Source organism: Bradyrhizobium sp. USDA 4510 (genome assembly GCF_054059095.1).
The window spans coordinates 4,431,935-4,544,259 of the sequence record NZ_JBSSBT010000001.1; the positions used below are offsets into that span (position 1 = coordinate 4,431,935).

Annotated in this window: 107 protein-coding genes, 4 tRNA genes and 1 pseudogene (1 of these 112 cut by a window edge); 47 read left to right on the top strand and 65 right to left on the bottom strand. The window is 63.9% G+C overall.

The window, feature by feature from the left end; genetic code table 11:
• Together ACVMDN_RS20460 and sigJ are read left to right on the top strand one after the other, a co-directional pair.
• On the top strand, positions 1–249 hold the 3' end of the coding sequence (locus ACVMDN_RS20460; RefSeq protein ID WP_141342194.1) for a hypothetical protein. It extends 273 nt beyond the left edge of the window; 249 of the gene's 522 nt are visible here — the last part of the coding sequence; the start codon falls outside the window, past its left edge; the stop codon is at positions 247–249.
• Positions 227–1,111 carry an RNA polymerase sigma factor SigJ gene (sigJ, locus tag ACVMDN_RS20465; RefSeq protein ID WP_456835032.1) on the top strand — a complete coding sequence of 295 codons (885 nt, stop codon included), beginning with the start codon at positions 227–229 and terminating at the stop codon, positions 1,109–1,111. The genes ACVMDN_RS20460 and sigJ overlap by 23 nt, the downstream gene beginning before the upstream one ends.
• 8 nt (positions 1,112–1,119) lie before the next feature.
• Here the strand turns inward: sigJ and ACVMDN_RS20470 are convergent, their stop codons facing one another.
• From ACVMDN_RS20470 to ACVMDN_RS20500, 7 genes are all read right to left on the bottom strand, one after another.
• Positions 1,120–2,076 (bottom strand): 2-hydroxyacid dehydrogenase, encoded by a 957-nt coding sequence (locus tag ACVMDN_RS20470; RefSeq protein ID WP_456835031.1) that lies wholly within the window; start codon positions 2,074–2,076, stop codon positions 1,120–1,122.
• Positions 2,077–2,231: 155 nt separating this feature from the next.
• Entirely contained in the window at positions 2,232–2,924 is a 693-nt protein-coding gene (rplA, locus tag ACVMDN_RS20475; RefSeq protein WP_018272150.1) for a 50S ribosomal protein L1, read from the bottom strand.
• 6 nt (positions 2,925–2,930) lie between these two features.
• Positions 2,931–3,359, bottom strand: coding sequence for a 50S ribosomal protein L11 (rplK, locus tag ACVMDN_RS20480; protein WP_016840552.1), 429 nt, complete (start codon positions 3,357–3,359; stop codon positions 2,931–2,933).
• 130 nt (positions 3,360–3,489) lie between these two features.
• Entirely contained in the window at positions 3,490–4,023 is a 534-nt protein-coding gene (nusG, locus tag ACVMDN_RS20485; RefSeq protein ID WP_021081670.1) for a transcription termination/antitermination protein NusG, read from the bottom strand.
• Between the two features lie 20 nt (positions 4,024–4,043).
• Positions 4,044–4,235 (bottom strand): preprotein translocase subunit SecE, encoded by a 192-nt coding sequence (secE, locus tag ACVMDN_RS20490; protein WP_028335448.1) that lies wholly within the window; start codon positions 4,233–4,235, stop codon positions 4,044–4,046.
• 336 nt (positions 4,236–4,571) lie between these two features.
• Complete coding sequence (locus ACVMDN_RS20495; RefSeq protein WP_057019556.1) at positions 4,572–5,909, bottom strand: ATP-binding protein; 1,338 nt, start codon at positions 5,907–5,909, stop codon at positions 4,572–4,574.
• Positions 5,906–6,652 (bottom strand): response regulator, encoded by a 747-nt coding sequence (locus ACVMDN_RS20500; protein WP_057019557.1) that lies wholly within the window; start codon positions 6,650–6,652, stop codon positions 5,906–5,908. Before ACVMDN_RS20500 ends, ACVMDN_RS20495 begins: the two co-directional genes overlap by 4 nt.
• A 204-nt stretch (positions 6,653–6,856) precedes the next feature.
• On the opposite strand from ACVMDN_RS20500, the gene ACVMDN_RS20505 reads away from it, so the two are divergent.
• Positions 6,857–7,765 carry a DUF3313 domain-containing protein gene (locus ACVMDN_RS20505; protein ID WP_076831391.1) on the top strand — a complete coding sequence of 303 codons (909 nt, stop codon included), beginning with the start codon at positions 6,857–6,859 and terminating at the stop codon, positions 7,763–7,765.
• A gap of 5 nt (positions 7,766–7,770) precedes the next feature.
• Here ACVMDN_RS20505 and ACVMDN_RS20510 read toward each other — a convergent pair whose 3' ends face one another.
• Both ACVMDN_RS20510 and ACVMDN_RS20515 read right to left on the bottom strand, forming a co-directional pair.
• Positions 7,771–9,384, bottom strand: a complete 1,614-nt coding sequence (locus ACVMDN_RS20510; protein WP_076831393.1) for an acyl-CoA synthetase — start codon at positions 9,382–9,384, stop codon at positions 7,771–7,773.
• A gap of 59 nt (positions 9,385–9,443) precedes the next feature.
• The gene (locus ACVMDN_RS20515) at positions 9,444–10,208 is read right to left on the bottom strand and encodes a FadR/GntR family transcriptional regulator (RefSeq protein WP_076831395.1); all 765 of its coding nucleotides are present in this window, start codon (positions 10,206–10,208) and stop codon (positions 9,444–9,446) included.
• A 183-nt stretch (positions 10,209–10,391) separates the two neighbouring features.
• Between ACVMDN_RS20515 and ACVMDN_RS20520 the strand changes: the two genes are divergently transcribed.
• A complete protein-coding gene (locus ACVMDN_RS20520) occupies positions 10,392–11,597 on the top strand; it encodes an ABC transporter substrate-binding protein (protein WP_076831398.1) in 1,206 nt (401 codons plus the stop codon).
• A gap of 64 nt (positions 11,598–11,661) precedes the next feature.
• On the opposite strand, the gene ACVMDN_RS20525 is transcribed toward ACVMDN_RS20520, so the two are convergent.
• Positions 11,662–11,737 (bottom strand) — tRNA-Trp (locus tag ACVMDN_RS20525).
• A 169-nt stretch (positions 11,738–11,906) separates the two neighbouring features.
• On the opposite strand from ACVMDN_RS20525, the gene ACVMDN_RS20530 reads away from it, so the two are divergent.
• Positions 11,907–13,130 carry a serine hydrolase domain-containing protein gene (locus ACVMDN_RS20530; protein WP_057019678.1) on the top strand — a complete coding sequence of 408 codons (1,224 nt, stop codon included), beginning with the start codon at positions 11,907–11,909 and terminating at the stop codon, positions 13,128–13,130.
• A gap of 116 nt (positions 13,131–13,246) precedes the next feature.
• Here the strand turns inward: ACVMDN_RS20530 and ACVMDN_RS20535 are convergent, their stop codons facing one another.
• Both ACVMDN_RS20535 and ACVMDN_RS20540 read right to left on the bottom strand, forming a co-directional pair.
• Positions 13,247–14,014 carry an SDR family NAD(P)-dependent oxidoreductase gene (locus tag ACVMDN_RS20535; protein WP_026192903.1) on the bottom strand — a complete coding sequence of 256 codons (768 nt, stop codon included), beginning with the start codon at positions 14,012–14,014 and terminating at the stop codon, positions 13,247–13,249.
• A 138-nt stretch (positions 14,015–14,152) separates the two neighbouring features.
• Positions 14,153–14,860: a histidine phosphatase family protein gene (locus ACVMDN_RS20540; RefSeq protein WP_076831401.1), complete on the bottom strand. Its 708-nt coding sequence runs from the start codon at positions 14,858–14,860 to the stop codon at positions 14,153–14,155.
• A 152-nt stretch (positions 14,861–15,012) separates the two neighbouring features.
• Between ACVMDN_RS20540 and ACVMDN_RS20545 the strand changes: the two genes are divergently transcribed.
• Both ACVMDN_RS20545 and argE read left to right on the top strand, forming a co-directional pair.
• A complete protein-coding gene (locus tag ACVMDN_RS20545; protein WP_038380474.1) occupies positions 15,013–15,798 on the top strand; it encodes an SDR family NAD(P)-dependent oxidoreductase in 786 nt (261 codons plus the stop codon).
• 639 nt (positions 15,799–16,437) lie between these two features.
• A complete protein-coding gene (gene argE, locus ACVMDN_RS20550) occupies positions 16,438–17,607 on the top strand; it encodes an acetylornithine deacetylase (protein WP_076831404.1) in 1,170 nt (389 codons plus the stop codon).
• A 32-nt stretch (positions 17,608–17,639) separates the two neighbouring features.
• On the opposite strand, the gene ACVMDN_RS20555 is transcribed toward argE, so the two are convergent.
• The 3 genes from ACVMDN_RS20555 to ACVMDN_RS20565 all read right to left on the bottom strand — a co-directional run bounded on the left by ACVMDN_RS20555 (position 17,640) and on the right by ACVMDN_RS20565 (position 21,357).
• Positions 17,640–18,554: a DMT family transporter gene (locus tag ACVMDN_RS20555; RefSeq protein WP_076831408.1), complete on the bottom strand. Its 915-nt coding sequence runs from the start codon at positions 18,552–18,554 to the stop codon at positions 17,640–17,642.
• Between the two features lie 376 nt (positions 18,555–18,930).
• Positions 18,931–19,989: a phosphotransferase family protein gene (locus tag ACVMDN_RS20560; RefSeq protein ID WP_057019564.1), complete on the bottom strand. Its 1,059-nt coding sequence runs from the start codon at positions 19,987–19,989 to the stop codon at positions 18,931–18,933.
• A gap of 135 nt (positions 19,990–20,124) precedes the next feature.
• On the bottom strand, positions 20,125–21,357 hold the full coding sequence (locus tag ACVMDN_RS20565) for an acyl-CoA dehydrogenase family protein (protein WP_057019565.1): 1,233 nt from the start codon (positions 21,355–21,357) through the stop codon (positions 20,125–20,127).
• Positions 21,358–21,673: 316 nt separating this feature from the next.
• On the opposite strand from ACVMDN_RS20565, the gene ACVMDN_RS20570 reads away from it, so the two are divergent.
• The gene (locus tag ACVMDN_RS20570; protein WP_076831411.1) at positions 21,674–22,363 is read left to right on the top strand and encodes a TetR/AcrR family transcriptional regulator; all 690 of its coding nucleotides are present in this window, start codon (positions 21,674–21,676) and stop codon (positions 22,361–22,363) included.
• A gap of 29 nt (positions 22,364–22,392) precedes the next feature.
• Here ACVMDN_RS20570 and ACVMDN_RS20575 read toward each other — a convergent pair whose 3' ends face one another.
• Positions 22,393–22,788 (bottom strand): RidA family protein, encoded by a 396-nt coding sequence (locus ACVMDN_RS20575; RefSeq protein WP_076831414.1) that lies wholly within the window; start codon positions 22,786–22,788, stop codon positions 22,393–22,395.
• A 246-nt stretch (positions 22,789–23,034) separates the two neighbouring features.
• Positions 23,035–24,261, bottom strand: a complete 1,227-nt coding sequence (locus ACVMDN_RS20580; protein ID WP_076831417.1) for a CaiB/BaiF CoA transferase family protein — start codon at positions 24,259–24,261, stop codon at positions 23,035–23,037.
• Positions 24,262–24,545: 284 nt separating this feature from the next.
• Between ACVMDN_RS20580 and ACVMDN_RS20585 the strand changes: the two genes are divergently transcribed.
• Positions 24,546–24,797 carry a hypothetical protein gene (locus ACVMDN_RS20585; RefSeq protein ID WP_076831419.1) on the top strand — a complete coding sequence of 84 codons (252 nt, stop codon included), beginning with the start codon at positions 24,546–24,548 and terminating at the stop codon, positions 24,795–24,797.
• Here ACVMDN_RS20585 and ACVMDN_RS20590 read toward each other — a convergent pair.
• The 5 genes from ACVMDN_RS20590 to ACVMDN_RS20610 form a co-directional block, all read right to left on the bottom strand.
• Positions 24,794–25,849, bottom strand: a complete 1,056-nt coding sequence (locus tag ACVMDN_RS20590; protein ID WP_244558918.1) for an amidohydrolase family protein — start codon at positions 25,847–25,849, stop codon at positions 24,794–24,796. The two genes, ACVMDN_RS20585 and ACVMDN_RS20590, sit on opposite strands and share 4 nt — an antisense overlap.
• Positions 25,850–25,946: 97 nt before the next feature.
• Positions 25,947–28,610, bottom strand: a complete 2,664-nt coding sequence (locus tag ACVMDN_RS20595) for a nitrate reductase (RefSeq protein ID WP_076831423.1) — start codon at positions 28,608–28,610, stop codon at positions 25,947–25,949.
• Positions 28,611–28,621: 11 nt separating this feature from the next.
• A complete protein-coding gene (gene nirD / locus ACVMDN_RS20600; protein WP_076831426.1) occupies positions 28,622–28,951 on the bottom strand; it encodes a nitrite reductase small subunit NirD in 330 nt (109 codons plus the stop codon).
• The gene (gene nirB, locus ACVMDN_RS20605; protein ID WP_076831429.1) at positions 28,948–31,407 is read right to left on the bottom strand and encodes a nitrite reductase large subunit NirB; all 2,460 of its coding nucleotides are present in this window, start codon (positions 31,405–31,407) and stop codon (positions 28,948–28,950) included. The genes nirD and nirB overlap by 4 nt, the downstream gene beginning before the upstream one ends.
• Before the next feature lie 190 nt (positions 31,408–31,597).
• Positions 31,598–31,957 (bottom strand): hypothetical protein, encoded by a 360-nt coding sequence (locus ACVMDN_RS20610; RefSeq protein WP_143271120.1) that lies wholly within the window; start codon positions 31,955–31,957, stop codon positions 31,598–31,600.
• 81 nt (positions 31,958–32,038) lie between these two features.
• Between ACVMDN_RS20610 and ACVMDN_RS20615 the strand changes: the two genes are divergently transcribed.
• Together ACVMDN_RS20615 and ACVMDN_RS20620 are read left to right on the top strand one after the other, a co-directional pair.
• Positions 32,039–33,298, top strand: a complete 1,260-nt coding sequence (locus ACVMDN_RS20615) for an MFS transporter (RefSeq protein ID WP_076831717.1) — start codon at positions 32,039–32,041, stop codon at positions 33,296–33,298.
• Between the two features lie 63 nt (positions 33,299–33,361).
• Positions 33,362–35,035: a bifunctional protein-serine/threonine kinase/phosphatase gene (locus ACVMDN_RS20620; protein ID WP_194295395.1), complete on the top strand. Its 1,674-nt coding sequence runs from the start codon at positions 33,362–33,364 to the stop codon at positions 35,033–35,035.
• A 162-nt stretch (positions 35,036–35,197) separates the two neighbouring features.
• Here the strand turns inward: ACVMDN_RS20620 and ACVMDN_RS20625 are convergent, their stop codons facing one another.
• The 4 genes from ACVMDN_RS20625 to ACVMDN_RS20640 all read right to left on the bottom strand — a co-directional run bounded on the left by ACVMDN_RS20625 (position 35,198) and on the right by ACVMDN_RS20640 (position 38,815).
• Positions 35,198–35,824, bottom strand: coding sequence for a hypothetical protein (locus ACVMDN_RS20625; protein ID WP_076831437.1), 627 nt, complete (start codon positions 35,822–35,824; stop codon positions 35,198–35,200).
• On the bottom strand, positions 35,821–36,363 hold the full coding sequence (locus ACVMDN_RS20630) for a c-type cytochrome (RefSeq protein WP_456835030.1): 543 nt from the start codon (positions 36,361–36,363) through the stop codon (positions 35,821–35,823). The genes ACVMDN_RS20625 and ACVMDN_RS20630 overlap by 4 nt, the downstream gene beginning before the upstream one ends.
• 73 nt (positions 36,364–36,436) lie before the next feature.
• Positions 36,437–38,209: a PQQ-dependent dehydrogenase, methanol/ethanol family gene (locus tag ACVMDN_RS20635; RefSeq protein WP_233475559.1), complete on the bottom strand. Its 1,773-nt coding sequence runs from the start codon at positions 38,207–38,209 to the stop codon at positions 36,437–36,439.
• Positions 38,210–38,344: 135 nt separating this feature from the next.
• Positions 38,345–38,815 carry a copper chaperone PCu(A)C gene (locus ACVMDN_RS20640; RefSeq protein WP_307720401.1) on the bottom strand — a complete coding sequence of 157 codons (471 nt, stop codon included), beginning with the start codon at positions 38,813–38,815 and terminating at the stop codon, positions 38,345–38,347.
• 128 nt (positions 38,816–38,943) lie between these two features.
• On the opposite strand from ACVMDN_RS20640, the gene ACVMDN_RS20645 reads away from it, so the two are divergent.
• On the top strand, positions 38,944–39,939 hold the full coding sequence (locus tag ACVMDN_RS20645) for a phosphotransferase (protein WP_456835029.1): 996 nt from the start codon (positions 38,944–38,946) through the stop codon (positions 39,937–39,939).
• Between the two features lie 48 nt (positions 39,940–39,987).
• Here ACVMDN_RS20645 and ACVMDN_RS20650 read toward each other — a convergent pair whose 3' ends face one another.
• The 3 genes from ACVMDN_RS20650 to ACVMDN_RS20660 all read right to left on the bottom strand — a co-directional run bounded on the left by ACVMDN_RS20650 (position 39,988) and on the right by ACVMDN_RS20660 (position 41,360).
• Positions 39,988–40,170 (bottom strand): hypothetical protein, encoded by a 183-nt coding sequence (locus tag ACVMDN_RS20650; RefSeq protein ID WP_168857061.1) that lies wholly within the window; start codon positions 40,168–40,170, stop codon positions 39,988–39,990.
• An 88-nt stretch (positions 40,171–40,258) separates the two neighbouring features.
• Entirely contained in the window at positions 40,259–40,714 is a 456-nt protein-coding gene (locus ACVMDN_RS20655; RefSeq protein ID WP_456835028.1) for a cupin domain-containing protein, read from the bottom strand.
• An 88-nt stretch (positions 40,715–40,802) separates the two neighbouring features.
• On the bottom strand, positions 40,803–41,360 hold the full coding sequence (locus ACVMDN_RS20660; protein ID WP_253608186.1) for a zinc-dependent metalloprotease: 558 nt from the start codon (positions 41,358–41,360) through the stop codon (positions 40,803–40,805).
• Between the two features lie 619 nt (positions 41,361–41,979).
• Here ACVMDN_RS20660 and ACVMDN_RS20665 point away from each other — a divergent pair.
• Complete coding sequence (locus tag ACVMDN_RS20665) at positions 41,980–43,818, top strand: caspase family protein (protein WP_456814497.1); 1,839 nt, start codon at positions 41,980–41,982, stop codon at positions 43,816–43,818.
• A gap of 198 nt (positions 43,819–44,016) precedes the next feature.
• On the opposite strand, the gene ACVMDN_RS20670 is transcribed toward ACVMDN_RS20665, so the two are convergent.
• From ACVMDN_RS20670 to ACVMDN_RS20680, 3 genes are all read right to left on the bottom strand, one after another.
• The gene (locus tag ACVMDN_RS20670) at positions 44,017–44,616 is read right to left on the bottom strand and encodes a DUF4384 domain-containing protein (RefSeq protein ID WP_456814498.1); all 600 of its coding nucleotides are present in this window, start codon (positions 44,614–44,616) and stop codon (positions 44,017–44,019) included.
• Between the two features lie 68 nt (positions 44,617–44,684).
• The gene (locus ACVMDN_RS20675; protein ID WP_057019583.1) at positions 44,685–46,463 is read right to left on the bottom strand and encodes a caspase family protein; all 1,779 of its coding nucleotides are present in this window, start codon (positions 46,461–46,463) and stop codon (positions 44,685–44,687) included.
• Positions 46,464–46,604: 141 nt separating this feature from the next.
• Entirely contained in the window at positions 46,605–48,329 is a 1,725-nt protein-coding gene (locus ACVMDN_RS20680; RefSeq protein WP_253589954.1) for an NHL repeat-containing protein, read from the bottom strand.
• Between the two features lie 171 nt (positions 48,330–48,500).
• Between ACVMDN_RS20680 and ACVMDN_RS20685 the strand changes: the two genes are divergently transcribed.
• The gene (locus tag ACVMDN_RS20685; protein WP_456814499.1) at positions 48,501–48,782 is read left to right on the top strand and encodes a hypothetical protein; all 282 of its coding nucleotides are present in this window, start codon (positions 48,501–48,503) and stop codon (positions 48,780–48,782) included.
• 88 nt (positions 48,783–48,870) lie between these two features.
• Entirely contained in the window at positions 48,871–49,851 is a 981-nt protein-coding gene (locus ACVMDN_RS20690) for a DUF4424 domain-containing protein (protein ID WP_456785203.1), read from the top strand.
• 8 nt (positions 49,852–49,859) lie between these two features.
• On the opposite strand, the gene ACVMDN_RS20695 is transcribed toward ACVMDN_RS20690, so the two are convergent.
• The 9 genes from ACVMDN_RS20695 to ACVMDN_RS20735 form a co-directional block, all read right to left on the bottom strand.
• Positions 49,860–51,665 (bottom strand): serine/threonine-protein kinase, encoded by a 1,806-nt coding sequence (locus ACVMDN_RS20695; RefSeq protein WP_456785204.1) that lies wholly within the window; start codon positions 51,663–51,665, stop codon positions 49,860–49,862.
• Positions 51,662–52,438: a PP2C family protein-serine/threonine phosphatase gene (locus tag ACVMDN_RS20700; protein ID WP_057019587.1), complete on the bottom strand. Its 777-nt coding sequence runs from the start codon at positions 52,436–52,438 to the stop codon at positions 51,662–51,664. The genes ACVMDN_RS20695 and ACVMDN_RS20700 overlap by 4 nt, the downstream gene beginning before the upstream one ends.
• A 6-nt stretch (positions 52,439–52,444) precedes the next feature.
• Positions 52,445–53,146: a type VI secretion system-associated protein TagF gene (gene tagF / locus ACVMDN_RS20705; RefSeq protein ID WP_456814501.1), complete on the bottom strand. Its 702-nt coding sequence runs from the start codon at positions 53,144–53,146 to the stop codon at positions 52,445–52,447.
• Positions 53,143–56,691, bottom strand: a complete 3,549-nt coding sequence (tssM, locus tag ACVMDN_RS20710; protein ID WP_456814502.1) for a type VI secretion system membrane subunit TssM — start codon at positions 56,689–56,691, stop codon at positions 53,143–53,145. The genes tagF and tssM overlap by 4 nt, the downstream gene beginning before the upstream one ends.
• Positions 56,692–56,736: 45 nt before the next feature.
• A complete protein-coding gene (gene tssL, locus ACVMDN_RS20715; RefSeq protein WP_283809217.1) occupies positions 56,737–58,110 on the bottom strand; it encodes a type VI secretion system protein TssL, long form in 1,374 nt (457 codons plus the stop codon).
• Positions 58,111–58,259: 149 nt separating this feature from the next.
• Positions 58,260–59,597, bottom strand: coding sequence for a type VI secretion system baseplate subunit TssK (gene tssK / locus ACVMDN_RS20720; RefSeq protein ID WP_456814503.1), 1,338 nt, complete (start codon positions 59,595–59,597; stop codon positions 58,260–58,262).
• A gap of 48 nt (positions 59,598–59,645) precedes the next feature.
• The gene (tagH, locus tag ACVMDN_RS20725) at positions 59,646–61,022 is read right to left on the bottom strand and encodes a type VI secretion system-associated FHA domain protein TagH (RefSeq protein WP_456814504.1); all 1,377 of its coding nucleotides are present in this window, start codon (positions 61,020–61,022) and stop codon (positions 59,646–59,648) included.
• A gap of 12 nt (positions 61,023–61,034) precedes the next feature.
• A complete protein-coding gene (locus ACVMDN_RS20730) occupies positions 61,035–61,598 on the bottom strand; it encodes a DUF6931 family protein (RefSeq protein ID WP_057019592.1) in 564 nt (187 codons plus the stop codon).
• 5 nt (positions 61,599–61,603) lie between these two features.
• Complete coding sequence (locus ACVMDN_RS20735) at positions 61,604–63,472, bottom strand: type VI secretion system Vgr family protein (protein WP_456814505.1); 1,869 nt, start codon at positions 63,470–63,472, stop codon at positions 61,604–61,606.
• A 350-nt stretch (positions 63,473–63,822) separates the two neighbouring features.
• Here ACVMDN_RS20735 and ACVMDN_RS20740 point away from each other — a divergent pair, with 350 nt between their 5' ends.
• The 9 genes from ACVMDN_RS20740 to ACVMDN_RS20780 all read left to right on the top strand — a co-directional run bounded on the left by ACVMDN_RS20740 (position 63,823) and on the right by ACVMDN_RS20780 (position 75,790).
• Entirely contained in the window at positions 63,823–65,136 is a 1,314-nt protein-coding gene (locus ACVMDN_RS20740) for a type VI secretion system protein TssA (protein ID WP_456814506.1), read from the top strand.
• 128 nt (positions 65,137–65,264) lie between these two features.
• Positions 65,265–65,792: a type VI secretion system contractile sheath small subunit gene (gene tssB / locus ACVMDN_RS20745; RefSeq protein WP_057019595.1), complete on the top strand. Its 528-nt coding sequence runs from the start codon at positions 65,265–65,267 to the stop codon at positions 65,790–65,792.
• Between the two features lie 17 nt (positions 65,793–65,809).
• Positions 65,810–67,312 carry a type VI secretion system contractile sheath large subunit gene (tssC, locus tag ACVMDN_RS20750; protein ID WP_057019596.1) on the top strand — a complete coding sequence of 501 codons (1,503 nt, stop codon included), beginning with the start codon at positions 65,810–65,812 and terminating at the stop codon, positions 67,310–67,312.
• Between the two features lie 52 nt (positions 67,313–67,364).
• Complete coding sequence (locus ACVMDN_RS20755) at positions 67,365–67,850, top strand: Hcp family type VI secretion system effector (RefSeq protein ID WP_016843423.1); 486 nt, start codon at positions 67,365–67,367, stop codon at positions 67,848–67,850.
• Between the two features lie 68 nt (positions 67,851–67,918).
• The gene (gene tssE / locus ACVMDN_RS20760) at positions 67,919–68,467 is read left to right on the top strand and encodes a type VI secretion system baseplate subunit TssE (RefSeq protein ID WP_028339373.1); all 549 of its coding nucleotides are present in this window, start codon (positions 67,919–67,921) and stop codon (positions 68,465–68,467) included.
• Position 68,468: 1 nt separating this feature from the next.
• On the top strand, positions 68,469–70,436 hold the full coding sequence (tssF, locus tag ACVMDN_RS20765; protein WP_456835027.1) for a type VI secretion system baseplate subunit TssF: 1,968 nt from the start codon (positions 68,469–68,471) through the stop codon (positions 70,434–70,436).
• Positions 70,400–71,464, top strand: a complete 1,065-nt coding sequence (tssG, locus tag ACVMDN_RS20770) for a type VI secretion system baseplate subunit TssG (RefSeq protein ID WP_456814508.1) — start codon at positions 70,400–70,402, stop codon at positions 71,462–71,464. The genes tssF and tssG overlap by 37 nt, the downstream gene beginning before the upstream one ends.
• Before the next feature lie 97 nt (positions 71,465–71,561).
• The gene (tssH, locus tag ACVMDN_RS20775) at positions 71,562–74,198 is read left to right on the top strand and encodes a type VI secretion system ATPase TssH (protein WP_253623751.1); all 2,637 of its coding nucleotides are present in this window, start codon (positions 71,562–71,564) and stop codon (positions 74,196–74,198) included.
• 5 nt (positions 74,199–74,203) lie between these two features.
• The gene (locus ACVMDN_RS20780; RefSeq protein ID WP_456814509.1) at positions 74,204–75,790 is read left to right on the top strand and encodes a methyltransferase regulatory domain-containing protein; all 1,587 of its coding nucleotides are present in this window, start codon (positions 74,204–74,206) and stop codon (positions 75,788–75,790) included.
• A 56-nt stretch (positions 75,791–75,846) separates the two neighbouring features.
• On the opposite strand, the gene ACVMDN_RS20785 is transcribed toward ACVMDN_RS20780, so the two are convergent.
• Positions 75,847–76,476 carry a hypothetical protein gene (locus tag ACVMDN_RS20785; protein WP_141339674.1) on the bottom strand — a complete coding sequence of 210 codons (630 nt, stop codon included), beginning with the start codon at positions 76,474–76,476 and terminating at the stop codon, positions 75,847–75,849.
• A gap of 129 nt (positions 76,477–76,605) precedes the next feature.
• Here ACVMDN_RS20785 and ACVMDN_RS20790 point away from each other — a divergent pair, with 129 nt between their 5' ends.
• From ACVMDN_RS20790 to ACVMDN_RS20800, 3 genes are all read left to right on the top strand, one after another.
• Entirely contained in the window at positions 76,606–77,484 is an 879-nt protein-coding gene (locus tag ACVMDN_RS20790) for a hypothetical protein (protein ID WP_456814510.1), read from the top strand.
• A gap of 90 nt (positions 77,485–77,574) precedes the next feature.
• Complete coding sequence (locus ACVMDN_RS20795; protein ID WP_229189337.1) at positions 77,575–78,696, top strand: type II toxin-antitoxin system VapC family toxin; 1,122 nt, start codon at positions 77,575–77,577, stop codon at positions 78,694–78,696.
• A 27-nt stretch (positions 78,697–78,723) separates the two neighbouring features.
• Complete coding sequence (locus ACVMDN_RS20800; RefSeq protein ID WP_057019604.1) at positions 78,724–80,106, top strand: hypothetical protein; 1,383 nt, start codon at positions 78,724–78,726, stop codon at positions 80,104–80,106.
• 17 nt (positions 80,107–80,123) lie between these two features.
• On the opposite strand, the gene ACVMDN_RS20805 is transcribed toward ACVMDN_RS20800, so the two are convergent.
• Together ACVMDN_RS20805 and ACVMDN_RS20810 are read right to left on the bottom strand one after the other, a co-directional pair.
• Positions 80,124–81,059 (bottom strand): hypothetical protein, encoded by a 936-nt coding sequence (locus ACVMDN_RS20805; RefSeq protein ID WP_456814511.1) that lies wholly within the window; start codon positions 81,057–81,059, stop codon positions 80,124–80,126.
• Positions 81,060–81,528: 469 nt separating this feature from the next.
• A tRNA-Gly gene (locus ACVMDN_RS20810) sits at positions 81,529–81,602 on the bottom strand.
• A 491-nt stretch (positions 81,603–82,093) separates the two neighbouring features.
• Here ACVMDN_RS20810 and ACVMDN_RS20815 point away from each other — a divergent pair.
• Positions 82,094–82,480 (top strand): YciI family protein, encoded by a 387-nt coding sequence (locus ACVMDN_RS20815; RefSeq protein WP_076831500.1) that lies wholly within the window; start codon positions 82,094–82,096, stop codon positions 82,478–82,480.
• Positions 82,481–82,553: 73 nt separating this feature from the next.
• On the opposite strand, the gene ACVMDN_RS20820 is transcribed toward ACVMDN_RS20815, so the two are convergent.
• A complete protein-coding gene (locus tag ACVMDN_RS20820) occupies positions 82,554–82,961 on the bottom strand; it encodes a hypothetical protein (protein WP_026192921.1) in 408 nt (135 codons plus the stop codon).
• An 87-nt stretch (positions 82,962–83,048) separates the two neighbouring features.
• Positions 83,049–83,846 (bottom strand): lytic murein transglycosylase, encoded by a 798-nt coding sequence (locus ACVMDN_RS20825; protein WP_038383190.1) that lies wholly within the window; start codon positions 83,844–83,846, stop codon positions 83,049–83,051.
• A 345-nt stretch (positions 83,847–84,191) separates the two neighbouring features.
• On the opposite strand from ACVMDN_RS20825, the gene ACVMDN_RS20830 reads away from it, so the two are divergent.
• Entirely contained in the window at positions 84,192–84,422 is a 231-nt protein-coding gene (locus tag ACVMDN_RS20830) for a hypothetical protein (protein ID WP_456785216.1), read from the top strand.
• A 109-nt stretch (positions 84,423–84,531) separates the two neighbouring features.
• Here ACVMDN_RS20830 and ACVMDN_RS20835 read toward each other — a convergent pair whose 3' ends face one another.
• Positions 84,532–84,759 (bottom strand): hypothetical protein, encoded by a 228-nt coding sequence (locus ACVMDN_RS20835; RefSeq protein ID WP_016843397.1) that lies wholly within the window; start codon positions 84,757–84,759, stop codon positions 84,532–84,534.
• A gap of 63 nt (positions 84,760–84,822) precedes the next feature.
• Positions 84,823–85,119, bottom strand: coding sequence for a hypothetical protein (locus tag ACVMDN_RS20840; RefSeq protein ID WP_076831506.1), 297 nt, complete (start codon positions 85,117–85,119; stop codon positions 84,823–84,825).
• A 335-nt stretch (positions 85,120–85,454) separates the two neighbouring features.
• Here ACVMDN_RS20840 and ACVMDN_RS20845 point away from each other — a divergent pair, with 335 nt between their 5' ends.
• The 4 genes from ACVMDN_RS20845 (at position 85,455) to ACVMDN_RS20860 (ending at position 88,857) form a co-directional block, all read left to right on the top strand.
• On the top strand, positions 85,455–85,850 hold the full coding sequence (locus ACVMDN_RS20845) for an NUDIX hydrolase (protein ID WP_076831509.1): 396 nt from the start codon (positions 85,455–85,457) through the stop codon (positions 85,848–85,850).
• 142 nt (positions 85,851–85,992) lie between these two features.
• Positions 85,993–86,142 (top strand): hypothetical protein, encoded by a 150-nt coding sequence (locus ACVMDN_RS20850; protein WP_456814512.1) that lies wholly within the window; start codon positions 85,993–85,995, stop codon positions 86,140–86,142.
• Between the two features lie 861 nt (positions 86,143–87,003).
• Complete coding sequence (locus ACVMDN_RS20855; RefSeq protein ID WP_456814513.1) at positions 87,004–88,317, top strand: chloride channel protein; 1,314 nt, start codon at positions 87,004–87,006, stop codon at positions 88,315–88,317.
• A 339-nt stretch (positions 88,318–88,656) separates the two neighbouring features.
• On the top strand, positions 88,657–88,857 hold the full coding sequence (locus tag ACVMDN_RS20860; RefSeq protein ID WP_057019610.1) for a hypothetical protein: 201 nt from the start codon (positions 88,657–88,659) through the stop codon (positions 88,855–88,857).
• A gap of 79 nt (positions 88,858–88,936) precedes the next feature.
• On the opposite strand, the gene ACVMDN_RS20865 is transcribed toward ACVMDN_RS20860, so the two are convergent.
• The 3 genes from ACVMDN_RS20865 to ACVMDN_RS20875 form a co-directional block, all read right to left on the bottom strand.
• A complete protein-coding gene (locus ACVMDN_RS20865) occupies positions 88,937–90,127 on the bottom strand; it encodes an adenylate/guanylate cyclase domain-containing protein (RefSeq protein WP_076831515.1) in 1,191 nt (396 codons plus the stop codon).
• Positions 90,128–90,437: 310 nt separating this feature from the next.
• On the bottom strand, positions 90,438–91,682 hold the full coding sequence (locus ACVMDN_RS20870) for a metal-dependent hydrolase family protein (RefSeq protein ID WP_141339679.1): 1,245 nt from the start codon (positions 91,680–91,682) through the stop codon (positions 90,438–90,440).
• A gap of 33 nt (positions 91,683–91,715) precedes the next feature.
• Positions 91,716–93,071: an MFS transporter gene (locus ACVMDN_RS20875; RefSeq protein WP_057019613.1), complete on the bottom strand. Its 1,356-nt coding sequence runs from the start codon at positions 93,069–93,071 to the stop codon at positions 91,716–91,718.
• A 118-nt stretch (positions 93,072–93,189) separates the two neighbouring features.
• Here ACVMDN_RS20875 and ACVMDN_RS20880 point away from each other — a divergent pair, with 118 nt between their 5' ends.
• Entirely contained in the window at positions 93,190–94,116 is a 927-nt protein-coding gene (locus ACVMDN_RS20880) for a LysR family transcriptional regulator (RefSeq protein WP_057019614.1), read from the top strand.
• 165 nt (positions 94,117–94,281) lie between these two features.
• The gene (locus ACVMDN_RS20885; RefSeq protein ID WP_244558924.1) at positions 94,282–95,142 is read left to right on the top strand and encodes a sterol desaturase family protein; all 861 of its coding nucleotides are present in this window, start codon (positions 94,282–94,284) and stop codon (positions 95,140–95,142) included.
• Between the two features lie 40 nt (positions 95,143–95,182).
• On the opposite strand, the gene ACVMDN_RS20890 is transcribed toward ACVMDN_RS20885, so the two are convergent.
• On the bottom strand, positions 95,183–96,418 hold the full coding sequence (locus tag ACVMDN_RS20890; protein ID WP_057019615.1) for a glycosyltransferase family 87 protein: 1,236 nt from the start codon (positions 96,416–96,418) through the stop codon (positions 95,183–95,185).
• 445 nt (positions 96,419–96,863) lie between these two features.
• Positions 96,864–96,949, bottom strand: a tRNA-Tyr gene (locus ACVMDN_RS20895).
• 308 nt (positions 96,950–97,257) lie between these two features.
• Between ACVMDN_RS20895 and rlmB the strand changes: the two genes are divergently transcribed.
• Positions 97,258–98,082 carry a 23S rRNA (guanosine(2251)-2'-O)-methyltransferase RlmB gene (gene rlmB / locus ACVMDN_RS20900; RefSeq protein WP_456814515.1) on the top strand — a complete coding sequence of 275 codons (825 nt, stop codon included), beginning with the start codon at positions 97,258–97,260 and terminating at the stop codon, positions 98,080–98,082.
• A 60-nt stretch (positions 98,083–98,142) separates the two neighbouring features.
• On the opposite strand, the pseudogene ACVMDN_RS20905 reads toward rlmB, so the two are convergent.
• From ACVMDN_RS20905 to ACVMDN_RS20915, 3 genes and pseudogenes are all read right to left on the bottom strand, one after another.
• A pseudogene (locus tag ACVMDN_RS20905) lies at positions 98,143–98,566 on the bottom strand (hypothetical protein).
• Positions 98,567–98,661: 95 nt separating this feature from the next.
• Complete coding sequence (locus ACVMDN_RS20910; RefSeq protein WP_057019618.1) at positions 98,662–99,135, bottom strand: hypothetical protein; 474 nt, start codon at positions 99,133–99,135, stop codon at positions 98,662–98,664.
• A 365-nt stretch (positions 99,136–99,500) separates the two neighbouring features.
• On the bottom strand, positions 99,501–100,241 hold the full coding sequence (locus tag ACVMDN_RS20915) for a sulfite exporter TauE/SafE family protein (RefSeq protein WP_057019619.1): 741 nt from the start codon (positions 100,239–100,241) through the stop codon (positions 99,501–99,503).
• A 194-nt stretch (positions 100,242–100,435) separates the two neighbouring features.
• On the opposite strand from ACVMDN_RS20915, the gene ACVMDN_RS20920 reads away from it, so the two are divergent.
• From ACVMDN_RS20920 to ACVMDN_RS20960, 9 genes are all read left to right on the top strand, one after another.
• The gene (locus tag ACVMDN_RS20920) at positions 100,436–100,876 is read left to right on the top strand and encodes a hypothetical protein (RefSeq protein WP_168856707.1); all 441 of its coding nucleotides are present in this window, start codon (positions 100,436–100,438) and stop codon (positions 100,874–100,876) included.
• A 161-nt stretch (positions 100,877–101,037) separates the two neighbouring features.
• Positions 101,038–101,112, top strand: a tRNA-Thr gene (locus ACVMDN_RS20925).
• Positions 101,113–101,118: 6 nt separating this feature from the next.
• Positions 101,119–101,499, top strand: coding sequence for a hypothetical protein (locus ACVMDN_RS20930; RefSeq protein WP_168856708.1), 381 nt, complete (start codon positions 101,119–101,121; stop codon positions 101,497–101,499).
• A gap of 184 nt (positions 101,500–101,683) precedes the next feature.
• Positions 101,684–101,941, top strand: coding sequence for a hypothetical protein (locus ACVMDN_RS20935; RefSeq protein WP_028335372.1), 258 nt, complete (start codon positions 101,684–101,686; stop codon positions 101,939–101,941).
• Positions 101,942–102,256: 315 nt separating this feature from the next.
• Positions 102,257–102,502, top strand: a complete 246-nt coding sequence (locus ACVMDN_RS20940; protein ID WP_076831538.1) for a hypothetical protein — start codon at positions 102,257–102,259, stop codon at positions 102,500–102,502.
• 175 nt (positions 102,503–102,677) lie between these two features.
• Positions 102,678–102,866: a hypothetical protein gene (locus ACVMDN_RS20945; protein ID WP_057019624.1), complete on the top strand. Its 189-nt coding sequence runs from the start codon at positions 102,678–102,680 to the stop codon at positions 102,864–102,866.
• 55 nt (positions 102,867–102,921) lie between these two features.
• Entirely contained in the window at positions 102,922–103,101 is a 180-nt protein-coding gene (locus ACVMDN_RS20950; protein ID WP_057019625.1) for a hypothetical protein, read from the top strand.
• 48 nt (positions 103,102–103,149) lie between these two features.
• Positions 103,150–103,458, top strand: a complete 309-nt coding sequence (locus tag ACVMDN_RS20955; RefSeq protein WP_456814517.1) for a hypothetical protein — start codon at positions 103,150–103,152, stop codon at positions 103,456–103,458.
• Positions 103,459–103,592: 134 nt separating this feature from the next.
• Positions 103,593–104,126, top strand: coding sequence for a hypothetical protein (locus ACVMDN_RS20960; RefSeq protein WP_456814518.1), 534 nt, complete (start codon positions 103,593–103,595; stop codon positions 104,124–104,126).
• Positions 104,127–104,161: 35 nt separating this feature from the next.
• On the opposite strand, the gene ACVMDN_RS20965 is transcribed toward ACVMDN_RS20960, so the two are convergent.
• The 3 genes from ACVMDN_RS20965 to ACVMDN_RS20975 form a co-directional block, all read right to left on the bottom strand.
• Complete coding sequence (locus ACVMDN_RS20965; RefSeq protein ID WP_057019628.1) at positions 104,162–105,322, bottom strand: DUF2652 domain-containing protein; 1,161 nt, start codon at positions 105,320–105,322, stop codon at positions 104,162–104,164.
• 101 nt (positions 105,323–105,423) lie between these two features.
• Positions 105,424–106,272, bottom strand: a complete 849-nt coding sequence (locus tag ACVMDN_RS20970) for an alpha/beta fold hydrolase (RefSeq protein ID WP_456835024.1) — start codon at positions 106,270–106,272, stop codon at positions 105,424–105,426.
• Complete coding sequence (locus tag ACVMDN_RS20975; protein WP_063790153.1) at positions 106,269–106,637, bottom strand: hypothetical protein; 369 nt, start codon at positions 106,635–106,637, stop codon at positions 106,269–106,271. Before ACVMDN_RS20975 ends, ACVMDN_RS20970 begins: the two co-directional genes overlap by 4 nt.
• A 509-nt stretch (positions 106,638–107,146) precedes the next feature.
• Between ACVMDN_RS20975 and ACVMDN_RS20980 the strand changes: the two genes are divergently transcribed.
• A complete protein-coding gene (locus ACVMDN_RS20980; protein WP_076831552.1) occupies positions 107,147–107,398 on the top strand; it encodes a hypothetical protein in 252 nt (83 codons plus the stop codon).
• 65 nt (positions 107,399–107,463) lie between these two features.
• Here ACVMDN_RS20980 and ACVMDN_RS20985 read toward each other — a convergent pair whose 3' ends face one another.
• The 4 genes from ACVMDN_RS20985 to ACVMDN_RS21000 all read right to left on the bottom strand — a co-directional run bounded on the left by ACVMDN_RS20985 (position 107,464) and on the right by ACVMDN_RS21000 (position 110,062).
• Positions 107,464–107,703, bottom strand: coding sequence for a DUF6719 family protein (locus tag ACVMDN_RS20985; RefSeq protein WP_057019632.1), 240 nt, complete (start codon positions 107,701–107,703; stop codon positions 107,464–107,466).
• A 303-nt stretch (positions 107,704–108,006) separates the two neighbouring features.
• Complete coding sequence (locus tag ACVMDN_RS20990; protein WP_057019633.1) at positions 108,007–108,723, bottom strand: outer membrane protein; 717 nt, start codon at positions 108,721–108,723, stop codon at positions 108,007–108,009.
• A 361-nt stretch (positions 108,724–109,084) separates the two neighbouring features.
• Complete coding sequence (locus tag ACVMDN_RS20995; RefSeq protein WP_057019634.1) at positions 109,085–109,510, bottom strand: hypothetical protein; 426 nt, start codon at positions 109,508–109,510, stop codon at positions 109,085–109,087.
• Between the two features lie 231 nt (positions 109,511–109,741).
• Positions 109,742–110,062: a His-rich protein BRANT gene (locus ACVMDN_RS21000; protein WP_063790156.1), complete on the bottom strand. Its 321-nt coding sequence runs from the start codon at positions 110,060–110,062 to the stop codon at positions 109,742–109,744.
• Between the two features lie 284 nt (positions 110,063–110,346).
• Here ACVMDN_RS21000 and ACVMDN_RS21005 point away from each other — a divergent pair, with 284 nt between their 5' ends.
• Positions 110,347–110,895, top strand: coding sequence for a tetratricopeptide repeat protein (locus tag ACVMDN_RS21005; protein WP_141339741.1), 549 nt, complete (start codon positions 110,347–110,349; stop codon positions 110,893–110,895).
• Between the two features lie 181 nt (positions 110,896–111,076).
• Here the strand turns inward: ACVMDN_RS21005 and ACVMDN_RS21010 are convergent, their stop codons facing one another.
• Positions 111,077–111,355 carry a hypothetical protein gene (locus tag ACVMDN_RS21010; protein WP_057019637.1) on the bottom strand — a complete coding sequence of 93 codons (279 nt, stop codon included), beginning with the start codon at positions 111,353–111,355 and terminating at the stop codon, positions 111,077–111,079.
• A 146-nt stretch (positions 111,356–111,501) separates the two neighbouring features.
• On the bottom strand, positions 111,502–112,194 hold the full coding sequence (locus tag ACVMDN_RS21015) for a cation transporter (RefSeq protein WP_456835865.1): 693 nt from the start codon (positions 112,192–112,194) through the stop codon (positions 111,502–111,504).
• Positions 112,195–112,325: the final 131 nt, after the last annotated feature.

The following is a 112,325-nucleotide window of genomic DNA, read 5'->3' on the forward strand; positions in this document are numbered from 1 at the left end:
CCCATGACCGCGGACACCGCGCTCGGCTTCCACTTCGCCGACGCCATCGTGCAGCGCTCGACCGACGATAACGCCTGCCGCGACGCCGTTCGCGCACGCTGGGGCGAAAAAGGCGTGATCGACCTCGCCATGGCCCTACAAATCGGCCGCATCTTCCCCATGATGAAGCTGGCGCTGGGATATGCCAGGGAGTGTCGCCGCGTGACCGTGGCCGGCCATCAGATCGATGTCATCAAGCAGGCTGCCTGAGCGCGACCCGCTGGCGCCGTATCGGGCGCGGCTGACCGGGCTTGCCTATCGCATGCTCGGTGGCCGCGGCGATGCCGACGATGTGGTCCAGGACGCCTGGCTGCGGTTCGCCGCGGTCGACGACGTTCGCAATCCCGAGGCGTTCCTCGTCACGGTGGTGACCCGGCTTTGTCTTGACCGGCTGAAGAGCGCCCGCGCCCAGCGCGAGGTCTATGTCGGAGCCTGGTTGCCCGAGCCGGTGTTCGACGAGGCGCTGTCGGCCGAGGCGGCGACCGAACTCGCCGACGATCTCTCCTTCGCGCTGATGCTGGCGCTCGACGCCCTGACGCCCCTCGAGCGCGCCGCGTTCCTGCTGCACGACGTGTTCGACCGGCCGTTCGCGGAAGTCGCCCGCACCCTCGAGCGCAGCGAGGCGGCCTGCCGGCAGCTCGCCGCGCGCGCCCGCCGATCGGTCCGCGACAACCGCCCTGTTCCCGCCGAGCCGCCCGAAGGCCACGCTCGGCTGCTGACGGCATTCTGCAAGGCCGCGGCCAGCGGCGACGTCTCCGCCCTCGCCAACCTGCTGCGCGAGGATGCCATCGCGATCACCGACGGCGGCGGCCGCAAGCTGGCGGCGCTGAAGCCGATCAAGGGGGCAGAGAAGATCGTCCGCTTCATCATCGGTATCGCCGGCAAGAACGCCGGCAGCGAGGTTCGCGTCGAACCGATGATGGTCAATGGCAGCGCGGGCGCGCTGATCTTCCTCGATGGCGAAGTCGACCACACACTGAGCATGGCGATCGACGGCGAGACCGGCCGGATCGCGGCGATCTACATCGTCCGCAACCCGGACAAGCTGCGCCACGCGCCGCGCCGGAGCTGAAGCTCCGGTCAGGCCGCCGTCGCCACCGGATAGGCGAGCGGCTTGCCGGCAAAGAACGCGTCGAGATTGGCCAGCACGCAATCCTGCATGGCGACGTGCGATTCCAGCGTGTGGCCGCCGAGATGCGGCGACAGCACCACGTTCGGCAAAGCGGTCAGTGCATCGGGCGCATGCGGCTCCCTGGCGAATACGTCAAGGCCGGCGCCGGCGATCACGCCGTCGGTCAACGCCGCGACCAGCGCCTTCTCGTCGATGACCGAGCCGCGCGCGATGTTGACGACGAACCCGTCACTGCCGAGCCGGCGCAGGATGTCGGAATTGACCGCATGCTCGGTCTCGGCGCCGGCGCGGACGGCCACCAGCAGCACGCTGCACCAATCGGCGAGCGCTTCCAGCGTCGGAAAGGATTGATAGGGCACGTCGTGCTTCGAGCGGCTGAAATAGCCGACCTCGGTCTCGAAGGCCGCGACGCGGGCGGCGATCTTGCGGCCGATCTCGCCCATGCCGTAGACGCCGACCTTGCGGCCGCGCATGCCGGCGTGCGGCCGCATCATCGGCGACGGCTTTGCACCGGCCCAGTCGCCGCTCCGCACGTAATTGTCAGCCACCAGCAGCCGCCGCACCGACGCCAGCATCAAGGTCACCGCCGTGTCGGCGACGGAGGCCGCATTGGCCCCCGGGCTGTGGCCGACCGCGATGCCGCGCCTGGCGGCCGCGGCGAGATCGACGCCGTCATAACCGGTGCCGTAGCAGACGATTGCGCCGAGCTTCGGCAGCATGTCCATGGCCTCCGTGCCGAGCGCCGTGCCGCCCGCGGTGATCATGGCGCGGATATCGGCGAGCTCGGCCGCCGGGAACGCTTCATCCAATCGCTTGCCCGCCGCGTTCAGCAGCTCATAGCGCTCGCCGAAGCGGATCAGCTGGGCCTTGGGAAAGCGTGAATAGACCAGGACCTTATCGGGCATTGTTGTTCTTTCTTGCGAGAGGCTTCAGATCTTGTCTTGGCGCGTTTTCTTCACGCGAACCGGTAGCCACTTCGATCGAAAACGCTTTGGCAAAACAAAGGGCGGAACCGGTTGCCCGGTCCCGCCCCTCTTTAATCTCGTCACGGCCAGAGACCTCAGCCGAGGATTGTGCCCGGCTCGACCTTCACGCCCGGGCCCATGGTGGAGGAAACCGCCACGCGCTGGATGTAGGTGCCCTTGGAGCCCGCCGGCTTCGCCTTGGAGACCGCGTCCGCGAGCGCCTTGACGTTCTCGACCAGCTTGTCCTCGGAGAACGAGGCCTTGCCGATGCCGGCCTGCACGATGCCCGCCTTCTCGACGCGGAACTCGACCGAGCCGCCCTTGGCGCCCTTCACGGCGTTGGTGACGTCCATGGTCACGGTGCCGATCTTCGGGTTCGGCATCATGCCGCGCGGACCGAGCACCTTACCGAGGCGGCCGACCAGGGGCATCATGTCGGGCGTGGCGATACAACGATCGAAATCGATCGCGCCGCCCTGCACCTTCTCGACCAGGTCTTCCGCACCGACGACGTCAGCACCGGCGGCCTTGGCTTCCTCAGCCTTGGCGCCGCGCGCGAATACGCCGACACGAAGCGTACGGCCGGTTCCGTTCGGCAGGTTGACGACGCCGCGGACCATCTGGTCGGCGTGGCGCGGGTCGACGCCGAGATTGATCGCGATCTCGATCGTCTCGTCGAACTTCGACTTGGCGCGCTCCTTGACCATCTTGATGGCATCCGCGAGCGGATAGAGCTTCTCGCGATCGACGCCCTCGCGGGCCTTCTTCAAACGCTTTCCGATTGACATGGCCCGTTACCCCGCAACTTCCAGACCCATCGAACGGGCAGAGCCCTCGACCATCTTCATGGCCGATTCGATGGTGTCGCAATTCAAGTCCTTCATCTTCTTCTCGGCGATCTCGCGCACTTGCGCCTTGGTCACCTGGCCGGCCTTGTCACGGCCCGGCGCCTTCGATCCGGACTGGATCTTGGCGGCCTGCTTGAGGAAGTAGGACATCGGAGGGGTCTTCATCTCGAAGGTGAAGGACCGGTCCGCATAGATGGTGATGATCACCGGGATCGGGGTGTTCTTCTCTTCCTTCTGGGTCTGCGCGTTGAACGCCTTGCAGAACTCCATGATGTTGAGGCCGCGCTGACCAAGCGCGGGGCCGATCGGGGGCGAAGGATTCGCCGCACCGGCCGGGACCTGAAGCTTCAGGTATCCGGTCACTTTCTTTGCCATTTATCACTCCTGTTGTGCCGGACGGGCCGGCGGTTTCAGGTTCCGTGGTTCGGTTGAAGGGGCTGGCGACCGCCTCCTCCCTCCCACGGCCTCTCGACTTGACGCGAGGCATATACCCCGCGCCGTCCGGTCAGACCACCTTTTCGACCTGACCGAATTCCAGTTCCACGGGCGTCGCGCGGCCGAAGATCGACACCGCGACCTTGACGCGCGAGCGCGCCTCGTCGATTTCTTCCACCACGCCGGAGAACGAAGCGAACGGGCCGTCGGCCACGCGTACGTTCTCCCCGATCTCGAACGACACCGACGCCTTCGGACGCTCCACGCCCTCCTGCACCTGGTGCAGGATCCGCATCGCCTCCGCTTCCGAGATCGGCATCGGCTTGTTTTCCGCGCCGAGGAAGCCGGTCACCTTCGGGGTGTTCTTGATCAGATGGAACGCCTCGTCGGTCAGCTTCATCTTCACCAGCACATAGCCCGGGAAGAACTTGCGCTCGGCGTCGATCTTGCGGCCGCGGCGCACCTCTGTGACCTTCTCGGTCGGCACTAGAATCTGCTCGAACAGTTCTTCCAGCCCACGCTGCTTGGCCTGCTCGCGGATCGATTCCTGAACCTTCTTCTCGAAGTTCGAATAGGCGTGGACGATGTACCAGCGCTTGTCCATCAATTGAGTTCCCATGCTCATCAGTGGATGCCCAGTATCAGGGTAATCAGATAGCGGATGATCTGATCTGCGGCGAAGAAGAAGACCGAGGCCAGCGCCACCATCACGAACACCATGATGGTGGTGATGGTCGTCTCGCGGCGCGTCGGCCAGGTGACCTTGGCGGTCTCCGAGCGCACTTCCTGCAGGAATTTGAACGGGCTGAAAGCCATCGTGAGATCCGCGTCCGTCTCCGGACGATTGCAACGTTTCAAGGAATCCGAACAGCCGACCTTGCGGACCCAGCCCTCGTTTGGAAGGTTGAGCCGATAAACGAGCTCGAATGTTCGGGGAATTAGGCCGCGCCGGATATCCGCCATCAAAGCGGGCCGGCTGCGAGTGGCGAGTATCTACTGCGAGACCGGCCAAACGTCAAGGTCGGCGGGGTCGGGTCCGGCTCCCGCCCGGTTCGGGGAGATCGGGCATTGGTCTCTCCAAATCAAGGGCTTAGCCGGCGCCCTGCGATCCCCTGGCGTCCTGGCGGGATCAGCGTCGTTCGTCTCGCCCCTCTAGGCCAGGCCGGGTTTTGGCGGCAGCAGCATCGATACGAGCAGTCCGCTCGGCTCCCGCAGCCTCAAAGCGATGCTGCCGCCATGGCGCTTGGCGATATCCTGCGCGATCGATAGCCCCAGCCCGAAGCCCCCCTCCTGCCGGGCGCTGTCGGCCTTGAAGAAGGGCTCGAATACCTTGTCGTGCAGCGCAGTTGGGATGCCCGGACCGTCATCCGCCACCTCGATCTCGATGTGGCCGGCCTCCATGGGGCGAAGCGTCACCGCGACCTTGCTGCCGTGCTTGACCGCATTCTCCACGATATTGGTGACGGCGCGCGACAGCGCGCGGGGCCGGCAGGCATAAGGCAGACGCGCCGGCCCGGCATAGGATACCGCGTGGCCCATGTCGGCGAAGTCCGAACAGATGGTCTGCAGGAAGCTCGGCAGGTCGATGAACGACGCCGCCTCCGAGCGGGCATCCTCGCGCAGATACTCCAGGGTCTCGTTGATCATGCGCGTCATCTTGGCGATATCGCCCAGCATCGCCGGGCGCAGGGTGTCGTCGCCGACGCGCTCGGTGCGCAGCCTGAGCCGGGTCAGCGGCGTCCGCAGGTCATGACTGATGGCGGCGAGCATGCGGGTGCGGTCGTCGAGCAGCGCTGCGATACGCGTGCGCATGTCGTTCAGCGCGTCGGCGACCTGGGCGATCTCGAGCGGACCGCGCCGGCGCAGCACCTCGGGAGCCCGCGGCGAGCGGCCGAACGAGGTCGCGGCACGCGCGACATCGGCCAGCGGCGCGATCACCCAACGCACCGCATAGACCGACAGCAGCAGCATCGAGATCAGCACGATGATCGTCCCCCCGGCCAGCGGGCGGAGCAAAGTGGACCAAAGGCCGCCTTTGACCGCAACATCGGCCATCAGCGCGTGGCCATCGTCGAGTCTCACGATCACCTGTGACGACGAGCCTGCGGGATGGCGCAGATCCTCCATCAATTCAATTCCGGGCTCGGCAGCCAGTTGCCGGAACGCTCGCATGGAAAACGACCGCGTCTCTGCGGCTGTTCGAGGCACCAGTTCGCCCAAGGCGACGCGCCTGACGTCGAGACCGCCGCGCCTGGCTGCGGCCAGCAGTTCATCCGCGTCTGCCGGCGTCTTCGTGGAACGCACGAGCTGCGTGAGCTCCGCGACCCGCCCGGCAAGAAACTTCTGCGTGTCGGTGATCGAGGGAGAATCGAACAGAAAAATGATGGTCACCGCCGCGAGCGTGATGCCGATCAGTTCCGAGAGCGCGACGAGGCTCATGAGTTGCGCAGCGACGCTGCGCGGCATCAGCCGCTGCGCCCATCCCATCATATCTGCTCGACCGCAGGCGTGAAGAGGTAGCCGCCGAGCCGCACCGTCTTGATCATCGAGCGGTCCTTCGGATCCGGTTCGATCTTCTGCCTGATGCGGCTGATATGAACGTCGACGCTGCGCTCGACTGAGGCGATCAGGCCGCCGAAGGCCTGCTCGATCAATTGCTCGCGTGACAGCACCTGCCCAGGATTGCGGCAGAACGCCAGCAGCAGATCGAACTCGGCACCGGTCAGCGTGATCCGGACGCCCGCGGGGTCATGCAGCTCACGGGTGGTGGGGTTGATGCGCCATCCGGCAAAGGTCAGCGGACGCGGCCGTGACCGCGACGTGGCGCCGCTCTCGACGCGGCGCAGCAGCGCCCGGATGCGGGCGACCAGTTCGCGCGAATTGAACGGCTTGGTGACGTAGTCATCGGCACCGAGCTCGAGGCCGAGGATGCGGTCGATGTCCTCGCCCCGCGCGGTGACCATGATGATCGGAATCGAAGACGACATGCGCAGGCGCCGGCAGATGCTCAGCCCATCCTCGCCCGGCAGCATCACGTCGAGTACGACGAGATCAAAGCTCTCGCGCTTGAGCAGCGCATCCATCTCCACGGCCGAGCCGACCAGCACCGGTCGGAAGCCGTTGTCCTCAAGCACCTCAGCCAGCATGCGCGCGATATCGGCATCGTCCTCGACGCAGAGGATGCGTGCGTTGGTGACGGGGAAAGCCACGAGGTCGTATTCCAGGATTTGCATCACGGCATTTTAGAGGCCTCGGCCCCGGATGCGCAGTACGCAAATATAGCGTTTTGTTAAGCCTGCACGGCCAAATGTGGCTCAAATAGGTCGCGCGGTTTCGCGAGCTACATCTGACTTAATATCTCTTAATCCCGACCCCGGCGGCCCTGCTCTATCGTGACCTTCGATCGTTCGTGGGGTGAGCGGTCGTTCGAGGGGTACATGAGAATCGAATTTCTGCCGGGCGCTGCGACTGATGCGCGGAGCACGGGCCGGGCGTCGCGCAACGGTCAGCCCAATCGGTCATCCCTGCTTGCCGGCGCTGCGGTTGCGATGGTGTTGTTGTCGGGCTGTGCCAGCGCACCGATGACGCGAGGCGGGTCACTGGCATCCTACGACAATCTCACGCCGTCCGACGGAGTGCTGGCGAAATCGCTGGTTCGCGTCAACAAGGACGAGGTCCTCGCCGCGAAGACGGTGCGGATCGTCCCGACGAACTTCTCGCAGGCAGCGTCGCCGACGCTGTCCCAGGAGCAGCGGCACCTGGTGGCCAACGCGATCGATCGTTCGCTGTGCGTCGGCCTGAGCGAGCGGCTGCAGGTTGTTGGTCCCGATCAGCCTGCGGATCTGTCCCTGCACGCGCTTGTCACCCAGGCGGCGCCCACCGACGAGGTCGCGGCGGGCACTTCCAAGGTGGTCAGCTTCCTGCCGAGCGCGCTCGGCGCGGGCGTGCCGGTGCCGGTGCCGCGGTTGCCGGTCGGGCTTGGCAGCCTGACCGTCGAAGCCGAGGTGCGCGATCAGGCCAGCCGCCAGCAGGCGGCGATGATCTGGGCCCGCGGGGCGAATTCTTTCACCAACTCGCCGATGGTCTCGAGCGCCGGTGACGCCTACGATCTCGCCCCTTCCTTCAGCGACGATTTCAGCAAGCTCGTCGTCACCGGCGCGACGCCATTCGGAAAGGCGCCGGAGCTGCCATCGTTCGACAAGATTGGCGCAACGCTCGGCGGCAAGCCGAAATACGCGGCCTGCGAGGCGTTCGGCCGCAATCCCGGCCTGGTCGGAATGGCCGCCGGCAAGCTCGGCTTGCCGCCGGAATGGTCGGACAAGGCGCCGGCGACAGCTGGCCAATAGACAGCCTAGCCGGCGAAGCTCTTCTGCACCGCCTGGTCGAGCGTGGCGCCGCCGAGATAGCGCTGGCGCAGCTCGCGCTTGAGCAGCTTGCCGCTCGGATTCTTCGGCAAGGCATCCACGAAGATGACCTGCTTCGGCACCTTGAAATGGGCCATCGACGCCGCGCAATGCTTGATGACGGCGTCGGCCTCGAGGCTCTGGCCGGCCTTGACCACGACGATCGCGGTCACCGCCTCGATCCAGCGCGGATCAGGCAGCCCGACCACCGCGACCTCCGACACCGAAGGCAACCGGTAGATCATCTCCTCGACCTCGCGGCTCGCGACATTCTCGCCGCCGCTCTTGATCATGTCCTTCACGCGATCGACGACGGTGATGTAGCCGTCGGCATCGATGGTCGCGAGATCGCCGGAATGAAACCAGCCGCCGGCGAACGCGGCCGCAGTCTTGACCGGATCGTTGTAATAGCCTGACAACAGATGCGGCGAGCGATGCACGATCTCGCCGACCTCCCCCACCCCGACGTCGGTCATATCAGGCCTGACCACCCGCGTCTCGACATTGATCGCGGGCTTGCCGGCCGAGCCGGCCTTCGGCAGCTGGTCCTCCGGCGACAGCACGGTCGCGAGCGGCGCGATCTCGGTCTGGCCGTAGAAATTCCAGAACTTCACCTCGGGCAGCCGGCGCTGCAACTCGAGCAGCACCTCTACCGGCATGATCGAGGCGCCGTAATAGCCCTTGCGCAGGGTCGACAGGTCGGTGCGGTCGAACGCGCCCGAGCGCAGCATCGCGATCCAGATCGTCGGAGGCGCGAAGAACGAATTGATCTTGTGGGCCGCGATCAGCGCCAGGACATTGTCGGGCACCGGCTTGCCGGTAATGAGGCTGGTGGCGCCGAGATAGATCGCGGGCCCCAGGAAAACGTCGAGCTGCGCGCAGTGATAGAGCGGCAGCGCGTGCAGCACCGTATCGTCGGTCGCCATGCCGCCGTCGATGATGCAGCTGACATACTGCCACATAACGGCTTCGTGGGTGAGGATCGCGCCCTTCGGCAGCGACTCGGTGCCGCTGGTGTAGATGACCTGCGCGGGATCTCGGCTGTCCACCGACACCTCCGGCGCCGAGGCGTCGCTGTGCAGCAGGGTGTCGAACGTCGTGATGCCGTCGGGTGCGGTGGCCGGATCCTCGCCCGGCAGCCAGATCAAGGTCTCGACCACCGAGCCCTTGGCGGCCGCAGCGTGCGCCGTCTCCACGAAATCGGGGCCGACCGCGAGCAGCTTGGCGCGGGAATTGGCGAGGATGAAATTGATCTCGTCCGGATTGAGCATGAAGTTGATCGGCACCAGGATCGCGCCGATCCGGGCCACCGCAAAGCGGAGCGCGGCGAAGCCGTGCGAGTTGCGCGACAGCACCGCGACGCGATCGCCCTTCGCAACGCCAAGCGCGAGCAAGCCACGGCCGAGCCGATTGCAGATCGCGTCCATCTCCGCAAAGCTCCAGCTCACCGCGCCGCAGATCAGCGCGGTCTTGCCGGGGTAGCGCTTCGCCGACCGGCGCAGCAGATCGCCGATGCTGTGCCCGCGGGCGCGCTGGATGGTTGCTGCGATGTCTCCGCTCATTTGTCCCTCCCAAATGTGCTTGTTGTCGTTGTTTTCGTCTTGTCTTGGCCGCGCCGTCGCTATTGCCGGGCGGCGTAAGCGTGTTCCATGTAGGTGTGCTCGACCGAGCGATCGAGCGAGGCGATCTTCTCGAAACCGCGCCGCCAGTCCTGCAGGTGCCGCCGCGTCCACAGCACGCCGGCCTCCTTGTCGCGCCGCTTGATCGCGTCGAGCAGATGATGGTGCGCCTCGACCAGCCGCGCGCCGCCCTCGGGCACGCCGCCCACGATCATCTCGGTGGTCGGAAAGAACAGTTGCGCGGCGGGCTCGCGCGCCAGTTGCAGCACGCGGTTCTGCGAAGCCTTGGCCATCAGCACATGGAATTCCGCATCGAGCTCGGCCAGCGCCGCGGGATTGCCGAAGACAGCTGCGCTGCGCTCGAGATTGCCGGCGAGCTCGGCGATGTTCTCCTCGGTCGCGCGCTCCACCGCGCCCTCGACGCTCGCGACCTCCAGCGTCATCGAGGTCTCGAACAATTCGCGGAACGTCACCTCGTGCAGGATCAGCGCGCGGGACAGTCGCGTCGCGAGCTTGTTGTAGCGCGGCAGGCAGGCCTGCAGCCGGCGGCTGGAATCGCGGCGGATCAGCCCGCCCTCCTCGAGCACGCGAATGCCCTCGCGCACCGTCGAGCGGTTGACGCCGAACTGCGCAACCAGCTGCTGCTCGGTGCCGATCGGCTCGCCCGGCTTGATCCGCCCGTTGATGATCTCGCGTTCGATCGCGTCGGCGACCTTCTGATAGGCCGGCGCGACATCGATACGCCGGAACAGCGGCGTGGTGGGCATCTTCAGCTCCCCCGGACCCCGATTGTCGTTTGTCGGACAAAAGATAGGCGAAGGCCCTTGGGGCGTCAAACGGGCAATATTCGGCCTGATTGTCGCACCCGGGCGGTCGGAATTGACACCGGAACCGGGCAAATCTAGCTTTGTCGGACAAACTGACATAACACCTCGGGGAGGCACACCATCATGAAATCCATCGTCACGAGTCTGTCCGCCGCCGGCCTGATCGCGGCTGTGCTGGCAGGGCCGGTGCTCGCGCAGCAGGCGCCGCTCAAGATCGGCGTGCTCACGGATTTCCAGTCGGTCTATTCGGACATCGGCGGCGCCGGCAATGTCGAGGCCACCAAGATGGCGATCGAGGAGTTCGGCGGGTCGATGTTCGGCAAGCCGATCGAGCTCGTCACCGCCGACGCCCTCAACAAGGCCGACGTGGCCGCCACCATCACCCGCAAATGGTACGAGGCCGAGAATGTCGACATGATCATCGACCTGCCGACCTCGGCGACCGCGCTCGCCGGCATGGAGATGTCGAAGCAGTTCGAGAAGATCATGATCGTGACGGATGCGGCGAGCTCCGACATCACCGGCAAGTCCTGCTCGCCCTACACGCTGCACTGGACTTACGACACCTACGCCAACGCCCACACCGTCGGCAGCGCGATCGTGAAGAACGGCGGCGATACCTGGTTCTTCATCACCGCCGACTATCTGTTCGGCCATTCGATCGAACGCGACACCGGCGACGTGGTCCGCGCCGCCGGCGGCAAGGTGCTCGGCAGCGCGCGGCATCCGCTCAACACGCCGGACTTCTCGTCCTTCCTGCTGCAGGCGCAGGCCTCGAAGGCCAAGATCATCGGCATGGCCAATGGCGGCGCCGACACCATCAACACCATCAAGCAGGCCTCCGAATTCGGCATCGTCGCGGGCGGGCAGAACCTCGCCGGCATCGTGATGTTCATCTCGGATATCCACAGCCTCGGGCTCAAGCTCGCGCAGGGCCTGATCATCACCGAGGCCTACTACTGGGATCTCAACGACCGCACCCGCGCCTTCGGCAAGCGCTTCTTCGAGCGCATGAAGCGGATGCCGACGATGAACCAGGCCGCGACCTACAGCGCCACCCTGCACTACCTCAACGCGGTGAAGGCCGCCGGCACCAAGGAGACCAAGCCGGTGCTGGCCAAGATGCGCGCGACCCCGGTCCGCGACGCCTTCACTGACAACGGCCTGGTGCGCGAGGACGGCCGCATGGTGCACTCAATGTTCCTGTTCGAGGTCAAGAAGCCCGAGGAATCGAAGGCGCCGTGGGATTACTACAAGGTGCTCGCCGAAGTGCCCGGCGACCAGGCGTTCCGGCCGCTGAAGGACGGCGGCTGCCCGCTCATCAAGTAGGCGAACAGGATCATGGCCGGGGTCCGGGACCTCGGCCAAGGCATTCAAATGATTGGGAAAAGGCTGGCAGGAGTGGCAGGGCTCGAACCTGCGACCCCCGGTTTTGGAGACCGGTGCTCTACCAATTGAGCTACACTCCTGCAGGGAACCCGCGTCGCCGCCGGTTCGCGCCGTTTCAAGCACAGGGCATGGCCGGTTTGCAAGGGCGAAGCGGTGAAGCTTCTGTTCATTGCAAAACTTCTGCGCCAGACTTCGGCGATCACCCCGTGTCGGCACCTCGCCGCAAGAATCAAGAACCAGGGAGAGACCATGAACGCCCAAACCGCCACCAAGCACGCCGCCAGCCCGACCACCCCCTCTCTTCCCCTCGCCAAGCCCGAATCGATCGGATTGTCGAGCGTGCGGCTGCAGGCGATGTCCGACACCTTCCGCCGCGAGGTCGACAAGGGAACCGTGCCCGGCGTGACGGTGCTGGTGGCGCGGCGCGGCCAGATCGGCTGGTTCGACGCGATCGGCCGGCAAAGCCCGACCGCCTCGGCGCCAATGGCCCATGACACGATCTTCCGCATCTTCTCGATGACCAAGCCGATCGTCTCGGTCGGCATCATGCAGCTGGTGGAGGACGGCCACTTCCTGCTCAACGACCCAGTCGCGAAATTCATCCCCGAATTCGCCGAGACCAAGGTCGGCGTCGACAACAACGGCAAGCTCGAGCTGGTACCCGTGCAGCGGCAGATGACGATCCAGGACCTGCTTCGCCACACGTCTGGGCTTACTTATGACCACACCGGCAACGGCCCGGTGCAGCAGCTCTACCAGCAGTCGCGGCTGCGCAGCCGCAAGATCACCAATGCCGAGCACGCCACCATGCTCGCCGGCATGCCGCTGGTTTGCCAGCCCGGCGCCGAGTGGAACTACAGCCGCTCCACCGACATACTCGGCCGCATCATCGAGGTCGTCAGCGGCAAGACGCTCGGCGCGTACCTCACTGAGCACATCCTCTCGCCGCTGCAGATGACCGAGACCGCCTTCCACACCGGAGAAGCCAATGCCGGCCGCCTCGCCGAGGCCTTTGCCAACGATCCCTGGACCAACGACAAGGTGCAGCTGTTCAACATGCTGGAGAAGCCGGCGATGGAATCCGGCGGCGGCGGCCTGGTTTCGACCACGATGGACTATGCCCGCTTCGCGCAGATGCTGCTGAACGGCGGCTCGCTCGACGGCACCAGGATCATCGGCCGCAAGACGCTCGAATTCATGGCCTCCGATCACCTCGGCGCCGGCGTGAAGATCCAGGGCACGCTGGTGTCGCCCGGCCACAGTTTCGGCCTCGGCTTCGCCGTGCGCATGCAGCAGGGCATCGCGCCGTTCTCCGGCTCGGTCGGCCAGTATTTCTGGAGCGGCATGGCCGGCACCTTCTTCTGGATCGATCCGAGCGAAGACCTGATCGCGGTCTTCATGATGCAGGGCCCGGGCCAGCGCGAATATACCCGCTCGCTGGTGCGCAACGGGGTGTATGCGGCGGTGGAGTAGTCCGTCATTCCGGGGCGCGAACCTAAGATGCGCAATCGCGCATCGGGGAATCTCGCGCAACAACATCGAGATTCCGGGTTCAGCCCTGCGGGCTGCCCCGGAATGACGAGTGATGCTCAGCTGATCGTCGCGCCGCCGTCGATCACGATGGTCTGGCCGGTCATGAAGTCGCCGGCGCGCGAGCCCATCATCACGGCGGCGCCAGCGATCTCGTCCGGCACGCCGATCCGCAGCAGCGGCGAGCGTGCGGTCGAGGCCTTCAGATTGTCCGGATTGTCCCACAGCGCCTTCGCGAAGTCGGTCTTGATCAGGCCGGGCGCGATGCAGTTCACGCGGATATTGTGCTTGCCGTATTCGCAGGCGAGGTTGCGCGCGAGCTGCATGTCGGCAGCCTTGGAGATCGCGTAGGCGCCGAGGATGGTCGAGCCCTTCAGGCCGCCGATCGAGGACACGATGATGATCGAGCCGTCCTTGCGCTCGATCATCTGCGGCACCACCATCGAGATCAGCCAGTTGTTGGCGACGATGTTGTTGTCGAGGATCTTGCGGAACTGATCGTCGGAGATGCCGGCGAGTGGACCGTAATACGGGTTCGACGCCGCGTTGCAGACCAGCACGTCGATCTTGCCGAAGGCGCGGTTGCTCTCGTCGACCAGGTTCTGCAGGTTTTCCTTCGACGAGATGTTTGCCGCGATCGCAACCGCGGTGCCCTTGCCGTAGCTGTCGTTGATCTCCTTCGCCACCTGCTCGCAGACGTCAGCCTTGCGCGAGGAGATCACGACCTTGGCGCCGTGCTCGGCCATGCGCTCGGCGATCGCGCGTCCGATGCCGCGCGTCGAGCCGGTGATGACGGCGACTTTTCCCTTCATGTCGAACAAGGTCATGTTTCTCTCCCTGATGTTAAGTGTTCGTCTTAGCGTCATTCCGGGGCGACGCACCAGCGTCGACCCGGAATCTCGAGATTCCCCGATGCGCAATTGCGCATCTGCGGTCTGGTCCTTCGGACCATCCCGGAATGACGATCACGCAAGCTTGCTCGCCGGCCTGACTTCAGGCCCGGACGGCTGATGCATCGCGGCGTGGCGCGGATCGGCAATCCACGGCTGCTGGTTCACCATCGGCAAGCGCCAGGTCGACAGGCCGGCGCTCGCGATGTGATCGAGCCGCGTCACCGAGACATTATCGATATCGAACGACAGCCCCCTGTCCGGCTGGCCGCCGAGCGCCAGCCCGACCGCGGCCTTGATCACGCCGCCATGGCCGACGGCGATGATATTCCTGCCCGCTTCCGCGGCGGTGATCCGCACAATGGTGCGGCAGACGCGGGTGTAGAGATCCATGTAGCTCTCGCCGCCGGGCGCGGGATCGTTGACGTCGGCGAACCAGGCCGTACCCGGCGGACGACTGGCGAGAAACGCGGCGCGGTTCATACCCTGCCATTGGCCGAGATGCTGCTCGGCGAAGTCGCGTTCCTGCGTCATGCTTTCAGGCTTTGGAAACCCGGCAGTCCAGATCGCGTCCGCAGTCTTGTGTGTGCGCTTCAAATTGCTCGAATACCAGACCGCATCGCGCGGCAGCATCTTGGCGACCGCCTCGAACACCTCGACATCGCCGGTGTCGCAGTCGATATCCTCTTGTCCGTAGATGTTGCCGCCGTCGCTGCGCACCGGCGCGTGACGAACCCACCACCACCGCGTCACCGTCACCTCAGGCTTGTCTGGATTGGACATCGGATGAGCCCTTCAATAGTGTCCCGTCTCGCTGTACGTCACGCCGCACACCGTCTCAAGTGCTTCGGACGTTTGAAATTTTGTTTGAATTCCGCCGCGCGGCAGACTCGCCAAGGACCACCCGAACTAATCACGTGAACAGGGAGAAACTCATGGGCCGCCTCGAAGGCAAATCCGTCATCATCACCGGCGCTGGCAGCGGCATCGGCCGCGCCGCCTCGCTGCTGTTCACCAGGGAAGGCGCCAAGCTGATCGCGGTCGATCGCACCGAGGGCGTCAACGAGACCGCCAAGCTGGTGCGCGATGCCGGCGGCACCGTCGAGGCCGTCACCGCCGATGCCGGCTCGGAGAGCGACGTGAAGGCCTTCATCGAGAAGGCGGTTTCGAAGTACGGCAAGCTCGATGCGATCTGGGCCAATGCCGGCGTCAGCGGCGGCCTCGTCCCGCTCGCCGACCAGACCGTCGAACATTGGCAGGAAGTGCTGCGCGTCAATCTGATCGGCCCGTTCCTCGCGATCAAGCATTCGATTCCGCATATGACGAAGCAAGGTTCCGGCTCGATCGTCTGCACCGCCTCCGTCGCGGGCCTGAAGTCGGGTGCCAGCGGACATCCCTACGGCGCGAGCAAGGCCGGCGTCATCAGCCTGGTGCAGACCACCGCCTACTCGCTCTCCGGCACCGGCGTGCGCATCAATGCGGTGTGCCCGGGCCTGATCGAAACCGGCATGACCAAGCCGGTGTTCGATCGCGCCAAGGAGCGCGGCACCCAGGACAAGATCGGCCAGCTCAATCCGCTCAAGCGCGCCGGCCAGCCGCACGAGCTCGCCGCGATGGGATTGTTTTTGGCGAGCGATGAAGCGTCCTACGTCAACGGCCAGGCCATCCCGGTCGACGGCGGCCTCACCGCATCGATGCCGTATACGGGCAAGCCGATCTAGCAAGGGCAGTCTCCAGTGGTTATCCCGGCTGCGGCCCCGATGGCTCCACATTCACGACCGTCGTCCCGGCGAAGGCCGGGACCCATAATCACAGGGTCGAGTGGTTGAAGAAGGCTGTTGCCCCAGCGTCGCGCATTCATTGGCATTTGGGGTAATGGGTCCCGGCCTTCGCCGGGACGACGCTGGAGATGGTTCGCATTCAAGTGCCAAACAATGCGGTGTCATCACCTGCGCATACGCATGCGGGTGATCCAGTACTCCAGAGACGTCTGTGCTTGGGCCGAGAGGCCGCGGCGTACTGGATCGCCCGGTCCGAGCCGGTCGATGACAGCCGAGAATGGGGAACAGTTTCGCATTCTCGCGACATGAATCGCCCGAGTCTTGCCTTTCGTTCCGCTCCAGGTCCGCGCAACCGCGCGACCCGATGATAAACTTCACGAAACCCATCATCTCACCGCGCGGATATATTAGATGGGTTTCGCTTCGCTCTACCCATCTACACGCCTGGACCTCCAATAACCGCTGGCAACGGTCCGAATATTGCTTGGCCTCGGCAGGCCCACCAGCTGTTATACTTCGCTGGCAGGATCGCTCGCACACTCGTCATTCCTCGCACAATCCCTCGCAAACGAACAGGCAATGCAAAATCAACGTTCCGACCGCATCCGCAAGCTATTGGCCGACCTCGTCGCGTTCGACACCGTCAGCGACCGCAGCAATCTGCCCCTGATCGACTACATCGAGCGCTACCTCGCCTCGCTTGGCCTCGCGGGGCAACGCATCGTCGATGAAACCGGGCAGAAATCCTCGTTGTGGGTCACTGTCGGCCCTGAGGACAAGGCCGGGCTGGTGCTGTCGGGGCATACCGATGTCGTGCCAGTTGTGGGACAGGACTGGAGCCACAACCCGTTCGAGCTCGTCGAGCGCGACGGCCGGCTGTACGGCCGCGGCACCACCGACATGAAGGGCTTTGTCGCCGTCTGCCTCGCGATGGTTCCCGAGATGCTCGCGGCCGATCTGAAGACGCCGATCAATCTTGCCATCTCCTATGACGAGGAGATCGGTTGCGTCGGCGTGCGTCCGATGCTGCGCGAGGTCGCGCGCAAGCCGATCAAGCCGCTCGGCTGTTTCGTCGGCGAGCCGACCCAGATGCAGGTGATCATCGGGCACAAGGGCAAGCATGGCGTGCGCGCCACGTTCCGCGGGCTCGCCCGCCACTCCTCGATCGCGCCCGACGGCGTCAACGCCATCGAATATGCCGCCGACCTGATCGCCGAAATCCGCCGCCGCGCCGCGTTGCTGACCGCGGATGCCGAACAAGGCAGCCTCTACGATGTCCCGCACTCGACCCTGCTCACCAGCATCGTGCATGGCGGCGCCGCGCTGAACATCGTGCCGGACCAATGCGTGGTGGAATTCGAGTGCCGCGGCATCGGCATCACCGAGTCGAGAGAGGTGACGGACGCGATCATCGCCTGGGCCAAGGCCGAGATCGAGCCTGACATGCGCAAGCGGCATCCGGACTGCGGCATCGACTTCGAGGAGATCCTCGACTACCCCGCGCTCGACACCGCCGCCGACGCCGCCATCGTCACGCTCGCCAAGCAATTTGCCGGCCGCAACGACCACGCCAAGGTTGCCTTCGGCACCGAGGCCAGCCTGTTCGTCAGCATGGCGGACGTGCCGTCCGTTGTGGTCGGCCCCGGCTCGATCGCACAGGCGCATACGCCGGATGAGTTCGTCGAGATGTCGCAGCTCGAGGCGTGCGGCGCATTCGTCGCACGGCTGATCGCACATTGCGCCAAGTGATTTGCAAATGATTGCGTAGGATCACGGATGCCTCACAACCCGTCCGGCGGTAGCCCCGGTCCCGTTGCGGCGGGACGGAGCTTGTCGCGCTTGCGCTCGCGGTAGAAGGCATAGAGGCCGGAGGCCACGATGATCGCGGCGCCCGCGAGCATCGGACCGTCGGGCTTGTGGCCGAAGGCGAGATAGCCCGTCAGCATCGCCCACGGCAGCGCGGTATAGCGGAACGGCGCCACCGCCGAGATGTCGCCTGTGCGCAGCGACACGATGATGCACTGATAACCGATCAGGATCAGGACCGCGGCCAATATGAGCAGACCGAGCGCGGTGCCGGACGGCGGCCGCCAGCCGCCGAGCGGGACAAGGACGACAGCACCCGCCGTCGTCACGGTCATGGTGGTGAGCAGCGTGATGAACACGGTCGGCAGCTCTTTCGGGATACGGCGGGTGGCGAGATCGCGCACCGCGCAGAAGCCGACCGACGCCAGCGCCAAGAGTGCAGCCTGGCTAAAGCCTCCCGCACCGGGCCGAACGATGACAAGCACCCCGATGAAGCCGGCCGCGATCGCAAGCCAGCGCCGCCAGCCGACCGGCTCGCCGAACACCAGCGCCGCACCGAGCGTGATGACCAGCGGCAGCGCCTGGAAGATCGCCGAGGCGTTGGCGAGCGGGATCTGCGCGATCGCGGAGAGATAGGTTAGCGTGCCGCCGATCTCGCCAAGGACGCGCAGCCCGACCGGCCAGATCAGCAGCACGCTGAAACTGCGCAGCGCGTCACGGTACCAGGCGAGCGCCGCGACCAGCACCATCGCAACCAGGCCGCGCACCAGCAGGATCTCGCCGATGTTGAGCTCCGCCGACACCGCCTTGGTGATGGTGTCGTTGACCGTGAAGCTGGCCATGGCCGCAGCCATGAACAGGCTGCCGCGAAGATTGGAGGAAAGAGCCAAAATGAAAATGTCCGATCAGGACCAGGGCGGGCGTTGACCGGACTGACTTGCCAAAGCGGCAGCGCGAACTCAAGTCACAGATGGCTACAATGCGGAAACATGCCGCACCTTGCAGCGGCGGCGCGAGCCTTTGGAATCGCGATCGGCCTGCTGCTCCCTCGCGCCGCTCTTGCCGGGTCAAGACGAGCGCAGCTCGCTCTTAGTGGGTTGAGTGAAGGGCTTGCTCCGCACAGACGGCGGCAAACGAGTTGCGGAGACTCCCCCTCACCCGGATCGCACTTCGCTTCGCTGCATGCGATCCGACCTCTCCCCGCAAGCGGGGCGAGATAAGAAGAAAAGCGGCGCGAGCCCTGTTGGATCGCGCCGCATTCTTGGATCAGGTTGCGCCGGCCTTCTGCGCGTATTCCCATGACGCCTGCGACAGCGGCACGGTGCGCTTGGCCGACTCGAGGGCCTTGGCATTCGCCGCGGTGCCGTCGCGAACCCGGCCCGCGATGCCCTGCGTGATGCCGGCAAGGCGGAACAGGTTGTAGGAGAAATACCAGTTCAGGTCCGGCACCGGGATGCCGGTCACGTCGCAATAGATCTGCGCCGCTTCATCCTGGCTCGGAATGTTCAATGCCTTGAGGTCGGCATTGACGAGGCCCGGCATGGTCCACTGCATCAACAGGTAGGTGAAGTCGGCCATGGGATCGCCGAGCGTCGACAATTCCCAGTCCAGCACCGCCTGCACCCGCGGCTCGGTGGCGTGGAAGATCATGTTGTCGAGGCGATAGTCGCCATGCACAATCGAGACGCGCTTCTGCTCCGGAACGGTTTTCGGCAGCCACTCGGCGAGCTTCTCGAATTCGGGAATGTGCTGCGTTTCGGAGGCGCGGTACTGCTTGGTCCAGCGATCGACCTGCCGCGCAAAATAATTGCCGGGCTTGCCGAAGTCGCCGAGGCCGATCGTCTCGGGATTGAACAGATGAAGCTTGGCCAGCGTCTCGATCTTGCTGGCGAAGATCTTGCGGCGCGCGTCGGGCTCCTGGCTCGGCAGCGTCGGATCCCAGAACACCCGCCCCTCCTCCATCGACATGACGTAGAAGGCCGAGCCGATCACTGCATCGTCGGTGCACAGGGCGTAGGCTTTCGCGACCGGGAAATTCTGCTTGCCGAGCGCCGCGATCACGCGGAACTCGCGATCGACCGCATGCGCCGACGGCAACAATTTACCGAACGGCTTGCGCCGCATCACATAGTTGCGCCCGGGGCTCTCGAGCTTGTAGGTCGGGTTGGACTGGCCACCCTTGAACTGCAGGACCGTGAGCGGCCCCTGATAGCCTTCGACGTGTTCCCTCATCCAGGCGTCGAGACTAGCCTCGTTGATACGATGGCGCTCCTCGACTTCCCTTGTGCCGGAAAATTCTTCGTCTTTCCTGACGCCGTCCGCCACGATGACGCTCCCTCAACTCGATTTTTCAAGGAGCGCGTCGGGGCGCTCCCTCAATCAGGCTGGCACGCCAGCCTGATCTCTCTTTTTCATTCTGAGCACGATGTGCGCGCGAACGCCATGCGTTCCGCATCATGCTCAGTGCGACGTGTTTGCATACTTCCGAAGTTCAAGTCTGGCAATGGCGCGATTGTGCACCTCGTCCGGACCGTCCGCCAGGCGCAGCGTGCGGATGTGGGCATAGGCGCGGGCGAGCCCTGCTTCGTCGGAGACGCCGCCGCCGCCAAAGGCCTGGATCGCCTGGTCGATGATCTTGAGCGCCATGTTGGGAGCTGCGACCTTGATCATCGCGATCTCGGCCTGTGCGGTCTTGTTGCCGACCTTGTCCATCATGTCGGCGGCCTTGAGGCAGAGCAGACGGTTCATCTCGATGTCGGTGCGGGCATCGCCGATGCGCTGCTCCCAGACCGAATGCTCGATGATCTTCTTGCCGAACGCGGTGCGCGAGGCGAGCCGCTTCACCATCTTCTCCAGCGCCTCCTCGGCCTGGCCGATGGTGCGCATGCAGTGATGGATGCGGCCCGGACCGAGACGGCCCTGGGCGATCTCGAAGCCGCGGCCTTCGCCGAGCAGGATGTTTTCCTTCGGCACGCGGACGTTCTCGAGCAGCACCTGGGCGTGGCCGTGCGGCGCATCGTCGAAGCCGAACACCGGCAGCATCTTCTCGACCTTGATGCCGGGGGTATCGAGCGGCACCAGGATCTGCGACTGCTGCTGATGCTTGGCGGCGTTGAAGTCGGTCTTGCCCATCAGGATCGCGATCTTGCAACGAGGATCGCCGACGCCCGACGACCACCATTTGCGGCCGTTGATGACGTAGTGATCGCCGTCCTTCTCGATCCGGGTCTCGATGTTGGTGGCGTCGGACGAAGCGACCGCCGGCTCGGTCATCAGGAAGGCGGAGCGGATCTCGCCGTCCATCAGCGGGCGCAGCCATTTGCGCTTCTGCTCCTTGGTGCCGTAGCGGATGAACACTTCCATGTTGCCGGTATCGGGAGCGGAGCAGTTGAACACTTCCGAAGCCCAGGAGATGCGACCCATCTCTTCCGACAGCAGCGCGTATTCGAGATTGGTCAATCCCGCGCCGTGGAATTCATCGTCCTCATGCGAGGACGGCGGCATGAACATGTTCCAGAGGCCTTCGGCCTTCGCCTTCTTCTTCAGATCCTCGAGGATCGGGATCACCTTCCAGCGCGGGCCCTCGGCATCCTGCTTGTCGTAGATCGGCACGGCGGGCCGAACGTGCGTTTTCATGAAGGCCTGAACGCGCTCCAGCCACTCCTTCTGCTTGGGCGACATCGTGAAATCCATGGGACGCTCCTCGTTTCCTAGACTTGGGCCGCTGACCTGGGCCGTAGCCATTTCCCGACATTGTTGACCCCGCCTCAGCGGCTCGCAAGGGCGTTCGCGAAAGGGCGGCGGCGGTGTGCCAGAATGCTGCCCCGCGATCCGCGGATTGACATTTCCGACCGTTCAAACGATAGTTTCATACAAATGTTTGAAATGCAACCTTGCGTTCGTCATTCCGGGGCAGCCCGCCGGGCTGAACCCGGAATCCGGAAATTGTGGAGCGAGATTCCGGGTTCGATGCTGCGCATCGCCCCGGAATGACCGGAGGCTCTCAGCCATGGCCAGCGACCAGACCCGATCCGCCATTCTCGCCGCCGCCGAGCGGCTCTATGCCGACCGCGGCTTCGGCGACGTCACGCTGCGCGACATCGTCGCGGAAGCGAACGTCAACCTCGCTGCGGTGAACTATCATTTCGGCTCCAAGGACGAATTGATCGCGGAGCTGTTCGTCACCCGCAGCATCCAGACCAACCGCGAGCGCCTCAACGAATTGCGGGCGGCGGAGGAAAAAGGCGGCGGCCGCGCCTCGATCGAGGACATCATGCGCGCCCTCGTCGGCCCCACCCTGCGCGGCTGCCTCGGGCCGGATCGCGAGGGCTCGACCGCGGCGCGGTTCATGATCCGCGCCTCGATCGAATCCGTGCCGCCGATCCGCCGCATCAAGAATCGCGAGGTCGATCACCTGCGCAAGTTCGCCGCGGCGATGCGCCGCGCGATGCCGGCCAGCAGCGACACCGAGCTCTATTGGGGCCTGCACTTCGCGCTCGCGATGGCGCACCACACCATCCGCGAGAAGGAACGCCTGCTGCGGCTGTCGGAAGGCAAATGCGATCTGGACGACGTCCGCGGCATCATCGATCGCGTGGTCACGGTCTCGGTGATGGCGCTGACGATGGGCGACGTGCCGAGCAAGCCAGCGCCGCGACCGGTCGCGATGCACGGGCGGCTGACGCGGCAGGATTTGTGAAGCGAGGGCGCCGCTGCGGCGCCCTGCCCTTACACCATCGCGATGCAGTCGATCTCGACGTCGAATGACCCGGTCCATTCCGGGATGCAGACGAAGATCCGCGCCGGCGGCTGGTGCGGGAAGTACCTTGCATAGACTGCATTGAAGGTTGTGAAGTGCTTTGCCGAAGTGCAGAACACGTTGCACTTCATCACATTGTCGAGCGTGGCGCCGGCCGCCTCGAGGCATTGCTTGAGCTGCTCCATGACCAGCTCGCTTTGCCGCTCGATCGACGCGCCGGCGGCGAACTCGCCGGTCGCGGGATCGAACGGCGGCAGGCCAGAGACGAACACCATGTTGCCGGCCCGGGTCACCGGCGATGCCGGCGCCTTCCAGCGCTCCAGCCAACTCGAGATCGGTTCGACGCGGACCACTTCCCGTTTCATGATTGGCACCTTCGATGAGGATCGATGGCGCCAACCTAGCAGGCGGATGTCAATGATGCTTCGATGCTGGTCGAAGTGTTGTTGCGGAATGACGACCCTGGTCCCTTCACCCTGGGGAGCGCGCCCTTGCGCGCGTCTCGAAGGGTCGACGGCCACCAGCGGGGCCGTTCATCCTTCGAGGCTCGCAAGAGCTCGCACCTCAGGATGACGGAGAAACTCCACCGCCCGCGGCCTCGAAGTCAGCGCCTACAGAATCCCCTGCGCCTTCAGTCCCTCGACCTTGGCGTCGTCATAGCCGATGGTCGCCAGCACGTCCTTGGTGTCGGCCCCTAACAGCGGCGGGGCGCGGTACTCGGTGATCGGCGTGCCCGAGAAGGTCAGCGCGTTGCGGATCAGCGACAGGTTCGGCTCGAACGGATGGTCGACCTCGACCCGCATGCCGCGCGACTGCACGTGGGGATCGCTGAACACCTGCTCGAAATTGTTGATCGGGCCGGACGGCACGCCGGCCTCCTCGAGCTTCTCCAGCCAGTAGGCCACCGGATGCTTCAGGAACAGCCCGGCGAAGATCGCCATGATCTCCTTGCCGTGCACGACGCGGTCGTTGTTCTTGACGAAGCGCTTGTCGTTCGCGAGCTCGGGCTCGCCGAGCACGGCGCAGGTGCGCTGGAACTGGCCGTCATTGCCGACCACCAGCATCAGCTCGCCATCAGTGCAGCGGAACACGCCGGCCGGCATGCCGCCATTGCCCCAGGTGCCGCGGCGCGGCGGGGTCTTGCCATTGACGAGGTAAATCTGCAGCCAGTGCGACAGCGATGCGATCACCGTGTCGAACAGGCAGACGTCGATGTGCTGCCCTTCCCCGTTGTTGGCGTCGCGATGGTAGAGCGCCGAGAGGATGCCGATCGAGGTGTTCATGCCGGTCATGTAGTCGACGATCGAGGGGCCGACCTTCATCGGGCCCTCGCCCGGCTCGCCGTCGATATGGCCGGTGACGCTCATCAGGCCGCCCATCGCCTGCAGGATCGCATCATAGCCCGCGCGCGGCGCGTAAGGTCCGGTCTGGCCGAAACCCGTCACCGAGCAATAGATGATACCGGGGTTGAGCTGCTTGATGGTCTCGTAGTCGAGACCGTAACGCTTGAGGTCGCCGACCTTGTAGTTCTCCATCATCACGTCGGCCGTCTTGGCGAGCTCGCGGATAATCGCCTGCCCTTCCGGCTTGGCGATGTTGACGGTGACCGACTTCTTGTTGCGGTTGGCGCAGAGGTAGAACGAGTTGTTGTTGTTCTGCTTGCCTTCGGGATCGGTGAGATAGGGCGGGCCGAAGGCGCGGGCATCGTCGCCGCCGCCGGGCCGCTCGATCTTGATCACCTCGGCGCCGAGATCCGCCAGCATCTGGGCCGACAGCGGGCCCGCGAGCACCCGCGTCAGGTCGAGAATCTTGATGCCCGAGAGTGGCAGAGCCGACATGAACCTTCCTCCAAATCTTGCGATATCTTGATTGTGTCGCACCGGGCCGCGTCCTGCCCGTGTCTTGAGCGCGCCAGAGCCTGCCGATACACCATTTTGGTGTCGCGAGCACTGCATTGTCGGCATGTAGCCATCCGCAGACGGCCTATGTACGACGCACCGGGGCAGCCCCGGGGGGAACCAGCTGCGAGAATCGGGCGATTGCCGCCACGCGAAATTGTGAAGATGACCGACACCCATTTGCCTCAGCGTCAGCGGTATTTTGCCGCGACGAGGAGGAAAACATGCGGACGATCACGACGGTCGGGCTGCTGCTGACGCTGCTTGCGGCCGCGATGCCGCCGGTCGGCGCGCGCGGCGGCCACGGCCATGGCGGCGGGCACGCGATGCACGGCATGCACTTGGGCGGCGCCACTGGCGCCGGCAGTTTTGCCGACGACAAGCGCCACGGCAACGACCCCTACACCAAGGCGGCCTCCGACGAAGAGGACCGCCTGCTCAACAGCAAGCTGAAGAGCATCTGCCGCGGCTGCTAGGACGACGTCCAGCGAAGCCGCGCCAGGATCGCGCGGCCCATGATCCAGTCCTTGTCGCTTTCGCTGAGGAACGGAAGCTCCTCGGTGAATTGCGTCACGCGCTGCCGGTAAGTGGCCCGGGCGAATGAGTTGGTTAGATCGGTCCCCCAGTGGCAGCGCTCCGGGCCGTAGGCGTCGAACAGGCGGTGGATGTGCGGGATCACGTCGCGGAATGGATATCGCTCAGTCGAAATCAGCGGGACCGACGACAACTTCACCGATACATTCGCATATTTTGCGAGCGCGGCCGCCTGGACGATAGCCTCCGGCACCATGTTGTTTTCCGATGAGCCGGGACGAGGGCGAAGTCCCGCGCCGACGCCCATGTGATCGATGATGAGCGTAAGTTGCGGGTGCCGCTCGGCGATGCGGGCGAACAGCGACGTCTGCCCCTCAGTGAGAAACATCACCGGCAGGCGGGCCTTCTCCGCCGCCGGCCAGAACCAGTCCGCGGTTCCGTCTGTCAGCCACGCCGCTTCGCCGGGGCCGACGTTCAACCTCACGCCCAGTACGCCGGGCTGGTCGCGCCAAGTCGCAAGCCGTGCCGCGCGGTCGGGCTTGTCGAGGGCGACACGCGCCATGATGGCGAAGCGGCCCGGGTACCGTCTGACTGCCTCCTGGGCATAATCGATGCGCTCACCTTCAAGCGACACTGGCGGAACGATGACAACGCGATCGATGCCAGCCTCGTCCATCAGTGGAATGACACGCTCGATGGTGAAGGGCTCCGGGAGCTGCGGCTTGGCACCGGGGAGCCAGGGTCTCTCCGGAGTGCTTGCCGGCCACAGGTGAACCTGCGAATCGACGATCACTCGTTTTTGCTGCGCGACTGCTACAGTGGCGCGTTGCATTGACAGCGCGACACCGGTCGCGACGGCGCCGGTCAGAAGATGACGGCGTGAAGGCATGTAATGTCCTTCCTGTTCTATGGCTTTGGTCACGACATGATGGTGATCGGCACGGCGCGCCTCAGCAGGGGTAACCGCAAACTGGCTCGCAATATTGAAGATCACATCAGGAAATTGCGGCCGTAGAAATAGGGCTCACGGTCAATTTGCGCCGCAACAATCTTGAATCGCGCATTTCTCGGCTGGGCCCTGGCGCGGCGACCTACGACGCGATCGCCTGCCGCGGCTGCGCGGTGGCGCCGATCAGCTTGCCGATCTCGGGCTTGCAGCCGCCGCAATTGGTGCCGGCCTTCAGACAGCGGCCGATCGCATCGACGCTGTCGGCGCCCTTTTTGATCTCGGCGGTGATCTGGTGCCGTCCGACGCTGAAACAGGAGCAGACGATCGGGCCGACATCCTCGCCCGCGCCGAACGGCCTTCCCGCGAGCAGCGACATCCGCGCATTGGCCGACAATTGCTGCTCGGCGAACAGCCCGGTCAGCCAGGCCCGCGACGGCAGCGCGTGATCGGGCGCGATGAACACGCAGCCCTCGAGCCGGCCGTCGCGCACCGCCGCGTAGCGGAAGCGTCCCGCCGCCGGATCGCGATAGGCGATCCACTCGATCTCGACACCTTCGAGGCCGAGCTGCGCCCTCGCCCAGTCGCGCCAGCTCTCCGGGCGAGTGTCGAGCGCGAGCTCCAGCCGCGTGCAATCGCCGGCCTTGCCATAGACCCAATAGCCGCTTGCCGGACGCCTGATCGCGTCGCGGCTCAGGATGAAGGCGTGCCATTTCGGCGTATAGGGATCGGCCTTGACCGGCGTGTGCTTGGACTCCGGCTGGCCGGACACTGGATCTGTCGCCGGATTGACCAGCGCGTTGACGCGCCCCTCGCCGGCGAACTCCGCGTTCCAGTGCATCGGCACGAACACGCAGCCGCGGCGCTGGTCGGCGCTGACCACGACGCGCGCGATCATCTCGCCCCAGCTGCTGGTCAGCCGCACCAATCCCTCGTTTTGCAGGCCGGCCTGCCGCGCATCCTCCGGGTGAAACTCGGCATAGGGCTCGAACACATGTGCCAGCAGCCGGCCGGTCTTGCCGGTCCGGGTCATGGTGTGCCACTGATCGCGCACACGGCCGGTGTTGAGCACCAGCGGAAAGTCGCGGCTGGTCGCGTGGCGCGCCGCGCGCGGCGCCACCGGCACGAAGCGCGCCTTGCGGTCGGGCGTGAAGAATTGCTGGCTCTCGAACATCCGCGGTGTGCCGGCCGGATGGTCTGACGTCACCGGCCACTGCACCGGCGCCAGCGCGTCATAGGCGGTATCGTCCAGCGCCGCCAGCGCCGAGATGTCGAAATCGCGCCGGCCGCTATTCTCGAAACCCGACAGTTCGGCGTGCTCGCGGAACACCTCGGCCACCGAGGCATAGTCGAAGCCGGAATATCCCATGCGACTGGCGACGTCGCAGATGATGCTCCAGTCGGCGCGCGCCTCGCCCGGCGCTGCGAGAAACGGCCGCTGCCGCGAGATCCGGCGCTCGGAATTGGTGACGGTGCCGTCCTTCTCGCCCCACGCCAGCGCCGGCAGCAGCACGTCGGCATGGCGCGTGGTGTCGGTGTCGCGCATGCAATCCGTCACCACGACGAGCTCGCAGGCGTCGAGCGCGGCGCGCGCGCGATCGGCATCCGGCAGGCTCACCACCGGATTGGTCGAGATGATCCACACCGCCTTGATGCGGCCGTCGGCGATCGCGTCGAACATGTCGACCGCTTTCAGCCCGGCCTTCTCCGCGATCACTGGCGCACGCCAGAACCGCTGCACCAGCTCGCGATGCGCGGGATTCTCGATCTCCATATGCGCGGCGAGCTGGTTGGCGAGCCCGCCGACCTCGCGGCCGCCCATCGCGTTGGGCTGGCCGGTCAGCGAGAACGGCCCCATGCCGGGACGGCCGATGCGTCCAGTCAAGAGATGGCAATTGATGATGGCGTTGACCTTGTCGACGCCGCTCGACGACTGGTTGATGCCTTGCGAATACAGCGTGACGACGCGCTCGGTGCGCGTGAACCAGTCGAAGAACAGCCCGACCGCGCCTTCGGTCAGGCCGCAGGTCGCCGCGGTCTGCGCCACGGTCTGGCCGCCGACCTGCTTCAGCGCGTCGACCACACCCGTCGTGCAATTGCCGACAAAGCCGCGGTCGACCGCGTTGCTGCCGGCGAGAAAGGCGAACAGGCCGTTGAACAGCACGGAATCGCTGCCCGAGCGCAGCGGCAGATGCAGATCGGCGCCCTCGCAGGTCGCGGTGCTGCGCGGATCGATCACCACGATCTTGCAGGCCGGATTCTTCTCCTTCGCCGCCAGCATGCGCTGGTGCAGGATCGGATGGCACCAGGCGGCGTTGGAGCCCACCAGCACGAGTAAGTCCGCCTGCTCGAGATCCTCATAGCAGCCCGGCACGGTGTCGCTGCCGAACGCGCGCTTGTGCCCCGCGACGCTGGAGGCCATGCACAGCCGCGAATTGGTGTCGATATTGGCGGTGCCGACGAAGCCCTTGGCGAGCTTGTTGATGACGTAATAGTCCTCGGTCAGCAGCTGGCCGGAAACATAGAACGCGACCGCGTCGGGCCCGTGCTCGCGTATGATCCTGCTAAAGCCATCGGCGACGCGATCGAGCGCGTCGTCCCATGACGCCGGCGCGCCGTCCACCATCGGCTCGAGCAGACGCCCCTCGAGATCGATGGTCTCGGCGAGCGCCGAGCCCTTGCTGCAGAGCCGGCCGAAATTGGCCGGATGCTGCCTGTCGCCCTCGACGGTGACGGCACCGGCCGCGTCCTTCGACGCGATGACGCCACAGCCGACACCGCAATAGGGACACGTGGTCTTGACGGACATTGCCTGACCGCTCAGCTCACCGCGGCCGGCTGCCGCACCGACAGCCAGACAACGCCGTTCTCGACCTTGGCCGGATGGGTATGGGTGCAGCCTTCGTCGGGCGCGACGGCCTGCCCGCTCGCCAGTTCGATGACGAAGTTATGCAGCGGACAGGTCACGCGCTTGTTGTGCACGATGCCCTGCGACAGCGGCCCGCCCTTGTGCGGGCAGCGGTCGTCGAGCGCGAACACCTCGTCGCTCTCGGTCCGGAACACTGCGATGTTGCCGCCCGGCGTGCGCACCACGCGCGAGCCGAGCCGCGGAATGTCGGTCAATGCGCCGATTTCGATCCACTGAGTCATGCGAGCTCCAATTCGGCGAGAGGCGCGAACTCGTTGCGGTCGACGCCGCGGCTGGCACGCTCGGCCCACGGATCGGTCTGCGCGAACTGCTGCGAATAGGCAAAGCGAGCGAACAGCGCCTTGCGGTTCGCAACGTCGTCGACCACCCGCTTCCTGATCTGCTCGAGACCAACGCGGTCACACCATTTGTACATGCGCTCCAGATACCAGCCCTCCTCGCGGTAGAGCTGGGTCAGCGCCACGATCACCTCGAGGCATTCGTCCTCGGTCTCGACCTTGGTCAGGAACTCGGTGCCCTTGATGTGCAGTCCGGCGGCACCGGCGAAATGGATCTCGTAACCGGAATCGACGCAGACCACGCCGACGTCCTTGCAGGTCGCTTCCGCGCAGTTGCGCGGGCAGCCGGAGACGCCGAGCTTGACCTTGGCCGGCGTCCACGAGCCCCACATGAACTTCTCGAGCTTGACGCCGAGGCCGGTGGAATCCTGGGTGCCGAAGCGACACCATTCGGAGCCGACGCAGGTCTTCACCGTGCGCAGGCCCTTGGCGTAGGCGTGGCCCGACACCATGCCGGCGTCGTTGAGGTCGGCCCACACCGCCGGCAGGTCCTCCTTCTTGACGCCGAGCAGGTCGATGCGCTGGCCGCCGGTGACCTTCACCGTCGGGATGTTGAACTTCTCGGCGACGTCGGCGATCGCGCGCAGCTCGCTCGGCGTCGTGACGCCGCCCCACATCCGCGGCACGACCGAATAGGTGCCGTCCTTCTGGATGTTGGCGTGGACGCGCTCGTTGATGAAGCGCGACTGCTGATCGTCGCGATATTCGCCGGGCCAGGTCGCGAGCAGATAGTAATTCAGCGCCGGACGGCAGGAGTGACAGCCGTTCAGGGTCTTCCACTCCATGAAGCGCATGACCGCGGGAATGGTCTTGAGCTGCTGCTCGACGATCACGCGGCGAACATCGTCGTGGCTGTGATCGGTACATTTGCACAGCGGCTTGACCTTCGGCGCCGCCGAATAGTCGCCGCCGAGCGTGAACGCCAGCACCTGCTCGACAAGGCCGGTGCAGGACCCGCAGGACGACGATGCCTTGGTATGGGCGCGGACGTCGTCGAGCGTGAACAGCTTCTTCTCGCTGATCGCCTTGACGATGGCGCCCTTGCAGACGCCGTTGCAGCCGCAGATCTCGGTCTCGTCGCTCATCGCGGCAACCGAGCTCTGGCCGCTGACGCCGCCATCGCCGAGATTGGCGGCGCCGAACACCAGGCGCTCGCGCATATGCGAGACGTCGGTGCCGTCGCGCAGGTGCTGGAAGTACCAGGGGCCGTCGATGGTGTCGCCATAGAGCACGGCGCCGACGATCTTCTTGTCCTTCAGGATGATGCGCTTGTAGACGCCGCGGTTGGCGTCCTGCAGCACGATCTCCTCCTTGTCCGGCCCCGGCGCGAAGTCGCCGGCCGAGAACAGGTCGATGCCGGTGACCTTCAGCTTGGTCGAGGTGACCGAGCCGTCATAGGTGGCGAAACCCTTCATCGCGAGGTGGTTGGCGCAGACCTTGGCCTGGTCGAACAGCGGCGCGACGAGACCGTAGGTCTGGCGGCGGTGCTGCACGCACTCGCCGACCGCGTAGATGCGGCCGTCATAGGTCTGCATGGTGTCGGAAACGACGATGCCGCGCTCGCAGTAGAGCCCGGCCTTCTTGGCGAGCTCGAAATTCGGACGGATGCCGACCGCCATCACCACCAGATCGGCCGGCAGCTCGGTGCCGTCGCCGAAGCGCACGCCGGTGACGCGGTCCTCGCCCAGGATGGCCTGGGTCTGCGCCGGCATCTTGAACACCATGCCGCGCTCTTCCAGCGACTTGCGCAACAGGCCGCCGGCCACTGGATCGAGCTGACGCTCCATCAGCGTGTCGAGCAGATGCACGACCGTGACGTTCATGCCGCGCTTCATCAGCCCATTGGCGGCCTCGAGGCCCAACAGGCCGCCGCCGATCACCACCGCGTTGCGATAGTCGGTCGAGGCCTTGATCATGCGATCAACGTCATAGATGTCGCGGAAGCCGATCACGCCTGGCAGTTCCTTGCCCGGCAGCGGCAGCATGATCGGGTTTGAGCCCGTCGCGATCAGCAGGCGGTCATAGGGCACGCGCTCGCCGGCTTCGGTGACGACCTCGCAGGTGCGACGGTCGATCATGGTGATCGTCTCGCCCTTGCGCAGCGTGATGTTGTTGTCCTCGTACCAGTCGACGGTGTTGAGCATGATGTCGTCGACGGTCTTCTCGCCGGCGAGCACCGGCGACAGCAGGATGCGGTTGTAATTGCCGTAGGGCTCGGAGCCGAACACCGTGATGTCGTAGAGATCGGGCGCGCGCTCCAGCAGCGCCTCGACCGTCCGGATGCCGGCCATCCCGTTGCCGATCACCACGAGCTTCTGCTTGGTCACTTTGTCGAGCATGGTCTGCCTTTCAATTCCGACGGCGCTGCGCAGCGACGCGGCGTGCGTCGTTGATGGGCACCGATAAAGGTTTGGAGTTGTAGGAAGCCCAGCCGCGGGCGCAGACCGTCTTCGATGACGACCGATGTTCCGTTGTTGATTGATATTCAAAACGCGTGCCAACTCGCGGCGGGCAAATCCGGCCGCAAAATCAAGAGGTTTCCGGCCGATCAAAATCCACCGGTCCGCGCGCCGCGCCGACAGCCGGCCGAAATTTTAGCCACGCCGATGATCTCTTGTGCACAGCATCGCCGGCCGCGATGGCGATCGCGAAATCGCATTTGATGCGCGATCGCACGGACTTGGCGCATCGCACAAAAAAACACCAGCGTGCGCGTTTGCGCGGCGGCACTTGCCGCAAGCCATGCCACGCGCGGCGGCGGAACGCTGTTCGCGATTGCGCGGCAACGTCTTGCGACTGCACGGCAAAGCGACGGACGTGATCGATGGCACGGTAATTGCTGACCGCAGCTGTTGACGGAGTGCGTCTCAACGACGAGCGCACTCCCATTCACCAACATTCCATTTGTCTGCGCCTGAGATGGCCGCGCTTTCGCGGCTGCCTCCGCCGCATCAACGCGAGATGCTTGCGATGAAGCTAGCCGAGTTCAAGAAGGCAGGTCACTGGCCGACACTGCTTGCCGCGTTCCTGTACTTCGACATCAGTTTCATGGCGTGGGTCGCGCTCGGACCGCTGATCGTCTACATCGCGCGAGACATGAATCTGGCCGTGAACGAGAAGTTCACCCTGGTCGCCATTCCCGTGCTGGCCGGCGCGCTGCTGCGCGTGCCGATGGGCATTCTCGCCGACATCATCGGCGCCAAGCGTACCGGCATCATCGCCCAGCTCGTCGTGATCGCCGCGACTGCTGCGGTGTGGCACTTCGGGCTGACCAGCAAGCTCGCGATCGAGCTGTTCGGGCTTGCGCTCGGCGTCGGCGGCGCCTCGTTCGCCGTCGCCCTGCCCCAGGCGAGCCGCTGGTATCCGCCGCAATATCAGGGCGTGGTGATGGGGATTGCCGGTGCCGGCAATATGGGCGTCGTGCTCGACACACTGCTCGCGCCGACCATTGCCGAGCATTGGGGCTGGCAGGCCGTGTTCGGCTGCCTGCTTATTCCGATGCTGATGGTGCTCGCCTATTACGCGGTCGCAGCCAAGGACGCGCCGGGCGAGCGCAAGAAGGTCTCGCTGCAGGCCTACGGCGCACTGCTGAAGGATTCCGACAGCCGCTGGTTCATGTTCTTCTACTTCATCACCTTCGGCGGCTTCGTCGGCCTCGCCAACGCGCTGCCGCTCTATTTCACCGTGCAGTATCATGTCTCCGGCGTCGCGGCGGGCATGCTGGTCGCGCTGATCGTCGCGTTCGGCTCGGGATTCCGTCCCGTCGGCGGCATGATCGCCGACCGGATCGGCGGCATCCGTTCGCTGTCGATCCTGTTCGGTGTCGTGGTCGCGGCCTATCTCGTCATTGCCTTCATGCCGGAGGGCCCGACGGCGCCGACGCAGGCCGGCTGGGCGTTGACGGAACTGCCGCGCATCGCCTGGATCTCGGTGCTGCTGTTCTCGATCGGCGTGCTGGCGCTCGGCATGGGCAACGGCGCGGTGTTCCAGCTAATCCCGCTGCGCTTCCGTCACGAGATCGGCCTGATGACCGGGCTGGTTGGCTGCGCCGGCGGCGTGGGCGGCTTCTTCCTCGCCCAGACGCTCGGCGCCGCCAAGGGCATGACCGGCGGCTTCGGCGCCGGCTTCCTGTTCTTCGGCGGGCTGGCGTTGCTTGGCTTCATCGGACTTGCCATGGTCAAGGTTCGCTGGCGCACCACTTGGGGCGCGGTATCGGGAGCGCGCGTCTGAGGACTCCGCTCCGCAACGTGACGGGGCCCGGACGTGGCGAACGGTTCGCAACGGGACTTGGGGGTGCGCGTCGGCTTTGCCAGCGAGACCGGCAAGCGCGCCGCCAATGAGGATTATGTCGCGGCCTGCTTAGGCCAGCCGGGCACGCTGCATCGCGATGTGGTCGCCGCGGTCGCCGACGGCGTCGGCGGCCACAAGGGCGGGCGCGAGGCCGCGGAGGTTGCGGTCCGCAGCTTCATCGACGCCTATTATTCGTTGCCCGAGACGCTCGGTGTCCGCCGCCGCGCCGCGCGGGCGCTGGAAGCCGCCAACAGCTGGATCTACGGCCAGGGCCGCGTCGATGCCGCGCGCAGCGGCATGGCCTGCGCGTTCTCCTCGATCATCCTGTCACGGCGACAATGCCATGTGATCCATATCGGCGACACCCGTGCCTATCGCCTGAGCGACGGCCGCCTGGAACGCCTGACGCAGGACCATATCGCCGGCCGCGGTGACCTCGCCCACATGCTGAGCCGCGCCATCGGTTTCGAGGAGTTCGCCCGCTTCGACTACACGTCCCTCGGGCTCCGGCAACATGATCGCCTGCTGATCTGCAGCGACGGGGTTCACGGCGCGCTCGGCGATTTGCGCCTCCAGCAATTGCTGGAGGAACGCACGCCGCCTGACGAGTCCGCGCGCAGCATCGTCGACGCCGCCCTCGCGGCCGGCAGCAGCGACAACACGACCGCACTGGTGCTCGACGTCGTCGACCTGCCGCCGGCGGACCGCGACGATCTCACCCACGCGATCGCGACGCTGCCGATCCTCGATTTGCCGGTGACCGGCGATACGATCGACGATTTCAGCCTCGGCGACGTCTTGTCCGACGGGCGCTACAGCCGCCTGTTCAAGGCGATCGACAAGCGCGCCGGCCGCGAAGTGGTGCTGAAGTTTCCACATCCGCGGGTCGCGAGCGAAGGCTCCTACCGCCTCGCCTTCGTGCGCGAGGCCTGGGTCGCCGCGCGTGTGCGCAGCCTCTGGATCGGCGAAATCATCGAGGTGCCGGCGGAGCGGCAGACCAGGCTCTATTCGGCGATGCCGCTCTACGAGGGCGAAACACTGGAGCAGCGGCTTGGCCGCGCGCCGCGGCTGTCGCTCACCGACGGCATCGCGATCGCAACCAAGCTGGTGCGCGCGGTCACCGCGCTGCACCGCGCGGGCATCATCCATCGCGACATCAAGCCGGACAACGTGATCTTGCTGAAGGACGGCGGGTTGCGCCTTGTCGACCTCGGCGTCGCGCGGGTGCCGCTGCTGGAGGATTTTCCCGCCGAGGACATTCCGGGCACCGCGAGCTACATGGCGCCCGAACTGTTCGGCGGCAAGGCCGGTGACGAGGCCTCCGACCTGTTCGCGCTCGGCGTCACGGTCTATCGCATGTTCACCGCGAACTATCCGTTCGGCGAGATCGAACCGTTCTCGCGGCCTCGCTTCGGCAAGCCGGCGCCGCTATCGCGCTACCGGCCGGACCTGCCGGCCTGGCTCGACGCGGTGATCGGCAAGGCGCTCAGCGTCGACCCCGCGCAACGTTTTGGCGACGCCATCGAGTTCGCGCACGAACTGGAAAACGGCGCGACCTGGGCCGGCCCCGCCGTCACCACCCGCAAATCGCTGCACGACCGCGATCCCGTGACCTTCTGGAAGGTGCTATGCGCGATCCTGGCCCTGATCGTCGTGGTGCTGCTGGCGCGGCATTAGACTAGCTCCGTCATGCCCGGCCTTGTGCCGGGCATCCACGTCTTCGCTGCAATCGCGTAAGAAAAGACGTGGATGGCCGGGACAAGCCCGGCCATGACGAAAAGAAAGAGAGTCATTTTAGATCAGTTAGGCAGCTGAAATTTGGCTATTTCAGTTTGCAGCTCAGGGCCCGGCGCGGCGGATCGTGATGCGGGTCTCGTCGGTCATGTCCTTGAGCTCCTTGTTCGGCTCGCGGTAGAGATGGCGCTCGATCTCGACCTTGCGGCCGTCGATCGTCTTGGTGCATTTCTCGTCGACAAATACGCCGCCGACCTCCTGCTTGTCGGCGCCCGGCTGTGCCTTGGAACAGGTCCAGCCGTCCTCGCCATAGCGCGACCTCGCCTGCAGGCCGAGCAGGAAGGCCTTCTTGCGCAGATAGAGCCGCGCCTTCGGATCGGTCTCGATCATCAGCGCCGCGATCTTGGCGTCCTTGTCGATCATGACGGTGAGGATCGCGGGATGGCCGCCGACCATGGTGCCTTCCCGCCCACTCTCGCGATCGTACTCGAAGCGGATGCCGCGCAGCTGGTCCGGTCCGGCCTGGCAAGCCTGCCATTGCGCCCAGTCAGCCAATCTGTGGGTCTTCTCGCCGACGCAAGTCAGGTTGATGTAGCCCGCGTCCGGCACGCTGCTGATCGCCATTCCGACGCTGATGTCGCGCAGGTCTCCCGCGGTCGCCATCGCCGGCACCGCTGCCGTGACGGTGACAGCGAAGACCAAGCCACGGATTGCCGATCTTTGCTTGCTCATGGCTTTGCCTTCTCGCTCTGGCCGGACGGCGCGGCGGCGTGGCCGGCCTCCTTGTAGACGTTGCAGACCCGCGAGCCATCGCCGAAGAACGCGATGCATTCATCGTAGGTCGGCTCGCCCTTGCCCTTGACGCGGGCAAGCACGTAATCGGCGACGGCTTCGATTTCGTTCGGCCGCAGGAACACATTCGCTTCGGGCGGCATGCGGTCCGCGACGTCCTGCCGGGTCATCTCGTAGCATTTCGTGGTGTCGTAGGAGCCGCGCACGAAGAACGGCATGCCGGTGCCCGGCCGGCCGCACGTCACGGTCTCGATGATCTGCTCGCGGGTCAGCTCGGTCTTGCGCAGCGACAGCGCGTCGCCGCCATAGCCGCCGCCGCCATTGCCGTGCCATTTGTGGCAGCCGACGCAATTGCCGCGCTTGAACACCGCCTTGCCCGCATCGGTCGGATCGCTCGCCGACTGCGCTTGCGCGGTACCGATAAATCCCATCACCAGCGCGCAGCCGAGCCACGCGCCAACCAGCGATATTTTTTTCATTCGTCTTGTTTCTTGTCTTTCTCGGCCAAATCGACGCGGGAGGCCTCGGTGAGAGGCCTCCCGCGCTGCGACGTCAAAGGGCGAACACGTAGAGCATCGAGCCTGGCTGCATCCGCTTCAGCTCAGGCGTGGCATCGATGAACCACTTGTCCCAGGCACCGCCGAGGCCGACCAGGATCGCGACATACTGCTTGCCGTCCACCGAGAACGTCATCGGAGGCGCATTGACGCCGCCGCCGGTGTTGAACTGCCAGAGCTGCTGCAGCGATTTCGCGTCATAGGCGATCACCTCGCCGGACGGCTGTCCGGAGAACACGAGGTCGGGCGTCGCCAGGATGCCGCCGAGGTTCGGGAATTCGGTCTCCGCCTTCCCTGCCACCTTGCCGGTGGTGACGTCGATTGCGGTGACGCTGCCGGTGATCTTGACCGGCTGGCTCGGTCCGCCGCCCGTGAAGAACTCGCGCTTCTTCAACTTGTCCGGCGTCGTCTCCTCGACCGTAATCCGGTTGCAGCTCTCGATCACCGGGATGTACCAGAGCTTCAGGTTCGGATTATACGCGGTCGGCGGCCAGTTCTTGCCGCCCATGTTGCCGGGGCAGATGTCCGTCACCTTGTTGGTGCGGCTTGGCGTCACCGCAGCGTTGTAGCGCTGCACGCCCTGCTTCGGATCATACTCCACCGGCTTGCCGGATTCGGGGTCGAGACCCTTGGTCCAGGTCACCTTCTTGACAAACGGCAGACCCCAGATGAACTTGCCGCTGTTGCGGTCGATCGCATAGGCAAAGCCGTTGCGGTCGGCCTCGAGCGCGAGCTTCTGCGTCGTGTTGTTCGGACCGGGGACGTCGACCAGCACGTTCTCCGCCACGCTGTCATAATCGTAGGGATCGTTCGGCGTGTGCTGGTAGTGCCACTTGATCTTGCCGGTGTCGGCATCGAGACCAAGCGAGGAGTCGGTGTAGAGGTTGTCGCCGGGCCGATACTCGTTGTCCCAGTCCGGTCCGGGATTGCCGACGCCCCAGACGATGGTGTTGGTCGAGGGGTCGAAGCTGCCGGTGACCCAGGTCGATCCGCCGCCGCTCGCCTTGGCGTCCTTGTCGTCCTTCCAGGTCTCGTGACCCGCCTCGTCCTTGCCCGGGATCGTGTGGGTGCGCCACACTTCCTTCTGGCTCTTCAGGTCGGTCGCCGCGATCCAGCCGCGAATGCCGTATTCGGCGCCGGCCACGCCCGTGATCGCCATGTCCTTGACGATCAGCGGTGCGCCGGTGATCACCTCGCCCTTGTCGGGATCGGCGACCTGGCGCTGCCAGGCGACCTGCCCGGTCTCCTTGTTGGTCGCGATCAGGCGGCCATCGAGCGTGTGCGAGACGACGAGGTTGCCCCACAATGCGACGCCGCGGTTGTCGACGCCGCAGCAGGCGACTGCGCCGGCCCAGTCATGGTCGGTCTTCGGATCCATCTTCCAGAGCAGCACGCCTTTGCCGCCATGCGCATCGATCTTGTAGACCGAACCCCAGCCGTCGGTGACGTACATGAAGCCGTTCTCGACGATCGGCGTCCCCTCCAAGCCGCCATGCGACCAGATTCCGCCGCCCTCGACGCCGCCGAGATGCATGGTCCAGGCGACCTTGAGGTTCTTGACGTTGTCCTTGTTGATATCGGCCAGCGACGAGAAGCGCGTCGCCGAATAGTTCTTGTGGTGGTGCAGCCAGTTGCCTGCTTCCTTGTCAGCATTGAGCAGACGGTCCTGGCCGACATCGTCGGCGAGCGCGAAAGAGCTTGCGAAGGTCGCTGCGGATGCTACTGCCGCGGCGAGCATATGTGACTTTACCCAATTCAACCTTGTCATGAGTTCATTTCCTCCGGATCTAGCATTCTTCATTGATCGAACCGCCCGTCACACACGGGCGATCACGCGAGAAGCCTTGAGTCCCGGCGCATGGCTGTGCACCACCCGCCGTCTTGTTGAGTCACTTGTGTGAGGTCACTTCTGGACCTGTACCTCCGTCTCGATGGTGCCTGCTTTCTGAAAAACGATCGCGCATTTGAAGGTCTCGCCCGGCGTGAGCGCCTGACGCATCTGCAGCAGCATGACGTGATAACCGTCACGCTTCAGCTCGAGCATCGCCTTTGCCGGCACTGGTATATTGGATATCGAGCGCATCGCCGGTGCGCCTTCGCCGCGATCCACAGTATGACGCTCGGAAAAATTCGCAACCGGGCAGCGGACACGAAGCAGCGCATCGGCGCTGTCGGCCTCGTTCTTGATCGTCATCGTCAAGGGAAGGTCCCCGCCCGCTTTGTCGACCGCCGGCACGCGCGCGTCCACAATCTGCAAGGACTCGTTCGCGGCGGCGTTATGCATCACTCCGAACGTGCTGATCAGGCAGAATAATGGCAACGCGATCCATGATCGGCACGCAACGGCGCAATGCAACTCCCGCTCGAACGACATCAAGTTCTCTCCCAACATGATTTTTGCAGCATTGTTTCATGCTTCGTCGTGCGCTGCCAGCAATAGATCGCGAACGCTGCATCAACGCGATTTTGGGCACGCATAGCGGCCATGCTAACTTCCTGCGCATGAGTGCTCTCGATAAACTTCCGCCGGCACAGCGCGACGCAGCACATGCCGCACTGCGTCAGGTGATCGGCACCGCAGCGATCGAGGCCGTCACATCGGTCTCGGGCGGCGCAACGTCGGCGCAATTGTTCCGGATCGATGCAGGCGGCGAGAATTATTTGCTCCGAATCGAAGGAATGCCGAGCCCGCTGCGCAATCCGTTTCAGTATGTGTCGCTCAGGATCGCCGCCGAGGCCGGCATCGCGCCGCGACTCCATTATGTCGACGAGGCCTCGCGCGTCGCGGTGATGGATTTTGTGCAGCGGCAGCCGCTCGGCCGCTATCCCGGCGGCCTGCCGGCGCTGGCGAAGGCGCTCGGCGAATTGCTGGCGCGCCTGCAGGCGACGCCGACCTTTCCCGCTTTCGTGCGCTACCCCGACATCGTGGCCCGGCTCTGGGCCCATGTCGGCCGCACCGGCCTGTTCGCGCCCGGCGCGCTTGACCGTTGCAACGCGCATCTCGCGCGCATCCGCGCGGCCTATGCCTGGGATGAGGTCAACTCGGTGTCGAGCCACAACGACTCGCTCCCCGCCAACATCCTGTTCGACGGCAACAGGCTCTGGATGATCGACTGGGAATCCGCCTATCGCACCGATCCGCTGGTCGACCTCGCGATTGTCGGCGACAGCTTGGCGCGGACGCCGGAGCTGGAAAGCATTTTGCATCGTGCCTGGCTCGGCCGCCGGCTCGACGAGGCGCGGCGCGCACGGCTCGCACATGTCCGCGCGCTCACCCGGCTCTACTACGCCGGCGTGCTGCTCAGCGCATCGGCGACGGCGCCGCGCACCGTACCCGATACGAGCCTTGCGGCACCGACGCTTGCCGAGCTCTCAGAGGCCACACGCGCCGGCCGGCTCAAGGCCGGCACGCCGGCGGCCAAGCATGTGCTGGGCAAGATGTTCGTCGCCGCGTTCCTGACCGAAATCGCGACGCCCGGCTTCGATCTTTCGGTCTGACGTTCACCCCGGCGGATCGAACGTCGACGGAAAGAACTGCGGCGCAGCTCACTGCGGCACCGGGTGCAGCCTTGCGAGCTGGTCGAGCGACAATTCGGCCTCGCGATCGCTCAGGGGAAAACGCACGATCACGTCCTGACGCGCCAGCTGGCCCCACAGCGCATCCGACGACCATTTCTGCGGCTCGGGTCCGCGCGGACCGTCGACCCAGATGAAATACCATTCCGCCATGGACGCGACCAAAGCTCCTCGCCGGAACATTGGTCCTTCGCCGGCCAATCCGCAACGCCCGATTTCGTGCGCGGCGCGACAGGTGGGGCTATTCGTACGGCGTGCCGTCCTTGTGCAGGAAGCGGCCGTCGGAGCTCGGGCTCATCATGTCGATGTCGGAGCAGGTGATAACGTCGGCGCGCGAGCGCGAGCCGACCTCGAGATAGGTCGCCGTCATCTGCGACCTGTTGATCAGATGATGCCCGTTGCCGGAGTTCTTCGGAAACGCCGCGCAATCGCCGGCCCGCAGCACCATCTCGCCGCCGTCTTCCACCAGTACCACTTCGCCTGCGAGCACATAGACGAACTCGTCCTCATCCGAATGCCAGTCGCGCTGGCTCGACCAGTTGCCGGGCGGCAGCCGCATCAGGTTGACGCCGAAGTCGGCGAGCCCGCCGGCATCACCTAGACGCTGTCGCACCCGCTCGGCGCACGGCGCGGCGAACTCCGCCGGATAGCCGGTCCCCTTGCGCTCCGGGACGTTTGCAAGGTCGACCTTGGGCATGGCGTCTCTCCGGCGGTTGGCGGGCGAACGAGCGATCGGGCCGACTGCAATTGGTTTCATGGAAGGCGGCAGCGAGGAGGTTCCGCGGTCAGCCGCCAAATCGCTTCACCAGTTTTGAACCTTTGGCCGTGCTTATCTGCTGACCGGTCAAATCGCTTCCCACGCTCAATCCCTTCGTCATCAAGTTGCTGCGCAGGGCGGCCTGCTTCTCATCGGCGTAATCTACGTCGACGTGGTCGAGACTCATCAAATGCCCAAGTTCATGGGCCCACGCGCGTCCGTTGGCAAAGTCATTGCCATACCATTGGACAAAGCTTGCCGGCTCGGGATCGCTATGAAGATACGAGCCGCCACCAGCCGAGAGATTGACTATCGGATTGACGAGATAGATGTGGACCGCATTGTCGGGAGCATGCCGGAAACTGAGAACATCCAGAACGCGCTGATCATTGTTGCGCGCGCTCTTCGCCATATCGAGCGGTTTATCTTCCACGTAATCATTGATCACGAACCCGATCTTGGCCTTCGCCCAGATCTTATTGACCACATCCAGTGCCTTCTTGGCGGCCTCGCCACTCCATTTTTGCGGCTCGGCGACACCTTTCTCGGCAAATGGCGTAATGTAGATTTTCAGTGGAATAGACATGTGCGTCTCCAGAGATTTCGACGACACCTGCGGTGGGCGTCCACACGTCGACGTCCGGATCCCGAGGACGCAGATTTCGATTCTTTCGGGACTCGCACGTCTCAGCTCGAACGGATCGGCGTTGCTTCCAGATAGACGCAGTTCGCGCTCCTATGGAAGAGGCCCGAGGCTGCGACAAACGGCCGAGACGAACGGGCTGAACCTTGTCGACGCCACCGAGACTAACAACGCGGCCGTCACACGCTGACGATCCGGCACGAGAATCGCTTGAGCATGCGAGTTCAATTCCGAGATCACTATCGAGAGATGGAACTTCGCTTGGCGAAGCCCAGGCGGATGCCGGCACTGCCAGCCATTCCGACGCCAAAGATAAAAAGCAGCTATTTCAATATCTTACAGGTCGACTGACATTTGTTCGGCCGTGCACCACCGGCCCTACACGCTTCGGTGTATCCTTGAACAATCTCGCTGCCCCGAACGACAACATCAGGAATGGATTGGACTCAGATTTGTTCTCTACGGAGGTATGCCGGCGCCCGTAACGCTTGACGCAGTGGAGTTTGCGCGCGGCCACCTTCGATAACCTGCCGTTGTTTCGAGCCGATTTTGGACGTTCGCCATGCGCTACACGCTCCTCCGAGTTCTTGCTGTTCTTGCTGCTTCGGTTCTCCTGGCGTCTCAGCCAGCCTGGGCAACGAAGCGAGTGGCTTTGGTGGTCGGCAATTCGAACTATCAAAATGCGCCATTGCTTCCGAATCCTGCCAATGATGCCACCGCTATCGCCGCGACCTTGAAGGGCGCCGGGTTCGATTTGGTGGAGTCTCGGCTGAACCTGACCTCGAGCGACATGCGGCGGGCACTGAGGGATTTCGCCGATCAAGCTCGCGATGCAGACATCGCCATCGTCTATTATGCAGGTCACGGAATCGAGATCGACGGGACGAATTATCTGATCCCGACGGATGCCAGGCTTGAACGCGACACCGATATCTATGACGAGGCCTTCTCGCTCGATCGTGTCCTGCTGGCCATCGAGCCCGCCAAGCAGCTCCGCGTCGTGATCGTTGATGCCTGCCGCAACAATCCTTTCGCCGACACCATGAAGCGAACCGTCGCTTCGCGCGCGATCAGCCGCGGGCTCGCCCGGGTAGAACCCGCCGTATCCAATACGCTGATCGCGTTTGCGGCGAAGGCCGGACTGACCGCGCTCGACGGCAACAGCACGAACAGTCCCTACGCGACAGCGCTGGTGAAATATATCGCAAAGCCTGGACTGGACCTGCGCAGGGCTTTCGGCTTCGTCCGCGATGATGTCTTGCAAGCGACCGGCAACCGACAGGAGCCTTACGTTTACGGCTCACTGGGCGGTGAGGACGTTGCCCTCGTGCCAAAGGCAGAAGAGCCGGCGCCGCCGCCGGCTAACGCCTCGTCGGAGATTCGTCGCGACTACGAATTGGCCCTGCAACTGGGTAACAAGGCCGCTATGAGCGCGTTCCTCGCCCAGCACCCCGACGGCTATTACTCAAATCTGGCCAAGCTTCAGCTCAATCAGATCGACGCGGAGGACGCGCGCGTTACCGCCACCCGGAAAGCGCAGGAAGCAGAGCAGCAGAAGGCTCGGCTTGCGTCCGAAGGTGCCCAGCGAGCGGAGCAGGAAAAGGCGGCCGCAGAATTCAAGGCCGCGGAGGATGCCCGTATCGCGGCAGAAAGAACAAAGCAGGCGGCGCAGGACCAAGCTGCCGAGGCTGAACGGAAGCGGACCGCATCCCAAACCTCAACGGTCGCCATGCTTTCCACGAACGGACCTGTGGTCGACAGCGCCAAGCCGGATAATATTGCAACCGCTACCCCATCGCTGAATAGCGAGGGCGCGAAGGTTGCCGCCTTGAACACGGCGCCGCCGCAGGAGGATCTTGCCAAATCGGTGCAGAGCGAGTTGAGCCGGGTTGGCTGTTTCACGGGCTCCATCGACGGTGATTGGAACGCGGCCTCGCGTCGCTCCCTGACCCTGTTCAACCGGCACGCCGGAACCAAATTTGACGTCAAGCTTGCAAGCCTCGATGCGCTCGATGCGATCAAGCTGAAGCCGGCCCGGGTTTGCCCGCTGATCTGCGAACATGGCTACAAGGCCGACGGCGACCAGTGCCGCAAGATCACCTGCGCCGAGGGCTCGTTCCTGAACGAGGATAACGAATGCGAGAAGCGGCGCGGTAAAAAGCCGGTGGCAAAGCGTTACATTGATGAGCGCCCGTCGCGCGCCGATCGTCCGGTCCGCGAGAGGCCCGAGCCGCAAGCCGACGTTCCCCGACGACAGGCGACGGCGAGACCCTCGGGTGGCAGCGGCCAGATCGTGTGTGATGCTTATCTATGCCGCCCGGTCCGTCGCGGATGTCATCTCGATTACCGTGGCGGCGGAGGTCCCGGCGGCGGTACCGGCAATGTTGAGGTCTGCAACTAGGACGGCCACGGCGGCGCGCTCGAGATCGGGCCGCCGTCTTCTCCGCAATCGGTCATGCCCGGGGGCAACGGAGCCAAACCGCGGGGCCCTGCACGCAAGACGCCGGACAGCAGCTTCGGCCACAAGAATATTCACCACATGATCGCGCGCGACGGCCTCCTCAACCGCCCGAGTAGCCGGAGCAACGCGATCGCTTACCTACTTGATGGAGTATGATTTGATGTCGAACGACCAATTGTTCGGCAACAGTCTTCCGCCGCCGCTGTCCGGTATCCGCAGCTGACTGGTCCAATCCGACAGATAGCTCAACGTGTCGGCCGGCCCCTGAAGCTTGCGCTGAATGTCCGGCAGATCGAGCAATTGCACGCGTCGCTCGCTCAGGATCGCAACGATCACGGCGGACCCGGCCGGCGGCGCGACGACATATTCAAATCCACGTTGCTGTGCCGCCGGGGTCGGAACGATGAATTGGACGCCAGGCTTGACAAGATTCATGTCGGGTCCGACCGACTGCGCCAATAGCTCGGCAGTCGGGAAGATCTGGGACATCCGCCCGTCCGCATCAACATCCACCAGCATCAGATAGCCCGGCTTCCTGGCGGTTACGCCGAATGACACCTTGCCGCCAATGTTGACGGTTGGACCCGGCAGGATTTCAAGCGCCACGCTGGCGGCATTTGCCGGCCCGCGCGGGGCCTGTACGCGCCAGAGCAACGGAGCATTCGTCGCACCTGCCGATGGAGCGGCCGATGGCGGCGGCGTCGCCCACGCGGCCCCGCCTCCTGCCAGCAGCAGCACGATCGCGAACCAGGATTGCTTGCGGGAAACCAGTTTCGCTGGCGACATGACCGGCTGTCACAGCTTCGTCAGGGAACGCTGAAAAAGCCGATTGACGCGATCCGCGCGTCCGCCGGCAGGTAGCGCTCCAGACTCTTGATCACCTGCCCCGAGGCACGGCGCCGGTTGAGCTGCATCAAGACCGTCTCCAGATCAACCATCCGCTGCTGCGAGGTTACCGCGACGATCTGCTCGGCGCCAAACGGCTCGCCTACCCGAAGAGGCAGCCGCAGATTTGCTGACCGAGCCATCGCGGCATCGGAACCCACCGGATACAGCATCTGGATGGTTCCATCACCGGACACGTTGAATAGCAGCACCGCCCGCGAACCGACGTCGGACAATTCGACCTCGACGGTCTGTCCGCTGCGCTGCTGTCGGTCATCCGGCCAAATACGCATCAGCTGCGGCGACTGCGTCGCCATGCGCTTCAGCTCCCGAATTGCCGCGGTTCGGTTGACCACTGTCGTCAAACCGCCAACGTCGACGCCATAGGCGACCACGTCGCCCCAGGCGATCACATCATGGGATACGGGGTCCCAGATCAGGTCGGGATTATCAGTCGGTTGAACGGCCTGCACGCTGGCGTCCTGCGGCTTGACGCTGGTGAAATAGCCCATCTTGCCGTCAAGCGCTGCCAAGCGGATCGGCGTGGTGAGGCGGAAGGGCGGCAGTGCGGCACTGGGCGCGGCCGGGGCGGTCGCAGCGGCACTGGTTGGACCGGTTTGCGACTTGGCCGTAACGGCCGGCGGCGCAGGGGTCTGCTTCTCGGCGGACGCGACGGTAGCGACCTGGCCGGAGGCAGCTCTCGCCGCCGTGCCCTGGATCAGCACCACGCCGCGGGTCAGTTCGAACGCGACCTCGGTTTCCGGCATCTGTGCCGGCGACGATACCGTCACGATATTCTGGCGCTGGTCGGACAGTTGATAGACCACCTGCCGAACATTGCTGAAAAGCTCTTTCAGGGTCACCTTGCCATCATGATTGATGTCCGCGTTGCCCTCCACGGCGCGCGCAACGGCATAACTCAGGGCGCCGCGCAGGCCATCGATCCCCGGAATCCGCACTTCCGGCGCCTTGGTGTGCCGATCGACCGCGGCGATGAACGCGGTGTGGTCGAGATCGAGTTCGGACTTCGGGTCGTCGCTGCTCGACACCGGCTTCAATTCATCGACCAGCAGCGTGTAGCGGGGCACCTGCCGAAAACTCATCTCAGCCGCCCGCGGATCGATATCGCGCACCATTCCGCCGCCATGGCAGGTATCCGCGACGAAAATCACCCTTGCGCCGCGCAATTCGAACTGCCGGATGAAATGGTTGAATTCGCTTCCCAGAATGCGCTCGACCGACCCGGCGGGCGTGGTCGCGAATTCGGGCAGCAAGAACACGTTCTCCATTCCGTCCGGTTCGGAGCCCTTGATCCGCTCCGGCTCCTGCGTGCCGTGGCCTGCGATCGACAGGAAGACGAGATCGTTGCTCTTTGTCCGCTCCACCAGTGAGCTGATTTCGCGCAGCACGCTCGCCCTGTCCGCCTGTGCATTGGTCAGCTCGACCACATCGCTGACGCCCATGGTCCTCAGGCTCGACACGATGTCATTGGCGTCGGCGACCGCGCCCTTCAATTTGCGTACATGCTGGTAGTCGTCGATCCCGATGACGAGCGCCCGGAGCGCCGCACCGTCGGGATTGCTTATCGACAGTTCACCCGCCGCATGCGCGCGCTGGAGTGGCAGGCCGATCAACGCGGCGAGCAGGATGGCGGCACACAGCCAACCGGTCCTTCGATCAAAGCCCCTGAGCGTTCGCATCGCGATCCACCTCGATATCAAGCAGGTCCGCCCTGGAACCGCACCGGCAAGGCAGAGCGGCAGGAATGCCGTCCGGACCTCCGGAAACCAGCGCGCAGGCGGTGATCCATGTTCATCTGTAGCCTTGGCAAGACCTCAGGTTCAGCGCCGTTTGTTCGCCGTCTTGCGGCCTGTCGGCGCCTCGGTCTCCTGATAGGCGTTCGCGGAAACGGTCGTCTGATCGTCTGCGAACGCCCGAAAGCGGACCGGAACGTAACCGCGCGCAAGCAGGCTCGCGAGCGGGTAGACGTTGCGGCAGACCCGACCGTTGCAGCCACCCGTCGAGGATTCCATGACCTCGGCCTTGCGATCCGGGGTGAACCGCAGGAACAACATCACGTGGGAACCCGGTTTGTTCAGGGCGTCACCAGGCTTGAGGTCCCAGGGGTTGGTCACCGGCGCGGCGATCGCGGGAATGGCAGCGGTCGTGTAATGGACGGAAAGTCCCCACGTGGCACTGACGAACGCCGAACAGTCGACACCCGCCACATCCGGCCGTGGCTCGTTACGGGTGCAGACATTGCCCGCCAGGGTCCCGCCGTCGATCCGCTGCCGGAAATTCGCGAGCGAACCGTGGCAGCCCCAGCAATAGGGCACACCCCGCACTTCTTGGTTTACCTTGCCCTGCAGATACCACGGCCGGCGAATACGGCTGAAACCGGAGCATTGGCTGTCGGGATCGCTGCCGTAGTTCGCCGGTGTCAGCTTCCACTGGATGCCCTCAAAGGCGAAGGCCGTCTCGATCGCCTGCTGACGATTGGACGGCCGCACGGCGGCGGTCGCATTGAACTTGATATCCGGCCGCGCCGCCGCCGGCGCGGCCGCCGTGCGCGACGGCCTGACGTCAATGACGGATACCTTCCCCAGGGGGCGGAAGCCGACACCAACCACCTCGACGCCATCCGGCTTGGTACGCAGAAAATAGACGTCGCCGTCGCCCGAGACGGTGACGAACCGCCGGGTCACGGGCGTGTTCTCCAGCGGCAGCTCGTAGATACCCTCAAGGCGTCCGTTCGCGGCATAGCGTGCGACGAAGGTGGAGGCATTCTTGCCCGACGGCGGAATGTCCTCGGCCAGCACGTAGAAGCGGTCGCTGTTGTCGATCTCGAGAAACTCCACGGTGCCGAGCTGGTTGCGGACGCGCAGGCCGAGCTGACCGATGGTCTCGTTGGAGACCATGGTCTGGATTTCGACCCGAACGCCGGCATTGCCCTTGTCGGGAATGATATCGGCGATCACCGATCCCTTGCTGCGCGAGGCGATATATTGCCGGTCGGGCTGTCGCGTCGTCCTCACGATGGCCGCGCGCGTATTCTGATCCAGCAAGTCGGTCGGGCTGCTCAGCGCCTGCGAGCCCATCTGTGCGAAGGCCGAAATGGCGACCTGGTCGTCGGTTCCGCGGGATGAGACTTCCTCCAGTTGGATCTCGTCGCCGCCCAGCCCGCGTGTGGACTGTCCTGGTGCCGCCTTCAGCATCCGCACGCCGCCGTCCCAAACCATGATGTCGTCGTTATGGACGACGAGGTCGGTGGGCTGGACGTCGCCAGGCATCTTCAGGATGTCGGGAGCAGTGTTCGGTTGCTTGGGGTCGAACTGCAGAATGCGGCCATTGATTTGATCGAGCACAAACAGATTTCCCTGTCCGTCAGCGCTGAGCGCTTGCGGGCCCGCGAGTTCGACGTCCTGGCTGGCCGCGACGATCCCCACCATGGATGCAGCCGAACCGCCGGCAAAGCTTCGCACGACCGCGTCGTCGGCCCTAGCCCCGGTGGCAGCTATGGCCGCGCCGACGATAGAGAGCCAGATCCAGCTAGATCGACGAAGCATATCCGCCTCAATGTAACCGAACCGAATGCGGCGTCAGTCCGACTAATCCAAGACTGCCTAATCCAAGACTGCGCGAGTGCAGCGTCAATTAGTGGCGAGCAACCCCGATCCCGTTCAACTCTTTCACTGGACGGTGATAGTCCGAACTCCTTCAGCCTGCAGTGCAAAATCATGGCCAGAAACAGATTTGAGCAAGTCAGCGAAATCCAGCCCGACGCGATTACTCTGGTTTTGAGACGCGACAATGCCGGCGCCTCCGGGTCAATCGTGTTGCCGGTCGCCGCAAGCGGAGGTCGCCTGAGCAGCGACCAGGTCAGCGCCCATATGCCGGCCCAGGATGCCTTTCGCGGCGCAATCCGTCTCGCCAATGACATGAAGCTCGCGATCGTGGTTTGCGACCCCGATGGCGTCTGGAAACCGGAATGGGGCGACCTTTACCAGGCGATCGATTGACCCACACGGGCAGACGCTGCGGCGCCGCATGGAGGCCGGCATGGCAAATGGAGCGTTAAGCGGGCTGTCGTTGAGGTCGCGAGCCTTGATGATCGTCCTGTTGGCCGCAACCGGCTGGCCTGCGCGGGCGAACGATTCGGCGGCCGAATTGTCCATCGGCGGGCTGCAATTCGTCCGCACCAAGGACGTGGCCATGGCGAGCGAGGAGCTTCATATCGGGCTGGACCGGGTCAGCGTTCGCTACCAATTCGTCAACCAGACGAGCAAGCCGGTTGCGCTCACTGTCGCCTTTCCGCTGCCGGACATCGACCTGTCCGAAGCCGAGAGCATTGCGCTTCCATCGAGCGATCCGGTCAACTTCGTCGCGTTCGAGACGAGGATCGACGGCAACCCGGTGCCGCTGGCCATCGACCAGCGCGCCATGGTCGGCAACAAGGATGTCACCGCCCTCCTCCGTCAGTTCAAGCTGCCTTTGCTGCCGCTCGGTGATCGGGAGATACGGGTGGCCGACCTGCCGGCGACAACCCGCACGAAGCTGATCGATGATGGCCTTCTGATGCCTGCCGGCATGAGCGACAACGGTCACCAGCAATACACGCCCGGCTGGATAACCAGGACGTCGGCTGTTCGCGAGCAAGTGTTCCCAGCGGCGCGTACCGTCACGGTCGAACATCAATATCGCCCGAGCGTCGGCTCCAGCCCCGACACGGTCCTGCGCTCCGGTCTGCGTCACAGCGCGGCGCTAGGCCCGGAAGTCGAGCGATACCGGAGAGATTATTGCGTTACGGATGCCTTCCTTGCCGAATTGGACAAGCGCACAGGTGACAGCCAGGCTAACACCGCAAAGCTGCAGGAGCGGCGTATTTCCTACGTGCTCAAGACGGGTGCGAACTGGGCGGGTCCAATCCGGTCCTTCACGTTGACGATCGATCCGGGCGGCGACGACCGTCTGGTCAGTTTTTGTCCAGGGCGGCTCAAGCCGTCATCTGCCGACAACGCGCGGCAGTTCACGGCGAGCGACTTCAAGCCGGATGCCGACCTGAAGATCCTGATGATCGGCAAGTTCTGAACGGCAGCTCAATTGGTGAGCATCACGTAGCGTCCAGCCGCGGTGATGGTCACATTGCCGCGTTGAGCTTCGCTGGTTGCCTGCAGGAAGAATGTGTCGGCAGCCATCGGTCGCGGCTGGCGCAATGAATCCAGAACCCGCGGGGCTGCGACGGCCAACAGGAGTTGCGGACCGGTCGTACGCTCCATCGGCAGGGCAAAGGAAAGCGAATCGACGCCCGGCTTCAGGAGGTAGGACAAACTCCGCACCTCGCCGCGATCCGAGACCATGAGCAGTTCCACCACCCGGTTGGCAAAATTCTCGACGGTCCCATTGAGGGTCTCGCCGGCCTTCAGCTCCGTCGCCGACAGGTTGATGCGCGGCGCCCGCGCTTGATCGCTTCCGACCTGACTGAGGAATTTGACGGCCGGACATTGTGCCTGATTCACCTGCCTGACGCCGACCGAAGCCTCAAATCCCTGCTCCTTTCGAAACGCCTTGTCGAAGGTATCGAACGGGGCGGTCGAAGCGCCGAAGCCTTCAATGACGGCTGCGCTTGAGCTCACGGCAACAGGCAGGATGAAGAAGCAGTCGCCGCCCGCATACTGGGCAACATATTTGCGGATGCGCTCGGCTCGACCCGGCCCGTCGGGGGACGGAGACGGCGTCAACGTCGGCTGAGACGGCAGCTTCACCGGCTCCTGACGTGCCGGCGGTGGCGGAGCAGGCTCGCTCGTCGGCGCGGATGTCCCGGCGAGTTTCGGAGGTGGCGGCAAGGCCGCCAAGCCCGATGTCTTCCAGACAAATTTATAGAAGGTGTACCCACCGCCGCCCAGCAGAAGCAGCAGCCCCGCGACGCAAGCGCTGAGCCAGATGCGGCGAGAGTTCCGCGTGGTTGATGGCACCCGCTCCTGCGGCGCAGATGAACCAGCCTGCGACTTCGCCAATGGATCGAAGCCATAGAGCGGTGCGGCGGACGGCTGCGCCGAACCCGCCGGCGTCCAGGTGGCGACCTCCGCCATGGTCGGGCGCAACGCCGGGTCCGGCTGCAGCATCCTCTCGAGAAGCGGCCTGATGCGCATATCCACCGCGCCGAGATCGGGCACGCGCCGACGCTTCTCCACCAGTTGAAACTGGCTCCCGCCCATATCGAGCTTCTGTCCGGTCAGGGCATGGAACAGCACGAGACCAAAGCTGTAGACGTCGGATTTCGCGGTGACATCATTGCCGTACAAGCCGACCTGTTCCGGCGACGCGTAATTGTCCTTGCCGGCGAAGCCGGAACCGATGATGGTCTTGTCACCCACCTGCGTCGACCGGGCGATCCCGAAGTCGATGATCTTCGCCCGCCTTACATCGTCGAGCGGCACGATGATGTTGTCGGGGGAGACATCGCGATGGATAATGCCGTGCTCGTGAGCGGCCTGAAGGCCCGATGCGACCCGCCGCATCAACTTGATCAGCGCTTCGAAGGTCAGCGGCCCATCGTCGAGCATGTTCGACAGCGAGCGTCCGTTCACAAACTCCATCGCCAGATACGGGCGCTGCAGTGCGGGTTCGACCGTGAACAGGAAGTAGCGAACGATTGCTTCGTGCGGAAGATTGTGAAGTGCCGCGGCCTCCCGCCGGAACAGCGCAAGCGCCGCCTCGTTGTCGACCATGTCGGGCAGCAGCATCTTGACCGCGACGGGCGATCCGGTCTGGATCTCGCGGCATCGGTAGACCTCCCCCATGCCGCCTGCCCCGATCATCGCCTCGATCTCGTAAATGCCGTTGAGCCGCGTGCCGGCCGGCACACCGCGGTAGGATGACCGAAACGGATCGTTCGCGGTCATGGTCGCGGCTCCCGATCAAGCGGCGTCCTCGTAGGCTCTGAGGATCGCGGCGCGAGCAATCGCACGATCACGATCGTGACGTTGTCGAGCCCGCCGCGATCAAGTGCGAGCGCGAGCATGTCGTCGCAGGCGGCCTGGGCAAGGCGGGTGGCCGCGTGCTGCTCGATCTCGTCGTCCCGCACGTGCCGGGTCAAGCCGTCACTGCAAATCACGAAGATGTCTTCCGGTTCGGCCCTACCGGTCACCACCTCGAGCTCAGGGTCGGCGACGACACCGACAGCCCGGGTGATGGCATTGCTCGGCCAGTCCTGGACCTCTTCGCGCGATAGCGCGCCATCGGCGATCAGTTCCTCCAGCTCGCTATGATCGTGCGACACCTGCGTGATGCCGTGGCGGTTGATCAGGTACACCCGGCTGTCACCCGCCCAGATACAGGCATAATGGCCGTCGCGCACGAGCAGGACTGCCGTTGTGGTCCCGACAATAGCTCCCTGCCTTTCATGGCTGAGTGCCAGGATCTGCTGGTTGGCGCTGAACAGACGCGCCTCGCATTGCGCCAGCAGGTCCGCCGCGGAGTCCGGCGCGCCGATGGAATCAAGCGACTCCACCACGATGCGGCTGGCAAGATCGCCCGCCTCGTGACCACCCATACCGTCAGCGACGGCCCACAAGCCGACGTCGGTCCTTACCAGGCATGCATCCTCGTTCCGCGCCCGCACCCGTCCGGCGTGAGTGACGCTACCGACATCGAACAAGGAAGGGACGTGTGCCATCGCGCGTCATCCCGTCCCGGATACTTCGCGGCCAACGTCGCCGGTCAGCAATGTGGAATAGCGAAACGGATCCGGCAATCCGCGGCAACAGAGTGCGACCGGCGAAAACCCTTCGCCCCCGGCGGTCCACCAGAAACTAGCCGCGGCATAGACTTGAGGGTTGGCGCCGCAGAGCGTGCCGAACGACTCGGCAAACCCGTCGACCGTAGAAACCATTCCCAGCGTCGCATCGCTCAGCGACACGACCGGCGGTCGATCGGTCCCCGGCGTCCGCAGACGCGGAAGCGCGAGACGATCCAGTGCATCGGAGATCTGCTCGAACGTCGCAGCCCGGTCCAGGGTCGAGAGCAGGAACGTCTCCACTTGCACAAACCATTCGTCCTGCGGATCGATGTGTGGCGGCGACAGCGCGGCGTCGCCATCCGGCACCGCATGCAGCGTCAACGGATAGTATCGCCCCACGCCGTCAAGCGAGGGCATGATCGCTCCTGCGACTGTGGTGCCGCAGATCGCGGCGCCAAGCCAGAATCGCCAAATCGGCGCGGTCAGGAATGCTTCCTGCCAGCCGGCGCCGAGTTGAAGGCGGCTCGCAGAGATGGCTGCCTGCACCCACGGCTCCCAGACTTCGAGGAAGCCGCGCGGCGTCGCGATCGCGATGAAATCACGCTTCGCGCCGATCTTGCCGAATAAGCCGCATCGCATGGTCATATTCCGGTCGGGCAACGAAACTCGCGGAGCACTGACAGGTTTAACGGATTGCGCAGCGATCCGGTCGAAATCTGATAGTTGAGCTCGCGTCCGGCAACAATGAACGTTGCGCTGGCGGATTCCGCCTTGGCGACCAGCGAACCAGCCTCCAGCATTCGGAACAATGACCAGGGACCGATGCGCTCGAGTACGGATGGCGAGCCGGTCTCGTTGCTGACCGAAATTGCCGTCCGCGGCGATGGGCCGGGCCAGAGCACCGTCGTCGGTGAATTGCTCTGCGGCGGCGGCGGCGGAGCGGGTTGCGGCGCGCCAAACATGGAGGGGGTTGCGGCTGGTCCTGGTGTGGTTGGGCTCGTGATCGTCGTGCCGCCGATCTCGGTCTTGACTGTGATGCCGGGTCCGGCCGCGGCCGGCGGCCGGATCGCAAAGGACACCGCCGGCACACCGCCGCCAGTCTGGAAAAAGGCATCGCGGATATAGGCTGCGTTCTGGAACTGCTTTAGCGTATCGGGCGAGAACGATCGGCCGACGGGGCTCTCCTTCCGCCAGACCCATTCGGATCGCGACGTATCCGCATAAGGCGCCAGGAACTGAGTGAAGAACTTGTCCATGACACCGTTCGGGCTGAACAGTTTGGCAAAGTCCGCGAGCGGGACTTCCTGACCGCTGCTCCGTACGAACGGGTAGCGGTTGGTCACCGTCTGCTGACAGACCGGCGTGACCTGATCGCGCAACGACTGCAGGATCTGACCGGCCGTGGAGGCGGCGATGCTGCCTTCGAACTCCCCAGCCGCCGCCCGCAGCATATCGGAAAATGGTGGCGGCATACGCGAGGCATTGTTGCGCAGCGCCGCAACCTGGGTCTGAAGCCCCGCCGTTGCTTGCGCCGTCAGCTGCGGATTCTCGACCATCAGCGTCAGATTCTGCGCGATGTCGTTCAGGTTTGCGATCGTCGAGTCGATCGGCCGGCGGGTGCTCTCCCCTTCAAGCACTGCATGGTAGGGTTTGAACTGCGACTCGATCGCCGCACCGGGCGTACCATCCTGGGCGTTGTTGAACAGCGCCGGCGCGGTCACCGCGGGCGGCGCGGCCGGCGTGCCGCCGCTCGCCGGCTTCGGGCGTTCCTTGGTCAGCATCGTCTCATCGCGCACCGACTCCAGGATTTGCCGCATCGGCGAAGTCGGCGCCGAAAGCGCCCTCAACACCTCGTATTTCGGCTTGTCGGCGAGCAATTTCTTCAGACGCAGACTGCCGAGCGCGGTCCGCCACGTCGTCACGAACTCATTGGAGTAGATGCTGAGCAGATCGCCGGCCAGATTGTCATACTGCTGGTCTATTGCCGATTGCTGGCCGGCGTCACCCAACACCCACCGCTCCCGCTTCATGCGCTGCGACAATCCGGGCAGTCGAGCGATGAACTTCTGATTGAAGCCGTTGTAGGTGAAGAACTCGGGCACCCGCACATTGTCCAGGGGCTGCCCAGTCGTGGTTTCGAAGACAACTGCCACGTCCGGACCGCCTCGGCGGCTGGCGATCCAGTCGCCGGCGGTCGATCCTCGAGCCTCCGACTTCAGGAACTCGTAGGCGCGTTGCGAGACGCTGAGGCGCGCCAATGAATTCTGGGCCTGCTTGATCAGCCGTCCGTCAAGCTCGACCAGCGGCGGCTGCTCGGTTTCGAGGTCGAACATGGCGACGAGATTTTCGTCGAGCAGACGCCGCCCTTCCGCATTGGTCGCGCCAGGATAGAGGTTGTCCGCCCAGTCGCGCTGCATCCAGGAACGGATGAGCTCGCGGTCAGGGGATTGCAGGCCGCCGAGCATCAGGTAGACCTTCAGCGCCTCATAGACGAAGGCAGGCTCGTTGATGCGCGCATTGAGCTGCTCTTCCAACCGGTACAGCAAGCGAGGCCGGAACATGCGCTCAAGCGCGGTGTGATAGGCCGCCTTCGCGGGCGATAACAGGCGCGCGTGCTGACTGAGCCCGTAGCGCGCCGACAGTGCTACCGGCTCATTCCGTGAGGCATAGCCGGCCGGGGCGTTCCGCAGCCGATAGAGCAGCGGCAGCACCTTGTCGAGATCGTGATCGGCGATCAGCGTTTGCTTGATGAGCGGCGCCCCGGCGGCCGCATACTCGTTGTCCGCCTGCAAGCTCTGCTCGATCAGGTCGGAGTTGCGCTTGTAGCTGGTCAGCCACGCACCGACCAGTCCGATCGCCACCAAACCTATCAGCGACAGCGCCGCGGTCTTGAGGATCAAGGCGCGGCGCACCGCAGCGCGGTCGGTCGAGACCCAGTCGGCCTCGCCGATGATGACCTTCGAAATCAAATCGGCAAGGAAAAAGCTCTTGCCGGTTCCGGAGTACGATCCGGCACCGACTTCCTCCGCGCCGAACGTACGCGCCAACGATCCGATCAATTGATCGATCGGCGTACCCTGCTGAGTGCCCGACGTGAAATAGAATCCACGCAGATTGGCGTTCACGTGATACCGTGTCGGCTCAAAAATCTGGTTGAGGAAATCGTGGATCTGCGGCTTGAGCCGCGCCATCTGCGCCGGGAAGCCAAACAACTGCACCCGGTGCTGCGGCGTGGGCTCGTCCTGCAGACGGTCGAGCGTTTCCTCGCTCAGACGCTCCAGCAGGCGATCGAACTCGACCGGGACCTGCCCCACCAGATTCTGGGTCTTGTCGGCGGTCTGGAACGTGGCGCCCCAGACCTGGCGCCGGCCGGCCTCGCTGAGATAGGCGAAATATTCGGTGAAACCGGCAACGAGATCGGCCTTGGTGAACAGCGCGTAGACCGGGAAGCTCACTTTCAGCCTTTGATGCAGTTCGAGGAGCCGCATCCTGATGGCATCGGCATGAAGCGCGAGTTCCTGCTTCGGCAGCGTCAGCACGTCCTCCAGACTGATCGCGACGAGAACGCCGTTGATCGGCTGGCGCGACCGATTTTTTTTCAGGATGTCCAGGAAGGACAGCCAGCTTTCCTTGTCGGCTTTGCTGTTCGAATCCTGGGTCGTGTAGCGACCGGCGGTATCGATCAGCACCGCTTCCTCGGTAAACCACCAATCGCAGTAGCGAGTCCCGCCGACGCCGGCGATCGCCGCCGGCGTCGCCCCGCGCGCGAGCGGAAACTTGAGTCCCGAATTGACCAGCGCGGTGGTCTTTCCCGCACCGGGCGGGCCGATAATGACGTACCAGGGTAGATCGTAGAGATATCCGGACTTGTTGCCGCTCGCGGTCTTGAGCGTTGCGAGCGCATCCTTCATGCGCTCCTTGAGCACCGGCTCGTCGCTGACAGCCTGGTCCGCAGCGCTGACGCCGTCGGCGATCTCTTTGGCATTCTTGCGTCGCTTGAAGAAATGAAGGCCGGTGATGCCTGCCGCCGCCGCGCCGAGCAGCAGGATCGCGATCTGGCGAACGATGTGATTTTCCAACGGATGCCAGTCGCCGAAAGCAACGAAGGGACCGGCAAGGTAGATCACTGCTCCAAGCGAGCTGAGCCCGACTCCATAGAGAACGATGCGTAGAATGTCCTTGGCGAGCATATTGATCGGTACCTGTCGCTTATCGCGTGAGCTTCTGGCGTCCGCCTATTCGCTACGTTCGATGAAAATTTCGACCCGACGGTTTTTGGCACGTCCCTCGGGCGTCGAATTGCTGGCGATTGGTGAATCCGATCCCTTGCCGTCGACATCAACGCGCGAACCATCGGCCAGGCCGGGTTTCAGCGCGGCGGCAACCGCCTTGGCGCGCTCGACCGACAATTCGAAATTCGAGGGGAAACGCACGGTGCGGATCGGCGAGCTGTCGGTATGGCCAACCACCCGGATTCGCCCCGGCTCCTTGTCGAGCGTCGCCGCGACGCGGGCCGCGATCGGCTTGAAACCATCCAGGATGGTTGCCTGGCCCGAGGCAAACAGTGCGAGATCGCACACCCTGATCACGATGAAGCTCGCCGTCTGATCCGCGGTCATGGCGCATGCCGTCTTCTCCTGTGCAAGCGCGTTGCGAATGCGCTGCAGCTGGGTGATGCGGTCCGGCGGTGGCGGCGGAGGCGGTGGTGGCGGCGGCGCAACGACGCGGCGCTTGAGCTCGATCGGATCGCCGGGATGCAGTGCCAGCGCGACTTGCGCAGCATTCTCCGCACGGCCAGCCAGCAACGTTCGCAGAACGAAATAGGATCCGGTTAACAGCGCAGCGACCACCGCCGCCACCAGCCAAACGGGAATGCGCAAGTGCTTCCGCCGACCGGCCAAGGCCTGTCCGCGCCAGTGCGGCGACAGATCGTTGGTCGGCTTGGGCCGAACCCGGCGCAGCGTTTCATAGAGGTTGCGCTGGATCACCTGGAGGTTCGCAAGTCCGCCCGGCGACGTCCGGTGGATTCCCTGGAATCCGAGCGCAAGGCAGGCGTGCTGAAGCTCGAGCACCGGATAGTTGACGAGCGGATCAGTCTTCAAATGGTCGAGAATCTCGAAGAAGCGTACGCCGCCCACGCGCTCGCCGAAGAACCGGCTGAGCATCGAGTATTGGGCCCAGACGTGCCGGTCGTCGGTCGGAATGTGCTGCACAATATCGTCGGCGGTCGCGCACAGGATATACTTTGCCGTATTGGCCTGGTGCTCGGAAATGCCCGCCGAGCGGATATCCTTTTCGAAGAACTTGATGGCGTCGGCGACCTGCTCCATCAGGCTCGCGAATGACGCCCGCATCAGCGCGACGCGCAGCCGGCCAAGCAACTGCAGCAAAGGGCCGCCGGCGCGCATCACCGGATTGGCGTTTGGCGCAACCAGATCGTCGACACGCAACGGCGGTCCGGGCGGCAGGATCGGTTGCGGCGCCTGAGCCTGCGCCGGTGTCGAAATCCATTCCTCTGAGGGCTGGCTGGTCGGCGGGGCGGCGTAGCTTGCGCCCTGCGGTGTGGGAGAAAACGAGGGCGGCGGCGAAGGGGCACCAGGCGAAGCCATGGGCGATGGCGAGTACGCTGGACGGCTGGCAGGTCCCTCGCCTGCTGGAGCTTGAGGAGCCGGAGCCGGCGGCATCTTCCCGCCGGGGTTCGGACGGATGATGGTCCGCTCACCCCGACCGAAAGGATTAACCGGCTTGTCCCTGTCGGTCATGGCCGCTCTTCCAGGATGGCCCAAAGGTACAACTCAAGCTCCGGCCAGTCGCCGGAAAAATGCATCCCGATCGAGGCCGCTGTGCTGAACTCGGGCCACAGCGGCGACTTGCGATCGAGATAGAAATAGACGTGGTCTGTGATGGCTCGGATGTGCGGTGGCGGCGTCGGCAGATGCACCAGGGTCAAACCCGGCAGGTTTGCGTGCACGATCTCGGTCATTTTTGTGTTGGGCCCGACCTTGAACAGGTGCGGGAATTCATTCTGGATCTCCACGAGAGGCCGCCGCGCGGCGACCTCCAGCACCAAGGTCGCATTTCGGAACAACGCGCGATCGCGGATCGGCGATACAAATGCGTTCTGGGCGCGTTCGATGATCTCCAGACGGATCGCCCGCCTGCCCAGCCGCGCGCTCAGGAAATCCTGGATGTCGCGGACCAGGGGCGTGAAGACGTATTCGAGGTTGTCGTGATCGTATGCCGGGTAGTCCCGTGCGCGTCGTTCGGTGGTCGCGAAGGTCGCAAGCTCACCGGCAAACCTCAGCAATTCCTCGTAGAGCCGTTCCGGATGTACGCTGCCGGATCGTTTGAAATGAGTCAGCACCGGAATGGTCCGGTTCAGTACCTGCAGCACCAGATAGTCGACGCTCTGCAAACCGCCGCCGGACGACGGATCGACTGCGTAGCGCGCAAGCTCGTCGAGCTTGGTCTCGACCCAGCCGATGATTCGGTTGAGCCAGCCATCGACAACCGGATGCGCGGCGCAGACCAGCATCGGCGGCACAAACTTGTCGTCGAACAGGATGTTCTTGTCGCGCACGTCGAGGATGCGAGCGATGCCGAGACCCATGTATCCCGGCTTGCTCGTCTTGCGCAGCTCGAACGACAGGCGTGGATAGACAACGTCAATTTCTTCTTCGATGCGCAGCGCCGAGGTTGAATCGATAAACGTTTCGGCAGTCCGAACGTAGCGACTTGCGCTGTCGGTGCGATCCTCATCCACCTCCCGCGTATTGGGCGCCGCGACCGGCATCATCAGCCAGACGATCTGGCCTGCGGCCGAATCCGGCACTTCGATGGCTTCCGGGATCGGGCTGTCGGCAGGAATATCGAACGGCGTTCCGTCCGGCATGACGCCGGTCGCACCGCGCACGGCGAATTTGCTCTGCTGGGTAAGATCGTTATCGATCTCGAGCTGGGCAAAGCCCCAGGGGTACGGTGTCGTGTAACGAACACGCTTTTCCAGCAGATGCTCGAGATAGCGATCGTTCTGCTGCAAATGATGCGGCCGCAGGAACAGGCCTTCCGACCAGAACACTTTGCTGTACCAGGACATTCCTACATCCACTCGGCAATGATCGGCGACTGCATCGTCACCGACAGTTCACTTTGACCCCGACTTGTCTGCGCGGTCGTAATATTCGGAGAAATGCAGCATGAAGGTATCGATCGGCGCGCTCTCGTCGCGACCGAGATGCGCGTTCCAGCGCGTCAAAAATTCATCCCAGAGCTTGCTCTTGTTCGAGCCAAACAAGGACCGTGCGCCGCGCTGAAGCTCGAGCTCGCGCGCCATCAGCGTCGGATCGATGCTGGCGATTAGTCCCCGGACGGCATGCTGCATTGCCGCATAGGTCTTCAATTGATGGGATTTGAGGTCCTTGAAGCCCTGGGCGAAGGCATGCGGCGCATCGAGGTAACTGCGCGTCGGCGGCCCGAACAGGATACGCATCGCGTCTTCTGCGGTCGGCGAGAATTTCAGCGGATTGTTCTCGATGGCCTGGATGGTGGTTTGGCTGGTGCTGCGCGTCAGCTGCTTGGCCTGGGTGCGCGCCTGCAGCAGGGCCATCAAGTTTTCCACCGTCATGCGCAGGATGACGCCGAGCTGTTCCGCGAGTTCAGCTTCGGTCTTGTCGGCAAAGAAACCGTCCGGCAGCCCGGCAGCACGTGCGACCAGGCGCGCAAACTCGGGATTGCCGATCGACGCCGCCGTGGCCGGTGCCGGCTCGGCCAGTTGCGGCCGCGGCGCTCCCACATGCCCTGTCGGTGAGGGCACCGGCGGTGGCGGGACAGCCGCGTCGTCGTCGGTCCACACCGACGGTCGGCGCGGCGTCGGCATCGCGTGCAGCACGTCGACCGGCGGTTTTGGCGTGGCGACCGGACCGGCTGCCCAGCTCATGTCGTCGTGCAGCGGCGGCTCGCGTTGAGGCATCTGCGGCGAATGCCGGACAGGATCCACACCCGCCGCGGGAACGCTCGCTGCCCAGTCCAGGAATTCTGGATTGACGGGCCGCGCGGCCTCGCGCGGTTTTCGCAACTGCTGCGGGTCGATTGGCGGCGGCACGTCGCGACCGGGAGCCCACAGTTCCTGGTAATCGGCGTGCTGCTGAGCGAGCGGAGCTTGCTGCTGCGCACCATGGCTCGGCGTGCCCTCGGCAGGCTCATCCAGGTCCAGCGAAACGCCAATGACATAGTGGCCGATGACGAGCCGATCGCCGTTGCGCAGCCGATGCGCTCCTCGAATGCGCTGGTCGGCACCATTGAGAAAGGTGCCGTTGGTCGAGACGTCGTGCAGCCAGTAGCCGCCGTCGCGATAATGGACCTCGCAATGCTTCCCCGAAATCATCCGTGCCGGATCGGGCAATGTCCAATCGAGATGGCGGTCCCGGCCAATGTCGACCGAACGCCTTCCGGTGACGGTAAATGACACAGGGCCGCCGTCTGGAAGGTTCGGCTCGTTCTCGATGTTAAAGCGAAGCACCATCACATCGTCTCGTCAGCGTGGAGGGCGCGGTTCGCCGCGTGCCAATTGAATACCATCCTCCAGGCAGGCCGTCATTATCCGGTCCCTGGACTCACGGGTAAGCCGGCAGAGGCCGATCAAAAGGGCTGCGCGAACCGCTCGCGCCGTCTGATCCGGCTTGGCTTCGACCGGCGCAAATTCCGCGGGAACCACGCTTCCGCCGGACCAACCCGCCGCCAGCGCCAGCCAGGTCGCCGGCTGCTCGGGATCGTTGGCATTGCCGACCGCCAAAGCCTTGTTGCGCGATTGCTCGTCCGGCTGCCGGACCCAGGTCTCGGCGAAATTGAGCGACCTGCCTTCATTGCCGTCGAAATGGTCGAACATCTGGCGCAACGAGCGACAGCCCCAGGCGACGGCCACGCGCCTGGGGAGCAGATACGCGCAGAAGGACACAGCCTGGTGCCAGTTGCCCGCATCGGCCGCCTCCTGCAGGAAATCCAACGAGAGTTTGTCCGGGGCGGCTTTGCCGACGTCGTAGCGCGCCAGCGGATAGGCTTCGAAGAGATCGCGGACTGTGCTGAACCGAACCTGATTCATGGCTGTCAGCCGACAATGGTTGGCGTGCCGTGGGCAACCAATGGGCCGCCGGCGGCGAGCGCCATGGCGGCCTGCGCGGTCATGGTGATGGTTGGGGCGTTGATGATGATGCCGGCTGGAGACAGGATGATCTGGCTTGGACCAACCTGCAGGGTGATATTGACGTTGGCCGAAAGGGTGATGCTCAGGCCCGCATCGACGGACTGATCCATCGCCAGCTTGACGTGCTGACCGCCCAATTGGATATCAAGCTTGTCGTTGCCGTTCTTGAGCGTGGTCTTGCGGGTATCGCCGCCGAACGCCGCCTCACCGATGGTCCTGGTCTCGGTGTCGCGGACCGTGACGTCGTAGTCCTTCTCGGCGTGCAGGGTGATCTTCTCGGACCCCTTCTTGTCCTCGAAGTTCCATTCGTTGTAGCCGCCTCCTCCCTTGGTCGAGTCGGATTTCAGACCCGCGATCGTCTTCTTGGACGGCAGGTCGTACGGCAGCTTGTATTCATCGTTGTATACGGTCCCTATCACCAGGGGCCGGTCGGGATCCCCTTCCAGGAATTCCACGACCACCTCCTGCCCGACGCGCGGGATGATCTGACCGCCCCAGCGCTTGCCGGACCAGACTTGCGCCACGCGCAACCGGCACGACCGCTTCTTCTTCCGATCCCAGAAAAAGCGAACATAGATTTCGCCCAGCGACTCGACGTCGATTTCCTCGCTCGAATTGTCGTCCTTGGTCACCACCTTGGCTGTCTGAATGCCGTTGATCCTCGGCTTCGGCGTCGTCATGGGAGATCGAAACGGCCGATCGCTCGGCAGAAATTCGTAGCTGCCGAAGTAGACGTGCTGTCCGGCGTCGCCGGGGCCGCCAGTGCGATAGGATTCGATGGAAAACGAGTGAGCTGCCCGTACCACGAGATATTCGACGTTCTGCGAGTCTTTCGCGTGCTTCTCGAGCTTGGTTAGTCCGCCCGGGAACAGATTGACGGCGTCGCCGTTGCCCCGGCGGCGACGATCCATCGCCTGCTCGGCCTGGAGCTGGATCTTCGCGTATCGCTCGCCGTCGGATTTCTCCTTGAACTTGCCGGGATAGTCGTAGAACTCCATCTCGGATCGCGTGTAGTGCTCGGAGCCCTTGGCGTCGCTGATCATCTGCGCGTTTGGCTTCTGGTAGTTGTAATCGTTGAGCTCGATCTTCCCGGTGCGGAACCGGCGCTCGGAAGCCCATTCATAAATATGCTGCTCGCCGCGACGATCGGAGCCGGTGAGCGGGATGTAGGGAATCTTCGCGAGACCGTTGATTGGACTGTGCGAGGACTTTGAGTCAGCCAGCACCAGCGTGTGCTTGCTGCCCTCATGCTTGAAGAAGTAGTAGATCCCGTGCTGCTCCATCAACCGGCACACGAAATCCAGATCGGTCTCGCGATATTGAACGCAGTATTCGAGCTTTGGACATGAGCCCTCTTCGGTAAGCTTGGACTCATAATCGGTGAAGCCGCGCTCGTTGAAGACCTCCTTGATGATGTCGGGCGCCTTCTTGTCCTGAAAAATCCGGCAATCGGTGGTCCGCGACAGCAGCCACAACCAGGGCCTCAGCACGATCCGGTAACTGAAATAGTCGTTCTTCACCCCCAGCCATTGGGCTTCCGTGAGAATGCCGCTGAACTCGCGTTCCTTCTCGTGCAATTTGATGGTGAGGGTGCACTGCTTGCCGATGGCCCGATCGAAGTCGAGATCGGCTTCCTCGCTGAGACACTCGATGCGATATTCGAACAGTTCGCTCAGACCTTCGGCGGCCTCGAACCGGGCAAATACCAGAACGTCCTTGCCAAGGGGGGTCTTGAGCTCGCAGAGGCGGGTATCCTGGGTAAGCTGGCCCATGTGGGCGTTAAACTCCCTCGTTGACCGCGCGAGCTGCGCAATCGGCGCAGCAGGCGGTCAAGCACGAACAACCGAAATCCGAGCCGTCCATCGGTGGGATGGCCGGCAAGTCCGCTCGGTGTCACCTCTCCTGACGCGGCAACGCACCCGCCCGGGGAAGCCACTGCGGCACTCATGTAGTCGGTTCCAAGCGCTTGCTGGTTCACGGGAAACCGCCACCATCGCGGGAATGAACCGAGGCCGGCGTTGATCTGACCTACCAGTCAATCGGATCATGATCCCCCGCGTGATCCGCCAGATGTCATGGACCTGGTCGAGGGGCCAGGGCCTCGCAGACGGATCCTCTTTGCATGCTCGACGTCGCATCCCTGACCCAGCCCATCGACCCGGACGATCCCTGCGGGCCTGACCTCGATGCGGCCGGCGACGTCCAGTACCTGAACTTCTTCGCAGCTGCGGAATCGCTGCTGCCGATGTCGTATTTCGAGGTCGTCAATGCGAACGGAGAGCGCGGACGCTTCGACCCGAAGGCCATCGATATTGCCGGCCAGTTCGCCGCTGCGCAGCCCCTGTTGGCTCGCACCCGCGATCTGCGCCTGACCATGCTGCTCGCCAAGTTTTCCATCCTGAACCGCGATCTCGACGGCTTCCTCGGCTGCCTGCGGGCAACCACCCTGCTGCTCCGCGAACAATGGGAAGCGGTTCACCCGAGGGGCGAGGACGGCGACTATGCCTTTCGTGCCGTCACCATCGAGGCGATCGACGTGTTTCCGACGGTGATCAACCCGCTCCAATTCCTCCCCCTGATCGAAAATCGAAGGCACGGCAGCCTCAACTACCGTGCCTATCAGATTGCCAAGGGCGAAATTCCCGCCGGCGATGCCGATGTCGACACGCCAGATCTCGGAACCATCGAGCGCATCGTCGGCGAGACCGATCTCGACACCCTCAAGGCGGTGAGCGCCCGCTGTTCCGCGGTCGCTGCCGAGATCGCCGGCATCAAATCGGTTTGGCACGAAAAGTTGAACTCGGGGCAACCCATCAGTCTCGACCGGCTGGCGGGTGTCGCGAATGGCATGGCCGGCTGGCTCGCGACTCTGGTCACCGCACGCGATCCGGCCGCAATTGCCCCGTCCCCGGACGAGCTTGCTCAAGACGGCCCGCAGCTTCCGATCGAAATCGCCGGCGCAGTGACCTCACCCGGACAGGCATCCGCGGCACTGGCGGCGGCTGCCGACTATTTCGCTCGAAAGGAACCGTCGAGCCCGGCGCTGTTGCTAGTGCGGCAGGCACAGGACATGGTTGGCAAATCGTTTATCGAAGTGATGCGAATGCTGATGCCGGCCCACGTCGAGAGCGCCGCCATCAATATCGGTCGCGACAAGGTCTTCGACCTGCCGATCGAGCGCATGGCGGAATTCGCCACCTCTCTCCCATCCGCGGCCGAAAATGAGGCTCAAGATACTGTTTTTTCGGCCGAAAATAGAGCGCAGGCGTTGGACTTGCTGAGCAAGGTCGCGTCGTTCTTCAGGGCCGCAGAGCCGTCCAGCCCGATCCCGTTCCTGGTCGATCGCGCACGCGAACTCGCACAGCGAGACTTCCTCAGCCTGCTGAACGAAGTGCTGCCCGAGGGCGCTCTGAAGGCGATCGATAAATCGAATTGAACCCGCCTTCCGTTCGAGGGGACTAACTGAACGGAAGGAAGCTCCGCCGACGAAAGACCGAGGCACTTCCCTGCCTGCGTCGCGCAGTCGGCTTCCGCAGATATTTTTTTTGTGAAGAGGGCAACCCAATGGCAACCGACAGCGGTCAAAAATTCATTCGCCGAAACCGCGCACCGCGCGTGCACATCACTTACGAAGATCCCTACGACGCCGAGCGGCTGATCGAACTGCCGTTCGTCATGGGCGTCCTGTCCGATCTTTCCGGCAACAACCCCGGCATCGAGAAGACGAAGGTCGAGGAGCGCAAGTTCCTCGAGTTCGACATGGACAATTTCGACAACCGCATGGCGGCGATCCAGCCCGGCGTGACGGCGCGCGTCGCCAACCGTCTCAGCGACGGGTCCGACGAAAAGATCTCCGTCAACCTGCGCTTCAACAAGATATCCGACTTCACGCCGGTGGCGGTCGCCCGCCAGGTGCCGGCGACGGCCAAGCTGCTCGAAGCGCGTGAACAGCTCGCCAACCTGCTGCGCTACATGGATGGCAAGGTGGGTGCCGAGGACCAGCTGAAGAAGCTCCTCGCCGATCCTCAACTGATGGCCGCACTGCGCGAGCGCGCGACCGGCCAGTCCACCGAATCCGACAGCAACAGCTAAGGGAAGGAATGGGGACCATGGCAAAAGAAGCAATCCACAAAGAGACCACCGCCAAGGTCGGGACCGTCGAGGCTGACGAGTTCGCCGCCCTGCTGAAGCAAAGCTTCAAGCCGCGCACCGAACGTGCGGCGACCGAAGTCGAGAACGCGGTGTCCACGCTCGTTCAGGAAGCGCTGAAAGATACGAGCGTCATCAAGTCGGACGTGCTCGACACCATCGAGGAGATGATCGCGCGGATCGATCAGAAGCTGACCGCGCAGATGAACGAGATCCTGCACGCGCCCGAATTCCAGGCGATCGAAAGTGCCTGGCGCGGCCTCCACTACCTCGTCTTCAACTCCGAGACCGACGCCAACCTCAAGATCCGGGTGATGAACGTCTCCAAGAACGAGCTGTATCGGAACCTGCGGCTCTATCCCGATGCGCGCTGGGACCAGAGCCCGCTGTTCAAGCAGATCTACGAGTACGAATTTGGCCAGTTGGGCGGCGAGCCGTTCGGCTGCCTGATCGGCGACTACTATTTCAGCCACCTCCCCACCGACGTGCAGTTGCTCCGCGATCTCAGCAAGATCGCCGGCGCCGCGCACGCCCCCTTCTTCAGCGGCGCCGAGCCTACGCTGATGGGAATGGACTCGTGGACCGAACTGTCCAACCCTCGCGACATCGGCAAGGTGTTCGACACGCCGGAATACGCCGCATGGAAGGGACTGCGCGATCAGGACGACTCGCGCTATCTCGGTCTGTGCATGCCGCGCGCACTGGGCCGCCTCCCCTACGGCGCCAAATCGGAGCCGGTGGAAGAGTTCGCCTTCGAAGAGGAGACGGACGGGCACACCGGTGACAAATACGGCTGGATCAACGCCGCCTATGCGATGGCGGTCAACATCAACCGCGCCTTCAAGGAGTTCGGCTGGTGCACGCGCATCCGCGGCGTCCAGTCCGGCGGCGAGGTCATCAACCTGCCGACGCATACGTTCCCGACCGACGACGGTGGCGTCGACCTGAAATGCCCGACCGAGATCGCCATCAGCGATCGTCGCGAGCACGAGCTTGCAAAGGCGGGACTGATCCCGCTGATCCATCGCAAGAACACCGACAAGGCCGCCTTCATCGGCGCCCAGTCGCTCTATAAGCCGAAGAAGTATTTCGGCGACAAGGGCGTGGATGCAACCGCGTCCGACAACCTGTCGTCACGCCTGCCCTACATGTTCGCAGTATCCCGCTTTGCGCATTATCTGAAGTGCATGGTTCGCGACAAGATCGGATCCATGAAGGAAAAGGATGAGCTGACGGTCTGGCTGCAGACCTGGATCAACGAATACGTTGATGCCAATCCGGCCTTGTCGTCAGAAGCTCAGAAAGCGCGCAAGCCGCTGGCCGCTGCGAAGGTTGAAGTCATAGCAAACGAGGAGAACCCGGGATATTACAACGCGCGCTTCTTTCTCCGTCCACACTTTCAACTGGAAGCGATGGACGTCGGTCTCAGTCTCGTTTCGCGCCTGCCAGGCCCGAGCTCCTGACGCCGCGCTATTGCAACCGTCACTCATCAGAGAATTTTGAAAGGGCTATGCTATGGCTGTCGACATCTTTTTGAAACTCGATCCGATCAAGGGCGAGTCGCTCGACGACAAACACAAGGACGAAATCGACATTTTGAGCTGGTCGTTCGGCGAGAGCCAAAGCGGCACGTTCCACAGCGGGTCGGGCGGCGGCGCCGGCAAGGTCGCGGTTCAAGACCTCCACTTCACGCACTTCGTGGACAAGGCGACACCCGAGCTTTTCAAGGTCTGCGCCAATGGAAAGCACATCGACAGCGCCATCCTCACGGTACGCAAGGCCGGTGAACACCCGCTCGAATATCTCAAGATCGAGATGAAGCACGTTCTGGTTTCCAGCGTCTCGACGGGCGGATCGCACGGCGAGGATCGCCTCACCGAAAACGTCAGCCTGAACTTCCAGAAGGTCAAAATGACCTACAAGACCCAGACCGAAAAAGGCGGCGCCGGCGCGTCTCCGGTGTTCGGATGGGACGTTGCGGCCAACAAGGAATGGGCCTGATCGCAGGCTTCCTGCCCGGCGCCGGTTGCCAATAGCGGCAATCGGCGCGGGAGGTACGGGGACCGTCAATGACCGTTACGCCAAGGAAGGACCGGCTCTCTCCGCCATTGATGCTGGCCTTTCGTGCGGCGCATGACGCGCGCGATGCCCGCAAACCACTCGAACTGCGCGATCAGTTCGGTGAGCGAGTGATAGCGGGACGGCGCAGCGCTGGTCGTTTCCCGATCTCGGAGACGCTGCTAAGGCGCGAGGTTTCGCAGGACGTCGAAACACTCCTCAATACCATTGCGCTCGAATCGACGCTTGACCTGACCGGTCGCGGTTGCGTCCGCACCTCGATCCTGAACTATGGTTTCCCCGATATCGCAAACCGCTCGATCGACGAAGTTACCGACGAGGAGCTCAGCGATGCCCTGCGCATGTCGCTCACGACCTACGAGCCGAGACTCGATCGCAAGTCCATCCGGGTGCGGCGCGACACCTCCGTGGGCGCCGAGCAGCTCAAGCTGCGCTTCGTCGTGCATTCCGACCTGAAATGCGAACCGCTCAACGTACCCGTGGAATTCGTCGCAGACGTCGACCTCGACAGCGGCGATATACAGATCAACCGATTATAGCATGAACCGCGAATTCCTCGACTTCTACAATCGTGAACTGTCGCTGCTGTACGAGCACGCGGAAGGTTTTGCCGAGGAATATCCTGGTATCGCCGAGCGCCTCGGCGGTCTGGTCCGCGACCGCTCGGATCCGATGATCTCAGGCCTACTGGAGGGCGCTGCATTTCTCGCCGCTCGTGTCCAGCTCAAGCTCAAGCACGAGTTTCCGGAATTCACCGCGAACCTGCTTGAGCAGTTGGTTCCGAATTATCTCGCGCCGACTCCGTCCGCCATGCTGGTCAAGATTCAGCCGACCTACGCCGATCCGGCGTTGCGCGACGGCAAGAAGATTGCGCGGGGCGCCTATTTCGACGCGAACTATCGCGAAAGGGAACGCAGCCTCGCCTGCCGGTTCCGGCTTTGCCGCGATATCGTGCTTTGGCCTTTTGACGTCACCGGCGCCGAATATTTTGCGACCGCGGGCGCGTTGCAGGCCCTCGGGATTGCAGTCGGCGGAGAAGTTATCGCTGGGCTCAGGCTCTCCTTGACGCACCGTACCGCCGCGCGGCTCGACGAGGAGCCGGCGGACGCCGAGACTCGCAACAAACCGGAGACCTGGTTCGCCGGCTGCCGCACCAGCGAACTGCCCATCTATCTGACCGGCGCCGAGTCGGACGCCATCGCACTTTACGAACAACTGACCTCGAACTGCGTCGGGCTCTATTTTCGCTATCTCGACGATTTCGGCGATCCGGTCGTCATCCGGGCTCCGAACGACTGTGTGCAGCAAGTCGGCTTCAGCGAGAACGAATCCCTGTTTCCGAACGACAACCGGGTCTTTCGCGGGTCGGAGTTGTTGCGGGAATATTTCGTGTTTCCGCGCAAGTTCCTCGGCGTCAATCTGACGCAACTTCGCGCTGTGATGCCGCGGTTACGCAGCAAATCCATCGATATCGTCTTCGCGTTCAATGAGCACAACTCGCGGCTCGCCGCCTCGGTCCGGGCGGACACGTTCAGTCTCTACACCGCCCCGGCGATCAACCTGTTCGAAAAGACCAGTGATCGCATCCCGATCAAGTCGAACACCTACGAATACCACGTGGTGCCCGACCGAAGCCGCTACCTCGAATACGAGCCGCACCAGGTGCTGGAGGTTTACGCGCACTTTCCGGCGGAAAAGGACAAGCGGCGCGTGCGTCCGCTGTACTCCGCCGCCGTCGACAGGACGGCCGGATCGGTCGAGGGACTTTATTACACGGTTCGTCGGCTGCCGCGGCGGCGCACCGTCGAAGAGAAGACCTATGGCGCGGCCTCGGACTATACCGGGACGGACATGTTCCTCTCGCTGCTCGAGCCCGGCGACCCGAGCGGCGACGGATCCGCCGCCGAGCTGAGCGTCCGCGCGCTGTGCTCCAACCGGCATCTCACGGAACATCTGCCGGTCGGCCAGGGCGGAGCCGACTTTCGCCTGCTGGACGACACCTCGCTCGAGCTGATGTGCATCGCCGGCCCCACCCGACCACGCGAGCCGGTGGTGGCGCAGTTGCGCAGCCGCAGCGAAATCGCCAATAGCGGCGTCGTCAGCTGGCGCCTGATCAACATGCTGAGTTTGAACTATCTCGGCCTCGTGGAACGCAGCGGCGGCAAGAACGCCGGAGCACTGCGGGAGATGCTGTCCTTATTCGCCGACCAGTTCGACGATGCGACGGAACGAAAGATTCGTGGCGTGCGCAGCATCGAGAGCAGGCCCGTGGTGCGGCGGGTGCGTGAGCGTACCGGCAGCGGCGCGGCGCGCGGCCTGGAGATCACGGTCACGCTTGACGAGAAGGCATTCGAGGGCAGCGGCGTGTTCCTGCTCGGAGCTGTGCTGGAACGCTTCTTCGCCGACTATTCAGGCTTCAACACCTTCACCCAGACCGTCATCTCGACCCCGGAGCGCGGCGAGATCATGCGTTGGCCAGCCCGCATGGGCACCCGGAGGCCGCTGTGACGCTGATCGACCAGATGAAGGCCGAGCCCTGGCGGTTCGATTTCTTTCAGACGCTCCGCCAGCTCGAGCGATGCAATCCGGATCGACCGCGGATCGGCGACAGTGCAGCGCGTCGCGAGGAGTTTGTCGACCTCGGTCAAACCCCCTATCTGGAATTTCCCGCCTCCAATCTGAGCTCGGTCGACGATCGTGATGGCAGGCTCAAAATTCTGGTCAAATTCCTCGGCCTGCTCGGACCGCAGGGCGCGCTGCCGCTGGCTACCACCGATGAGAGCGTCGGCTGGCAGTTGATGCGGGACGACGCTTTCCCCCGTTTTCTCGACCTGCTGAACGGACGCTTTCTGCAGTTGTTCTTTCGAGCCTGGGCAGACGCACGGCCGATCGCCCAGCATGATCGGCCATCCGACGACCGCTTCATCGCTTATGTCGGCTCCTTCGCCGGCCTCGGCTCCGATATTTTTGCCAATCGGGATACCGTGCCTGACATGGCGAAGCTGAGCTTCGCCGGGCTGGTTTCACCGAGAGCGAAATCCGCATCACGACTGGCGCGGCTGCTGCAAGGGCTGTTCGATGTCAGGGTCGAGATCGACGAGTTCGTCGGCACGTGGCTCCCATTCGACCCAAGCCATTGCAGCCGGCTCGGCGGGACGCACGCCAAGCTTGGTCACGACGCGCTCCTGGGCTCGCGTGTGTTCAGCGTCGAAGACAAGATCAGGGTTCGCGTGTTCGTGAAGGATTTTGCTCAATACGAGCAGTTCCTGCCCACCGAAGCGCCGAACCTGTCCGAGCCCCTGGCTGACGCCGTCTACTTCTACATCGGCGACGAACTCGAGTGGGAGGTGGAACTTGCCATTCCGGCGGGAGCGGTTGTCCCGATGAAGCTCGGGCAGAGCGGACGCCTTGGATGGACCAGCTGGGTTTCGCCGAACTGGGCCTCGACCGAGGAGTATCGGCGCGATGCACGCTTTCACCTTGCCGAGCGTCTCAGAGCCCGGCGCAACGCTGCGACTGATCAGCAGCCGATTTGAACCTAAGCATCGCTCCGATTGTCCTAACATCATGGGAATTCGAGCCGATTTCCGCGACGACCCGGCATCGCCCGGGGATTGAGCAGGAGGCGCCATCGTGACCGATATCAGCCTTGAGGCCGTGACTGGCAAACTGAACCGGGCCGGTTACGATGCCTTCATACAGGCCCTGCGCCACGCCAAGAGCGTCAGCAACCGTAACGTGGAGCTTGCGCACTGGCTGTTTCACATCCTGCAACAGGAGCGGACCGACCTCAGCCTGTCGGTGGATCACTACAAGCTCGACCGCGCGCGGCTGCTGTCGGACCTCGCGGGCGTCATCAACGGTTTCCGCAAGAACGAAACCGACATGCCGGGCGTCGCCAATTCGGTCATCGATATTCTCGACCGTGGCTGGCACTACGCCACGCTGTTCTTCGGCGAGACCCAGATCCGCACCGGACATCTCCTGGTCGCCGGATTGAAATCGAACGAGATCCGTCGTGCGCTCAACAACATCTCGCAGGAATTCGCCAAGATAAATGTCGACGCATTGGCTGCGGAGCACCGCGCCATCTGGGCAGGCTCCGAGGAGGAGACCATGCGTCCGATGGACGGCTCCGGATTGGCCGGTGCCGGTACTGACGGTACGGACCGGGCGAATCCCAAGGGGACGACGCCGCTCGACCGGTTCTCCCAGGATCTGACCGCCAAGGCCAGATCGGGCCAGATGGACCCGATCCTCGGTCGAGACGACGAAATCCGCCAATTGATCGACGTGCTGATGCGCCGGAGGCAAAACAATCCGATCCTCACCGGCGAGGCCGGCGTCGGCAAGACCGCCGTGGTCGAGGGATTTGCCCAGCGCATTGCCGCCGGCGAGGTGCCGCCGCCGCTGCGCAACGTCAGGCTCTGCGCGCTGGATATCGGCCTGATGCAGGCCGGTGCCTCGATGAAGGGCGAGTTCGAGCAGCGCCTGCGCTCGGTGATCGACGAGGTACAGAACTCGCCTACCCCGATTATCCTGTTCATCGACGAAGCGCACACGCTGATCGGGGCCGGTGGCGCCGCCGGCACCGGCGACGCGGCCAATCTCCTCAAGCCTCCCCTCGCCCGCGGCACGCTGCGGACCATCGCCGCCACCACCTGGGCAGAGTATCGCCAATACATCGAAAAGGACCCCGCACTCACACGGCGCTTTCAGCCGATCCAGGTCGATGAGCCGGATGTCGAGACCTGTTGCATCATGCTGCGCGGTCTCCTGGGCCCGATGGAGAAGCACCACGGCGTTCGCATCTCGGACGCCGCGATCGTGACCGCGGTCAACCTGTCGCATCGCTACATTCCGTCCCGACAGCTGCCGGACAAGGCGGTCAGCCTGCTGGACACAGCTTCAGCACGGGTAGCCATCAGTCAAAGCGCGACGCCGGCCCTGATCGAGGACGCTCGCGTCGCGATCGCGGCCCGCGAGGCCGAACGATCGGCGCTGGTCAGCGACGGCGATCTCGGGGACGAGAACAGCGAGCGCATCACCACAATCGACGGCGACATCGCGACGCTGAAGGCCAAGCTGTCCGGCCTGGAGGCCGACTGGGCCAAGGAACAGGAGCTCGTCAAGGACATCCGCAGCATTCGCGAAATCCTCTCCGAGAACGGCGACGAAGATCGAGCGACGAAGCGCGTCGAGTTGCGCGGCAAGTTCGAGACACTGGAAGGCATCAATCCGGAAAAGCGGATGATCTATGCCCATGTCGACCAGCAGTCGGTCGCCTCTGTCGTGTCCGACTGGACGGGTATCCCGACCGGCAGAATGATGCGCGACGAAATCGAGACCGTCCTGAAGCTGCCCGAAATTCTCAATCGCCGCGTGCTCGGCCAGTCCCACGGGCTGACGATGATTGCGAAACGAATCGAGACCAGCCGCGCCAAGTTGGACAACCCGTCCAAGCCGATTGGCGTTTTCATGCTGGCCGGACCGTCCGGCGTGGGCAAGACAGAAACCGCCCTCGCGCTTGCCGAAACCCTTTATGGCGGCGAGCAGAACATGATCACGATCAACATGTCGGAGTTCCAGGAGGCGCATACGGTCTCGACCTTGAAGGGCGCACCTCCGGGTTACGTCGGCTATGGTGAAGGCGGCCGGCTCACCGAAGCGGTCCGGCGCAAGCCCTACAGCGTTATCCTGCTCGACGAGGTGGAGAAGGCCCATCCCGACGTCCATGAGATCTTCTTCCAGGTGTTCGACAAGGGAGTCATGGAGGACGGCAACGGTCGGCGAATCGATTTCAAGAACACATTGATCATTCTGACCACGAACGTCGGCACCGATCTCATCATGAGCCTGGCGCGCGATCCGAAGTATCGCAACGAGCCGGAAGAACTCGCCAGGCTGCTGCGGCCGGAATTGCTGAAGGTGTTCCCTGCCGCGTTGCTTGGGCGCATCGTCTCGATCCCCTACTTTCCGCTTTCGGACGAGATGCTTGCCGGCATCGTCAGATTGCAGCTCGACCGGATCGGACAGCGCCTTCGCGATAATCACAAGGCTGTCTTCGGCTACGACGATGCAGTCGTCGAGCACATCGTATCCCGCTGCAACGATCCGGACTCCGGCGGGCGGATGATCGACAACATCATCACCAACACGTTGCTGCCCGAACTGTCGCGTGAATTCCTCAGCAAGTCTCTCGCCAAGGAGGAGGTCAAGCAGACGCGCGTCTCGATCGTGAACGACAAGTTTGCATATTCGTGGAACTGACTGCGATGAACATCCAGACCGAGCACCGCCAGCCGACCACCGGCACCACACCATACGATGAGGTGTATTATCCCGGGCATGTCTACGGGCTCACTCACCCGAACCATCTGGCAACGATCGCTACGGTCTACGGCATGCAGCCGGCTCCGGTCGAGCGCTGCAGGGTCCTGGAGCTCGGCTGCGGCGTTGGCGGCAATCTGTTGCCGATGGCTTTTCAATATCCGGACAGCGAGTTCATCGGTATCGACCTGAGCGGCGTTACGATCGAACGCGGACAGCGGAACATCGCCGCGTTGGGCTTGGGCAACATCAGGCTTCTGCATTGCGACATCATGGATGTCGACGCTGCCTTCGGACAGTTCGACTACATCATCGCCCATGGCGTGTATTCATGGGTGCCACCGGTCGTGCGCGAGAAGATGATGTCCATCTTCAAACGGAATTTGGCGCCACGGGGGCTCTGCTATGTCAGTTACAACGCGCACCCGTTCTCGCATCTTCGCGACATGGTCCGCGACATGATGCGCTACCACACCCGGCGCATCACCGGGATGAAGGAGAAAGTGGGACAAGCTCGCGCGATCGTGAAATTTCTCAGCGAAGGATCGAAGTCCAGCTCGGTGCACGGTACAGTCATGCGCGACCAGTGCAACCGCGTGCTCAAGGCTCCGGACGAGTTGCTTTTTCACGACGATCTCGATTCTGGCGCGACGGCGTTCCTGCTGCACGAAGTCGTCGAAGACGCCGGCCGACATGGGCTGCAATATCTGAGCGACGCCGATTTCTCACGACGCTATCTTGCCGGTTACACCGAAGAGGTCCGCGCCACGCTGCAGCGCTTTCCCGAAAGCGAGTTCATGGCGCGCGATCAGTATCAGGACTTCATCGACGGCAACGGGTTTCGGCGTACGTTGCTCTGCCACGAAGGCATCTCCCTTGACCGCAAGGTCGATCTCGACTTCATCACCGCCTTCTATCTGCTGAGCACCACCAGCCCGCGTCGCCCCGACGCCTGCCTGACCGACGATTCCGAGATGGAATTTGAAAATCGGGACGGCAGCCGAATCACCGTGACCAATCCGCTCCTGAAGGCCGCACATCTTTGTCTCGGCCGGGCCTGGCCGCGCGCACTCTCGTTCACTGAACTGCTCGATGGCGCCCGGACGCTGCTGGACGGCCGGCAAACAGCCGATGATCAACGGATATTGACGGAAGCGCTCTATATCCTGGCCTGCAGCGGCGAGGTCTCCTTTCTGAAATCACGGCCGTTTCTCGTGAAAGAAGTCACGGATTGTCCGCAGGCGAGTCTGCTCGCCCGCAGACAGGCGCAGAGCGGCCCGCTGGTCACCAATCTGCTTCACCAAACCGTGCAGTTGGAGGACGACAGGACGCGCCACTTCCTGCAGCTGCTCGACGGCTCCCGGACGATCGAGCAAATCACAGCGGAAATGACTGAAATCTTCGGACCGACCATCCAGGTCAAGCAATTGGATGATGCCGGGCAGCCCGCCGAGCCGTTGCTGCTGTCAACCCGACAAAGCGTTGACCGTTCGCTGGCGACGGTCGGCAAACTGGGTTTGCTGGTGGCCTGAGGACGGGCGGCAAGGAGCCGGCCCGTCATTTTGTGGAGCGGACGCCCCACGTCCCATCAGCCGTCGTGGGTGTATTGTTGGCCGAGCAGCCACCCGGTGAGAATGCCGCCGGGTCCGCTGGCATAGACCGCGCTAAGGCCGACACCGGCGCGCAGCATCTGCCATTCATGCTCGCCGACCCAGGGAATGCCGGGATCACCCTTCTGGTATTGCGACAGCAACGTTCGGGCGACTTCCGCGGCATTGGCGTAGATCGGGCCGTTCGCCCAGCGGGGTCGCGGCAGGCCCGTCATGCGGCAGTAGAGCGCGGTACAGACATAGGCGGACGCCTCCTCCGCATTGCCGTCAAGGCCGGTACGCAGCAGATCGTAAGCCGCATGCAAGGCCTCGTGGACGATATAGGCTTCGTCCATTCGCCCCGTCGCCGACACGACCTCCAGCGTATTCGCCGCGACGACCGTACCGTCCGCCCGGGTCCGCGCGACGTCGTTATATTGTGCCGCAACATTTGCCGCGAGGTCCGTCGGAACTCTGACGCTGACCTGTCCCAACCGGATCGCGCGAGCGACGTGATGGAACGTTTGCGGTGCAATCGTCACGTGGCTGCCACGGATCGGAAACCGGAAGCGAATGCGTGCGACCGCCGGGCCATTGAGTACGTCTAGCACCCTGCTCCGAAGTGACATCGGATCGTCCTTGCTGTTGACACTGCTCCACGAATGGTGGTCGGCGTTTCCGGTTAGGAGGTTCAGTTGAACCCGGCCCCGGCCGGATCAGACAAATCGGGGACTGGCTTTCACTCGGAGGGCAGCCCCGTGACGACCACCGACCCGACCACGACCGACACTTACCGCAAGATCGCGGCGCGGCTGACCATGCTCCGGCCGCAGATCGATCTGTCGAAATATTTCGCGGGGCCGAATCCCAATGTCCGCCTCTATGACGAGAAGGCCTATATCCGACGCCAATTGGAGAAGTATGGCGTCGCGGCCGCGACGACCACGCTCGACGGCGTCACGTTCCTGCCCAAGGACTGGGAAGACCTGATCAAGACGCTGCGCATTGCCAAGACGTCGGACGGATTCGACGCCTTCGCCGAAGGCAAAAGCCCGGAGAAGCCGTCGCATTGGGCCCTCGATCTGTCGATGGCAGCCACAATCGGCAAGGGATTCCGGGAGATCTGGCGCCCAAAACTATCCGACCGGCCGCTCTCGACGCGAGACCTTCCGGGCCGGCACGGCTTCGGGCTCGGGCGCGGCCGAGGGCAATGGAGCGACGACTATAGCGCGCAGTTCGGCAAGGACCCGCAGCCGCAGGACATCACGTCGCTGCATTTCGCGGTAGCGCCGGACCGGGTCAATGTTCACATCGACGAGACCGGCTTCGTGTTTGAGGGCGCAGACGGCGCCCTCACGGTCGGACCGAATTTCGGCCACCACGCCGTCAATGAACTGTTCTGGAAGAGCAATCCTCACCTGCCGCGCTGGGCGATCGATCACATCGACCTGATCCTGCCGAACAGCGCCAACGATTTTTCGCGATTTGGCGTTTCGGTCGACCTGTATCAACGCAAGGACTTGCGCGTCACCGTCACCGGCTCCTGCGGCATTTTCGGAGGATTCGAGTGCTCGGGAACGTTAAGCGTCAGTGGAACGCATGATCTGCTTGGCTCCAAGCCGAAAGGCGCGCGCTGACGATCGCATGTCTGCGATCGAGGGTGCGGCAGAGCCGCTTGAACCGGCGCTTCAGCAGACGCGACTGAGGGATAGGCTCGCCGACGCAAAATGCGTCCTACAGTTTATGCCAATGGTGTTGTTGCAATGGCGCCCTTAAAGCCCCCCGTCTGGCTCGATACCAATATTCTTATAGACATACAGAACGGGCAAAGAGCTGCGGCGAGCACCGCCGAGAAAGCGCTCAGCCGACGCTTCGAGAATGAAATTCTCAATCTGGCCAAGGACGGTCACGAGGTTCTGATCTCACCGCGGGTCAAGTTTGAATTTCTAAAGGGAGCGCGTGCTCAGTCCGGCGAAAAATTGCTCACTGACTTGCGGATCGTCGAAGACAAAATGATGACCCAGGTGCCCCGCGCGCAAGTTTGGAAGTGGGGCAATGAGGGTTTGAATCACGGGCTTTCCGCGTTCGATTCCGATGTTGTTGCCCAGGTCAGGGCAGGCGGAGTGGCTCGCGGCATCAAGAATCCGGTGTTGCTGACCAGGGACAGCGGAGGAACGCTCATTGCGATGCGCAGGAGAGGCGTTCAAGCGCTCGACTTCCGGGCACCGGAGGTGAGACTGAAGGTCCCGCGGAACACACCGACCCCGCCAGAGGTCCCGCCGCCGCCGGCAGGCTCCGTCGCTGGCGAAGGATTTTGGAGCGCGGCCAAGGCCGGCTTCAAGGCGGGTTTAAAGGAGGCTTTCAAGGCCGAGAACATCGCTGCGATGATCCCCGATCTGGTCCTTATGGTGGCCGACAAGGTCGCGGCCCGAGAGGCACTCAAGAACATTCAAGTCAAGTTCATCAAGGAGGGGTTTGCAAAGGGCGTTGCAGCGGGCGTCATGGGTTGGTCCGAGGAGGAAGTTGCATCAAATCTGATGAACCGCATCACCGCGTTCAGAGTTCAAGGTCTGGAAGACCCTGCTGGCATCCTGACGCGCGCGACCATTCTGCAAGTGGCCGAAGCGTACGAAAACTATGCGGTGGTGATTGGATTTCAGTTCAGCTCTGCCAAGGACCTGAAATGGAAGCGCGAGATGGTCGCCAAGGGCTCCAAGATTCTGCATCAGTATGGATATTATTTCGGAACCGATCCGCAGGCGCTATTCGAGTACGAGTTCATCGACAAGCTAGCGTGGACGCTTCAGCCGACCACCAATGCGATAGTTGAGCCCGCAATCCGCCACTGAAAACGATCATATTGCTGGTGATTGCTCATGCCGCAATTGAAAGACAAAGTAGGACGGTTTGCCGCCACGGGTCGCAGCTGCCAGAACTGGAAGCAGGACCAGGAACTGGTCATCTCGCTGCTCAACAAGATCGCCATTTCCGACGGAGGAGCCGAGACCACGCTCAAACCGCAAATGGTCGTGACGGGTCACGCCAGCGACAGCCTCTACAACTCGATCCTGTATTTCCAGAAAAAGAACTTCCCGGGCACGCCGGACGGCTATATCCGGCCTGGTGGGCCAACATTCACTCGGCTCGTTGATCTCGCGACCAAGGCAGCCGCCAAGCCTCCTCCTCCCAAGGGTCAATGGGACGGGATCGCGACGCCATCCGTCGATGCCGCACTTCGCAAGGGTCTGCTCGACGATTCCAAGCTGGACTATGGGGAAGTCGTCGACATTATCAGGGCGACCGTCACGGACGGCATGGTCACCGCATTCGAGCTGGACGACCTGACCACTATTGCAAACACCTCCAGAACGCTTTCTCCGACTTCGAAGAAGCTCATCACGCTCTTCGTCGGCGACGAAAAGAAGAAGTGGCTCGGGGTTGGACCGTACGACCTCAACTCGGATCAAAAGAAGCTCGCCGCGGAGATGGTCTGCGATTTCCTCAAGAACACGAGGACCACATTCTTTCCGAAGCTCGACCCGCACCGCGTCGGGATAGGCATTCTCAGGCGAATTGCGAAGCCGAGCCTCATAGATCAGGATCAAGCGAGCATGTGCGGCCCCTCCGCGCTGATGTTCAGCTACGCATCCGACAAGCCGGGGCAATATGCGCGGTTCGCCATCGATCTGTATCAGAAGGGGCAGGCGAACCTCGGCCGCCTGCTGATCAAGCCGGGAAAGGACGTGAAAAACTACACGCCGCCCTACTCGCTGGACCACGTCGATTGGCTGACTTGCGCCTCCATTCGCGACTCCGAAAATTGGTTCCTCGATTTTGACGACACCGGCAGAATAAGCGACGTCGCGGGGATCACCTTGCCGAGCGAAATGGAGCAATGGTTCCGCAAGGCCGGATACCAGGACGTGCGCGAGGAGACCAATCTGAAATTCAGCAAAGGCATCGACAGCGTCAACGAAGCCAACGCCCTGCTCGCCAGTGGATACCGCGTATGCCTGTTCATAAGCGCCAACATGATCGAATATGACGACCAGTCGGATGAAGGCTCGGTGTTGACGCGGCACTGGGTCGTCTTGCGTGACAGGATACAAGTGTCGAACGGAAACGTGACGACAACGATCTTCACATGGGGCAAAGGAGATTACGCGATCCCGCATCCGGGCAAGGGTGGCGCTCAGAAGCCTCTCTCGATTGGGGACTTCCTTATGAATTATTACGGGTACATTGCTGCCAAAGCGTGAGTGGAGAACAAGCGCTCTCACCACGCGTTGAGGTCGGTGACGAGTTGCTTGTCCAGGGACAAGCTTTCCATGCCGCTGGAAAGCAAAATGCCGCTTCGATTATGGTGCCCACTCCCGGGAATGTTCCGCTTGTGGTGCAGGAAGTGACCGACCTCGTGCGCCATGACGCCAATGAACGCCTCGCCATAGTCGAACACGGGTGGATTGCCCTGATCGACAACCACGAAGACCAGCTCGTCGGGCAGATACTCTCCAGCCGCCTCGTTATCCATTGCGTCATAGTCGCCGACGAGAAAACACGTGAGATCGGCGCCGCGCACCTTGAACGGGACGATCTCCTTGCGGAAAACATCCCGCGAGATTTTTGGCCCCAGGGCTTTCCGGACCGTCATCCAAGTCGCCTCTGCCGGGGTGAAGAAGATATTTGCCTGAGCCCCGAACGTCCAGTTCAGCTTGGTGAGGAACCAGGGCACGTCGTCCGGCGTCCATTTCGTGGCGTTGATCAGATTGCCAGATTGATCGAGGTACTTGAGGAATTTGAACGCGATCGTGAAATCCTTGCGCGGCAGAATGGCGACATCCAACTTGATGCTTGTGCTGCCGCGTACGGCTTTAAGCTCGGGAATGCCTTTATCCTTGGGCGAGACCTTGAGGCCGCGCGCAGGGCCGTCCGGCCGTGCAGTGGCATACAGCGCTGTACGCAGACGCAGCAACTGGTCGTCGCGCTCCTGGCCTTTTTGCTCCCTGAAGCGGGTCTTGATGTATTCCTGAGCGACACGTTCGACGTCATCGAGCCGCACATCCTCGACCAGTAATCGATTGCGATCATACGACAGGCCAACGTCCTTGCTGTCGCGGAGGCAGACCAGGTTGAAGCCTCCCCGAGGAACGATCATGAAATTTTGCGCAGCGTACACACCCGAATTCTGCAGGAACTGAACGAAGCTCGGCATGGCTCCCCCCACCCCTCCTAATCCACGGACGGGATCTCGCCCGGTCCATCGCGCCGAGCATATCCATCCGGGATCGCGTCCGGTTGAGCGCGCAAGATAGCGGAAATTGGCCTTGCGAGGCAGTTGATTTCGCTTGGTGTCGTTAAGCAGCAAGGGCGAATGCCGACACAAGCCGAGCGGATTTCGAAGAAGATCTTTCCGGCTGGGGGCTTGCGCCCTGAGCTGACCTTCACGCCGTTTGGGGACCACCGAGGCGAGCACGTCCGGCCCCACAAGAACGCGACTGATGAAGAACGGCCAATGGTCATCGACCAAAGCGATGGCGCACGACCTTCATCATGACGACGAGGCCAAGCACGCACAGATCAAGCGGCGCAAGCAGGCGGCCAGAAAGTGAACGTTTGTCGGAATGGATTCGGCGCTGTTGTCGGAACGGAAATCAAATATTCCGATAAGTACCTCAAATTATTGGAGCGGGTGAAGGGAATCGAACCCTCGTATTCAGCTTGGAAGGCTGCTGCTCTACCATTGAGCTACACCCGCATCTCGGGTTCACCTAACACGGCCGGGCGGCGGCCTCAACTGCCCCGGCGTGCGTTCTGTTCTCCGGTAAACGAAACCATTTCGCCGCAATCCGGCCGGTTTTCCGGCGCGGCCGGGCCGGAGGCGGCCTTAACAGCGGCGGATTCGGCACCTATATTGGAAGTCCCATCAACAAAGAAAGGAGGTGATCTAGTGTCTTGTCTCAAGCGCTGTCACCTCGCTGGGATCGCCCGCTAGGCCCTGAGCAATCAGCCTGGCATCGGGGCGCTCTCAGCCCTGGACCAGCGAGACATCAATATCGGGGGCGCGGCGGAGCTCATCCGCCGCGCCTTTTTGCTGTTTTGGCCTGCGCGATTCGCCGCCGCCATGCCGGCCGCCGGGATACCTTGTCGCAACACAGAAACCGTCCGATCCGCTACAGATGAAATGTCGGCTCGGATCGCCGCGGGACGTCCTTGGGCCAGTCGCATCAGAAATAAGGAGCACATCAGATGCTTTATGCCATCCTGGCCTATCACGTCGAAGCCGAGGTCAAATCGTGGAACGCCGAGGAGGACGCTGCCGTGATGACGGGTCTGCGCGAGGTCCATCAACGGCTGAAGGGCAAGCTCGGTCCGGCTGCGCGGCTCGGCGATACCCGCAATGCCAGCACGCTGCGTGGGCCCGGCCACGGCATGGTGATCGACGGGCCGTTCTCCGAAACCAAGGAGCAATTGCTCGGCTTCTACGTGATCGATTGCACCGATGAGGCGGAGGCGATCGCCGCGGCGCGCGACCTGCGCAGCGTCAACCCGTCGGCGGTCTACGAGATCCGCGCGCTGAAGCTCTACATCCCCGGCGCGCCATTTCCGGAGACCGCGGGCCCGCGAGACGCGTAGCGCGTGTCCCCGCGCAAACGGCTTTGGCGCTTGTCGCGAGGGAAAACCGCTTCGCACGTTTCCGGATCATGCCTTAGCGGCTGGAGCGCTTCGGCAGCTTCGGGAGTTTGCTCGGGTCGAACTTCGGCAGCGGCAGATCCGGCGGCGGCTCGGGTGCCACCTCCTGGCTCGGAATCAGCGTCACCTCGAAGGCGAGATCGGGCACAGCATCTGCCCTGCCCGTGCAGGTCGCGATCGCGCCGGTCCAGATGCCCTCGAGCCGCACCACGAGGTCGTCGGTGCCGAACACGGTCGTGCCGTCTCTGGAGTGCCGCTGCGTGGTGAGCACGGCGGAGAAGCGCTCGCCGTCGACCTCATAGGTGCCGCTGTAGAGCATGACCGCGTCGCTGCCCCACAGCCTGCCATCGGCGACGTGCACGATGCCGGTGCCGTCCGCAAGCGACGTTCGAAACCACGCCGCGTAGGTGCCATTCTTGAGCATGGAGCCGGTCTCCATCTGCTCCCGTTTCACAGCGCACGATCTGGGCACCGCTGCGTTAACAGGCGATGAAGGAACTCACGCCTGCGCTCATTGGCCGTCGATCTGTCGTCCCATGATGGCGATCGCCTTCTGGTAGACGCCTGCCGCGTTCCACGCCTCGATCGCGGCGAAGTTGGGTTCCCCGGGCTGATAGCCGGCACCGGCGCGCCAGCCATGGGCGCGCAGGAAGTTCGCCGTCGAGCTCAGCGCGTTGGCCGCGACGTCGAGATTGCCGGTGCCGTAGGCGAGGACGTTCTTCGGCATGAACTGGGTCTGGCCGATCTCGCCATGCATCGAGCCGCGCGTGCTCCCGGACAAAGTGCCGCGGTCGACGAGCTTCAGCGCCGCATAGAGCTGGTCGGTGAAGAACTCCGGACGGCGGCAGTCATAGGCAAGCGTTGCGATCGAGGACAGCATGTTCTGGTTGCCGCGCTGGCTGCCAAAACCGCTCTCCATGCCCCAGATCGCGATCAACGGTCCCGGCGGCACGCCATAGCGCTGCTGGATCGAGGCGAACAGCGCCGCCTGCGACTGCTTCAGCGATCGGCCACGCGCCACGATGGTTGCAGATCCCCGCTTGGCCATGAACTGCTCGAGCGACAGGCCGAAGCTGCGCTGGCCGCGATCCGCGGCAATCGTCGCACTGGCGTAATGGGTCTGCATCAGCGCGGCGATCGCGGTGGCGCCGATGCCCTTGGCGCTCGCCTCGCCCGAGAACTGCTGCTTCCAGGCTTCGAACCCGCCGGGCCCGTTGCCGCACTGCGCCGCGTTCGCCTCAGCCCCCAGCGTTGCAACCATCACGACGATGGCGAGCGCCGACGTCGCAACCTGCCAGCCCCTGATCATCCGAAACCTCCTCCGCAAATATGCCGCCGCCCTCGCGGGCGCGGCGCTGACGATGGCCGGATGGACATGACCCGGCGATGAACGGCCCGCCTCAGATTCGGCCTCGGACCGTCACGATATGTCGCTGGCAGCGGATTGGCCATCCCGCCCGCCTCAGGCAGGCCGGGACATTTGGCCCCCGCGCCCGGAAGGCGTCACGCGCCGGGCATGACGACGAACACGGCGTGCGTGACGATGCGGATCGCGCATGAGACCCGCGAAATCCGGTGGTGAACGGCGTGCGATGTAGTAGGTTCTCGGCGGGGACGGCGGCCCCGCTGTCCTCCAACTTGGGAGGCGATGGCTATGATGAAGACCCTGTCACTTCTAGCGGTCCTGCCCTTTATCGGCGTCCTGTCGATGTCGACGAGCCACGCCGCATCCACATGCTCGACCAGCAATTTCGGCATCTCTGCAGTACCGTGCGGGAAGCGGTATGCGGTCAGCTACGAAGCCTGCCGGAAATACGTGATCGAGCATGGCGCATCGCCCGCCGAATCCTGGTGGTACTGCAGCAGTCAAGGCTACGCGAAATAGTCGGCACTTCCTGAGCGAGGCTTTTATTTCCTGAGCGAGGCTTTTCGCCGCCGCGGACAGCGCGTCGAGCTGCCGCGACGTCGAACACGCGTGCCTGCCGGTCAGCATGTTAAGGCACGTCGCCTCTTCTCACTGGACCGACGGTCTGCGGCCGGTTGAGGAAGAACTCGCGATTGCCGAGCGCGGCCTCCGCATACTGGTCGATCGCCACGATGATCGCCTGCACGTGGTGAAAGCACCAGCCTTCCCGCGTCGCCATGTGCCGGACCTCGGCCAGCGCCTTGATCCAGGGCGCGTGGTCATCGCTGTCGTGGAAATACCGAAGCGGCTCTCTCATCTTTTCCTCCGGCACATCACGTCTTGCAGCTCGGCGCACAGCCGCCGCATCCCGGGCGCGCCGTCATGCACGCGCTTCGCCGGCGGCCAGCTCTCGCTTCGCCGGGCGAATGAAGGCTGACGTCGCGGCGCGACGGCGCGGTGCAACGCTCGCATGCACGATGATCGGATCGCGGTCGCCCAGGACCTCCCGCTCCTCGACCAGGCGGCTCATGACCAGCCGCATCTTCAGGAGATCCCCGGCGACGAAGGCGCAGTCCTCATCGCGGTTGATCTGCTGGCGCATGATGGCTTCGGCCTCGAGCATGCTGACGCGCAGCGCCCTGATCTGCCTGCGAATTTCGCTGATGCGGTTGTCCATGGCGTCCTCCAATTCCCGGTGGAGGACAATTAGAACAAAACAAGAACATTGAGTCAAGCAGCGAAGCTGTCCGTCATGGGTATCGTTATCACGACGCAACCGGGTGAGTTGCAGTCACTGGCCGTAACAGCTTTCACTCAACGTGAGGTACCGGACATCAAGCGAGATCAAGAAGCCGCGGCCGACCGCGCGCGGCGAGGATCGCAGCCGTCAAAGACAAACGGCCGACATACGACTGTGGAACAATGCGGCATCGAACTTGTCTACACAAATAGACAAGTTAAAATGGGTCGATTCTATTTCGATCATTGCGCAGCAAATGCCCAAGTACTCCAATGCCCAAGTCCTCCAAGCTGGTAGCCGCGAAGCGCGGCAAGGTTCTTCTGGTTAGACGCCGATCTGACGGGCTGTGGATGTTCCCCGGCGGGCGCAGGCGCGCGCGCGAGACCGGGAAGGATTGCCTCAAGCGCGAAATCAAGGAGGAGCTGCCGAAGCTCAAGCTCGGCAGGCTTAGCCTGTGGAAGGAAGTGACGGCCAGGAACAAGCGTTCTGGCCGCAGGATGAGCGACGCGATCTTCATCGCCAAGAACGCCAAGGGCCGACTGGCGATCGGCGACAAGAAGGAGATCGACCGCGCCGCCTGGCAGAAGCCGCGGGGCCTTCGCCTGACGCCGACCTCCCGCTACATCCGCGACCGGCTGTTTCCGAGCAAGCAGCGCCGCCGGAGATAGGCGGCGGGACCATCGCTGCTTGAAAGCGCCGCGCGTCCACCCCAAAGAAACGGCCCCAGCGAGGGGGCACAAGCTGGGGCCGCGAGTTTACCTTGATCGTCCAGACGCTGCCGGCAGGGACAGCACCGAACCTGTGACAATCATGCTCCGCCGCGTCGGTTCCTGGACGGCGCGCCTGGACGCGATCCCGGAAGGATGGGCCGTGAGCCTCATGCAGCGGCAGCTCACGGCCGAGCACATCTCGATGCTCAACATGATGCTTGGCGAAGCGCGGCGACTTGGGATGTCCTGATTCCCCAAGGCGAATGTCCTGATGGGTGCGGCACCCTCTCTGGTGCCCCATCATGATCGTCGGATACGCATCCGCAGACCAAGAGTTCCACCGCAGGAACACCGTACTGATCCGGATTTCTGGACAGATAGGACGGTCGTAATACCAACCCTGCCGGCGTTACCGTTCTTTGCAGAGCATTTTTTCACGACTGAGTTTTTACAGACCTATTATGACCGGCAGAAAAGGGCCGCCGATGCGACGGCCCTTTTCGATTCAGTGCCCATGTCTTCGCGCGGCAACGATCCCGGTGACGCACCCAAATCGGTACCAGGCAAAGAACGAGGCCGCCAACCGGCGGCCTCTTTGTTGAGTGGCCCCAGCAACCTATGGGGGCCTGGGAGGGCAGGCGCTGGGGCCGTCTACCGGCCCGGTTGGCGCAGTCGGGCCAGGTGAGCTTCCATCAAATGAACAGAGCAACGGCAACCATTGCGATTGGGCAAAGTCCCAATACGACGATGCCCGCTCGAATAATCACTTCGGACATGACATGCGCCCTTCAATGGGGCGGTCAAAATACGCCGCGGCGGAAGCCGCGCAAAGTGCAGTTTGTGCCAGGTTTTCCGCGTCCCTCAATCATGCGTCACGGCGGGAAAGTACGCGCCAAGGCGGAGTCGTTCAGACACCAAAACTCACGCGCGAACCTCCCGGAGATCGCCGAAGAGTGAGGCCCCGGCCGGTATCGCGAATTTCGGCCCTGGAGTTTGGCGGCTGCGCCGGCACACCGTGCTGATTTCTTCAGCTTCGCATACCGCCGACGCGTGCTAGGAATGACGTGATCCGCTGCGTATCGGACCACGACATGGGCCAGAACTCGTCAGAATGACCTTCCCCTCCAACCGCCAGAGGCGGCTGTTCAGACTGGTCTCCGCGCGTTGGCAGCGCCGCGCCCTGTTCTTGCTGGGCGGCATTGCGGTCGGCGCGGCGGCCGTCGCGCTGGCACAGCTCGCCGATCTGGCACAGATCGCGTTCGGCGCGGTGGTATCCCGTTTCCATTATGCCTCGCTGGTGCTCACGCCGGCCGGGTTCGCGCTGTCGGTGTTTCTGACCAACCGCTTCTTTCAGAACGCGCAAGGCAGCGGAATCCCGCAGGCGATCGCCGCACGCCATCTGACCGACCAGACCGCGCGCGAAAGCCTGGTTTCGCTGCGCGTTGCCGCCGGCAAGATCCTGCTGACTCTGTTCGGCCTGTTGTGTGGCGCGTCGGTCGGGCGCGAGGGACCGACGGTGCAGATCGGCGCCTCGATCATGTTTGCGCTCGGCCGCTTCTCGCCGCGGCGCCAACCCGGCCTGATCCTTGCCGGCGCGGCCGCAGGTGTCGCGGCCGCCTTCAACACCCCGCTGGCCGGGATCGTGTTCGGCATCGAGGAAATGAGCCGTGCCTTCGAGACGAGAACCAGCAGCCTGATCATCGGCGCGGTAATCGCCGCCGGCCTGACCTCGCTCGCACTGATGGGCAACTATACGTATTTCGGCACCAGCGCGACGGCCCTGCGCAACGGCACCGACTGGCTCGCGGTCCCGCTCTGCGGCGTTGCCGGAGGTCTTGCGGGCGGCCTGTTCAGTCGCATCCTGATCACAATGGCACGCGGGTTTGCCAATCCGGTCGGAAGCGCGATCAAGCGTTATCCAGTCGGTTTTGCCGCAATCTGCGGATTAGCGGCTGCGATTTGCGGGATTGCGTCCGACGGCGCGATCTATGGCACGGGATATCAGCAGGTCAAATCCGCGCTCGAAGCCGGAGCACAATTGCCGGCGAGCTTCAGCGTCTGGAAATTCCTCGCGACCACGTTCGCCTCGATCAGCGGCATGTCGGGCGGCATCTTCGCGCCCTCGCTCGCGGTCGGTGCCGGGCTCGGCTCCAACATCGCGCCGCTGTTTCACGGCGCGCCGCTGCCGGCCATCATGCTGCTCGGCATGGTCTCCTATTTCGCCGGCGTGGTGCAGGCGCCGATCACCGCCTTCGTGATCGTCACCGAGATGACCGACAATCACGCGATGGTCGTGCCCTTGATGGCCGCGGCCCTGATTGCGCACGCGAGCTCACGCCTGATCTGCAAGGAAGGCGTCTATCACGCCCTCGCCAAGGGCTTCGTCGAGCGCGCTGCGCCGGCGCAGAAGATCACCTCGATCTGAATTCCCGGCACCAAGGGAAAACGGCCCCGGCATCTCGCGTTGCCGGGGCCGTCCTATTCCCATGCTCACGGCGAACCGCCGGTGTCGATAATCAGGGCGGACCCTCTGGGCCTTGAAAAATTTCCTTAATGAAAAAGCCTGCCCAGCATCCGAAGATTCGCGCGATCCGGCGTTTCGGAAAATAACGGGTGTGAATCCAGCTTGAATAAATTTCGTCTGGAACAAACGGAATGTTTCAGTGACTCTTCATGCGTGAACGGAGTTCCGGGGTTCCTCGGGGAGCGGACTTGTCGCGGCGACGTTGGTCTATGGGCAATCCCTGAGAAAGGGGGAAGCACCATGGTCGAGAACGTCATGACCAACGCCGGCTATTGGCGGGATCGAGCCGCCAAGACACGTGCCAAGGCGGAGTTGTTCAGATACCAAAACTCACGTGCGAATCTTCTGAAGATCGCCGAAGAGTACGATCGTCTGGCCAACTATGCCGAGCAGCAATTACTGCGCGCACCGAGAGTAAACCTGTCCGGCCGATCTCCTTAACGGCAGGAGCCTTTGGACATTGGGCCGTCTTAGCCGGGTGCGTGCGCCGCACGTCACGCTGCTTTCGGCCAATGGCGCCTCAGCCGCGATACGCAAACAGCTCGATCGGCTCGCTGAAACCGCGCACCAAATGCTCGCCGACATGCTCGAGCGCGAAATCGTGCGAGACCAGATCGGCGAAGGCGCGCGACAGCAGCACGTTTCGTCCCAACTGCTTGGTCAGAGCCTCGAGCCGCGAGGCCATGTTCACCGCGGGGCCGATCACCGTGAAGTCGAGCCGGCTGCGCGATCCGATATTGCCGTACATGACGTCGCCGACATGGACGCCGATGCCGTAATTCATCGGCGCCCGGCCCATCATGCTGTTCTTTTCGCTCAGCGCCGCCATCGCCTGCCGCGCCTCGGACACCGCGTGCAGCAGGTTGGCGCAGGCCCTGGGATCGCTGAGCGGGAAAATCGCAAGCAGACCGTCGCCGATGAATTTCAGGATTTCCCCGCCGTGCCGCGCAATCGGCTCCGACATCGCGTCGAAATAGTCGTTGAGGAGATCGATGACATCGTCGCGCGGCCAGGAGTCCGAGATCCGGGTGAAGTCCCTGAGGTCGCAGATCATGATCGCGGCGCGGACCGTGGTGCCGCTGCCCCGCCGCGTCGCACCCGCCAGGATCATCTCGCCAGCATGGGTGCCGACATAGGTCTCGAGCAGCGTCCGCGCCAGGCGGTTCTTCATCCGGATTTCGCTGACCAGCGCCAGCACCGGCAGCACCTTGCGCAGCTCGGCGATGTCAGCGTCATCGAAACCGCCGGACCGGTCGGTCGCGAAGGTCACGACATGCCGCTTGCCGAGCGTATGCAGCAGCGGCCACGCCACATAGTCGGTCAGGCCTTGCGCGCGCATCTCGTCAAAGAGCGCATGCGTGCGGCCAGGCGCCCGTTCGAGCCGCTCGCGCACTTCGCCAGCGCCCTGGTGGATTTCGTAGACCGGGCTGCCGATATATTCCGAGCGCTCCCTGACCTCGTAGTCGACCCGCGTGATCTCGGCCTCGCGCTTGCCGTCGCCCCAGATGATCCGGGCGCCGAGCCATTGCGGATGCTGGATCAGCAGATTCATCGTCGCCCGCTTGAGCGGGATGCCCCTGCCCTGCAACCGGATGCAAAGCTCGGCGAAGATATTGTCGATGAAGCGCTCGTCGCGGGTCTCGTTGGTCAGCCAGGCCACCACGTCGCCGCCAGACTGCGGCGTGACGGACTCGATGTTGGGGGCGTTCATGGCTTGCTCCGGAGCGGCAGGTGGGATCGGCACGCGATATGTCGTGCTTCTGCCCGGCAACGTCAACGCCACCAGCGGTAACGTGATCGGGCGTACCGGTGGTCAGGGCTCTGAATGCCCGCCCTGTCCTGCACTGCGCGTGGTGTGGTGAGGACGGACGCACTGCCAAAATATCGAAAACAACCCCATGCAAAGGTGCCGGCGGACACGGCAACTGTCCGGCGACACCGCAACTTGACTCGTCGGGCAAATCAGCGGTACGATTCCATTATTCAGAAATCGTATCGATTCAGCCTACCCCCTTCCCGCCCTACCCGTCCAGCCGGTCGACCTCGGCCTTGCCGGCCTTCATCACCAGCGGGATGTGCTCGCCTTGGCCGAGCAGGCAACCCACGTCGCGCAGCGGGTTGCCCTCGACTACCAGCAGGTCGGCGAACGCCTCCGGCGCGATGCGGCCGAGCTTGCCTTCCATGCCGAGCACCTCGGCGCCGATGATGGTCGCGCTGGCGATCACTGCCTGCGGGCCGATCAGCTCGGCGCGGATCCGGAACTCGTCGCTCTGCAGCCGCTGCGACGGTCCGAGCAGATCGGTGCCAAATCCCATCTTGACCCCGGCCTCGCGATAGATTGCAAGCGAGCGCAGCCCGGCGTCGCGAACGTCGGCGATCTTGGCGACGCTCGCCGCAGGCAGGCCGTACTTCGCGCCCTCATTGGCCAGCGCCTCGTAGGTGACCAGGGTCGGCACCACATAGGCGCCCTGCTCGGCCATCAACCGCGCGGTCGGAAGGTCGATCAGATTGCCGTGCTCGATGGTGCGCACGCCGCAGCGTATTGCCCGCTCGATCGCCTCCGCCGTGTAGGCATGCGCCAGCACATAGGTGTGCCGCGCTCTCGCCTCCGCGACGATGGCGCGGATCTCGTCCTCGGAATAACCGTAGGCGCCGATCGGATCGGTCGGCGACGCAACGCCGCCGGACGCCATGATCTTGATCTGGTCGGCGCCCATCTGCAGCTCCTCGCGCACCGCCTTGCGCACCGCATCGACGCCGTCGACGACGCGCGCGATCGCGCCGACCCGCACGCAGCAGGAGCAGGTCGGGTCGGCCAGATAGTCCGAGCGGGCGCGCCCGTCGCCGTGGCCGCCGGTCTGGCTGAGCGCGCGGCCGGAGACGAACAGCCGCGGGCCATCAGTGAGACCGGTGTCGATCGCCTGCTTCAGCGCATAGCCGGCGCCGCCGGCATCGCGCACGGTGGTGAAGCCGCGCTTCAGCATGCCGCGCAACAGCATGGTCGAGCGCAGCGTCACCAGCACGTTGGCCATCCGCGCCTGCTGCGACAAATCGAGCTCGACCGCGACCGCATGCACATGCAGGTCGATCAGGCCGGGCATCAGCGTCTTGCCCTTGAGGTCGATGACCCGATCGGCGGAAGCCTCGATCGGCCGATCGGACACTTCCTTGATCAAGCGGTCCTCGACCAGCACGTGGTGTCCTTCGAGCAGATCGGAGCGCAGGGGATCGAGCAGCGCGGCATTCTTGAAGAGGATGGTGGACATGAAAGGTCTCCTGTCAGCGCGTAGCTCGTATGATCACGCGGCTTCGCTTGCGATGTCTTCCAGCGACCGGCCGCGCGTCGGCACGCCCATCAGCACGACGGTCAGCGCGCCAATCAGGAGAACGGACGTGGTGACGCCGAACACGCCGGCAAAGCCGAAATTCGGATAGAGGTAGCCGACCAGGATCGGCGCTGCGATCGCGCCGATCCGGCCGATCGCGGAGGCAAGCCCGGCACCCGTGGTCCGGATCGATGTCGGAAACACTTCGGCCGTGTAGGCATAGACGCCGGCATAGGTGCCGTTCATGAAGAACGACAGCAGCAGGCCGGCCGCCATGATCTCCGCATCGCTCTTGGCAAAGGCGAGCCCGAGCGCGCTGGCGCCGCCGAGCAGCATATAGGTCGCAATCGTCGCCTGCCGTCCGATCCGCTCATTGAAAAAAGCGGCGGTGAAATAGCCCGGCACCTGCGCGCAATACATCGCGAGCGAATAGCCAAAACTCTTGGTGATGCTCATGCCGTTCTGCACCAGCAGACCGGGAATCCAGACGAAGAAGGAATAGTAGCTGAAGGTGATCGACAGCCACATGATCCAGGTCATGGTGGTGATGCGCGCCTGCCGGCCGGCGAGCAGCGCGGCAAAATTGCTCACCAGCGTTCCCGACGAGGCGACTGGCGCGGCTGGCTCGGCTACCGCCGGCGGCAGCGCGCGGCCCTCGCGCGCGAAGCCGGCCTCGATCCTGTCGAGCACCGCTTCGGCCTCCTTCGCCCTGCCCCGGCTTTCCAGCCAGCGCGGCGATTCCGGCAGCGATCTCCGCCACCACAGCAGCATCACGACCGGTATAGCCGTGATGACGAGCACGATGCGCCAGCCGTTCTCATAGGCGGGCACGATGAAATAGCCGAGCAAGGCGGCGGCGACGAAGCCGAACGAGAAGAAGCCCGCCAGCGCGCCGGTGAAGGCGCCGCGGTAACGCCGCGCCACGAACTCGGCGAGGTAAGGCGCGATGATCGCGCTCTCCGCGCCGGTGCCCATGCCGGCGACGACGCGGGCGGCAAAGAACGCCGGCCAGCTATCCACCGCCGCGCTGACCAGCGAGGCCGCGCTGTAGAGCGCGAGCGCCGACATCATCACCGCGCGGCGGCCGATCAGGTCGCCCAGCGTCCCCGCGAGCAGCGCGCCGAACAGATAACCGACGAAGGTGCTGCTGCCGAGCACGCCGGTCTCCACATTGGTCAGCCCCCAGGCGGTGCGGAGCACCGGCAGGATGAACGCCAGCACGGCGGCATCCATCGCGTCAAAGAGATAGCCGAGGCCGCCCATCAGCAGCAGGTGCACGTGGAATCGCGCGAACGGCAGGCGCTCGATGCGCGCCGAGATCATCGACATGAAAGTCCCCCCTCGCCCCGCAGCGGCACGCGCCACAGGGGCAGCCGGGGAATGATAGACAAACCAATATTATCCGAATAATTTATAATCGTTATCTGGCACATCACCCTTGTGAATATTGCTCGTGTCCTTCCGCACGCTCGACCTCAACCTGCTGAAAGTCTTCGAGGCGCTGATGACCGAGGGCAGCGTCACGCGCGCCGCCAGCGCGCTGACCATGACGCAGCCCGCGGTCAGCAACGCGCTCGCGCGGCTGCGCGACGCGCTGGGCGATCCCCTGTTCGTGCGCAGCTCGAGCGGGATCCGCCCGACGCAGCGCGCCGTGGCGCTGTGGCAGCCGATCGGCGATGCCCTTGAACATGTCCGCCACGCCCTCGATGAGGACGCCTTCGATCCGCGACAGACCCAGGCCGAATTCATCCTGTCGATGTCCGACTACGTGGCCTCGCTGGTGATGCCGCGGCTGCTCAACCGCTTCAGTGAAGTGGCGCCGTCCGCGCGCATCCACACCGTGCCCAACACCATCCTGGAGATCGGCGACCGGCTCGAGGACAACCGCGTCGATTGCGTGCTGAGCGTCTATGTCAACGAGGCGCAGCAGCCGCCGGCCGTGATCCGCTCACGCTCGCTGTGGACCGTCGAATATGCCTGCATGATGCGGCGGGACCATCCGCTGGCCAGGCAGAAGCGGCTCAACACGCGGAGCTTCCTTGCCGCCAAGCATGTCGATGTCAGCCTCGCCGGCAAGACGCTGCCGACCTACGACCAGTTTCTCGCCTCGCGCGGGCTGTCGCGCAATCTGGTCGCGACCGTCAACCACTACAATGCCGCCTACGAGATCGTGCGCCAGTCCGACCTGATCGCCGTGCTGCCGCGCGATCTCAGCGCCCAGTCCCGCCACGCGCCCCATCTGCACGCCATGCCGGTACCGCTGCCGGCGCCGCCGCGCATCGTCAGCCTGTTCTGGCACCAGCGCAACGACACCGTCCCCGCGCAACGCTGGCTGCGCGAGACGCTGGTGGAGATGTTCGCAAGGATGGAGTGACGCGGTGGGATTGGGGCATGCGGACGAACCCGGCTCCCGGACACCGGTGATCCCCGTAGCGGCACGGGGATGCTGATTAACGCTCCCACAACCCGGGTTTGGTTTCCGATTGACGGCATCGGGGACCGGGGTGGTAGGCTGTCGCCATTTCATGTGGCCATTTGAATGCGCGAGTTATTGGAACAATATCAGCTTTTGCTGGCGCCCTTGATCTTCGTGCCGTTCGAGCAACTCTTTGCAGCGAGGCAGCAGAAGATCTTCAGGCGTGGTCTTTCGACCGATATGGCCTTCCTGTTGCTCAACGGCTGGCTGGTGTTCGTCGGCGTGACCGCGATCATCGCACTGGCGACGCTGGTCAATCAATCGATTCTGCCCTCGGCCGTCAAGCAGGCGGTCAGCGATCTCCCGTATTGGGCTCAGGCGCCCATCGCGATCGTGATCGGGGATCTCGGCATCTACTGGACCCACCGCATCCTGCATGTCGTGCCTGCCATGTGGCGCATCCATGCCGTTCATCACGCCGTCGAAGAGCTGGACTGGCTCGCCGCGATCCACCAGCACCCGCTTGACGTGACCTTCATGAAGGTTGGTTCGCTGTTTCCGCTGTTCGCGCTCGGTTTCTCCGCGGAGGCGATCGGGACCTATCTTGCGATCTACTACTGGCAGTCCTGGCTCGCGCACGCCAACGTGCGCCTGGGCTACGGCCCGCTACGCCACGTCCTGGTATCGCCGGAGTTTCATCACTGGCACCACAGCAGCGAGCAGGAAGCCAGGGACAAGAACTACGCCGGGCTGTTCTCGTTCTACGATGTGCTGTTCGGCAGCCTCTATCTTCCGGAAGGGCAGAAGCCGACGGCATTCGGCGTCGATCATCCGATGCCCACGAGATACCTGGCGCTTTTGGCCTATCCATTTTTCGCCTGGGCCTCGATGCTCAAGCGCGACGATCCGTCGGGCACCAGGCGCCCGGTTGGCGCGGAGGCTGTGCCCGGCACGGCAACGCCGCCGGCGCACCAGGACGGCTGATCGTGATGATCTTCGCCGCGGACTGTTCGCGATCAGGACACTAGCCTCCAACGGTTGCAGATTTTCGCAATCCCTCGCCTGTAGCTGTCTCGCCGGCCTCTTGCCGGTATCTCGTCCAGATCAGCGCGATCACGGTTGCGCACATCATGGGGCCGAGAGGCGTGCGCACGAACGGGAAAGCGTATCCCAATACGAAGACGACGCTGACAGCGATCCGGAAGGCGCTTCGACCCGAACGCGACGCGAGGCGGCCCGCGCTGGCGTTCATGAGAAAGAGCAACGCGACCACCAGGATCGGCATATCGTAGATCGCGAAGTAAGGAGAAATCAGCGGCGTTGCCGCCAGGAGGCTCGCGGCCTTTACGGCGAAGCTGACATGGCTGCGCCAAATGATCAGCACCCCGATCGCAACTACCGATGCGATGGCGACGTGGACCGCCATCGCCAAACCGTAGCCAAGGCCGGCGTCTCTCAAGAGCCCGTACACACTCTGCAGTTTGTACCATGGCAGCGCGCCACTGAGGTGGAATTGCGTCGTGGCGAAGGTGGCGGCGGCGCGGAATCCATCGAAGGTATCCCAACCGAAGATCAGCCCGGCGAGCAGCAGGAGGACCGGAATCACCAGAGCGGCGGTGATGACGACGCGCCAACGTCCGGTGGCGATCAGCACGAAGGGAAGCAGCACGCCATACTGAGGTTTGAAGATGAGCAGCGCGATCAGGATTCCACTGAGAAGCGGACGCCTGTCCAATGTCAGCAGGATGCCGCCGAGCAGCGATGCGGCGAGCAGTGCGCTTTGGCCGGAAATGAAGTCGTAGAATACTGGCGGAGCAGCGAGTGCCAGCAGCAGCGCGGCGGAGCGCGGCCGGATGGCATGAACGACGAGCAGCCAGCAAGACAGCTTCGCTGCGCTCCAGACCCAGAACGCGATCGGAAACGGCAGCAGCGCCAGCGGCGCCACAACCAGGAAAAACACCGGCGGATAAAAGAACGGAACCGGTACCTGATCGTAAGGATACGGAGCGTGATTGAGGGATTGCAGCCGGAGAACAAGTTGCTGATGCAGCTGCTCCCAATCGTAGGCCGCCGCCGCATGGCCTTCGAGCGCCATCGCGCCCGCGCCCCAGAAACATGAAAAATCGATTCCGGCCTGGCCGCCACCACCGACAAATGCCGGTATCGAAACCAGGATCGAGACCCCGAGCAAGACAGCGCAGGCAACCATCAGCGCCGGGTCATCTCCTGCAGAAGCGTCCCAGTGCAAAATTTTCTTCATATCCTCTGAAACGTCTCAATCATGAAATGGCGCAATCTACCATTGCACTCGCGGGCCGAGCAACGGAACGCCGGCGGCGGCTGGAGCTGTTTGCGCGGATAGGGTGAAGAAGCGGGTGTCGAATGGATGAGCGGGCTGTGGCCTAGCTTCGCTCACGTCGCTACGATGGAGTTTTCCGGGCTTGCCGAGCCGTGGGTCGCGAAGCGCCTCATGCCTCGCCGATACAGCCCGCCGTCGCCCTTCGGGCTATGGCGTGGCAGCCTTCACTCACTTCGCTACGATGGAGTTTTCCCGGCCTGCCGAGCCGTAGCTCGCGAAGCGACTCATGCCTCGCCGATACAGCCCGCCGTCGCCCTTCGGGCTATGGCGTGGCAGCCTTCGCTCACTTCGCTACGATGGAGTTTTCCCGGCCTACCGAGCCGTAGCTCGCGAAGCGAGCGAAGGCTGGTGGGGGAGGCAGGACTCGAACCTGCGAAGCCATGAGGCGGCTGATTTACAGTCAGCTCCCTTTGCCACTCGGGACACTCCCCCGTCCAACAGCATCAGACCGGCCGCGCGAGTGGCGGCGGACCGGTCATCGAAATGACGCTGATAACCGGCCGACCCGAAGCGGGTGCGCGGTCGGGCGCGTTTATGGGGGAAGGCGGTCCCCAAAGTCAACCAAGCCAGCGGTCTATTTGGGATACTTTTGCAGGCTCGGGCGATCTCTGTTCCAAAGTCGTGAGTCTTGCGGCTAGATTCTTGTTTTGTCGCGTTTTCTTCACGCGAACCGGACCCCACTTCGCTCGAAAACGCTGTGTAAAATTGCCAATATTCAGGAGCCGTGACACAAGCCTCACATGAGCGATCGCGACCGCAAACCCAATTTCCGAGGCAAGGGCGGTAAACCCTTCCAAAAAGGGCCGAAATTCGGCCGCCCGCCGGCCCGGCGGGAACGCGAATCCGGTTCCGACGGGCCGGTGATTCTGTACGGCTGGCACACCGTGTCGGCCGCGCTTGCCAACCCCGACCGCCATATCCGCAAGCTTTACCTCACCGAGAACGCTGCGAAGCGCCTCGCCGACGAAGACATCGCGACCCGCGTCACCCCCGAGATCGTCCGGCCCAGCGAGATCGACCGGCGCCTCACCCCCGATGCGGTGCATCAGGGCCTCCTGGCGGAGGCCGATCCCCTGCCCTCGCCCGGCATCGACACGCTGGCGCTGGAGGGCATCGTGCTGGTGCTCGACCAGATCACCGATCCGCACAATGTCGGCGCCATCCTGCGCTCGGCCGCGGCGTTCGCGGTGAAGGCGGTCGTCACCACCGCCCGTCACAGCCCGGAGGCGACCGGCGTGCTGGCGAAGTCCGCCTCCGGCGCGCTCGAGCTGGTGCCTGTTGTCACCGTGCAGAACCTGGCGCGCGCGCTGAACGAGTTGAACGAGCGCGGCTTCCAGACCGTCGGCCTCGACAGCGAGGGCACCGAGGATCTCGGCAAGGCCGCGCTGCAAGCGCCGCTCGCGCTGGTGTTCGGCGCCGAAGGCAAGGGCTTGCGGCAATTGACGCGCGAGACCTGCCGCGTCGTCGCCCGCCTCGACATGCCCGGCGAGATCAAGAGCCTCAACGTCTCGAACGCGTGTGTGCTCGCGCTCTATATCGGCGCCAGCCGGCTCGGGCTGATGTGAACGACAAACGCCCGCTCGCGTGACGCGAACGGGCGCTGATGTCTCGAACTGACGATCGGATCAGTAGTAGCGGCGCAGCACCGGATGGCCGTAGCGGCCGTAGCGATAGCCGTAGTGCGAACGATAGCCGTAGTGATGGCGGTAGCCGTAGTGACGGTAGCCATAGCGGCGATAGCCGTAATACGGGCGGCCGTAACCTTCGCGGTAGTACGGGCGCGGTGCCCAGTTGCCCGGACCGGTGTAGGTCGGTCCCTGGTTGACGTAATAGTACTGCTGCACCGCGCTGGGATAAGCGGCATCCGGGTCGGGCAGACGTTCGACGGCGCCGTAGCCGTAGCCGCCATAGTAGCCACCGCCGCAACCACCGCAGCCGTAATTCACGACGGGCGCGGCATAGCCGCAAGGTGTTGAAACCGCACGCCATTGCGGGCGCGCTCAGCATGACGGCCACCGCCGCAATCAGTCCTTTGATCATTTGACGCATTACTCTCTCCTGTAGGTCTCTCTGTTCGTCGCGTAGCTCTTGATGGCTATTCAGGACCCCCGTTTCGCGGGGCTCTTGATTTCGGGCAGTCGATGTCAGAATCCTCGGGGTCGCGGTGGCCGCGGGAACGGGCGCGGCAGCGGCCGCGGCCCGTTGAACTCCGGCGCGTAGATCACCGGCGGCGGATCGACCGGCACGTTGGACTGTGCCGGCAGCGGAGCCGATTCCGCGCCCCACGATTGATGGTAGCTCTCGGCCGGCTTGGGCAGGCGGCGGTTGGCCGGCGGCTCGATCTCGAGGCGGCCGTAACCCGGCATGCGGCCGAGGCTCGGATAATAGTGGCCGACATTCGGCTGGGGATCGATCGGGCGGCCGCCATAGACGGTCGGCACCATCGACTCGTTGCGAGCGAGCCCCATCGCGCTTTCGACAACGGCGTAGGAGGCGTCGACGCCGTTAATGATGATCGGCACGCCGGGCCGCACCGGCACGACAATGTCGAAGCCGCCGCCGGCCAGCGCCGTCGAGCTCATCGCAGCCAATATCGCCAGCGCAAGACTTGCGCGCATGTTCACCCAGCGTCCCGAATTGTTCCACCACAACCTAATCCAACGGCTTGGCGGAAGGGTTAAGGACGCCGGCCAAACTGCCGGTAAGCCTAACGCGTAAGCATCGGCATCCGGTCAATGCGGCCGTGCGGAATCAGAAATCGTTAACGGGCGCCGAAGTGCCCCCTCTCCCCGTTCTTACGGGGAGAGGGTTGGGGTGAGGGGCTCCGCGGATACGGTGATAGCTACGTTTACGGAGAGTCCCCCTCACCCGGAACGCATCTGACGATGCGTTCCGACCTCTCCCCGCACGCGGGGCGAGGTGACGCAGACTCTGTCGCTCAAATCGACGCAACGTCATCTTGCTTCGGGAAGCCGCCGACCCGTCAGGTGAAGGCGTTCTCGACGATCGCGTGGACGCCGATCGCGATCGTGACCGCGCCGACCGCCATTTGCAGGCCGCGATTGGCCCAGGTCAGCCAGCGCGCCGAAGCTGCCAGCGGCACCGCGATCACGCTGGACAGCACGCCCATGCCGATCATGGAGCCGATGCCGAACAGCGCGACATAGCCGAGCCCGATCACCGGACTTGGGGCCTGCGACACCGTCAGCACCAGGAGCGCCGCCGAGCCGGCCATGCCGTGCATCAGGCCGACCAGGAGCGTGCGCCAGCGGAAGCCGTGCGCATGGCTGTGCGCGGCGCGGACGTGCGGCACGGTGGACGCACGCGCCACGGTGGACGCAAGCGCCACGGTGGATGCGGCTTCACCGGCATGGCTGTGGGCGTGGAAGTGCGTGGTGCCGTCGCCGTGCGAATGGGTGTGGAAGTGCACGCGGTCGCGCCACAGCCGCCACCACACATGCGCGCCGAGGCCGACCAGCATGATACCGACCGCGGTCTCGATCGGCTGTGCGACCGTTTCCGGGATCGCGCGCCCGAGCAGGATCGCGGCGCCGGCAAAGATGAACAAAGTGAGCGTGTGGCCAAGTCCCCAGGTCAGCCCGTGCTTGACGATGTCACCGACATGGCTGCGGCGGGCCGCGATGCTCGATACCGCCGCGATATGATCCGGCTCCAGCGCATGCTGCATGCCGAGCAGAAAGCCAAGACTCAAAATTCCGAACATCAATCCCCCGCGTCGGCACCGACATCAGTCCGTTCACCGCTGTACACGCAATTCTCGTCAAAGGCAGCATGCTCCGGAACGCATCATGCGCACGAACCTGGTGAACTTCACACTGCTTTGAACACAGGGCAAGGCCGCGCTGGAACAGGCACGGCACCGCGAGATTAGCTCTCGACGACGAGAGGAGATTTCGCATGACACAATTCAAAATCCTCGGCGCAGCAGCCCTGCTCGCCTCGGCGCTGGCGAGCCCGGCGATGGCGCAACAGACGATCGGCACCCCCGCGCGCTGCTCGAACGCCTGGCCGGACGCCCGATGCCAGGCGATGGCACCGGCCACCACCCGCACCGCCTATCACCAGCGCATCGATCGGCGGGACCGAGGCTGGCAGGGCAGCTACAACCGCTATGACCCCGGCCCGTTCGCGCCTGTCGACGCCGCGGCCCGCGTGGCCGGTGGCGTCGTCGGCGGCGCGGTCGGCACGGCGGCTGCGGTCGCCACCGCCCCGTTCGGCGGCCCCGACTATGCCCGCGCCCCGATCGGCGGCGCCGAATATGCGCGGCAGAACGGCTTTGTCTGCACCCCCGGCACCTGGTTCCGCGGCAGCGACGGCCGCCAGCATCCCTGCCAGTAGCTCAGCTGATTAGGCCGACGGCGCAAAAGGCGGCCCGCGGGCCGCCTTTTGTTGTCGGGCCGATACGGGGGCGCGATCGCTTCTCGCCTGCTCGGTTCAACCTTGGTTCTGGCTCTGGCGCGCCAAGTCTGATATGCGAGCGCGCAAATCATTCCCAATTCGCCGGCTTAGCTCAGCGGTAGAGCAGCAGTTTTGTAAACTGAAGGTCGGGGGTTCAATCCCCTCAGCCGGCACCAATTGGCTTGGATTTCCGCCATCTGGCCGCCGCGACACAGCTTCAATCTGCCGAGATCGACCGTCGACCGCAGCAGCCCCGCCAGCTCGCAGGCGAATACGGCAGTTCCGAGCATGGGGAAGCGTGCTTCGACGCTGCAGCGCTGTCCAGAGCATGCTTCTTCGATGCCGACGCCGAAGCAGTCCGCTGCTGCAAATCCCTTGATGACCCCGTGAACGCCGACCGTCCTGCGGCCGATGCTGCCTTCAAACCGAAGTGCCTGGGCATCGCGTCCTCCATCAGATATGCGCGGCCTATGCCGCGTCGTTCCCGGTGCGATTCGACACGTCGTCGCGATTCAATCAAAGCGCATCGCCTGATTGCCCACAATGTACAGAGCGAGCCGTAGTATTCCGGTCGCCGGGAGTGCCACGTCGTCGATCGCGCTCACCGCTAGCCAATGCAACGACCCTGCGCTTCGCAATGTTTTGCAGGAAGCGCTAGCGAGAACGTTGAGTCATCTCGCAACGACTACTTGTGATTTTGTTCCCGCTGGCTATTGTTCCGGCACTTTCATCTTTGGGAATTTCAAAATGAAGATTGTTTTCTGCACCGCGATTGTCTTGTCCACACTGGCCGTCGCTCCGGCGAGCGCCAGGGAGCGCAATGACAGCCCTCACTCCCAGGCCTGCATGGCCAAGAACGGCTTCAATCTCGATATGTGGCGCGCGCACTCCGCAGGCACCGACGCGCAGGTCCTGAGATACATCCAGTGTCGGGATCGGGTGTCCGCAGCACAGGCCAAGGCGATCGGCATTCGCGACCATAACTTCAGCGCGGGCTATCGATGATGCTCGAGGGTGAGATGAGAATCGGACTCGCCCTCGCTTTGCTTGCTATCAGCTGCATCCCGGCAAGCGCCGCAGGCTGGACCTCTCCGCTCCGGGTCTGATCTCCGGGTCGTACGATGGCGGCGATAGCGCCTACATCCATCTCACCGGCTTCCCGAACGGCAACAACTATCCTGTCGCCAAGAAGGGCAGCCGGGCCACCGGCACGACGAAGAACGGCACCCGCTTCGTCTGCACCCAACGCTAAGGCACACCGCCAATCCTGATCGGCCTGAAATTATCGCCGACCAGACTTCACCATTTTGAGGAATCACCATGAGATTGCTGATCTTGCTCGCAACCTTCGCCGCCACCATTTCGGCGGCCACCGCCGAAACCGCTGTCGAGCGCCAATGCGCGTCGGGCAAATGCACCTGCACCTACATCGCGTCGACCTGCAAGACCTGGAATCGCACCCATGGCGGCGACCTCGCCATCTGCGACAGCTACCGCGAGAGCTGCCTGCAGAGCGGCCGGTGGGACGACAGGAACCGCCACATCGACGTGGTGGTGAAGCGCTGAGGCAGTTCGCCCTTTCCGAACCGGCGCTGCACCGCGGGGCCGGTTCGGAAAGCCGCTGCGACACTCCCCTGGCAGGAATCGTGGGATCCTTCCCGTAGGATCACCCATCCCTCGCCTTGCTTCTGTTCTTGCGGCCCTAAACGGGGTATGCAGAATGCGGGGTGGGACTCTGCCAATGACCTATTTGATCCTTGCCCGAGATGGCACCAGCCGAATCGTGCTGAAGCGCGACAGCGAAGACGCGGCCGAGAAGAAGGCACGCGAGCTGAAGGAGATGGGCTGGTTCGAAGTCGAGGTCCGCGAGGACAAGACGGCGCCGGTCACGTCGGCTCCCCCGGCGGATCGTCCACCGACGCTGCAATGACGCCTTGATGAACCTTTGCCGGGTGGCCCTTACAGATATGTGAGGAGCCGCCACCATGTCCGACACAGCACATTACCGCTTCCAATCCGATCAGGCGCGACGGCTGGCCCGGCAGGTGACCGACGCCGCGGTGCGCGAGAAGCTGCTCGAAATGGCCGAGGAATATGGCCGCTACGCCGACCTGATCGAGGCCCGCAGCATCGAGCGGGTACCCGCCGCGATGGCGGCCCATTAGGCTGGCTCCCACCCCGTTCCGGCCGGCTCACCGGTTCGTCCTCTCCTGATGCTCGTCCTCAAGGTGAGGCCAAATCCGCTCGACAACGCCCTGAGGATTTGTTCGGAACGTTATGCCCTTTCACGCGATTTTCCTCGCATGAGGGTCCGCGAATCCGACCGCAATCTGCTGCTTCTGGGCACGTTCACGCTGCTCAGCGTGGCCGCGGCCGGCCTCGTCGCCCTGCTCGATCCGGCGCCCGCGCCGGCGAACCCCGCACCGCGGCCGGCCGCGAATCAAGCATCGGCGGACGGTCAGCCTCCGGTCCGGATCGTCGGTACCCCGTTCGTCCCGAACACCAATCCCCGTCAACGCTGACTGTCCACGCCCGCGCGGCGTGTCACAATTATGTCACCGCGCCTACCAAACAGGCGTCTTCGTCAACCATCATGATGGCGAGCGCTTGATTCCGCGCGGTTGCTTTGCTGGAATCCGCGCGCTCAGGGTGCGCCATGAAGTGGATGAAAGAACGCGATCTCCTGATCGCGCAGACAATGGCTTTCGTACAGTCGGTGAAGGGCAAGCTGCCCGACGCCGAGCTGCCGGCGCCTGCCTCACGGACGGCGGCGGCGCCTGCCGCCCAGCCGACCGCTACGCCGCCTGCCGCTACACCTGCCCCCGCCGCCGCGTTGCCGATCGCCGCTGAACAGGCCTTGGCCGAGGCGGTCGCCACGCTCAGCGTCAAGGCTGAGGTGCGGGCTGCGGTCGTGCCGCCTCCGCTTCCGGCGCCGACCGTGATCGAGGGCCTGCTCCCCGCTCCGTCGCCTTTGGCGGTGACGGTCGTCGAAGTCCCGCCTCAACCGGCGCAGCTGCCGCACTTTGCCAGGCTCGACATCAGCGGCGACTTCGGATCCGAGGTGCGGGAGCGGGTTGCCAATTTCCGCGCACAGCAGCAGCGCTTCCTGAAGGAGCGCGAGGAATATTGCACCACGACCATGGCCAAGGTCCGCGCCGCGATCAACGAGCTGCCGCGCTCGGGCAAGTAACGCAGCCCCATTAGACCCGGACCGTGCGTTGGGCATCAGCCGCGCGCGCCCGACTTCACCGGCTCGGTCAGGAAGCGTCCGCTCGATCGCGTCAACGCCGGCTCCTCCACTGCATCGAGGGCAGGCTGCTTCCCTTCCAGCATGGATCGCAAGCCGGCGATCGCCTTGGTCATGCGTTCGGCGTATTTCACCGCGGCGCCGTCGACGAACTCTCGATCCTTTGGTTTAGGTTTGGCGACCCGCAGCTCCAGATGCGTCATTCCGCTTGGACCGTCCAGAACGGCGCGAGTCATCACGATCCGCGGCGCGCCGGGAATCGGAAGCGTGATGCCCACCGTGAAATAATCGGGCGGGCGCCAATCGAGCATCTCCTCAACGACGGTATGGTTGCCGTGCATGCAGTGGTTCCTGGTGCCGGGACCGCGTCGTCCCTTGCCGGAATCCTCGACGATGGTATCGGCGTCCCACCATTTCTGCCATTGCCCGGGCACGGTGAAAAACTCCCAAACCGTCTGCCGCGGCGCGGCGATGTCGAATTCCAGCATGACGTAGGCATCGTCGCGCGTCACCTGCATCCGGGTTTGCGCGTCTTCCTGCCGCCACGCCGCTTCCAGATCGCGCGCCCACAGCGTCACGTCGCCGATGACGTCGATGGTTTCGCGATGGGCGATGAGACCCTGCGCGACCGGGTCGACACCCATCGCGCGGATGGCCGCGTCGCTGTAGAGCGCGTAGGCGCGCCCGCCGATCTTCTCAGCAACCGTGTTCTTGAGCAGCCGGTGGACCAGAATGACGTCGCGCCCGGCGAGCTCCTCCCTGCCGCCCATCTTCTGCTTCACCATCTCGCCATGATGGATAACGAACTTGAAATCGAGATCGCCCATCGCGACGCAGGCCTGACACTCGCAAGTCGAGGCCTGGCGCACGCTGCGCAGGCGCCGGCGGAATTTGAAATAGGCGCCCTCGATCGCGTCCTGCAGCAGCGAGCCGTCGATCGTCTCGGCGGTGGTGTAGACGAACGCGGCGTCGCCTTCGAACTTGGCGAGGCGGAACGGCGGGCGCAGCGCTTTCACCACCGTATCCATGAAATCGGCGATGATATCCTGCGCATGGTCGAGCTCGACCGCCGCGAGGAAGTTGGTATAGCCGGAGATGTCGGCAATCGCGAAATAGGCCGCTTCAGCCTTCGGAAGCATGGGGACCTCCTGCGCAACCGGTTCACGCCCAATCGGGCGGACGCGCAGTCTGTCATACCGCGCCGCCCGAGGTCGAGGACCAAAGCAACCCCGGGCGTGCGCTAGCGGCCGCCGATCTTCTCCAGCACCGGCAGCAGGTGCGTGAGAAATTCGCCCGGATTCTCGCTCATCGGGAAATGGCCGAGGCCCTTCATGATGGTGGCCTCAGCCCCGGCAATGCTGTTCGCCACCGCCAGCGTCTCTTCCGGCGTGCAGGAATAGTCGTACTCGCCCGACAACAGAAACAGCGGGCAACGTCTGGTGTCGATCTCGGCGACGCGGGCCCGGATGTCGCCGTCGACCTTGTAGAAATAGAGGTCGCCCTTGAACACGCCGGGCCCGCTCTGCATGTAATGCCACAGCGTATCCCACCGCTCCTTGTCGGGCGCGTCGGGGCCGACGAGGCCCGAGACGATGGCGGCGGCGACCTCGCCGCCATGCACGTCCGGCCGGTGCAGGAAATTCAGGTCGTAATAGGGATCGACATGCGCGCCGGCCTGCAGGCCGATGATGGCGCGGAAACGTTCGGGATGCTCGAGCGCGAGATGCAGCGCGATCCGGCCGCCGATCGAGCAGCCGATCACGATCGGCCTGTCGAGGTCGAGCGCGTCCATCACCGCCAGGATCATGGTCGTATATTGCGCGGAGGTGAGCTGGTACTCCTCGTCGTGCCAGCCCTGCGGCGGCGACGACTTGCCGTGCCAGGGCATGTCGAAGGCGATGACGCGATGGTTGCGCGTGACGCGCGCATCGTTCATCAGGCCGCGATATTGCCGCCCGTCCGCGCCCGCGGTGTGCAGGCAGAGCAGCGGCGTGCCCTCGCCCGCCTCCTCGACATAGACGCGGTGGGCCCGGCCGAACAGCTCCAGATGCATGTAACGGCCGACGATCGGTTCGAACCTGGCGCTCATGCGGCCACTCCCTCGCGGCGCAGCTTGCCGAGCGCCTCCTTGAAGTAGCGCAGGTTCGCCATGAAGATCTGCAGCTCGCCCTCAGCCTTCAGCACGCGGCGCTTGATCAGCGCCATCAGGTCGTTCGAGCCCGGCGGCGGCCGCTTTTCGCAGAACCGGTCCCACTCCGCCTGCGAGGTGCGCAGCGCAAACGACGACGAGGGCATCACGAACGGGCCCTTCGTCACCGCGACGATCCGGCCCTCATGGATCGCGATCAGCCAGGCGGCCGCGCCGATCTCGAGCAGGAATGTCGTGGTGAGGTAGCGGCCGCGCCGCACCAGGCCGGCGTCGCCGTTGACCCGTTCCTTCAGCGTGTCGATCATATCAGCTCCCCCGATCGCGGCCCGTCCGCGCAGGGCGCAGCGGGCGCTTGTTCTGCCGGCAATGATGGGAGGAATGCCGGTGCCGTCAATCGCCAGCGGCGCCGCGCGGCTCCGGCGTTTTCGCGTGGCCGCCACATACAGATTTTGGCGAGAGCCGGGAGATCTAAAGCCAGGATATCTAAAGCCAGGACCAGACCAGCGCCACATTGGCGGCGCAGGCCGCGAGCAGCGCAACCGCAAGCGCGAGCTGCACGCGTTCGTAAGGGGGCTGGTGGATTGCTCTCATGGGCCGGAGCATCCGGCGATTCTACCCGGAGAGTCCCGGGGATTCTTTTTTCGGGGGTTTACCACCCGTTAAGGACTCAAGGCCCTTCCGCGAAAGAACCGAAATGACTCATATTTTCAGATGCTTGCCGCGGATGCTCGCTCACGGTTCCGTGACCGGAGCGGCGATATTGCCTGAAACCCAAAACGGGGGCTGGCGTTGTCGGTTGTTTGGGGAACGACGAATGCCGTACGCGCTGTTTTATCAGGACGCCAAGCTGAGCAAGGCCTACCCGACCGAGGCGGATGTCTGGACACTGGCCAGGAAATCCGGCCTGGTGGTGGATGCCATCTCCGGAGAGGAGGAGTCCGCGCCGCGCCCGGTGCTGGATAACGACTACGAAATCCGGCCCTGTCAGCTCGAGCCGAACGAGGATCCGGCCAAGAACAAGGCCGATGCCGATCGCGAAGCACGCCTGGAGCCGCGGTTGAACTGATCAGACGGCAGGCTGGCCGGCGCGCAGCGGCGGGCCGAGGATGCAATCGGTGCGGTCGCCCGCGCCTACGGCGTGGCCGTCGCCAGCGAGGCCTGTTCGGCGGCGACCGAAACGCAAATCTTCCGCCGATGCAGACCCCGGATCGCGCCGGTCACCTTGAGCACCTTGCCAGCCGAGCAGGACGCATCCTGCACGAACACGACCTCATAGGGCGCGAGCGCCAGGGGTTCGGATTTGAGGATAGTCTGGGCAAGGCACGGCACGGAGACCGCAGAGAGGATCAGCCCTAACGCAAAACTACGCATGTTCGTTTGTCCACCAGCCCGGCGATCGCATAATAGCGCAGCACGATGAAAGTTCCGTGCAATGCAGGAATTATTTTTTGCATTGCACGATCAGGCCTGAACATCAGGTGAATGTAGCGTCGTAGCCCGGATGGCGCGGAGCGAAATCCGGGACTTCCTTCGTCGGGTCGGCTGCCCCGGATTACACCGCGCTCCATCCGGGCTACGGGTTCACCGCATCCGTCGTCATTCCGGGGCGAGCGGCTGGCCAACAAAAAAGGCCGACCCGAAGGCCGGCCTTTCATTGATGCGATGAAGCCGCGATCAGTAGCGGGAGCCGACCGGGCCACCCCAGCCGAAGCGGTAGTTGACCCCGAGCTTGACGGTGTGCTCGTCGTTCCGGAAGCTCGTGCCGACGAGGTCGGCCGGGCCGCTGGTGAAGTTGGTCTTGCCGAAATTGTAGTACTGGTACTCGGCCTTCGCCGACCAGTTCGGGGCGAACATGTATTCGAGGCCCGCGCCGACCGTGTAGCCGTCCTTGTGGCCGCCATCGGTGGTGAAGGACGCCGGCACGCCGCCGACCGACGCGGTGATGTTGTTGTTGTCGCGCCAGGCATAACCGCCCTTGGCGTAGAGCAGCGCCGGCCCCCAAGTGTAGCCGAGGCGGCCGGTCACCGAACCGATCTGGTCGGTATTGCCGGTCACCAGCGTTCCGCCCGGGAGCAGCACGCCATTGTTCGAGGAGCTGGGCAGCCAGGAATACTGCGCCTCGGCGCCCATCACCCAGTTCGGGGCGAACTGATAGTCGAAGCCGCCCTGCACGCCACCCATGAAGCGCGCGTCGCTGCCCATCAGGTTGTTGCCGTCGGTGAACGCGCCGCCGACATGGCCGCCGATATAGAAACCGGTCCAGTTGTAGACGACGGCGGGGGCGGTATATGGCGGCGGTGCCTTGGTATAGGTGCGGGCCGGCATGTCAGCCGCAAACGCAGGGCCCGCAAGGGCGGCCAGCGCGACTGTGCCGAGCAAAAACTTCTTCATTTCTGATCCCCGTTACTAACGCTGCGCTGTAAAGCCAAACAACGTGACCTCAATTAGGTTGCTTTGGGGCAATGCCGCACCCGTGATGTTTCCGAGCTGTGACAGGGTCGCAACAACGCCCGTTTGTTCCCTGGCACAGAAGGTTTTTTTCACCGGTTAAGCAGCCGCATCTCGGCTGGATGTAAGTCGCAGACGGCTAAAGTGAAGTTCAACGCTCCCCGAAAAGTGATCGGAGTTCGCTAACGTTTCGATCAGGCTTGCGACAAGCCGCCGCGCAGAAGCGAGATCAGATCGCGCTCCTGCTTCTTGTTCGGGCATGATCCTTTCGGAAAAACCGCTTCACACTTTTCCGGATCATGCCTTAGCGCGGCATCTTTTCCAGTTCCGGAAATGCCGCGTAGGACGCGCCGGCGCAGGGCTCGGCGGGGTTGTCGAGGATGCGGTCGAGCCGGCCGTCGACAAACAGGACACCGCGCTCCCGGGCGGCGCGGTAATTGCCGTCGGTATCCTTCGCGCTGTAGCGCAGGCACACGACGTAGCGCAGCCGGCCGCCGACCGTACGCTGCGCCGGCTCGGCGATAGCAGCCTCGCGGACCCCGACCGGATTGTTCAGGTAGGTCCGCATGAAGGCTAGGATCTGGTCGCGGTAGCGGTCCGGGAACGGCTGGTTGGCGACGCCCCGGTCATCGGTGAAGGTGGTCGGCCCGCCGCCGTCGTCGCTGGTGAGGCAGCCGGCGAGCGGAAGCGAGAGCAGCAGGATGGCTGCCAGTTGTGATGAAATCCGCAAACGACGCTGTTCCCTGTGTCCCCGGAGGCCGTCTCATAGACTGCCGGGCGGCCGAAGGGAATTCGCAACTCGGTTATTCCTCGCCCGGGTTCACAACCGGAGCCAGACGCACTCCGGCCCGTCGCCATTGGGGAAGCAATGGACGGACGGGCCGGTTCTGCATCCAAAAGGCGCAGCGGGGCAATGTGGATCGAAACTACGCCCCTCGGATCAGATTCAACCGCGCTTGGGTCAGCCGCGTTTGGCCGGCGCGACGTGCTTGGTCGCGACCTTCGCGTGGACGTGCTTGGTCGCATGCTTCGGCGACTTCACCTTCAGCATGCCCATGTGCTTGTGGTGGCGGTGATGGCGATAGTGCTTGTGGTGCATCTTGGCGTTGGCGTTGCGCACCTTCGACGGCAGCTGCTCGCTCTTGATCACGGGAGCGGCCTTGGTTGCCGGGGCAGTCGTGGTCGCCGGCGCGGGCGTTGCGGCCTTGCCGGTCTCGACGGCGAGCGCGGGCGCTGCGATCACGGACATGGCGAGCAGCGCGGCGGAAATCGTCTTCAGCATGGTGGTCCTCCTCGTCGGGATCGAGAGGTCTCCGGCCGGATGGTCGGCCTCACCGATCAATGCACGTGACCTTATGGGCCGCGCACTGAACCCGTTCTGAAGGACCCTGACGGACTTCATTCATGTGCATGACATCTCTGTCATGTTCTCCTCTACCGCCGGAAAAGCAGGATCACGCAATCGTGGGATCGGCCGGGAATGTTCTGCACCCCTGGGTGTTCAAGTCATCAGGCTTCGGTGTAGGATTACCGAGCACGATCAGGAACGATCAGGAGCAACCAGGAATGAGCAGGAAGACGAAGTTTTTGGGCCTCGCAATGCTCTCGATGACGCTCGCCTCCGGGCCGGTCATCTCGGCCTATGCCGCGGGCAGCGACAATCCCTCGCCGCCGGCTTCCGACAGCGGCAGCAGCAAGGGCAAGAAGGCGAAGAAGGACAAGAGCTCCGCGATCGACGATCAGAAGTTCCTGGCCGGCTATCGCGCCGCCTACACCACGATTTACGACAAGCACGACTATACCGCCGCGATCGAGCAGCTGAAGGCGCTCGGCCAGGATGATCGCGCCGACGTCGCCAACCTGATCGGCTACTCCTATCGCAAGCTCGGCGACTACAAGGTCTCGCAGATCTGGTACGAGCGCGCGCTGAAGGCCGACCCGGCCCACGTGCGCACCTGGCAGTATTACGGCCTCTGGCAGGTCGAACAGGGCAACCGCGATCAGGCGCAGTACCACCTGAACCGCATCGCCCAGCTCGCCGGCACCAACAGCGACGAATATCGCTCGCTCGCCGCAGCGCTGGAGAAGCCCCCGGGCACCGGCCTGGTTTACTGAGTTAAGGCAACCGCTTCCTACATCGAGCCGGCGTGGTCACGACGACTGCGCCGGCTTTTTGCTGCGCCGTAGGATGGGTGGAGCGCAGCGAAACCCATCCTGCTTCCGCGCGGATCAGAGGTGATAGGTATCGCTTCGCTCCACCCATCCCACGGATCAGCATAATCGTTACGGATGGAGATTACGGATAATGCTCGAGGCGACGATCGGGCTTTTGCGGGCGGCTCGCCCCCACCGTGTTGCCCGCGGCGCCGGCATCCGGCTTGGCCGGACGCGCGGCCTTCTCGACCGGCGGCCCGCTGTTGCCGGTCTTCTTGGCGCTGTTCAGCGCCTCGCCGGTGGTGGTCACGTTGGCGGCCTGCCCGGCCCCCGCCGAGCCGGCCGAAGGGCCGGAGCTTTGCGCCAACACGGTTCCCGATAGCACCAATGCCGCCATCAGTATTGCCGCGTTGATTGTCATGGAGGGGGCCTTCTGCGCTCGAATGATGCACAGCAACGCGCCGCTGCCACGGACGTTCCCACGGAGCCATGATTTAAGGTAAATGCGCGGCAAATTTCCGCCTTGGCGCGGCCTGTCGCAGGAAGCACCGGGCGTTTGCGGCTTCCTCAGCCATGCGCTGCTGACGGGCTGCGTAGCGCCGCCTCGCGATATTCGGCCCATGCCTGCCGCAGGATTTGCACCGACGAGGTGAGGAATATCGTCGCCATCACGGTGGCGACGGCAAGGTCAGGCCAGGCCGAGACCGATCCCCACACGCCGAGAGCCGCCGCCATCACGATGAGGTTTCCGATCGCGTCGTTGCGCGAGCAGAGCCAGACCGAGCGGACATTGGCATCGCCGTCCTTGTACGGCAGCAGAAGCAGAACCGAGCCTAGATTGGCCGCGAGTGCCAACGCGCCGATGGCGCCCATCACCTCGGCCTTCGGCACGCCGAGCGCGAACGTCTGGTAGACGGTCGAGCCGAACACCCACAGCGCCATCAAGCTCAGCGACGCGCCCTTCAACAGTGCGGCGGAGGCGCGCACGCGCAGGCCGGCGCCGATCACCGCAAGGCTCAGTCCATAGGTGACCGTATCGGCAAGGAAGTCGAGCGCATCGGCCTTGAGCGCCTGCGATCCGGCAAACTGACCCGCGATCATCTCGGTCAGGAACATCGCGCCATTGATGCCGATGACCGTCCAGAGCACGCGCCTGTAGCGCGGATCGAGGCCGTCAAAGACCGGAACGCCGCCCGAGCAGCCGCACGAATCGGCCGCGCGGTCGCGGTCCCCTGCCCGCACGCCGGCCTTGACCGGCAGCGTCAGCGGCGGTGGTGCGCAGCATTCTGCCCGCAGCAATCGTTCATTGCTCGTCCTTGCAGACGACAGGATAAGGCCGGCCACGCAACGCGTTCAAGCCGATCCATCCGGAACAGCTCCGGCGATCATGC

Bases quoted from the DNA above. Each gene is read 5' to 3' on its own strand.
- sigJ (WP_456835032.1), top strand. From the start codon at position 227: ATGTCATCAAGCAGGCTGCCTGAGCGCGACCCGCTGGCGCCGTATCGG.
- ACVMDN_RS20470 (WP_456835031.1), bottom strand. From the start codon at position 2,076: ATGCCCGATAAGGTCCTGGTCTATTCACGCTTTCCCAAGGCCCAGCTG.
- rplA (WP_018272150.1), bottom strand. From the start codon at position 2,924: ATGTCAATCGGAAAGCGTTTGAAGAAGGCCCGCGAGGGCGTCGATCGC.
- rplK (WP_016840552.1), bottom strand. From the start codon at position 3,359: ATGGCAAAGAAAGTGACCGGATACCTGAAGCTTCAGGTCCCGGCCGGT.
- nusG (WP_021081670.1), bottom strand. From the start codon at position 4,023: ATGGACAAGCGCTGGTACATCGTCCACGCCTATTCGAACTTCGAGAAG.
- secE (WP_028335448.1), bottom strand. From the start codon at position 4,235: ATGGCTTTCAGCCCGTTCAAATTCCTGCAGGAAGTGCGCTCGGAGACC.
- ACVMDN_RS20495 (WP_057019556.1), bottom strand. From the start codon at position 5,909: ATGATGGGATGGGCGCAGCGGCTGATGCCGCGCAGCGTCGCTGCGCAA.
- ACVMDN_RS20500 (WP_057019557.1), bottom strand. From the start codon at position 6,652: ATGCAAATCCTGGAATACGACCTCGTGGCTTTCCCCGTCACCAACGCA.
- ACVMDN_RS20505 (WP_076831391.1), top strand. From the start codon at position 6,857: ATGAGAATCGAATTTCTGCCGGGCGCTGCGACTGATGCGCGGAGCACG.
- ACVMDN_RS20510 (WP_076831393.1), bottom strand. From the start codon at position 9,384: ATGAGCGGAGACATCGCAGCAACCATCCAGCGCGCCCGCGGGCACAGC.
- ACVMDN_RS20515 (WP_076831395.1), bottom strand. From the start codon at position 10,208: ATGCCCACCACGCCGCTGTTCCGGCGTATCGATGTCGCGCCGGCCTAT.
- ACVMDN_RS20520 (WP_076831398.1), top strand. From the start codon at position 10,392: ATGAAATCCATCGTCACGAGTCTGTCCGCCGCCGGCCTGATCGCGGCT.
- ACVMDN_RS20530 (WP_057019678.1), top strand. From the start codon at position 11,907: ATGAACGCCCAAACCGCCACCAAGCACGCCGCCAGCCCGACCACCCCC.
- ACVMDN_RS20535 (WP_026192903.1), bottom strand. From the start codon at position 14,014: ATGACCTTGTTCGACATGAAGGGAAAAGTCGCCGTCATCACCGGCTCG.
- ACVMDN_RS20540 (WP_076831401.1), bottom strand. From the start codon at position 14,860: ATGTCCAATCCAGACAAGCCTGAGGTGACGGTGACGCGGTGGTGGTGG.
- ACVMDN_RS20545 (WP_038380474.1), top strand. From the start codon at position 15,013: ATGGGCCGCCTCGAAGGCAAATCCGTCATCATCACCGGCGCTGGCAGC.
- argE (WP_076831404.1), top strand. From the start codon at position 16,438: ATGCAAAATCAACGTTCCGACCGCATCCGCAAGCTATTGGCCGACCTC.
- ACVMDN_RS20565 (WP_057019565.1), bottom strand. From the start codon at position 21,357: ATGGATTTCACGATGTCGCCCAAGCAGAAGGAGTGGCTGGAGCGCGTT.
- ACVMDN_RS20570 (WP_076831411.1), top strand. From the start codon at position 21,674: ATGGCCAGCGACCAGACCCGATCCGCCATTCTCGCCGCCGCCGAGCGG.
- ACVMDN_RS20575 (WP_076831414.1), bottom strand. From the start codon at position 22,788: ATGAAACGGGAAGTGGTCCGCGTCGAACCGATCTCGAGTTGGCTGGAG.
- ACVMDN_RS20580 (WP_076831417.1), bottom strand. From the start codon at position 24,261: ATGTCGGCTCTGCCACTCTCGGGCATCAAGATTCTCGACCTGACGCGG.
- ACVMDN_RS20585 (WP_076831419.1), top strand. From the start codon at position 24,546: ATGCGGACGATCACGACGGTCGGGCTGCTGCTGACGCTGCTTGCGGCC.
- ACVMDN_RS20595 (WP_076831423.1), bottom strand. From the start codon at position 28,610: ATGTCCGTCAAGACCACGTGTCCCTATTGCGGTGTCGGCTGTGGCGTC.
- nirD (WP_076831426.1), bottom strand. From the start codon at position 28,951: ATGACTCAGTGGATCGAAATCGGCGCATTGACCGACATTCCGCGGCTC.
- nirB (WP_076831429.1), bottom strand. From the start codon at position 31,407: ATGCTCGACAAAGTGACCAAGCAGAAGCTCGTGGTGATCGGCAACGGG.
- ACVMDN_RS20610 (WP_143271120.1), bottom strand. From the start codon at position 31,957: ATGGGAGTGCGCTCGTCGTTGAGACGCACTCCGTCAACAGCTGCGGTC.
- ACVMDN_RS20615 (WP_076831717.1), top strand. From the start codon at position 32,039: ATGAAGCTAGCCGAGTTCAAGAAGGCAGGTCACTGGCCGACACTGCTT.
- ACVMDN_RS20625 (WP_076831437.1), bottom strand. From the start codon at position 35,824: ATGAGCAAGCAAAGATCGGCAATCCGTGGCTTGGTCTTCGCTGTCACC.
- ACVMDN_RS20630 (WP_456835030.1), bottom strand. From the start codon at position 36,363: ATGAAAAAAATATCGCTGGTTGGCGCGTGGCTCGGCTGCGCGCTGGTG.
- ACVMDN_RS20635 (WP_233475559.1), bottom strand. From the start codon at position 38,209: ATGACAAGGTTGAATTGGGTAAAGTCACATATGCTCGCCGCGGCAGTA.
- ACVMDN_RS20640 (WP_307720401.1), bottom strand. From the start codon at position 38,815: ATGTCGTTCGAGCGGGAGTTGCATTGCGCCGTTGCGTGCCGATCATGG.
- ACVMDN_RS20645 (WP_456835029.1), top strand. From the start codon at position 38,944: ATGAGTGCTCTCGATAAACTTCCGCCGGCACAGCGCGACGCAGCACAT.
- ACVMDN_RS20650 (WP_168857061.1), bottom strand. From the start codon at position 40,170: ATGGCGGAATGGTATTTCATCTGGGTCGACGGTCCGCGCGGACCCGAG.
- ACVMDN_RS20655 (WP_456835028.1), bottom strand. From the start codon at position 40,714: ATGCCCAAGGTCGACCTTGCAAACGTCCCGGAGCGCAAGGGGACCGGC.
- ACVMDN_RS20660 (WP_253608186.1), bottom strand. From the start codon at position 41,360: ATGTCTATTCCACTGAAAATCTACATTACGCCATTTGCCGAGAAAGGT.
- ACVMDN_RS20665 (WP_456814497.1), top strand. From the start codon at position 41,980: ATGCGCTACACGCTCCTCCGAGTTCTTGCTGTTCTTGCTGCTTCGGTT.
- ACVMDN_RS20675 (WP_057019583.1), bottom strand. From the start codon at position 46,463: ATGCGAACGCTCAGGGGCTTTGATCGAAGGACCGGTTGGCTGTGTGCC.
- ACVMDN_RS20680 (WP_253589954.1), bottom strand. From the start codon at position 48,329: ATGCTTCGTCGATCTAGCTGGATCTGGCTCTCTATCGTCGGCGCGGCC.
- ACVMDN_RS20685 (WP_456814499.1), top strand. From the start codon at position 48,501: ATGGCCAGAAACAGATTTGAGCAAGTCAGCGAAATCCAGCCCGACGCG.
- ACVMDN_RS20690 (WP_456785203.1), top strand. From the start codon at position 48,871: ATGATCGTCCTGTTGGCCGCAACCGGCTGGCCTGCGCGGGCGAACGAT.
- ACVMDN_RS20695 (WP_456785204.1), bottom strand. From the start codon at position 51,665: ATGACCGCGAACGATCCGTTTCGGTCATCCTACCGCGGTGTGCCGGCC.
- ACVMDN_RS20700 (WP_057019587.1), bottom strand. From the start codon at position 52,438: ATGGCACACGTCCCTTCCTTGTTCGATGTCGGTAGCGTCACTCACGCC.
- tagF (WP_456814501.1), bottom strand. From the start codon at position 53,146: ATGACCATGCGATGCGGCTTATTCGGCAAGATCGGCGCGAAGCGTGAT.
- tssM (WP_456814502.1), bottom strand. From the start codon at position 56,691: ATGCTCGCCAAGGACATTCTACGCATCGTTCTCTATGGAGTCGGGCTC.
- tssL (WP_283809217.1), bottom strand. From the start codon at position 58,110: ATGGCTTCGCCTGGTGCCCCTTCGCCGCCGCCCTCGTTTTCTCCCACA.
- tssK (WP_456814503.1), bottom strand. From the start codon at position 59,597: ATGTCCTGGTACAGCAAAGTGTTCTGGTCGGAAGGCCTGTTCCTGCGG.
- tagH (WP_456814504.1), bottom strand. From the start codon at position 61,022: ATGGTGCTTCGCTTTAACATCGAGAACGAGCCGAACCTTCCAGACGGC.
- ACVMDN_RS20730 (WP_057019592.1), bottom strand. From the start codon at position 61,598: ATGAATCAGGTTCGGTTCAGCACAGTCCGCGATCTCTTCGAAGCCTAT.
- ACVMDN_RS20735 (WP_456814505.1), bottom strand. From the start codon at position 63,472: ATGGGCCAGCTTACCCAGGATACCCGCCTCTGCGAGCTCAAGACCCCC.
- ACVMDN_RS20740 (WP_456814506.1), top strand. From the start codon at position 63,823: ATGCTCGACGTCGCATCCCTGACCCAGCCCATCGACCCGGACGATCCC.
- tssB (WP_057019595.1), top strand. From the start codon at position 65,265: ATGGCAACCGACAGCGGTCAAAAATTCATTCGCCGAAACCGCGCACCG.
- tssC (WP_057019596.1), top strand. From the start codon at position 65,810: ATGGCAAAAGAAGCAATCCACAAAGAGACCACCGCCAAGGTCGGGACC.
- ACVMDN_RS20755 (WP_016843423.1), top strand. From the start codon at position 67,365: ATGGCTGTCGACATCTTTTTGAAACTCGATCCGATCAAGGGCGAGTCG.
- tssE (WP_028339373.1), top strand. From the start codon at position 67,919: ATGACCGTTACGCCAAGGAAGGACCGGCTCTCTCCGCCATTGATGCTG.
- tssF (WP_456835027.1), top strand. From the start codon at position 68,469: ATGAACCGCGAATTCCTCGACTTCTACAATCGTGAACTGTCGCTGCTG.
- ACVMDN_RS20780 (WP_456814509.1), top strand. From the start codon at position 74,204: ATGAACATCCAGACCGAGCACCGCCAGCCGACCACCGGCACCACACCA.
- ACVMDN_RS20785 (WP_141339674.1), bottom strand. From the start codon at position 76,476: ATGTCACTTCGGAGCAGGGTGCTAGACGTACTCAATGGCCCGGCGGTC.
- ACVMDN_RS20795 (WP_229189337.1), top strand. From the start codon at position 77,575: ATGCGTCCTACAGTTTATGCCAATGGTGTTGTTGCAATGGCGCCCTTA.
- ACVMDN_RS20800 (WP_057019604.1), top strand. From the start codon at position 78,724: ATGCCGCAATTGAAAGACAAAGTAGGACGGTTTGCCGCCACGGGTCGC.
- ACVMDN_RS20805 (WP_456814511.1), bottom strand. From the start codon at position 81,059: ATGCCGAGCTTCGTTCAGTTCCTGCAGAATTCGGGTGTGTACGCTGCG.
- ACVMDN_RS20815 (WP_076831500.1), top strand. From the start codon at position 82,094: ATGCTTTATGCCATCCTGGCCTATCACGTCGAAGCCGAGGTCAAATCG.
- ACVMDN_RS20820 (WP_026192921.1), bottom strand. From the start codon at position 82,961: ATGCTCAAGAATGGCACCTACGCGGCGTGGTTTCGAACGTCGCTTGCG.
- ACVMDN_RS20825 (WP_038383190.1), bottom strand. From the start codon at position 83,846: ATGATCAGGGGCTGGCAGGTTGCGACGTCGGCGCTCGCCATCGTCGTG.
- ACVMDN_RS20830 (WP_456785216.1), top strand. From the start codon at position 84,192: ATGATGAAGACCCTGTCACTTCTAGCGGTCCTGCCCTTTATCGGCGTC.
- ACVMDN_RS20835 (WP_016843397.1), bottom strand. From the start codon at position 84,759: ATGAGAGAGCCGCTTCGGTATTTCCACGACAGCGATGACCACGCGCCC.
- ACVMDN_RS20840 (WP_076831506.1), bottom strand. From the start codon at position 85,119: ATGGACAACCGCATCAGCGAAATTCGCAGGCAGATCAGGGCGCTGCGC.
- ACVMDN_RS20845 (WP_076831509.1), top strand. From the start codon at position 85,455: ATGCCCAAGTCCTCCAAGCTGGTAGCCGCGAAGCGCGGCAAGGTTCTT.
- ACVMDN_RS20850 (WP_456814512.1), top strand. From the start codon at position 85,993: ATGCTCCGCCGCGTCGGTTCCTGGACGGCGCGCCTGGACGCGATCCCG.
- ACVMDN_RS20855 (WP_456814513.1), top strand. From the start codon at position 87,004: ATGACCTTCCCCTCCAACCGCCAGAGGCGGCTGTTCAGACTGGTCTCC.
- ACVMDN_RS20860 (WP_057019610.1), top strand. From the start codon at position 88,657: ATGGTCGAGAACGTCATGACCAACGCCGGCTATTGGCGGGATCGAGCC.
- ACVMDN_RS20865 (WP_076831515.1), bottom strand. From the start codon at position 90,127: ATGAACGCCCCCAACATCGAGTCCGTCACGCCGCAGTCTGGCGGCGAC.
- ACVMDN_RS20870 (WP_141339679.1), bottom strand. From the start codon at position 91,682: ATGTCCACCATCCTCTTCAAGAATGCCGCGCTGCTCGATCCCCTGCGC.
- ACVMDN_RS20875 (WP_057019613.1), bottom strand. From the start codon at position 93,071: ATGTCGATGATCTCGGCGCGCATCGAGCGCCTGCCGTTCGCGCGATTC.
- ACVMDN_RS20885 (WP_244558924.1), top strand. From the start codon at position 94,282: ATGCGCGAGTTATTGGAACAATATCAGCTTTTGCTGGCGCCCTTGATC.
- ACVMDN_RS20890 (WP_057019615.1), bottom strand. From the start codon at position 96,418: ATGAAGAAAATTTTGCACTGGGACGCTTCTGCAGGAGATGACCCGGCG.
- rlmB (WP_456814515.1), top strand. From the start codon at position 97,258: ATGAGCGATCGCGACCGCAAACCCAATTTCCGAGGCAAGGGCGGTAAA.
- ACVMDN_RS20910 (WP_057019618.1), bottom strand. From the start codon at position 99,135: ATGCGCGCAAGTCTTGCGCTGGCGATATTGGCTGCGATGAGCTCGACG.
- ACVMDN_RS20915 (WP_057019619.1), bottom strand. From the start codon at position 100,241: ATGTTCGGAATTTTGAGTCTTGGCTTTCTGCTCGGCATGCAGCATGCG.
- ACVMDN_RS20920 (WP_168856707.1), top strand. From the start codon at position 100,436: ATGACACAATTCAAAATCCTCGGCGCAGCAGCCCTGCTCGCCTCGGCG.
- ACVMDN_RS20935 (WP_028335372.1), top strand. From the start codon at position 101,684: ATGAAGATTGTTTTCTGCACCGCGATTGTCTTGTCCACACTGGCCGTC.
- ACVMDN_RS20940 (WP_076831538.1), top strand. From the start codon at position 102,257: ATGAGATTGCTGATCTTGCTCGCAACCTTCGCCGCCACCATTTCGGCG.
- ACVMDN_RS20945 (WP_057019624.1), top strand. From the start codon at position 102,678: ATGACCTATTTGATCCTTGCCCGAGATGGCACCAGCCGAATCGTGCTG.
- ACVMDN_RS20950 (WP_057019625.1), top strand. From the start codon at position 102,922: ATGTCCGACACAGCACATTACCGCTTCCAATCCGATCAGGCGCGACGG.
- ACVMDN_RS20955 (WP_456814517.1), top strand. From the start codon at position 103,150: ATGCTCGTCCTCAAGGTGAGGCCAAATCCGCTCGACAACGCCCTGAGG.
- ACVMDN_RS20960 (WP_456814518.1), top strand. From the start codon at position 103,593: ATGAAGTGGATGAAAGAACGCGATCTCCTGATCGCGCAGACAATGGCT.
- ACVMDN_RS20965 (WP_057019628.1), bottom strand. From the start codon at position 105,322: ATGCTTCCGAAGGCTGAAGCGGCCTATTTCGCGATTGCCGACATCTCC.
- ACVMDN_RS20970 (WP_456835024.1), bottom strand. From the start codon at position 106,272: ATGAGCGCCAGGTTCGAACCGATCGTCGGCCGTTACATGCATCTGGAG.
- ACVMDN_RS20975 (WP_063790153.1), bottom strand. From the start codon at position 106,637: ATGATCGACACGCTGAAGGAACGGGTCAACGGCGACGCCGGCCTGGTG.
- ACVMDN_RS20980 (WP_076831552.1), top strand. From the start codon at position 107,147: ATGCCGTACGCGCTGTTTTATCAGGACGCCAAGCTGAGCAAGGCCTAC.
- ACVMDN_RS20985 (WP_057019632.1), bottom strand. From the start codon at position 107,703: ATGCGTAGTTTTGCGTTAGGGCTGATCCTCTCTGCGGTCTCCGTGCCG.
- ACVMDN_RS20990 (WP_057019633.1), bottom strand. From the start codon at position 108,723: ATGAAGAAGTTTTTGCTCGGCACAGTCGCGCTGGCCGCCCTTGCGGGC.
- ACVMDN_RS21000 (WP_063790156.1), bottom strand. From the start codon at position 110,062: ATGCTGAAGACGATTTCCGCCGCGCTGCTCGCCATGTCCGTGATCGCA.
- ACVMDN_RS21005 (WP_141339741.1), top strand. From the start codon at position 110,347: ATGAGCAGGAAGACGAAGTTTTTGGGCCTCGCAATGCTCTCGATGACG.
- ACVMDN_RS21010 (WP_057019637.1), bottom strand. From the start codon at position 111,355: ATGACAATCAACGCGGCAATACTGATGGCGGCATTGGTGCTATCGGGA.